The 115343-nt window shown below is 52.2% G+C and carries 109 protein-coding genes, 2 pseudogenes and 1 riboswitch (1 of these 112 only partly in view); of the genes and pseudogenes, 74 read left to right on the forward strand and 37 right to left on the reverse strand.

Going from position 1 to position 115343, the window contains the following annotated elements:
- Positions 1–39: 39 nt before the first annotated feature.
- The 13 genes from KVT34_RS22140 (at position 40) to KVT34_RS22200 (ending at position 12602) form a co-directional block, all read left to right on the forward strand.
- Positions 40–699, forward strand: coding sequence for a copper amine oxidase N-terminal domain-containing protein (locus KVT34_RS22140; RefSeq protein ID WP_217561158.1), 660 nt, complete (start codon positions 40–42; stop codon positions 697–699).
- Between the two features lie 69 nt (positions 700–768).
- Positions 769–1965, forward strand: a complete 1197-nt coding sequence (locus KVT34_RS22145) for a nucleotide disphospho-sugar-binding domain-containing protein (RefSeq protein WP_217561160.1) — start codon at positions 769–771, stop codon at positions 1963–1965.
- Positions 1966–2262: 297 nt separating this feature from the next.
- Positions 2263–2709, forward strand: coding sequence for a tellurite resistance TerB family protein (locus tag KVT34_RS22150; protein ID WP_217561461.1), 447 nt, complete (start codon positions 2263–2265; stop codon positions 2707–2709).
- A gap of 200 nt (positions 2710–2909) precedes the next feature.
- Positions 2910–3509: a TerD family protein gene (locus KVT34_RS22155; protein ID WP_217561162.1), complete on the forward strand. Its 600-nt coding sequence runs from the start codon at positions 2910–2912 to the stop codon at positions 3507–3509.
- 27 nt (positions 3510–3536) lie between these two features.
- Positions 3537–4112, forward strand: coding sequence for a TerD family protein (locus KVT34_RS22160; protein WP_217561164.1), 576 nt, complete (start codon positions 3537–3539; stop codon positions 4110–4112).
- A gap of 75 nt (positions 4113–4187) precedes the next feature.
- Positions 4188–4769 (forward strand): TerD family protein, encoded by a 582-nt coding sequence (locus KVT34_RS22165; RefSeq protein ID WP_217561166.1) that lies wholly within the window; start codon positions 4188–4190, stop codon positions 4767–4769.
- Positions 4770–4831: 62 nt separating this feature from the next.
- Positions 4832–6082: a TerD family protein gene (locus tag KVT34_RS22170; RefSeq protein ID WP_217561168.1), complete on the forward strand. Its 1251-nt coding sequence runs from the start codon at positions 4832–4834 to the stop codon at positions 6080–6082.
- A 24-nt stretch (positions 6083–6106) separates the two neighbouring features.
- Positions 6107–6904, forward strand: a complete 798-nt coding sequence (locus KVT34_RS22175) for a TerC family protein (protein WP_483311453.1) — start codon at positions 6107–6109, stop codon at positions 6902–6904.
- Between the two features lie 138 nt (positions 6905–7042).
- Positions 7043–8260: an HpcH/HpaI aldolase/citrate lyase family protein gene (locus KVT34_RS22180; protein WP_217561172.1), complete on the forward strand. Its 1218-nt coding sequence runs from the start codon at positions 7043–7045 to the stop codon at positions 8258–8260.
- Positions 8190–9578, forward strand: coding sequence for a phosphoribosyltransferase family protein (locus KVT34_RS22185; protein ID WP_217561174.1), 1389 nt, complete (start codon positions 8190–8192; stop codon positions 9576–9578). Before KVT34_RS22180 ends, KVT34_RS22185 begins: the two co-directional genes overlap by 71 nt.
- Positions 9579–9606: 28 nt before the next feature.
- Positions 9607–10740, forward strand: coding sequence for a cysteine protease StiP family protein (locus tag KVT34_RS22190; RefSeq protein WP_217561176.1), 1134 nt, complete (start codon positions 9607–9609; stop codon positions 10738–10740).
- Between the two features lies 1 nt (position 10741).
- The gene (locus KVT34_RS22195) at positions 10742–11590 is read left to right on the forward strand and encodes an HAD family hydrolase (RefSeq protein ID WP_217561178.1); all 849 of its coding nucleotides are present in this window, start codon (positions 10742–10744) and stop codon (positions 11588–11590) included.
- Positions 11568–12602, forward strand: coding sequence for an ATP-grasp domain-containing protein (locus KVT34_RS22200; protein WP_217561180.1), 1035 nt, complete (start codon positions 11568–11570; stop codon positions 12600–12602). Before KVT34_RS22195 ends, KVT34_RS22200 begins: the two co-directional genes overlap by 23 nt.
- 257 nt (positions 12603–12859) lie before the next feature.
- Here the strand turns inward: KVT34_RS22200 and KVT34_RS31975 are convergent, their stop codons facing one another.
- Positions 12860–13543 (reverse strand): vWA domain-containing protein, encoded by a 684-nt coding sequence (locus KVT34_RS31975; protein ID WP_254635073.1) that lies wholly within the window; start codon positions 13541–13543, stop codon positions 12860–12862.
- A 63-nt stretch (positions 13544–13606) separates the two neighbouring features.
- Positions 13607–14122: pseudogene (locus KVT34_RS31980) on the reverse strand (TerD family protein); the annotation flags it as partial.
- A 375-nt stretch (positions 14123–14497) separates the two neighbouring features.
- On the opposite strand from KVT34_RS31980, the gene KVT34_RS22210 reads away from it, so the two are divergent.
- Positions 14498–15817, forward strand: coding sequence for an S-layer homology domain-containing protein (locus KVT34_RS22210; RefSeq protein WP_217561184.1), 1320 nt, complete (start codon positions 14498–14500; stop codon positions 15815–15817).
- Between the two features lie 268 nt (positions 15818–16085).
- Here the strand turns inward: KVT34_RS22210 and KVT34_RS22215 are convergent, their stop codons facing one another.
- Both KVT34_RS22215 and KVT34_RS22220 read right to left on the reverse strand, forming a co-directional pair.
- The gene (locus KVT34_RS22215) at positions 16086–17321 is read right to left on the reverse strand and encodes a LamG domain-containing protein (protein WP_217561186.1); all 1236 of its coding nucleotides are present in this window, start codon (positions 17319–17321) and stop codon (positions 16086–16088) included.
- Positions 17322–17408: 87 nt separating this feature from the next.
- Positions 17409–17990, reverse strand: coding sequence for a LamG domain-containing protein (locus KVT34_RS22220; protein ID WP_217561188.1), 582 nt, complete (start codon positions 17988–17990; stop codon positions 17409–17411).
- A gap of 613 nt (positions 17991–18603) precedes the next feature.
- Here KVT34_RS22220 and KVT34_RS22225 point away from each other — a divergent pair.
- The 6 genes from KVT34_RS22225 to KVT34_RS22250 all read left to right on the forward strand — a co-directional run bounded on the left by KVT34_RS22225 (position 18604) and on the right by KVT34_RS22250 (position 27366).
- Positions 18604–19380, forward strand: coding sequence for a hypothetical protein (locus KVT34_RS22225; RefSeq protein ID WP_217561190.1), 777 nt, complete (start codon positions 18604–18606; stop codon positions 19378–19380).
- Positions 19370–23839 carry an RHS repeat-associated core domain-containing protein gene (locus KVT34_RS22230; protein ID WP_217561192.1) on the forward strand — a complete coding sequence of 1490 codons (4470 nt, stop codon included), beginning with the start codon at positions 19370–19372 and terminating at the stop codon, positions 23837–23839. The genes KVT34_RS22225 and KVT34_RS22230 overlap by 11 nt, the downstream gene beginning before the upstream one ends.
- Before the next feature lie 21 nt (positions 23840–23860).
- A complete protein-coding gene (locus KVT34_RS22235; protein ID WP_217561194.1) occupies positions 23861–24151 on the forward strand; it encodes a hypothetical protein in 291 nt (96 codons plus the stop codon).
- Positions 24152–24558: 407 nt separating this feature from the next.
- Positions 24559–24834, forward strand: coding sequence for a hypothetical protein (locus tag KVT34_RS22240; protein WP_217561196.1), 276 nt, complete (start codon positions 24559–24561; stop codon positions 24832–24834).
- 999 nt (positions 24835–25833) lie between these two features.
- Positions 25834–26325, forward strand: coding sequence for a HEAT repeat domain-containing protein (locus KVT34_RS22245; RefSeq protein WP_217561198.1), 492 nt, complete (start codon positions 25834–25836; stop codon positions 26323–26325).
- Positions 26326–26505: 180 nt separating this feature from the next.
- Complete coding sequence (locus KVT34_RS22250; RefSeq protein WP_217561200.1) at positions 26506–27366, forward strand: DUF5643 domain-containing protein; 861 nt, start codon at positions 26506–26508, stop codon at positions 27364–27366.
- A 245-nt stretch (positions 27367–27611) separates the two neighbouring features.
- Here the strand turns inward: KVT34_RS22250 and KVT34_RS22255 are convergent, their stop codons facing one another.
- Entirely contained in the window at positions 27612–28016 is a 405-nt protein-coding gene (locus KVT34_RS22255) for a hypothetical protein (protein WP_217561201.1), read from the reverse strand.
- Positions 28017–28218: 202 nt separating this feature from the next.
- Here KVT34_RS22255 and KVT34_RS22260 point away from each other — a divergent pair, with 202 nt between their 5' ends.
- The 8 genes from KVT34_RS22260 to thrC all read left to right on the forward strand — a co-directional run bounded on the left by KVT34_RS22260 (position 28219) and on the right by thrC (position 34710).
- Positions 28219–28992: a hypothetical protein gene (locus tag KVT34_RS22260; RefSeq protein ID WP_217561204.1), complete on the forward strand. Its 774-nt coding sequence runs from the start codon at positions 28219–28221 to the stop codon at positions 28990–28992.
- 4 nt (positions 28993–28996) lie between these two features.
- A complete protein-coding gene (locus KVT34_RS22265) occupies positions 28997–29362 on the forward strand; it encodes a GntR family transcriptional regulator (protein WP_009671720.1) in 366 nt (121 codons plus the stop codon).
- A gap of 27 nt (positions 29363–29389) precedes the next feature.
- A complete protein-coding gene (locus tag KVT34_RS22270; protein WP_254635061.1) occupies positions 29390–30109 on the forward strand; it encodes an ABC transporter ATP-binding protein in 720 nt (239 codons plus the stop codon).
- A gap of 71 nt (positions 30110–30180) precedes the next feature.
- Complete coding sequence (locus KVT34_RS22275; RefSeq protein WP_217561208.1) at positions 30181–30855, forward strand: GntR family transcriptional regulator; 675 nt, start codon at positions 30181–30183, stop codon at positions 30853–30855.
- A 6-nt stretch (positions 30856–30861) separates the two neighbouring features.
- The gene (locus tag KVT34_RS22280) at positions 30862–31839 is read left to right on the forward strand and encodes a DMT family transporter (RefSeq protein WP_217561210.1); all 978 of its coding nucleotides are present in this window, start codon (positions 30862–30864) and stop codon (positions 31837–31839) included.
- 319 nt (positions 31840–32158) lie between these two features.
- On the forward strand, positions 32159–32635 hold the full coding sequence (locus KVT34_RS22285) for a GNAT family N-acetyltransferase (RefSeq protein ID WP_217561212.1): 477 nt from the start codon (positions 32159–32161) through the stop codon (positions 32633–32635).
- 1 nt (position 32636) lies between these two features.
- Complete coding sequence (locus tag KVT34_RS22290) at positions 32637–33272, forward strand: histidine phosphatase family protein (protein WP_217561214.1); 636 nt, start codon at positions 32637–32639, stop codon at positions 33270–33272.
- A gap of 184 nt (positions 33273–33456) precedes the next feature.
- Positions 33457–34710: a threonine synthase gene (gene thrC / locus KVT34_RS22295; protein ID WP_217561216.1), complete on the forward strand. Its 1254-nt coding sequence runs from the start codon at positions 33457–33459 to the stop codon at positions 34708–34710.
- A gap of 128 nt (positions 34711–34838) precedes the next feature.
- Here the strand turns inward: thrC and KVT34_RS22300 are convergent, their stop codons facing one another.
- From KVT34_RS22300 to KVT34_RS22320, 5 genes are all read right to left on the reverse strand, one after another.
- Positions 34839–35162: a potassium channel family protein gene (locus KVT34_RS22300; protein ID WP_217561218.1), complete on the reverse strand. Its 324-nt coding sequence runs from the start codon at positions 35160–35162 to the stop codon at positions 34839–34841.
- A gap of 162 nt (positions 35163–35324) precedes the next feature.
- Positions 35325–35945, reverse strand: a complete 621-nt coding sequence (locus KVT34_RS22305) for a GTP pyrophosphokinase (protein ID WP_217561463.1) — start codon at positions 35943–35945, stop codon at positions 35325–35327.
- A gap of 245 nt (positions 35946–36190) precedes the next feature.
- The gene (locus tag KVT34_RS22310; RefSeq protein ID WP_217561219.1) at positions 36191–36808 is read right to left on the reverse strand and encodes a nucleotidyltransferase domain-containing protein; all 618 of its coding nucleotides are present in this window, start codon (positions 36806–36808) and stop codon (positions 36191–36193) included.
- A 222-nt stretch (positions 36809–37030) separates the two neighbouring features.
- Complete coding sequence (locus tag KVT34_RS22315; protein ID WP_217561221.1) at positions 37031–38773, reverse strand: ATP-binding protein; 1743 nt, start codon at positions 38771–38773, stop codon at positions 37031–37033.
- Between the two features lie 33 nt (positions 38774–38806).
- Positions 38807–39889: a cobalamin B12-binding domain-containing protein gene (locus KVT34_RS22320; protein WP_217561223.1), complete on the reverse strand. Its 1083-nt coding sequence runs from the start codon at positions 39887–39889 to the stop codon at positions 38807–38809.
- Between the two features lie 218 nt (positions 39890–40107).
- On the opposite strand from KVT34_RS22320, the gene KVT34_RS22325 reads away from it, so the two are divergent.
- The 15 genes from KVT34_RS22325 (at position 40108) to KVT34_RS22395 (ending at position 59269) form a co-directional block, all read left to right on the forward strand.
- Positions 40108–41868 carry a cache domain-containing sensor histidine kinase gene (locus tag KVT34_RS22325; RefSeq protein WP_217561226.1) on the forward strand — a complete coding sequence of 587 codons (1761 nt, stop codon included), beginning with the start codon at positions 40108–40110 and terminating at the stop codon, positions 41866–41868.
- The gene (locus tag KVT34_RS22330; RefSeq protein ID WP_217561228.1) at positions 41865–43475 is read left to right on the forward strand and encodes a response regulator; all 1611 of its coding nucleotides are present in this window, start codon (positions 41865–41867) and stop codon (positions 43473–43475) included. Before KVT34_RS22325 ends, KVT34_RS22330 begins: the two co-directional genes overlap by 4 nt.
- A gap of 349 nt (positions 43476–43824) precedes the next feature.
- Positions 43825–45147, forward strand: coding sequence for an extracellular solute-binding protein (locus KVT34_RS22335; RefSeq protein ID WP_483311454.1), 1323 nt, complete (start codon positions 43825–43827; stop codon positions 45145–45147).
- 365 nt (positions 45148–45512) lie between these two features.
- Positions 45513–46391 carry a carbohydrate ABC transporter permease gene (locus tag KVT34_RS22340; RefSeq protein ID WP_217561232.1) on the forward strand — a complete coding sequence of 293 codons (879 nt, stop codon included), beginning with the start codon at positions 45513–45515 and terminating at the stop codon, positions 46389–46391.
- A gap of 19 nt (positions 46392–46410) precedes the next feature.
- A complete protein-coding gene (locus KVT34_RS22345; protein ID WP_217561234.1) occupies positions 46411–47304 on the forward strand; it encodes a carbohydrate ABC transporter permease in 894 nt (297 codons plus the stop codon).
- Positions 47305–48790: 1486 nt separating this feature from the next.
- Positions 48791–49066 carry an acyl carrier protein gene (locus KVT34_RS22350; protein ID WP_217561236.1) on the forward strand — a complete coding sequence of 92 codons (276 nt, stop codon included), beginning with the start codon at positions 48791–48793 and terminating at the stop codon, positions 49064–49066.
- Positions 49053–50567 (forward strand): hypothetical protein, encoded by a 1515-nt coding sequence (locus tag KVT34_RS22355; protein WP_217561238.1) that lies wholly within the window; start codon positions 49053–49055, stop codon positions 50565–50567. The genes KVT34_RS22350 and KVT34_RS22355 overlap by 14 nt, the downstream gene beginning before the upstream one ends.
- A 23-nt stretch (positions 50568–50590) precedes the next feature.
- Positions 50591–51697, forward strand: coding sequence for a glycosyltransferase family protein (locus KVT34_RS22360; protein ID WP_217561240.1), 1107 nt, complete (start codon positions 50591–50593; stop codon positions 51695–51697).
- On the forward strand, positions 51669–52844 hold the full coding sequence (locus KVT34_RS22365; protein WP_217561242.1) for a radical SAM protein: 1176 nt from the start codon (positions 51669–51671) through the stop codon (positions 52842–52844). The genes KVT34_RS22360 and KVT34_RS22365 overlap by 29 nt, the downstream gene beginning before the upstream one ends.
- Before the next feature lie 60 nt (positions 52845–52904).
- On the forward strand, positions 52905–53888 hold the full coding sequence (locus tag KVT34_RS22370; protein ID WP_217561244.1) for an ABC transporter ATP-binding protein: 984 nt from the start codon (positions 52905–52907) through the stop codon (positions 53886–53888).
- Positions 53885–54694: an ABC transporter permease gene (locus tag KVT34_RS22375; protein WP_217561246.1), complete on the forward strand. Its 810-nt coding sequence runs from the start codon at positions 53885–53887 to the stop codon at positions 54692–54694. The genes KVT34_RS22370 and KVT34_RS22375 overlap by 4 nt, the downstream gene beginning before the upstream one ends.
- Positions 54695–54706: 12 nt before the next feature.
- Entirely contained in the window at positions 54707–55510 is an 804-nt protein-coding gene (locus tag KVT34_RS22380) for an ABC transporter permease (RefSeq protein WP_217561249.1), read from the forward strand.
- Between the two features lie 52 nt (positions 55511–55562).
- Positions 55563–56588, forward strand: coding sequence for a zinc-dependent alcohol dehydrogenase (locus tag KVT34_RS22385; RefSeq protein WP_217561251.1), 1026 nt, complete (start codon positions 55563–55565; stop codon positions 56586–56588).
- 19 nt (positions 56589–56607) lie between these two features.
- Positions 56608–58266 (forward strand): glycoside hydrolase family 3 protein, encoded by a 1659-nt coding sequence (locus KVT34_RS22390; RefSeq protein ID WP_217561253.1) that lies wholly within the window; start codon positions 56608–56610, stop codon positions 58264–58266.
- Positions 58226–59269 carry a hypothetical protein gene (locus KVT34_RS22395; protein WP_217561255.1) on the forward strand — a complete coding sequence of 348 codons (1044 nt, stop codon included), beginning with the start codon at positions 58226–58228 and terminating at the stop codon, positions 59267–59269. The genes KVT34_RS22390 and KVT34_RS22395 overlap by 41 nt, the downstream gene beginning before the upstream one ends.
- 235 nt (positions 59270–59504) lie before the next feature.
- Here KVT34_RS22395 and KVT34_RS22400 read toward each other — a convergent pair whose 3' ends face one another.
- From KVT34_RS22400 to KVT34_RS22410, 3 genes are all read right to left on the reverse strand, one after another.
- The gene (locus KVT34_RS22400) at positions 59505–60062 is read right to left on the reverse strand and encodes a hypothetical protein (protein WP_217561257.1); all 558 of its coding nucleotides are present in this window, start codon (positions 60060–60062) and stop codon (positions 59505–59507) included.
- A 359-nt stretch (positions 60063–60421) separates the two neighbouring features.
- Positions 60422–61357 carry a YwmB family TATA-box binding protein gene (locus KVT34_RS22405; protein ID WP_217561259.1) on the reverse strand — a complete coding sequence of 312 codons (936 nt, stop codon included), beginning with the start codon at positions 61355–61357 and terminating at the stop codon, positions 60422–60424.
- A gap of 249 nt (positions 61358–61606) precedes the next feature.
- The gene (locus KVT34_RS22410) at positions 61607–62206 is read right to left on the reverse strand and encodes a general stress protein (protein ID WP_217561262.1); all 600 of its coding nucleotides are present in this window, start codon (positions 62204–62206) and stop codon (positions 61607–61609) included.
- A 218-nt stretch (positions 62207–62424) separates the two neighbouring features.
- On the opposite strand from KVT34_RS22410, the gene KVT34_RS22415 reads away from it, so the two are divergent.
- From KVT34_RS22415 to KVT34_RS22445, 7 genes are all read left to right on the forward strand, one after another.
- Positions 62425–63201, forward strand: coding sequence for an ABC transporter permease (locus tag KVT34_RS22415; protein WP_042235981.1), 777 nt, complete (start codon positions 62425–62427; stop codon positions 63199–63201).
- Positions 63198–63992, forward strand: coding sequence for an ABC transporter permease (locus KVT34_RS22420; protein WP_217561263.1), 795 nt, complete (start codon positions 63198–63200; stop codon positions 63990–63992). The genes KVT34_RS22415 and KVT34_RS22420 overlap by 4 nt, the downstream gene beginning before the upstream one ends.
- A 219-nt stretch (positions 63993–64211) precedes the next feature.
- A complete protein-coding gene (locus KVT34_RS22425) occupies positions 64212–65132 on the forward strand; it encodes a D-alanyl-D-alanine carboxypeptidase family protein (protein WP_217561265.1) in 921 nt (306 codons plus the stop codon).
- 31 nt (positions 65133–65163) lie between these two features.
- Positions 65164–66141, forward strand: coding sequence for an ABC transporter ATP-binding protein (locus KVT34_RS22430; protein ID WP_217561267.1), 978 nt, complete (start codon positions 65164–65166; stop codon positions 66139–66141).
- Between the two features lie 119 nt (positions 66142–66260).
- Positions 66261–67001, forward strand: coding sequence for a VOC family protein (locus KVT34_RS22435; protein ID WP_217561269.1), 741 nt, complete (start codon positions 66261–66263; stop codon positions 66999–67001).
- Positions 67002–67225: 224 nt separating this feature from the next.
- Positions 67226–68704, forward strand: a complete 1479-nt coding sequence (locus tag KVT34_RS22440; RefSeq protein ID WP_217561271.1) for a sensor histidine kinase — start codon at positions 67226–67228, stop codon at positions 68702–68704.
- Positions 68701–69399, forward strand: coding sequence for a response regulator transcription factor (locus tag KVT34_RS22445; RefSeq protein ID WP_009676338.1), 699 nt, complete (start codon positions 68701–68703; stop codon positions 69397–69399). Before KVT34_RS22440 ends, KVT34_RS22445 begins: the two co-directional genes overlap by 4 nt.
- On the opposite strand, the gene KVT34_RS22450 is transcribed toward KVT34_RS22445, so the two are convergent.
- The 5 genes and pseudogenes from KVT34_RS22450 to KVT34_RS22470 all read right to left on the reverse strand — a co-directional run bounded on the left by KVT34_RS22450 (position 69381) and on the right by KVT34_RS22470 (position 71468).
- A complete protein-coding gene (locus tag KVT34_RS22450) occupies positions 69381–69866 on the reverse strand; it encodes a spore germination protein GerPE (RefSeq protein ID WP_217561273.1) in 486 nt (161 codons plus the stop codon). The genes KVT34_RS22445 and KVT34_RS22450 overlap by 19 nt on opposite strands.
- Before the next feature lie 3 nt (positions 69867–69869).
- Positions 69870–70052 carry a germination protein GerPD gene (locus tag KVT34_RS22455; RefSeq protein WP_009676346.1) on the reverse strand — a complete coding sequence of 61 codons (183 nt, stop codon included), beginning with the start codon at positions 70050–70052 and terminating at the stop codon, positions 69870–69872.
- Positions 70049–70747, reverse strand: coding sequence for a spore germination protein GerPC (gerPC, locus tag KVT34_RS22460; RefSeq protein ID WP_217561275.1), 699 nt, complete (start codon positions 70745–70747; stop codon positions 70049–70051). Before gerPC ends, KVT34_RS22455 begins: the two co-directional genes overlap by 4 nt.
- 335 nt (positions 70748–71082) lie before the next feature.
- A pseudogene (locus KVT34_RS31985) lies at positions 71083–71244 on the reverse strand (spore germination protein GerPB); the annotation flags it as partial.
- Positions 71241–71468, reverse strand: a complete 228-nt coding sequence (locus KVT34_RS22470) for a spore germination protein (protein ID WP_009676340.1) — start codon at positions 71466–71468, stop codon at positions 71241–71243. The pseudogene KVT34_RS31985 and the gene KVT34_RS22470, both read right to left, overlap by 4 nt.
- Positions 71469–71622: 154 nt before the next feature.
- Here KVT34_RS22470 and KVT34_RS22475 point away from each other — a divergent pair, with 154 nt between their 5' ends.
- A complete protein-coding gene (locus tag KVT34_RS22475) occupies positions 71623–72126 on the forward strand; it encodes an Hsp20/alpha crystallin family protein (RefSeq protein WP_217561279.1) in 504 nt (167 codons plus the stop codon).
- Between the two features lie 239 nt (positions 72127–72365).
- On the opposite strand, the gene KVT34_RS22480 is transcribed toward KVT34_RS22475, so the two are convergent.
- Positions 72366–73733 (reverse strand): sensor histidine kinase, encoded by a 1368-nt coding sequence (locus tag KVT34_RS22480; RefSeq protein WP_217561281.1) that lies wholly within the window; start codon positions 73731–73733, stop codon positions 72366–72368.
- Positions 73723–74424, reverse strand: a complete 702-nt coding sequence (locus tag KVT34_RS22485) for a response regulator transcription factor (RefSeq protein WP_217561283.1) — start codon at positions 74422–74424, stop codon at positions 73723–73725. The genes KVT34_RS22480 and KVT34_RS22485 overlap by 11 nt, the downstream gene beginning before the upstream one ends.
- 232 nt (positions 74425–74656) lie before the next feature.
- Here KVT34_RS22485 and KVT34_RS22490 point away from each other — a divergent pair, with 232 nt between their 5' ends.
- From KVT34_RS22490 to KVT34_RS22510, 5 genes are all read left to right on the forward strand, one after another.
- Positions 74657–75226 carry a TetR/AcrR family transcriptional regulator gene (locus KVT34_RS22490; RefSeq protein ID WP_217561285.1) on the forward strand — a complete coding sequence of 190 codons (570 nt, stop codon included), beginning with the start codon at positions 74657–74659 and terminating at the stop codon, positions 75224–75226.
- A gap of 66 nt (positions 75227–75292) precedes the next feature.
- Positions 75293–76582 (forward strand): HlyD family secretion protein, encoded by a 1290-nt coding sequence (locus KVT34_RS22495; protein WP_217561287.1) that lies wholly within the window; start codon positions 75293–75295, stop codon positions 76580–76582.
- A complete protein-coding gene (locus KVT34_RS22500; RefSeq protein ID WP_217561289.1) occupies positions 76563–77789 on the forward strand; it encodes an ABC transporter permease in 1227 nt (408 codons plus the stop codon). Before KVT34_RS22495 ends, KVT34_RS22500 begins: the two co-directional genes overlap by 20 nt.
- A gap of 171 nt (positions 77790–77960) precedes the next feature.
- Complete coding sequence (locus KVT34_RS22505) at positions 77961–79334, forward strand: TolC family protein (RefSeq protein WP_217561291.1); 1374 nt, start codon at positions 77961–77963, stop codon at positions 79332–79334.
- Between the two features lie 325 nt (positions 79335–79659).
- Positions 79660–80067, forward strand: coding sequence for a GNAT family N-acetyltransferase (locus KVT34_RS22510; protein ID WP_217561293.1), 408 nt, complete (start codon positions 79660–79662; stop codon positions 80065–80067).
- A gap of 313 nt (positions 80068–80380) precedes the next feature.
- Here the strand turns inward: KVT34_RS22510 and nrdF are convergent, their stop codons facing one another.
- The 7 genes from nrdF to KVT34_RS22545 all read right to left on the reverse strand — a co-directional run bounded on the left by nrdF (position 80381) and on the right by KVT34_RS22545 (position 89113).
- Positions 80381–81340, reverse strand: coding sequence for a class 1b ribonucleoside-diphosphate reductase subunit beta (nrdF, locus tag KVT34_RS22515; RefSeq protein ID WP_042235758.1), 960 nt, complete (start codon positions 81338–81340; stop codon positions 80381–80383).
- Positions 81341–81563: 223 nt separating this feature from the next.
- Entirely contained in the window at positions 81564–83648 is a 2085-nt protein-coding gene (nrdE, locus tag KVT34_RS22520) for a class 1b ribonucleoside-diphosphate reductase subunit alpha (RefSeq protein ID WP_217561295.1), read from the reverse strand.
- Positions 83635–83994 carry a class Ib ribonucleoside-diphosphate reductase assembly flavoprotein NrdI gene (gene nrdI, locus KVT34_RS22525; protein ID WP_009676335.1) on the reverse strand — a complete coding sequence of 120 codons (360 nt, stop codon included), beginning with the start codon at positions 83992–83994 and terminating at the stop codon, positions 83635–83637. The genes nrdE and nrdI overlap by 14 nt, the downstream gene beginning before the upstream one ends.
- Before the next feature lie 289 nt (positions 83995–84283).
- A riboswitch (cobalamin riboswitch) is annotated at positions 84284–84479 on the reverse strand.
- 295 nt (positions 84480–84774) lie between these two features.
- Positions 84775–85230 carry a hypothetical protein gene (locus KVT34_RS22530; RefSeq protein ID WP_217561297.1) on the reverse strand — a complete coding sequence of 152 codons (456 nt, stop codon included), beginning with the start codon at positions 85228–85230 and terminating at the stop codon, positions 84775–84777.
- A gap of 142 nt (positions 85231–85372) precedes the next feature.
- Positions 85373–87478 (reverse strand): hypothetical protein, encoded by a 2106-nt coding sequence (locus tag KVT34_RS22535; protein ID WP_217561300.1) that lies wholly within the window; start codon positions 87476–87478, stop codon positions 85373–85375.
- Between the two features lie 167 nt (positions 87479–87645).
- On the reverse strand, positions 87646–88599 hold the full coding sequence (locus tag KVT34_RS22540; protein WP_042235768.1) for an aldolase catalytic domain-containing protein: 954 nt from the start codon (positions 88597–88599) through the stop codon (positions 87646–87648).
- Positions 88600–88798: 199 nt separating this feature from the next.
- On the reverse strand, positions 88799–89113 hold the full coding sequence (locus tag KVT34_RS22545; RefSeq protein ID WP_217561302.1) for a hypothetical protein: 315 nt from the start codon (positions 89111–89113) through the stop codon (positions 88799–88801).
- Between the two features lie 132 nt (positions 89114–89245).
- On the opposite strand from KVT34_RS22545, the gene KVT34_RS22550 reads away from it, so the two are divergent.
- The 3 genes from KVT34_RS22550 (at position 89246) to KVT34_RS22560 (ending at position 91761) form a co-directional block, all read left to right on the forward strand.
- Positions 89246–89944 (forward strand): ABC transporter ATP-binding protein, encoded by a 699-nt coding sequence (locus KVT34_RS22550; RefSeq protein ID WP_217561304.1) that lies wholly within the window; start codon positions 89246–89248, stop codon positions 89942–89944.
- A 19-nt stretch (positions 89945–89963) separates the two neighbouring features.
- Positions 89964–91178: an ABC transporter permease gene (locus KVT34_RS22555; protein ID WP_254635078.1), complete on the forward strand. Its 1215-nt coding sequence runs from the start codon at positions 89964–89966 to the stop codon at positions 91176–91178.
- Between the two features lie 97 nt (positions 91179–91275).
- The gene (locus tag KVT34_RS22560; protein ID WP_217561308.1) at positions 91276–91761 is read left to right on the forward strand and encodes a hypothetical protein; all 486 of its coding nucleotides are present in this window, start codon (positions 91276–91278) and stop codon (positions 91759–91761) included.
- Between the two features lie 142 nt (positions 91762–91903).
- Here the strand turns inward: KVT34_RS22560 and KVT34_RS22565 are convergent, their stop codons facing one another.
- From KVT34_RS22565 to KVT34_RS22590, 6 genes are all read right to left on the reverse strand, one after another.
- On the reverse strand, positions 91904–93178 hold the full coding sequence (locus KVT34_RS22565) for a BaiN/RdsA family NAD(P)/FAD-dependent oxidoreductase (RefSeq protein ID WP_217561310.1): 1275 nt from the start codon (positions 93176–93178) through the stop codon (positions 91904–91906).
- A 106-nt stretch (positions 93179–93284) separates the two neighbouring features.
- On the reverse strand, positions 93285–94382 hold the full coding sequence (locus KVT34_RS22570) for a GerAB/ArcD/ProY family transporter (RefSeq protein WP_217561312.1): 1098 nt from the start codon (positions 94380–94382) through the stop codon (positions 93285–93287).
- Positions 94383–94486: 104 nt separating this feature from the next.
- Complete coding sequence (locus KVT34_RS22575; RefSeq protein WP_217561314.1) at positions 94487–94693, reverse strand: hypothetical protein; 207 nt, start codon at positions 94691–94693, stop codon at positions 94487–94489.
- A gap of 2 nt (positions 94694–94695) precedes the next feature.
- Positions 94696–95892, reverse strand: a complete 1197-nt coding sequence (locus tag KVT34_RS22580; protein WP_217561316.1) for a Ger(x)C family spore germination protein — start codon at positions 95890–95892, stop codon at positions 94696–94698.
- 15 nt (positions 95893–95907) lie between these two features.
- Complete coding sequence (locus KVT34_RS22585; RefSeq protein WP_309244125.1) at positions 95908–97470, reverse strand: spore germination protein; 1563 nt, start codon at positions 97468–97470, stop codon at positions 95908–95910.
- Between the two features lie 97 nt (positions 97471–97567).
- Positions 97568–98635, reverse strand: coding sequence for a metallophosphoesterase family protein (locus KVT34_RS22590; protein WP_217561318.1), 1068 nt, complete (start codon positions 98633–98635; stop codon positions 97568–97570).
- A 225-nt stretch (positions 98636–98860) separates the two neighbouring features.
- Between KVT34_RS22590 and KVT34_RS22595 the strand changes: the two genes are divergently transcribed.
- From KVT34_RS22595 to acpS, 9 genes are all read left to right on the forward strand, one after another.
- Complete coding sequence (locus KVT34_RS22595; protein WP_042235794.1) at positions 98861–99154, forward strand: LiaF transmembrane domain-containing protein; 294 nt, start codon at positions 98861–98863, stop codon at positions 99152–99154.
- A gap of 35 nt (positions 99155–99189) precedes the next feature.
- A complete protein-coding gene (locus KVT34_RS22600; RefSeq protein ID WP_217561320.1) occupies positions 99190–99852 on the forward strand; it encodes a PspA/IM30 family protein in 663 nt (220 codons plus the stop codon).
- Between the two features lie 3 nt (positions 99853–99855).
- Entirely contained in the window at positions 99856–100371 is a 516-nt protein-coding gene (locus KVT34_RS22605) for a PspC domain-containing protein (protein ID WP_217561322.1), read from the forward strand.
- A gap of 2 nt (positions 100372–100373) precedes the next feature.
- Positions 100374–101072, forward strand: coding sequence for a PspA/IM30 family protein (locus KVT34_RS22610; RefSeq protein ID WP_217561324.1), 699 nt, complete (start codon positions 100374–100376; stop codon positions 101070–101072).
- A 273-nt stretch (positions 101073–101345) separates the two neighbouring features.
- Entirely contained in the window at positions 101346–101474 is a 129-nt protein-coding gene (locus tag KVT34_RS32460) for a hypothetical protein (RefSeq protein ID WP_255246872.1), read from the forward strand.
- A 126-nt stretch (positions 101475–101600) separates the two neighbouring features.
- Positions 101601–102035, forward strand: a complete 435-nt coding sequence (locus KVT34_RS22615; RefSeq protein ID WP_217561327.1) for a BrxA/BrxB family bacilliredoxin — start codon at positions 101601–101603, stop codon at positions 102033–102035.
- A 490-nt stretch (positions 102036–102525) separates the two neighbouring features.
- Entirely contained in the window at positions 102526–104787 is a 2262-nt protein-coding gene (locus KVT34_RS22620) for a glycosyl hydrolase family 18 protein (RefSeq protein ID WP_483311455.1), read from the forward strand.
- 131 nt (positions 104788–104918) lie between these two features.
- Positions 104919–105728 (forward strand): ammonia-dependent NAD(+) synthetase, encoded by an 810-nt coding sequence (gene nadE, locus KVT34_RS22625; protein WP_217561331.1) that lies wholly within the window; start codon positions 104919–104921, stop codon positions 105726–105728.
- 267 nt (positions 105729–105995) lie between these two features.
- Complete coding sequence (gene acpS / locus KVT34_RS22630; RefSeq protein WP_217561333.1) at positions 105996–106382, forward strand: holo-ACP synthase; 387 nt, start codon at positions 105996–105998, stop codon at positions 106380–106382.
- Positions 106383–106619: 237 nt separating this feature from the next.
- On the opposite strand, the gene KVT34_RS32465 is transcribed toward acpS, so the two are convergent.
- Together KVT34_RS32465 and KVT34_RS22635 are read right to left on the reverse strand one after the other, a co-directional pair.
- On the reverse strand, positions 106620–106742 hold the full coding sequence (locus KVT34_RS32465; RefSeq protein ID WP_302695550.1) for a hypothetical protein: 123 nt from the start codon (positions 106740–106742) through the stop codon (positions 106620–106622).
- Positions 106743–107031: 289 nt separating this feature from the next.
- On the reverse strand, positions 107032–107586 hold the full coding sequence (locus KVT34_RS22635; RefSeq protein ID WP_217561335.1) for a hypothetical protein: 555 nt from the start codon (positions 107584–107586) through the stop codon (positions 107032–107034).
- A 296-nt stretch (positions 107587–107882) separates the two neighbouring features.
- Here KVT34_RS22635 and mutY point away from each other — a divergent pair, with 296 nt between their 5' ends.
- Complete coding sequence (gene mutY, locus KVT34_RS22640) at positions 107883–109244, forward strand: A/G-specific adenine glycosylase (protein WP_217561467.1); 1362 nt, start codon at positions 107883–107885, stop codon at positions 109242–109244.
- Between the two features lie 99 nt (positions 109245–109343).
- On the opposite strand, the gene KVT34_RS22645 is transcribed toward mutY, so the two are convergent.
- Together KVT34_RS22645 and KVT34_RS22650 are read right to left on the reverse strand one after the other, a co-directional pair.
- Positions 109344–109958, reverse strand: coding sequence for a superoxide dismutase (locus tag KVT34_RS22645; protein WP_009676925.1), 615 nt, complete (start codon positions 109956–109958; stop codon positions 109344–109346).
- 85 nt (positions 109959–110043) lie between these two features.
- On the reverse strand, positions 110044–110241 hold the full coding sequence (locus KVT34_RS22650) for a hypothetical protein (RefSeq protein WP_217561337.1): 198 nt from the start codon (positions 110239–110241) through the stop codon (positions 110044–110046).
- 359 nt (positions 110242–110600) lie between these two features.
- On the opposite strand from KVT34_RS22650, the gene KVT34_RS22655 reads away from it, so the two are divergent.
- The 5 genes from KVT34_RS22655 to KVT34_RS22675 form a co-directional block, all read left to right on the forward strand.
- Entirely contained in the window at positions 110601–111494 is an 894-nt protein-coding gene (locus KVT34_RS22655; RefSeq protein ID WP_009676921.1) for a carbohydrate ABC transporter permease, read from the forward strand.
- The gene (locus KVT34_RS22660) at positions 111491–112375 is read left to right on the forward strand and encodes a carbohydrate ABC transporter permease (RefSeq protein ID WP_042234873.1); all 885 of its coding nucleotides are present in this window, start codon (positions 111491–111493) and stop codon (positions 112373–112375) included. The genes KVT34_RS22655 and KVT34_RS22660 overlap by 4 nt, the downstream gene beginning before the upstream one ends.
- Positions 112376–112406: 31 nt before the next feature.
- Entirely contained in the window at positions 112407–113786 is a 1380-nt protein-coding gene (locus tag KVT34_RS22665) for an ABC transporter substrate-binding protein (RefSeq protein ID WP_217561339.1), read from the forward strand.
- 63 nt (positions 113787–113849) lie between these two features.
- A complete protein-coding gene (locus KVT34_RS22670; protein ID WP_217561341.1) occupies positions 113850–114878 on the forward strand; it encodes a LacI family DNA-binding transcriptional regulator in 1029 nt (342 codons plus the stop codon).
- Positions 114879–114931: 53 nt separating this feature from the next.
- On the forward strand, positions 114932–115343 hold the 5' end (the start) of the coding sequence (locus KVT34_RS22675) for an N-acetylglucosamine kinase (protein WP_217561343.1). It continues 551 nt past the right edge of the window; 412 of the gene's 963 nt are visible here — the first part of the coding sequence; its start codon is at positions 114932–114934; its stop codon lies beyond the right edge, outside the window.

Below are 115343 nucleotides of genomic sequence, written 5' to 3' on the forward strand. Positions count from 1 at the left end.
GGGTTCATCTTTAAATCTGGTAAAGAAAGGCCGTTTTTTTTGAAAAAAATTATCGCAGCAGCGCTCGGCTTATTGGCTTTGATAAGCATACTGGCTTACGCGTTAAGCTTCAGCCTAGACTTTCTCAGCTCTCAGAAATTCGTTATAAACGGGAGGGAAATGGAATTCTCGGTCATTGACTACAACGGGCACGTGTATGTTCCCCTACGCTTTGTAGCCGACAATATGGCTTCCGACGTCGGGTATAACGCTGACACGGGGATAACCAGCATAGACCAGCACAGTATAAGGTTCGACGATGCCGTGGCTGCTCCGAAGCCCGAAGTTGTCTACGAGAAAAGGCTCCGGAACGAGTCCATTTGGATGCAGGATATTCCCCTGCTGCAGGGAAATTCGTGCTGGGTAGAGTGCATCCAAGATTCCCGGTCCGACCTAACCCTGCTTAAGCAGGCGGAATATCCCCCGGTGGAGGTAAAACCCGGATCGTACATCGGCATCCGTTATACGAAAGGGATGGAACCGCAGCAGATGGAATGCTCCGTTATCACAAACGAGGACGGGAAGGAACTATATAAGGCAATAGAGATGGACCAAGGAAGAATACGTCTGCCGAGAGAGCCCGGGGTTTATTCGATTGTGCTGCGCTCCAACTGGGAGCAAGGCTATACGACTTATTTATTTGCCGTAAAGATCGTTTAAGGAGCATGGTCCGGGCGGCGGTCGGGAAGTTTGGCAAGTACGGCAAGATTCATAGGTGAAATAAAGCGTATGAAAATCACATTGTTGCCTTATGATGATCCGGAAGCGGGCAAGCCTTTTGCCGCACTCGCTTCCGCACTTCGAGCCGGCGGGTATGAAGCGGGGGTAGGGGTACCGACCGGTTCGGATCCTTATCCGGCACATTCCGGCACAGGCCGCGCCCTTATGCCCAGACGCGTATGGAGATTTCCCGGAACGAAGAAGGGCGGGTTAGAAAAGGGGGGCGCCGGGGACGGATACGGGAATCTGCCGGAGATTTGCGCAGGATCGGATTTGATCATTGCCGATCTGCGCATGCTTGAAAGTGCCCTGGCCGTTTCGGATGAATTTAACAGCAAACTTATAGCGGTCGCCCTGACTCCTCCGTGCCCAGTATCCCGCAGTGCCGCAGTCGTTTCGGACGCTCTTAAGAAGCTGCCCTTCTTCTATGGGGCGGTCAGGAAACGGCAGGCCGGGTACGCATGGCCGCTAACCTGCAATGCGGTCCGAGACAAGCTGCTTTTACGGGATATTCCCGTCCTTCACGCATACAGCGCCTGCTTCCTGAAGAGATCCGGCGAATGGGGAGGGGCCGCCGGACGGATTGTAACGGGCGAGTGGATAACGACGACGGCGGGCACCGGTGATTTTATCTGTTCAAGCAAGTCCTGTGAAGATACGGAGCAATGGCTGGATGAGGGAGAGGCTCCTCTTTATTTCGGTTTTAGCGGATTACCCTTGCAGACGCAGGCGCATTGTACCGGAACCGCTTTGGACGCCGCGAGGGAGTTTTCCTGCAGAGCCGTCATCGAGGCCGACTGGGAGGCATTGGGCAGACTTAGACACGAGCTGCCCGGCTATGCGCTGCCTATTGAAGAGGCCGACTATGACCGGCTCTTTCCCCGCTGCCGGAGCGTCGTACACCGGGGCTCTGCCGCTGCCGCGCATGCAAGCTTGAGAGCGGGAATTCCCGCTCTGGTCTGTCCGGCTTCCGCGGAGGAGAAGGTGTGGGGAAGGCTGACCGTCACAACGGGAGCGGGAAGCTGCCTGCCGCTAAACAAGGTAACGCAAAAGAAACTGACGCAGGCGTTAAAGGTTCTTGAACACAAGCGAGTGAAAAATAAAGCGGCCGAGCTTGGCATAGGCTTGAGGCAGGAGAACGGCATAGAGACGGCCATTTCGTTCATTGACCGTTTTTTAAGCTGGACGCAGTACAGGAAGTTTTGAGTGCGCATCGGGATTTGCGAAGACAAGAGTTTGAGCAAGTGAAGAAGGAATAGGTTTGGAGAATGAAGCTGGTTATCCGGATGGATAAACCGGCTTTTTTTGAGAAAGTACCACTAAAGTGACCCGAACGGTGAATGACGTTATTCAGAGGTGTGATTATATTATTACTTTTGTAAAGTAATAGATGTATTTCAGTAAATAAACGATGTGTCTTCCTAATAGTTGAAATTAAAGAGAAGTAATTCTATTATTAAAGTAATAAAAAATATAATTCATGGAGGAATGACAGTGAGCACACTGAGTTCATTTTCAAATTGGTTATCACGGGCAAAGGGAAATGTTATGGATGGAGTTAAACGCTACAAAAGTAAAGACTTGCTTGAGGCGATTGTGGCGGGTTGCGCAGTTGTATCAGTTGCGGATGGAACAATAGATGCTTCTGAAAAACAAAAAATGGCCGGTTATCTGGGAAGAAGTCCTGAATTAAATGTTTTTAATATGAGTGAAGTAATTGAGCGTTTTAATTATTATGCAGGAAATATGGACTTTGACGTAATGGTTGGAAAGCAAGAAGCCCTCCGAGTAATCGGTAAATTTAAAACGAAACCTGAGGTAGCACGCGTTATCATTAGTGTATGTTGTGCTGTGGGAGCAGCTGATGGAGACTTTGATGAGCAAGAGAAGTCCGTTGTTCGAGATATTTGTCATGTACTTGGTTTAAATCCAAGCGAGTTTGGTTTATGATATAGGCCTTTAGAACCAGAACCCCTATCCTAGATAGGAGGTTCTTTTTTTCAATAATCCAGCTAGAAACTTAAAACCAATAAATTATTCTACCGTAATGGCAAAATATATCGAAAAATGTTGTCCAAAAATTGCCTATCTTGTAGCATCTAGACTATAATCTAAGTAGGGAAATATTTACTTGAGAGGAGGTGTGAAAAATGACAATTTCTTTGGTGAAAGGCCAAAAAGTAGACTTAACCAAAAGTAATGCCGGATTAAAAAACGTTACCATAGGCCTGGGATGGGACCCTATAGAAGCTGAGAAGAAGGGGTTCTTTGGTACTAAGAAAATCAAGGCGAATATTGACTGTGATGCTTCGGCGATACTTTTGGGGGAAAATGGAAAGCTACTGAGAAAACAAAATCTTGTCTGTTTCCATAATCTTGAAAGTCCCTGTGGTTCAGTTCGCCACTCCGGAGATAACTTGACCGGCGAAGGTGAGGGCGATGATGAGCAGATTGAAATTTCACTGAATCAGGTACCTGCAGATGTTCATAAGATTCTTGCATGTGTAAATATCTATCAATGTGAAGAGCGTGGCCAAGACTTCGGTATGATCAGATCTGCTTATATTCGTGTTCTTAATCCTTCGAACAACCAAGAGTTGCTTCGCTTCAACCTAACAGACAATTATGCGGGAATGACCGCTCTTATCGTTGGCGAGCTCTACCGCCATAACGGTGAGTGGAAGTTTAATGCGATTGGCGAGGGAGCTCATGCTGCTCACATTAATATATTGGCACAGCGCTATATCTAATTCATAACTGGTGAGGAGACAAAATTCATGGCTATCAATCTCTCAAAAGGCCAAAAGGTCGATTTAACGAAGACAAATCCCGGTCTAAAAAAAGTACTTGTGGGCCTTGGCTGGGACACTAATAAATATGATGGCGGCAAAGACTTTGATCTCGATGCATCTGCATTTTGTTTGAATGACGCAGGCAAAGCTGCTTCGGACAAAGATTTCGTCTTTTTCAACAACAACCAAAATGCTAACGGCTCTGTGGTACATACGGGAGACAACCGTACTGGGGATGGCGATGGCGATGACGAACAGTTGAAAGTGGATCTTGCATCGATTCCTGCTGAAGTTCAAAAAGTGTCGTTTTGTATTACTATTCACGAAGCACAAGAGCGCAATCAGAACTTCGGCCAAGTTTCAAATGCATTCGTTCGCATCGTAAACGAGGAAACAAATGAGGAAATTATTCGTTATGATCTGGGCGAAGACTTTTCGGTAGAAACTGCAATTGTTGTAGGCGAATTATATCGTCATGGTGCTGAATGGAAGTTTAGCGCGGTTGGCAGCGGGTATCAAAATGGACTTGCAGGCCTTGTGAAGGATTTTGGCCTCAACTGACAAAAAAAGGCCGTCTCATGACAGGCGGCCTTTTTTATGCCCACATTCTAAAGCCTATTCAAAGGAGTGAATGAAATGACAATAAGTTTATCAAAAGGTCAAAGGATTGATCTTACTAAGACTAATCCAGGATTGACTAAAGTTATTATCGGCCTTGGCTGGGATATTAACAAATATAATACGGGCCAGGACTACGACCTTGATGCTTCGGCTTTTCTTCTTCGGGCTGACGGAAAGGCAAAAGGTATGGAAGATTTCCTTTTTTATAACAATTCCAACCTTTATAATGGGGCCGTGATTCATACGGGTGACAATCGTACGGGTGAAGGTGATGGGGATGATGAGCAGATCAAACTCGACTTTTCGAAGGTTCCCAATGAGATTGAACGAATCGGAATTACAGTTACCATACATGATGCAGCAGCCCGCAATCAAAATTTTGGGCACGTATCAAACGCCTTTGTTCGGCTAGTGGATGAAGTTTCGGGAAGAGAAGTGCTTCGTTATGATCTCGGAGAAGAGTTTTCCCTTGAAACTGCAGTAGTAATTTGCGAACTTTACCGTCAAGGCAGCGAGTGGAAGTTCCAAGCAATCGGCTCCGGTTTTAGCGGCGGTCTGGCAGCGCTTTGTAAGAATTACGGATTGGATGCCCAGTAATCAATAAACCAGGATGCTGTAGTTGTACAGCATCCTCCATATCGCCTTGGGAGGTTGATTTTATGCCCATTCCATTGGTAAAAGGTCAGAAAGCTGATCTCACAAAAACAAATCCCTCGACTAAAAACATAATTGTAGGGATGGGTTGGAAAACATCCGATAGTTCAATTGAAGTTGATTTTTCTGCATTTCTACTGTCTGCATCATCGAAGGTGACGAAGGATGAAGATTTAATTTTTTACGGGAATCCTCATGGACCCAACCATTCAATTTCCGTTATTGAATCTAATAAACAGGCATATTCAGGACTAGCGGATCAAGCACAGCTTTCAATTAATCTTCAAAATGTTCCTCCCGTATATGAACGGATATCTTTTGCTTTAACGATTTATGAAGGCGAGAAAAGAAAGCAGAACTTTTCACTCATTGATGATAGCTATTTACGAATAATTGATCCTTCCAACGGGGCAGAATTAATCCGTTTTAGCATCGGAGAAGCCTTCTCCGTAGAAACTGCAATTGTAGTAGGAGAATTGTATAGATACAAGGGCGAATGGAAAGTTAATGCCATTGGATCGGGCTATTCCGGTGGTCTTGAGGCCCTATGCGGCAGCTTTGGAATTAAAGTTAAATCAGAGGTTAAAACTACGCTGCCACCTAAACCTCCTGAACAGCCTACAATCACAGCTGCCTCGAAACCTACGCAGGCTTCTCCTATTAATCTGAAAAAGATCGAATTAAAAAAACGAGGGGATGCGATCAATCTACAAAAAGGATCGGGCCCTATCGGTGAAATACTGATCAATTTAAATTGGAATCAGAAGAAAACAAAGTCTTTTTTCGGATCCCAAGGAATAGACCTCGATCTCGGCTGTTTATATGAAATGAAGGACGGAAGCAAAGGCGTCATTCAAGCGCTTGGAAATGTATTCGGATCTCTTGACTCCTTCCCTTATATAGCCCTTGATGGTGACGATCGAACGGGTTCTGTTGTTTCCGGTGAAAATTTGAGGATTAATGGAAAGTTTATTTCGGCCATCGATCGAATCGTTGTGTTTGCATTCATTTATCAAGGAATAACGAACTGGTCACAGGCAGATGGGGTTGTCACTATCAAACAAAGTGAGGGTCCGGAGATCGAAGTACGGCTTAATGAACATGATAACAACAAAAGAATGTGCGCGATAGCGATGATTAAAAATGTTAATAACCAGACCTTCAGTATAGAAAGATTAGTGGACTATCATTCAGATCATCAAAAATTGGATCAAGCTTATGGTTGGAATTTAAGATGGGTAGCCGGAAGAAAATAACTATAAACTTCGGAAGGATATACAATAATGTATGATTTTTTTGCAAGTTTCCTCAATAACTTTCTGGAGTTTTTTAACTGGGAACATACGACCGCGATACTTTCCGATCCGGTAAACTGGGGAATTATTGCTTCACTGATTCTTCTTGAAGGACTGCTTTCTGCAGATAATGCTTTAGTACTTGCTGTACTGGTAAAGCACCTGCCTAAAGATCAACAGAAGAAAGCCTTGTTCTATGGTATAGTCGGGGCCTATGTTTTCCGCTTTATTGCCATCAGTATCGGTACTTTCCTAGTCAAAATAACTTGGGTTAAGATTGTCGGAGGTCTTTATCTGTTGTGGATTGCGTGCAGCAATCTCTTTGATTTGGAATTCAGATTTGCTCGTATAGGTGGCGTGCCCTTCCTACCGTATATTGCCAGAAAGGGCAATGATGAAGGAGATGTTGAAAACAAAGGTGCGGGATTCTGGCGTACTGTCTTAACGGTTGAGCTTATGGATATTGCATTCAGTGTTGATAGTGTAATTGCAGCTTTTGGAATTAGCGAGCAAGTATGGGTATTGTTCTTGGGAGGAATTTTAGGCGTACTTATGATGCGCGGTGTGGCTCAAGTGTTCTTAAAGCTTATTGAACGTTTTCCCGAATTGGAAAAAGCCGCATTTATTCTTATTATCATTATCGGAGCTAAAATGCTTGCGGGTGTAGCAGGCTACGAAATGTCTCATATTTTATTCTTTGTACTTTTGATAGCCGTATTTGTTGGAGCCATGATTCTGAGTACACTTAGAAAAAAGTCGGAAAAATCTTCAGAGTCTATTTAATTAAACGGACGAGCCTAAATATCCCTTTTGGAAATATCCCGTCTCGGAGCAGGGGGGATATTTTTATCCTCTTGAAAATGATCAGGTTTACCTGTTTATGAACAGATAAAGTTTTAATTACTTGCTGGAGGTTAAAAAATGCGTTACTTCAATTATTTGAGCAGCGAAGAAGAGAAAACGCTATTTTATTCAAAGCCTGTCTGTTTTTCGAATTACTCTAGCAAAGATATTCTTTCCCATGCTGTCGGAGCCGCTTTATATATGCCTGCAACCAGACAGCAAATTGCTGAAGAGATCGTATCCGGCAGAGTTAAAGGGCTTGTTTCAATGGTCCTTGATTTGGAAGATGCAATTGGAGAAAAGCAAGTGGGCCTTGCAGAAGAATCTTTATATAAACAGTTATATAAGGTCTATTCTTTGTTAAAGAGCGGCTCTATTGATGAAGACAAGCTGCCGCTGATCTTCATTCGAGTGCGTAGTCCGGAGCAATTAGATTATATGATTAAGAAACTTGGAGAAGTTATTCGTATTGTTACAGGATTTACGCTTCCCAAATTCAGTACAGAAAATGGACGCCGTTATCTTGAAACGATCAGTAATTACAATGAAAAAAAAGAAACCGGTTTTCCAACCCTTTACGGAATGCCTATTCTGGAAACATCTGATGTTATTTACCGTGAATCAAGGACAATTTCATTACTCGGAATCAAGGATTTGCTGGAGCAATATAAAGAATATGTATTGAACGTCAGGATCGGGGCTACTGATTTCTCTAGTCTTTTTGGTCTTCGCAGGGGTCCTGATATGACCATTTACGATATTGGAGTTATTCGGGATTGTATCGCGGATATAATAAACGTCTTCGGAAGGGTAGAAGATCAATTCGTGATATCCGGGCCCGTTTGGGAATATTTCAAAAGTGACCGGCTGCTAAAACCCCAGCTTCGAGAAACTCCATTCGAAGATTCAGCTGGATCTGCCGGCCGAAAACTGAGACATGAATTCATTAATATTTACGTGGATGGACTACTCCGTGAAGTCACTCTGGACAAAGAAAATGGTATCATTGGAAAAACAATTATACATCCTACTCACAATCTTCCTGTGCAATCTCTTTACGTGGTAACGCATGAAGAATTCCTTGATGCCACAAACATGATTGCTAATAATAATGGAAGCCTGGGAGTATTTAAAAGTCAATATAACAATAAAATGAACGAAATCAAACCCCATCTCAATTGGGCTAATCGGATTTTATTTCGTTCTCAAGTATACGGGGTGCTACATGAACACAAAAACTTCACTTCCTTACTTATCGGACAAGACGAGTTCGTCCAAGAAAAAGCGTTTGTATAATATTATTGGAGATCTCCAAGTAACAATCGAGATAACCCACAATGAATTAAATCTACCGTTAGATACCTTTTTTAAGATGGCTGCAAGAATCAATAAAAAAAGAAGCTTTTTATTTGTGAGTAAAGTTCTTGGTAAACACTTAGCTGTGAATCCCAATGTCGCTTTACTTAGCGGTGCAGCCTTGGGAATTTTGCTGCAAAACCATCTTGGTGGACCACAGCCTCATTGTCTCCAGGATCTTGTACAAGCTTTTGATAATGAAGATCAGGCAGAAAATAGGTATAAATCGATTAAATCTGCCCCTCTGCGTGTGTCAGAACCAACCTTGTTTATTGGGTTTGCGGAGACTGCAACTGCTCTTGGACATAGTATGTTCGATATTTTTTCAGGGCCAACTAAATTCCTTCACACCACACGAGACATCGTTAATGAGTTAGAACCTATTTTAAAATTTGAAGAAGAACATTCTCATGCAACCGCTCATAGATGTTACGCCTTAAACGAAACGCTTTTTGAGGGGAATGAACCCGTAATTCTAGTGGATGACGAAATTACAACAGGCAAGACTGCTTTGAATATCATTCAAGATCTTCAGCAGAAACATCCCAGATCCAGATACGTTGTAGCAAGTCTTCTTGACTGGCGTTCTGAACAAGACATCCAACGTTTCCGTCAGACCGAGCAGGAGCTAGGTATCACGATTACTTGTCTTTCGTTGATACAAGGTCAAATTTCTGTTGCAGGCACTTCTATTGAATTGAATGCAGACAAAACCAGGACTTCTTCTAATCCTCAATTTCAACTAAAAAGACATCATGTAGGACATTTTTTTCATAAGCTGCCTTTTTCATCGAGAAATTCTTTAAATATGAATAACGATATCCCCTTTTTGAAACTAACCGGCCGCTTTGGCATGAATGGCGAAGACACATGTGAATTGGACCAGCAAGTCGCGGACTGCGCTAAATTCCTTAAATCTTGTAGATTCGGTCAAAAAACGTTATGCATGGGAATGGGAGAGTTTATGTATATACCCATGAGAATTGCAGCCGAAATGGGAAGTGGAGTTTCTTATCAATCAAGTACCAGAAGTCCTATTCATCCCAATAATGAACCTTCTTACGCTATCCATACTGTTTATCGTTTTGATTCTCCGGATGATTCGAAAATTCCTAATTTCTTCTACAATGTTTCCAAGGATATGTATGACGAAATTTTTGTGTTTATCGAACGTGAGACCGATGAGAACAATCTCGCTTCTTTTTTAGAAGCTTTGGAATCTACAGCAGTCCCAGCCGTTCATATCGTTCATTTTTAAATAAATTTAATTAGGAGGACTTGCCCAAGTGAATCTCCACGATTACAAAAATAGAAAAATACAAGCACCTGCTCCGATAGGAAGCTATAAATCCGAAGATGTAATTTTTCTCTTGAAGGATTTGAGTAATGTAGTCCTTGAAAAAGAGACGGGGGATCGAGAAGCAGCCATACAATCGGGAACACATTACTCTGAGATGTTACCTGTTGAATACAAACCAACGGATGAATATATCCAATTATTCCTTGATACATTAGAGAGCACGGCGAGAAGAGTGGCGGTTGCTTGCGGCATTGTTTCTGAACTTATCGTATCAAAGCGAGGTCTGAATATCGTTTTAGCTTCTTTGGCACGGGCAGGTACACCGATAGGTATTTTAATTAAGAGATACCTCAAGAGCATGTATAATGTAAACCTGCCGCATTACAGTATTTCTATCATTCGAGGAAAAGGCATTGATGAAAACGCTATTTTATATATGATAGAGAATCACCCGGGTATGGATATACAATTTATTGATGGCTGGACAGGGAAAGGCGCTATTCGCAATGTTTTAAAAGAGGCTAGGGAAGCGCTTCTCCATAAAGGGATTACACTTAATGACGACCTTGCGGTATTAGCTGATCCAGGCCGATGTTCGGAAACCTATGGCACAAGAGAAGACTTTTTGATCCCGAGTGCATGCCTTAACTCCACTGTTTCCGGTTTAATGAGCAGAACAGTACTCCGCGATGATCTCATAGGTCCGGACGAGTTTCATGGAGCAAAGTTTTATAAAGAGTGGTTATCTGAAGATCTTTCAAACCTTTTTGTGGATAAAGTATCTGCCTATTTTGCTGAAATCTCAGAAGAGGCCAAGACAATGTCTAAGCGGCTAATGGATTCTAAACCTCATGCGAGCTGGCAAGGTATGAAAGATATCCAACGAATTCAAAAGGATTTTGGTATTACCGACGTTAATCTTGTTAAACCGGGTGTTGGGGAAACGACAAGGGTCTTATTACGAAGAATCCCATGGAAGATACTTGTTGATCGTCTGGATAACCCGAATTTAAAACACATTATTTTACTAGCGCAAGACCGTCATGTACCAGTTGAAGTCTATCCTGGGCTGACTTATTCTTGCTGTGGAATCATTAAGCCGGTTAAAGGCGGTGAATAGAATGATTTTCGCAAGTGATTTAGATCGAACCCTAATTTACTCTAAAACATCCATGGGTCAAGGAATTAATGATGAAGATCTTATTCCGGTCGAGCTTTACGAGGATGAATATATTTCATTTATGTCCAAACAAGCTTTATCTCTCTTGAATGATATTTCTCAACTTGCTACGTTCATTCCTGTCACGACTCGAACAATAGAGCAGTATCAAAGAGTTTTTCATATCGTAAACACATATACGCCTAAATATGCCATTACAAGTAATGGGGCGAATATTCTTTTTGATGGTGTTCCTGATGTTGAGTGGTCGGCAATAGTTCAGACTGCTTTAAAAACCTCTGCAACCCATAATGAGGTAAAGGCTTTGTTCGATGAGATGTCGTCTCCTGAATGGGCGCTGAGAGGGAGATTATGTGATGGTATATTTTATGTCATTATCATCGAACGTGATAAGCTACCTGCCTCTATCATCGAAAATTTAAGAAATAAACTGTCCATTCTCGGTTGGACCCTCTCCATCCAAGGACGTAAATTGTATATGATCCCATCGGGAATAAGCAAAGGCGCTGCGCTGCTTCATTTGAAGACAAGAATAGGGGCTTCTTATATAGCAGCGTCAGGTGATTCATTATTAGATGAAAGTATGCTGCTAGCTGCTGATTTTATTTTTGCTCCGGGACATGGAGAACTGTTTGATACTTACAGGTTTTCGAGCGTATATAGGTTTACTGAAAGTGCTGGAATAAAAGCTTCTGAAGAACTTCTTGAAGGAATTAAAGAAGCGATTAGCATGGTGTCTGGAACGAAAGCGGAAAAAAGGAGACATTATGAAAAAACGAATATGGTTTAATCGTACATTTTCTGCAGCTAGTCATTATGTGGAAATGATTCGTAAAAACTCGGATCACCTAAAATTTGAAATTTATGCAACTCATCCTAAAAAACATTCCCCTATGCTGCAGGTTGCTGATTATGCTGAATTAGAGCCTATTCTGCCCCTAGATCAATATGTTCAATACTGTATTGAATTTTGTCGATATCATCAAATTGATATTTTTATTCCGCATTTTGGATTAACCGAAATTTCGTTGCATGCTGCAGAATTCGAAAAAATAGGCACGGGATTGCTGTTAAGCGGGGATTATAAGCTTCTAAATATCGTTGCCGATAAGGGACGATTGTTCGAGGCGCTAAAACCGGTTGAAAGCCTCACCCTGCCGGACTATTCCATCGTAAGTACCGTTACTGAATTTGAAGCTGCCTATCAGGTATTAAAGGATAAGGGTCACCGAGTTTGCTTTAAACCGGCACAAGGTGAAGGCGGAGCGGGCTTTCGTATAATCGAAGAGAGTCCTAAAAATATAAATAGTCTTTTCGAACCCGTAACTAATCGCATATCTCTTGAAGAGGTAATTCGGATCCTATCAAGTGTGGATCGCTTCGAAAGCCTGATGGTTATGGAATTGCTGGAGGGTCATGAGTACAGTGTGGATTGTTTGGGAAACAAAGACGGGCTTCTTGCAGCTGTTCCCAGAAAAAAGGTTGAGGGAAGAATTCGCGAGCTTGAGGAAAATACCGAGTTAATTCAGTTGTCCCATGCCATACACAAAGTACTGCCGCTTATGTACAATTTTAATATTCAGTTTATTTACCAAAATAACGTACCTAAACTTTTAGAGATTAACCCGCGCACCTCGGGGGGCTTGTATATCTCTTGTCTGAGTGGCATCAATTTTCCTTATTTGGCTTTAAAAAGTTTCCTTGGACACGAAGTGAGCTTACAGCAGCCTAAACTTGGTATTTTAGCGACTCATATTGAGAAAGAAATGATAATAAAGGAACATTCGTTATTTAGTGAATAAAAAATAGTAGAAAAGGACATCCTGCAAGCATATATATTCAACACCATTCATATATTTTCAAAAAAGTGATTGGGGTGTTTATAATGTTTGGAGGATTTATAATTACGGTTCTATTCGTTTATCTAATAATGAGTGCAGCAACGGAAAAAGCAGAGTCCATTGCAGAACTTAACGAAGTTGAGATTAATTGATTGTGCTATTTCAAGCTGCTAATCAGGGCCATGGAAGATAATTAATCTTCACATGACCCTTTTTAATTACCTGATTATCCTTTTTAGTTTCGCTTCTTTAATCCATGACGGAAATTCATTTAAAAGCCGGTCGTAGAGCGTCTCATCATTAACAACCCTAATATCATTTAAATGAATGAAATTGGCGTTGTCTACGACTCGCCCTTCCATTGTGTCCAAATTTTTTAATACTTTAAAATCTGAATAGCCTATTCCGACAAACTGCCAAAAAATCGGTTGGACAGAGGCGTTAGCAATAACTTTCTTAATAGACTTAACTACCCCGCCATCATTAATAAAGATAATAAACACGGGAAGGTCGGAATTTTCTTCATTTATATATTTGTGAATCACATCTTCCATAACGGGAGGCTCGTTATTCATGCCGAACTTATGAATGTTAGTATTATTAAGTATATGGTCTACCACGTACGTGTCAAAATTCTTTTCCGTAGCCTCTGGTAATCGGCTGAAATATTGATCATACACCCACACATCCAGGGAGGCGTTATCGTCGAAATGGCAAGCTATCGCTAATATGCGCTCCACAACTTCTTGCACAGTACCATTACCGTATAAGGGGAGCATAGAGCCTGAAATATCTATTACAATACCTACCCTAGCCTTAACATGAACCATTTCTTTCTTTATCAAGGCATTTTTTACTGTTTTTTTGCGCAAATCAATGGTTGAAAGAATCGGCTCCTCCATGGATTCTGAAGATGCAGCTGTCTCTGGTTCCTCGTTGATAACCTCAAGTCCAAAGTTTGTACATAATGCTTCAAGTCCACCATAAAACCCGCTACCAATCGCATAAAATTTCCATTCGCTTCCGTACCTGTATAACTCACCTGCCACTATGGCCGTTTCGTTAGATAAATCAGATCCGTAGTTAAATCGGAGCAATTCTTCCCCGCTCTCCGAATTGATTAATCGAAGATATAGATCGGTTACATGTTTGAAAAAATGGCCTTGTTTTTCTCCTTCATGAATGGTTACAGTAAAGGCGATTTTGGCAGTCGTTTCATGCAGTTCGGACAAATTAATATGAATAGATTCTTCACCCTTACAACTTGTTGCAGAATGCTCCACGGCTCCGTTCACAGCTGTGGGATTACCGTAAAATATAAAATCCTCATCCCTCTCACAATAGTTCCGAGCAGATAATATAAAAGCTGCAGCATCAATACTCATGTTGGAACTAGCAGTCCAGCCGATCTTCATGGTTAATTTAACTAGGTTGTTTCTTCCGGTGGTAAGATTGACTTTTTGTCCTTTTTGCAATTGCATATTTTCAGTCACTCCCGTTTATTAAGTGGTTAAAGCTAGGACGCCGGTATGGTGAGCTTGTAGATTGCCAGTAAATAAGGTAATTCCCCTCGTGCCGGAAATTTTTTGTTACATTATAAAAAAGGACTATATACCCATTTTACCCTACATGTGGATTAGACACAAAGTCTCGCCCCTAAAAGCAGTACGTTGCGGCTGCTTTTTCTTATTCTTCCCCGGTGAAGAAGGGAAGCCAGTTATCCGGTAGGGAATCAGCTTTTTCATCCCCTGAAATTACATAGGTCTAAAGAATCATAATATAGGCACGAAATGAAGGAAAATTGTGGAAGGGGGTCGAATCATTAGGAGACAACAGATAGAGGGGAGTTACATTGAATGAAAACAAGTATAGGTTTACGCAAAAAAATGGCGGTCACGCTGCTCGCATGTACCGTGATGGCGCCCGCTCAATTATCTTGGGCCGCTTCGGCGTCCGCTGCAAGCGATATCTCGGGTCACTGGGCCGAGCAGCAGACAAAGCAGTGGGTAGACAAAGGATACATACAGGGCTACGCAGACGGCACGTTGAAGCCGGACAAGGCGGTAACCCGCGCGGAGTTCGTTTCGCTGGTTAACCGCTCGTTCAAGCTGGAAGCGCAGGGCACGGCTTCCTTCAAAGACGTCGCGGCATCCGACTGGATGTACGGCGAAGTCGCCAAAGCAGTCCAGGCCAAATATATCGAAGGGTACCCGGACGGCAGCTTCCGTCCCAATGCTTCGATTTCCAGGCAGGAAGCGGCCGTGATCGTCGCCCGGCTGCTGAATAAGACAGGAGCTCAAAGCGAAACAGCGGAGGCTTTCCGCGATCAGTCCGCTATCGCGTCGTGGGGAAGCTCGGCCGTTGCGGCCGTAGTCAGCTCCGGTGTGATGAGCGGCTATGGGGACCATTCCTTCAAGCCCGAAGCGCCGATCACCCGCGCCGAAACGATTGTCACGCTGCAGCGGGCAACCGGTGAAACGGCAGCTCCGACGGAGACCACGGGACCAGGCCCGGAGGAGACGGCTCAGCTAGCGGAGGGCACCATTGCCATCACCGGCCCGGATTCCGTGAAACTAACGGACGAGTCGGCCCAAAGCATCTCTTTTGAAGCGGCCGTTAAAAATAAGAACGGCGAAGCCGTCAAAGACGCTAGGGTCGTCTGGAGCCTGGAATTCGCAAACGATCACCAGAGATGGAACGATGATAATGATCCTCCGTACGGCATTACAATCGACCCGGCTACGGGCAAGCTTAATGTAGGCTGGTATTCTTGGATCGAGGATTTCAAGGTCGTCGCCAAACTGGCATCCGACCAATCCGTCGTAGGTTCCAAAACCGTTCACGCCAGCCAGGGAAACATTAAAAATGTTCTAGCTTCTAACGGTAAGGTTCAATTCATTTTCTTCGAAGAGCCGGAGGTGCTGGACGACGGCTACGGCGGGAAGTTCAGAGCGGACATTGATTCGATCTCCATCGGTCGGGAGGATTTGCAGGATCCGTCCCAATACAAAGAACTTGAAATTACCAAAACAGACTATGACCCGGCGACCAAAACAGCGACCTTCCATTTCAATCCGATTGCCGCAGCGGCCGAAAAACAGGACATATATCTATCCATCGGCTATATCGAAAGCACGTATATTTCAGGTGCGCACTTTGTGATACCGGCAAAATAGAACATTAAGCAAAAGAGCTGTACTGAATTCATCGCAGATGATTTTGGTACGGCTCTTTTTGTGTAGAAGACTGAGGCCGAAATATTAATTTTAACGCAACAAAAACGAAAGCATTAAAACGAGGACAAGCAAGACACAGCGTTTGTACAGGATTTGCGGCCTTAAAAGGAAAAGGCATTACCATGAACATGTCCCGTAAAGGAATGCCCGGTGATAATGCCTCCATTGAATCGTTTCATTCCACACTAAAGTTTAGAATTAGCTATACTTATTTCTCTTTAAGAAGGTACTCGGAATCCTCAAGTTTCCATTGTCCAACTAAATCGGGAGCTTTTGCACTATTTAAGTACATATATGTTTTGATTTGATCTTCAGATAACTCTTTTTTCCAGATTCTTAAATTTGTGATCCCCCCTTTGAACAAATAATTTTTCTTGCCTGCTTCCAAGTACCCGCCCAGATATACATTTGTACTTGCTCTTCCCTCTCGGGTAAAAGGTCCCTTAAGTGTTTGCAGGGGTTGGGGGAGCCCATTAATATATAATTTAACGTTATCTTTATCAGGAATACCATTATAGAAAACGGCGGCCACATGAACCCATTTATTTTTTAGATTATCTGAAGGAATACCTAAAACATCCGCATTAAAAGTGTTAAAACCGAAGTATCCGTCAGCAAGATATAGATCATAGCCCGAATCCCATGCAAATGGCATAACCGTATTCGTTCCATCCCAGAACATCCAGAATTCTACCGTATTTTTTTCTCCTTGACCTGTATTTATATGGACGTTCGAAAGCTCAGAATACATATCTCCTTTGAAAATTTTGGGGTTAAGCGGATTGTCGCGAAGTCCCCATTCACCAACTAACCCGCTTTCATTTCCGTTTAACCGTTTGAATATATTACTTTGGATTTGTAGCACATCTAGCTTCTTATTCCAAATTCGAAAGTTGGCAAGTTTGCCTTTGAAGTTATATAAGGTTTGATCATTCTCTTTATAACCGCCAATGTAAACTTTATCGCCTGCGCTCGCTCTAGATTTGCCTGCACCAAGGTAATTTTGGATATTTTGTTTAGTGCCGTCTATATATAGTTCAAAACTGTCTTTGGTGACATCCCCGTTCTTGAATATCGCTGAGACATGAACCCATCTATTTTTAAGAGACAGGGAAGGTATGCCCAGCAAGTCGCCGTTAAATGTATTAAAGCCGAAGTGTCCATCCGCGAGATAAAGATCATACCTTGTATTCCAAGCAAAGGGCATAACGGTGTTAGTGCCATCCCAGAACATCCAAAATTCGACTGTATTATAACCGCCTTCTTGTTTATTTATATCTAAATTGGACAGCTCAATAAACTCAGTTCCATTGAAGGATTTGGGATTAATAAAAGTTTTTTCATAAAACCATTCTCCGATCAAATTATCTTCTGTACCTTTTAAATTTTTGTACATATTCGTAACGATTTGTTTATTCTCTTGTTTGTTGTTCCAAATTCTCAAGTTAGCTATCTTACCTTTAAACCGATAGTCCGTTCCAGCCTCATTTTTATACCCGCCAATATAAGCGCGGTTGCTGACACCTGTCCCCTATGTTGCGTTGCCTAATGCCTTTTGTAAGGTTTGCTTTACCCCGTTGATATATAGCTCAAGATTTCCAGAATCAGGGTCCCCATTATAAAACACCGCGGCAACGTGTACCCATTTATTTTTTAAAGTAGTCGAAGGAATTCCGAAAATATCCCCATTAAAATGATTAAACCCGAAATATCCATCTGCAAAATACAGATCAAACTTTGAACTCCAGGCAAATGGCATTACAACTTCATTGCCCTCCCAGAACATCCAGAATTCAACCGTCGTTTTGCTGCCAAAAGAAGTATCGACATTAAGATTAGGGATTTCATAAACATCCATGCCGTTAAGGTCGACAGAAGAATCAGGTTCCATATTTGCAGGCTCTTTGCCTAATAAATTTCCGTTTCGATCATACTTGTATTTTATAAATTCATTGGAAGGGAGATGGGTATAGTCTAACTGACCGCCGCTTCCATATAGTTGTTTAGTTCCTGTCATAACAGTAGGAGCGGCTTGAATTTTCCCGGCGAATGCCAGCAGTAATGACAAACAAATCATCCATACTAGACTATGAAGTCCTGTTTTTCTATTCATATAAAATTCCTCCTATGAAGCATATAACAAACACAATAAATATTTTCATAATAAAATACAATATTTTTTTGAATAAAAAATAATATTTTTATCAAAAGGAAAATTAAAGATATACATGATATATAATCCTGTATTAAAGTGAGTCTGTGTAGGAAATTTTTAGATGGAGTAAATTGCTGTGAAAATTTTCGTAGTACCCATTTGGTGATATATGGAGATTTTTTCTGATTTAAATTTATCTGTATTTGCGGTTCCTATCCATACAGTGAAAGTGGTCAACTGGAGTATGGAACTAGCAATGACTGGACCAAGATAAGTAAGGATGTGATCGTGCCTACCGGAACCAAGGATATATTTATTAGTACTATGCTGTACGGAGCATCGGGAACGTTTAAGTTTATTTATCATGATGGGACTGCTGCCTTCAATAGGTATGGCTGAGACCCATCAATATAATCATTCCGGTCAATTAACGTAAATAGAAACCATGAAAGACGAATATTCGTGTCCGATTGAAATCACTTATGACAAAAACGGCAATATGAGTGGTTTTTATTGGAAAAAATATGATGTACAATGTACGACTAAATACAAGGAATGGTGAAAAGACGGCATGAAGAAGAAAATTAATTATTTGGTTTTATTTTGCTTAATGGTTCAAATGCTCGCTCCCTTATATGTAATTCGTGCGAATGAGCAATCCGCAAGCAATCCGCAGCAAATATCCCAGTTATTAACGGTAGAAAGCCTGAGTAAAACTTACGCAGTACCGGAAACGGACCTATTGTCCGAACTAAACAAAGGATACTCACTGTTGGAGATTCAATCCGCCTTGCAAACAAGGCATGACCCTTCCCAACCGCTTGGAGAAGTGTTAAATCAAATGAATCCAACGATTGAAGAGCAGTTGAAAAAAGAAGATTATTCGGCGGAGCGGTTTGAAGAGAAGGAACCTCAGCCGGGTCCGACCGCACCTACAGTTTCCGAGCAAACTTATGGAACCTATGTGGAGTCGTCCGGAGATTCGATTATACCCGACCCCTCATTGCTTTATCCACGCGGGGTTACGGGTGCTACTTACGGGAGAACGTCGCTTCTATCAACCTCCGACTACCCCACCAGCTATGACGAGTTAGCCATCAAAAGGTTGAATGTGAATGCGGATCGTGCTCCATATGCGGCCTCCCTTAACGAAGATGTATCGGCTCTTAACGGTTCCTTGCAAATACAATCTACCGATATGACTCTCCCGGGGAGAAACGGACTATCGTTTGCCTTAACACGTAAATATAACAGCTTGGATGCCATTTACTACGACAAAAACTATGCCTTCGGACAAACCCTATACACAGCGTTATTATCCAGGTCTTACAGTAAGATTGTATTATAAATATCCTCATGTACCAGTTGGCCCTAAAGAAGGTAATGCCTCTGATTTTGGTCCACCATGGAAGTACGAATCATTGATACAGTATGGGGGCCAATATACAAACTGGCCCTACCCTCACAAAGAAGTAATGTATGAATTTAATAATGAAGTATATGATCATCTTAAAAGCACATGGAAATACACCGATCCGGATGATCCTCGAAGTTTGCCGCTCATCCAAAAGGAGGATATTCGGCTAAACGGTATAGATTTTGTTGCCAAGGCCTATACAAATGGAAATGTAGTGGCGGATCCTTCGGTTGATGTCGTTTTCGAAAAGCGTATTGTTTATGCGAATAAAATCAAAAAAATTGAAAACGAATATCGCTTTCCAATCGGAAAGGGCTGGAGTTGGGATATTCCTTATATAGACTTTAAAGAAGATGGAAAAAGCTATATTCACCTCCTGGGCGGAGGAGCCTATGAACTAGATAAATTATCTTTAAAAGGATATCCTTGGAAAGGCCTTGCTTTAACCAATGATTATTCAGTAAAAGTAAATAATTTATCTTCGGCTTACGTATTAAAATCGTTAGATGGAAAAAAACAATACTTTTCGTCCAATGGGCAGCTATTGCAAATCTCCGATGTTTACCAAAATACGATTCAATTTGAGTACCAGAATATTTCTCCTTATGGACAAGTTTTAACCAAAGTAAGAGATGCTATTGGAAACGAAATTGCCATTACTTATACCGAAAAAGATGTGGTTTTAACATCCGGCAACCGCACGGTAAAGTATGACAAAATTAAAGATCCTCAAGGAAATAAAGAGCTTTTGTCACAAGTAACGGACGAAATGGGACGCAAGACGCAGTATGTCTATAATGTTTCGGCTGCTCCTTTTGATATCGTGGGTGCAAAAAATATGAAGGACAATTACGTAGCTTTGCTTAAACAGGTTTATCATCCAACGAAAGCACGTACGGATTATACGTATGAAACGTTCAACCGAAGCTTAGGATACTTTGGTCAGGAAACTGTCCATCGGGTGAAAGCCAGGGAAGATGTCGTGACTTTTGCAGACGGTGCCGAGAGCGGGTCTAATCGTATAGATTATGCCTACTCAGGTGACGGCGGATCGGTCCAAGAAAGAAATACGTCATTTGCTACCACAATCAACAATGGCAGAACTCAGACCACGTACAACTATGACAAGATTTATGTGGATGATAAAACACCTGAAGTTTTTTATAATACGCAAATTAAGCAAGACGACGGTACTCGACAAACGATTCAAACCATGGAATATAACCGGACAAACCGTTGGCCGTCTCCAACGAAAACCACCACGAAAACGGTGCAGGGTTCTTCCAGCTCGACTGAACAAGTCGTTCAGCGTACGTATGATGAGTACGGAAATGTATTAACGGAAACGGACCCGGCAAATACTGTGACGACTTACCAGTATGATGCTTCCACCCATTTGGTCAGCAGCATCACGAGTCCTGTCCGAAGCGGGTTGAATAGTTACACCGAATTGGAACGGTATCCGACAACCAATGGAATTAAAGTCGTTCGCGTCAAAGAGAACAATGCGGCAGGCGCTCTGAAGGCACAGACAAGCTACACTTATGATGCTTACGGAAACCCCGTGCAAATTTCAGTGAAAGACGATACAAAAGACACGGTTGTGAACCAAGTTTTTGGGTCGCAATATCAGGGAGCATTTCTAACCGAACAGTCTGTAGAAGTTACCGACGCCGCCAACCAAAATTCGGTCGTCACAAACCGATTCGAGTACAATTCATCTACCGGCCTGATGACGAAAGTTACGGACGGCAAAGGGTTTGATACCCGCTATGAGTACGATAAACTTGGCCGAGCGACTAAAGTAACCCAGCCTGATTCCAGCTTCAGTACGTACACTTATAACGACGAAGCGAATGAAATTACGACGGTAGATCCTACGGGAGTCACTGCTTTTGCTAAGTGGAATCCATTGGGTTGGAAAATTAAAACGGGGATTGTCGGCAAACCGGCACAAGAATTTGGCTATGATTCATACGGCCGTCAGGTCTGGAGTCAGGATGGAGCGGGTAATCGCACTTCCTACGAGTACGACAAAAGAGATCGTCTAAGTGCCACTACGTACCCGGGAGCAGAACAGGCTAAATCGACAATCGAATACGATGACGTAAACCGCACAGTGACAAGTAAAGACGAGGAAGGCAATAAAGTTAAAGAGAGTTCTGATTTGCTTGGGCGGCCTGTTAAGAGAGAAGTTTACAGCACAGCGGGAACTCTTACGCAGTCCGTTCAATATGAATATGACGCGGCAGGTAACGTAACCAACGTAACGGATGGCACTAGTACCCTTGGAGACGTGCAGACCACTCAATACAGTTATGACGTCATGAAAAGGCTGACGGCTGTAACCGATCCGGAAGCGAATACGACTCGCTACAGTTATAGTCTGTCCAATAAATTAACTCAGATTGAGTACCCGGATCACAATAAAACACAGAAAACGTATGACCAAATGGGAAGATTGATTGGGCACACGGATCCTCTTGGCCAAACGGCAACCAACTTCTATGATGCCAATAGCAATTTAGTTAAAGCAGTGGATCGCAAAGGGAACGCTCAAACCTTCACGTATAACTCTTTAAATCTTCAGACAAATAGTGTTACGGCTGATGAAACTATAACCCATCAGTATGATACAGCCGGTCGCAGGTTGTCCATGCAGGATCGCACCGGAACAACGAATTATCTTTATGATCCATCGACTGGGTGGCTTAACCAGATTCAGTACCCGGATAAACGTACCCTACAATATGCATATGATGCTCAGGGCAATCGTACGCAAATGACTGATCCTTTCGGCGTTGTAACGAATTATCAGTATGATGCCAGAAACCGGTTAAAAGCAGTCGGGCAGGATCCTGCTAATTGGGATGCTGCGTATCAGTACAAGAAGAATAATTTGCCCGCCGTTACTCAAGGTAAGAATGGACTCGTTTCAGCGTATAATTATGAGGTTTCCAACCTGACTTCTTTGACACAAAGCTTATCTGGCACGACAGTCAATTCTTTCGGTTACGGTTATGATTTGCATGGAAATCAGAAAAATAAAACCGAGAATGGACAGGTTAACGCCTACACGTATGATGGTTTAAATCGGATTGCCACCGCCTCAGAGTTTAATGAGAGTTACAGCTATGATAGCCGCGGAAATCGGCTCACTCTCCAAAGCGATAAGCCCATTATACCTGCGGATACAAGTTATAAATACGATGACCGTAACCAACTGTCAGAGGTCAAAGTCGGTGAAGGATCTAGCGTCAGTTATAAATATAATGGGGACGGGCTTCTGACCGAACGTACTGAGAATGGAGTCACGCTTCGTTATTACTATGATGGCGATCAAATGATAGCGGAAGGTATTGTCACGAATGGGACCGTTGCTCATAAAGCCAGTTATATACGCGGGAATGGCCTTGTTGCACGCGTAGATGCGAGTGGGACAAAAGCATATTATGTACACAATGGTCATGGAGATGTCATTGAATTACGGGATGCTGCTGGTGCTGTAATCAATAAATATACGTATGACCTCTGGGGAAATCCGACTGTTTTGCAGGCCGGTGTAGATAATCCTTTCATGTACAGTGGGGAATACTGGGATGATAGTACGAAGTTACAGTATCTTCGCGCCCGCTGGTACGATCCGAGCATGGGACGGTTTATTAACGAGGATACGTATGAGGGGCAGTTGGATAATCCGCTGAGCTTGAATTTGTATACGTATGTGAGTAATAATCCGCTTACGCATGTTGATCCGAGTGGACATATGCCTAAAGCAACCTTAAATACAATTTTGCTTGATTATCTGGCAGGTGAATATGAAGATAATTCTGAACTTGTTCAAGCTGTTATTAATGAAAATGGAGATGGTGTACCGATTTTCACAGCATTCCACGAAATTACACAAATTTTAGCTGCTGCACAAATCCATCGAAGGTCTGGAGAGATAACAGAATTAGAACATCGACTTACAGAAAACGCCAATGTATTTGGTCAAGATTTAGGTTACGCAATAAGATATTATTGGGTTGATATTGTTTCAGGAAACTCGATGTGGGAAGTTAAACCAAAACAATGGAACAAAACAATTGGTAAGTTATCCCCTGTATGGGACGGATTTAATGAAAATGCGGAAAGACAGCTTCAAAAGTATGAAGAGTTGAGTGAGCTTGAGAGAGGTGGTTTTATAAACGATATAAACGTTAAAATATTTAATGATATGTGGATGAATATTGAATCAATAGATAACGGAAAAATTTTGTATTCCTTTTATAACTTCACTACCGGCAAACCTATTACGACCACAGGCGCAATGAATTATATTGATAATTATTATTTTGATGATGGTGGAACTAAGAAAAAAAGTGGTGGAAGCAAGAAGAAAAAATGACAATAAAAGTGGAGTGAAGAAATGGAGAATACTCAATTTAAACATAAGGCTCTAGAAGTGGTATATTTAATAGAAAATGGGATTAACTCATTGAATCTGTTTTCACATGAGACCAAGAAGATTATTAATGCTTTTGCTGAGTTAGAGTTATCTAGTGAACTCGGGGAATTAAGGCGTTATATTTTATCTGTGTACACTCGTTACCAAGGAAAAGTTGATTTTCGCAATAAGGAAAATCCCAAAAATCAAGAAATAAAACAAAAATTCCTAGAGCAATTAGCTGATATAAAATCAAAGTTGAGAGAGATTTAATCCACTGTATGGTTTATGGCCTTTTTAATCAAAGGGAGGGTACATGAATATTAAGTTGTTGTTGAGAAGTATTCCTTTATTTATTTACAGTATAGTTTTATTTAGTATATTTTTTTACCTTCTTTTAGACGATTTCTTCACCTATAACATTTATAATTTATTTAATCCAAATATGACCCCAGATGTGGATACATTTTTTAAGATTGATATTTATAACAAAATAATTTCGGTTTTATGTGCACTATTATATTCAACATTCGCTTGCATTAACATGATAAAAACTAAGAAATACAAGTGGTATCTTTTAATTCATAATATAACATTAGGTTGTACTATTATATTTGTTCTCCTAAAATTATAATGTTCTCTTAATATTGCTCTATTGTTGTAACTGAAGAATAAAGGGTATGGATTTAAAAACTTATTTATCACCTTACCGTCATGATTTGCTTATATTTTCATTTTATCTTTTTAGGATATGGAGGGGTGAATTGTGGATCAATATGAATAAAAATGAGTTCAAAAATACTGCATTAGAAATTGTTGAACTTCTTGAGTTAAGCATTGAGCACGTAGGGTTTCCTTACTCTAAGAGAGAATTTATAAATGCTTTTTATGACAGTAAGTTTGATGATGAGGGAGAACGATTAAAAACACGCATTATTGATTTTGAATATACCTAGGCAAGACTAATTTTAAAAATAAAAATGACCCTAACAACGCAGTTCTTTTTGAAAGATTAATTTCGGAACTAAAAGAAATCAAGGAAGAACTAGAGAAATACCCAGATAAATAAAAGATGTTGTAGAGAAATGATTCTCTAACTTATATGCCACAATACGACGAACCCTCGTGTTGTGGTTTTTCTTTTCTCCACTGTCGCGGCGACTTCTCAACAGACCCCGCCCAGTGCGGAGTGAATCCTTTGATCGGATACCAATAAACTTAACCCTCATCTTCCCTGTATCAATTTTTCTTCAAAAAGGTGTACGCACAGCTTTATGCTTGAATTTTATATCCTACTTGCAATGCCGACCTCTCATTCAACTGCATTAAAATCCCTCTCACGAATATTGACCCTACAGGGCACTGGTGCACCTCTTCGGATGGAAAATGGAGTCATTCAGGTGGATGTGATGATGGAAAGAATAAAGGTGAAAGATTTAGTGGAGTAGGGTGTTCTCCAGATTACGAACATATAGGTGAAAGAGAGCGCAGAAATGGTAAGTTTTTTGGTGCACCATTTGAGAAAAATGATTTATCAAATAAAGATAAATATATACTTTGGATCCAAGGGGATAATGGAGTTTATAGCAATTCTAGTAATGAGACACAAGCTCAGTTAAAAAAGTGGCTCTTCCAAGGATATTTAGAGGATCAGTATAAAGAAGGGTTTCCTGATTTTAGGGACGGGATTTTGTTTGGAAGAAGTGTTCAATCAGGAGCTAGTGGTCTTAGCTCAGGAGTTGCTAAAAAAGGTTAGGAGTTCAGAGGCGGTAGTAAAAGTACAAGGGATAAATGGTACGGTTATAATGATAAAAACTTTCAAAATTGGTGCATAGAGTAGGTAAAAAAGAATTTGGGAAAAGGGATATAGATAACACACATGATGCTAAAGAAGCTTATGATTACTGGGTATCGATAGGTAAACCTAAAGTTAAATAGAAAAGGAGATGTAATGGGTGGAAATAATTCAATCATTACAAGAAGCACTTTGCAGAAATAACATAGAGGAGGCAGATTTGATTGTTGAAAAAATAGGCGACCTCAAAATACTTGAAGCTGTACCTATGTTAATAACCATCTTATTGGATACCGATAGTAATCAGTTAAGAAACACGATTGCGATAGCGCTATCTGATATCGGATGTGATGATGCCGTAGCACCTATAGTCAGCTTACTTAAAAGTCCCAAAACGATAAATTCCAGAGGAACATTGCTTTATGCTTTAGAAAGTTTTAATTGTTCCGCTTACGGAGAATTATTAACGGATTTGTTAATCGAAGGAAATTATGAGGTCACAATGCAAGCATTATCTCTTTTAAAAATAAATGCTCGAAATATGTCGGAAGAAATGAAACGCAACTGCAGAAACAAATTGCAGGCAAGCCTAAAAAAGCCGAATGAATACTACGAGGAATTGAATGAGGCACTCGAAATTTTCGATAATTGACTAAGCTATACCTTAATTCTTTAAGTCGGTATTTTCTAATCTCTCGTGTCTATTTCATTCCAAATCTTTGAACCAGCCCCTCCCTTTTCACGCCTATAGATATGTAGGACGCAGCACAGCAGCGCAAACCTGGAAGCCGTGCAATCATCCCGTCCTGCTACAGAAAAGGAGGAAGAAATCATGAAAAAAGCTACACTTGCCGTATTAAGCGCCGCGATCGTATTCGGAGGGACTCTGACAGCAGGAGGGCCGTATGCGGCCGCTCACCAAGCAAAAGCACAGCCTGCGGTAACAGCCGCAGCTCAAGACACAAATGCGGCATCCGCGTTCCAATTGACTCCTTCCTTGAAGAAACACTGGGGCGGAGTCGAGTTTACACTGGAGCATCTCAACGCTTCCGAAGCCGGCACGGAGTTTATGATTTCGCAAAAGTTACCGGCTAATCCCGCGGATCTGGACCCGGAAATCGACCGTACACTTATGGACATGGACTACCTGGTGATAGACAGCAACGGATGGATTTATGAGAGGCAGAGCGGGAGCGGAGGAATGTTCGAATTCCCGGACGGTTCTTGGGGCATGAGGCATGAGGAAGCGGTGGAGACTTTGAAAGGAAAGCCGCAGGAGCTGACGATTAAGCCTTATATCGGCGGGTATTATGATGATACAACGACGATGTTTTCGGACAAAGCGGATGTGAAAATACCACTGAAGGGAACGTACCCGCTCCAAGTGGACCAAGGGAAAATCGGCAGCATTTCCGTCACGGGTGTGGATTTCAGCGAGGACAAAACCGTTGTGCGAGTAGCGGCCGCAGGCGAAACGGCACCGATGCAAACGACTGGCATCTGGCTGGTGGAGAACGGCAAGAGACTGGATGAGTCGGGCAAGAAGCTGAAAAGCGTCGAGGACGGCATCTACGAGTACGAGCTGGAATTCCCTGCGGTCGGCAAGAACGCTTCGCTGGAGCTGCTGACCAAACGGATGACGCCGGTCACTTTCCTGGACAACCTAGAAATGAACGTCCAGCTTCCGCGCTAAGCGGTGTGGGGGTGGCAGCCCGAAAATGAACTGTTATGTGACGCCGAGCACCGCGTGTTGGGAGCTTTGTGCGGTCCATTAATGAACCATCGTCGGCGTCTCTCAATTCCTTCGCTAACGAAGTGAAATTCGTCCTGCCTCGGCGGGGCCTCCCATTTGATTCAGAACGTGTATAGTTTACACGGTTAAAACTCATACCTGGCGAAGGCCAGCCCCCAAAAGCAGCCCGTTGCGGCTGCTTTTTGTTATTTCTTTTGACCGGGGAATCGGGCTGCCAGAGCTATATCGACAAGGAAAAACAAAGCGGCCGCCACCAGACTGGCAGGGAAAAGAATCAGCCCGAACACTCCGTGCATCATCCCCGAAACGGCAAGCCGCAGCTTACTGTAAGGCAGGATGCAAAAGCCGATAAAGTCGCTCAGCAGAGACGTAAAGGTGCCGTATACATAAATAACGGGAGCGGAATAGAGGAGGTAAATCAAACCGACCGACATAACCTGGGAAAAGGCCCCTGGGGCGGCTCCCGCGAGCGGGTGATAAAAGAAAGGCTCATGCCGTGTGTACCAGGCGGCAAAGAAAGCGAACAAAAGCGAAGAAACGGTTGCGCTCAGCAGTTTTCTTTTCACAAGTCTCGTCAGTTGGAGTGTCATTTCCGGGTAGTCTCCTTTCCGCTCAAAAAGTCCATCACTACGGTTTATCGTAGCGGATCGGGTATGCCGGTGTAAGTTCTAACTTTTATAGTCCTCAAACAGCAGCAGACAAAGAAAAAATGCGGCTTGACACCGCTTCATGTACCAGTGTACTATTTAATTAATACACTAACACAAAGAACTGACCGAGGAGGAATACACTTTGAACGCTTGGTGGAATTTATTCAAAAAAGAAATCGGCATCCGGACAGCCGTGACCGGCTCTCAGAAGACTTGGGCAGCTTTTTCCGTCGGTATGATCGCTCTGATGACGTTTATGGCTTACCGCTACCAGTCGGGGGTTGTTACTCCCTTGTGGCTGGGCATCATTTATCTGCATGTTTTTCTTCCGTCCGTTTACCTGCTGATCAGTTTCGGTAAAGAACGGGAGCGGGCACCGCTCTGGTTCCAATTGCCGCAGCCGGGCTGGAAGCTGATCGGGGCGAAATATGCGGCCGCACTGACGGAAATGATCGGGGGTCTGCTCGTTTCGATCACGATGTTCCTGTGGATGTACAAGGTGGAAAAAACGGCGCTGGTCGAACGTCCGGGAGACGATCTCTTTTATTTATCGGGACACGTCAGTTATTTCAGGGGGCTGCTTCACGGCTCGGGGCTTAAAGAAGTCTTTATCTTTTTCTTCATCGCATTTTTCATTGCCGCCTTGGCGGTCCTGGTGTACTTCACGGCTTTGGCACTAAGCAACCGGGTCGGCCGGCTGCGCTGGCTGGCGGCGATTATTCTGATCGGCGCGGCCATGCTCGTGGAATATACGTTTGAAATGAGCCCGATGTATCAATTTTTGTTCAAGTGGGGCTACGCCTTTGATTGGGACGGCGACCCTTTTTATTCGGGGGAAATGATTTGGTCACTGGCTAATCTGGCCGTCATCGTGTATATACCGACCTGGCTTTTGGATCGCAAAGTGGAGGTGTAAGTTCATGCCTGAACAGTTTTCGGGCTCGCAGCCGATTTACCTGCAGTTGGTCCAGCGGGTATGCCGGCAAATCATCCGCAAGGAATTTCCGCCGGGAGGCAAGCTGCCCTCGGTCCGGGAACTTGCCGTACAGTTCGGGGTTAATCCCAATACGGTCCAGAGAGTGAATATGGAGCTGGAGAGAATGGGTATAGTCGAAAGCCGGAGGGGACAGGGCATGTTTGTTACGGAAGACGAGTCGCTGCTAACGCGGCTCCGGGATGAGCTGAAAGAAGGAGAATTAAAAAGGTTCGCGGAGGAAATGCGTGATTTAGGCTATTCCAACGAGCAGATTATAGAGAATGTACAGAAATTTCTCAAGCTGAATTAAGGGTCTTTCAGAGGAGAGGAAATGAAAATGGCAGAAACCGGGAACGGTACGGAACCTATCGTCGTGTTCGATGGGGTAAGCAAGAGCTTTATCGGCAAAAGGGTGCTGAAGGACGTCAGCTTCCACATACCGAGGGGACAGATTATCGGCATCATCGGCACGAACGGAAGCGGAAAATCGACCGTGCTGAAGCTGATGGCAGGTCTGCTGCAGCCTTCCAAAGGAAGGGTGGAGCTTGAAGGACAGCGGGTATCGCGGATCAGTTCGCGGCGGGTCGCGTTCCTGCCGGAGCAGGACGTATTCTATCCGACCCATACCGTGGATCGTACGCTGCGTTTTTACACCGCGATGTACCGAGACTTTGACATTGCGAAGGCGCTGGAGCTGACCGAATCTTTCGGGCTGGATTTGAAGGAAAAGGTGGCCCGGCTGTCCAAAGGCAACCGCGCGCGTCTGAAAATCGTACTCGTGCTCGCCAGACAGGTGCCGCTGATCGTGATGGACGAACCGCTGTCCGGCTTGGACCCGCTGGTGAGGGAATCGATCATCCGGACCGTGATTTCTTACGTGGATATGGAGGAACAGACGCTCGTCCTGTCCACCCACGAAGTCGACGAGATCGAGCCTCTGCTGGACCGCGTTATTCTGATCCGGGACGGTGAGGTCGTGCGGGACGAGGCGGTTGAACAGATTCAAAGCGAATACGGGATCGGACTTGTGAACTGGATGAAGCAGGCAGGCGGATAACGCCCGGCTGCTTTTTTCTGTTCCCGGTAAAGAGGTTGACAAACCAACCTATAAACCAATATATTGGTTTTATGAAAACGAAACCAACCATTCAACGCATTAAACGCCAATCGTTCCGCGACGAAATATACGAGGCGCTGCGGCAGGCGATCGTTTCGCTGGAGCTTGAGCCGGGCGCCAAGCTCAGCGACCAGGAGCTGGCCGAGCAATTCGGCGTAAGTCGCACGCCTGTCCGGGAGGCGCTCAAGCGCCTGGAGGACGAGGGACTCGTCGAAGCGGTTCCCGGCTCCGCGACACGTGTCACGCCGCTGAAGCCCGAGGAAGGCAGACACGCCTTCACCGTAGTGGCGGCGCTCCATGCCTTGGCCGCCCGTCTGGCCGTGCCTTATCTGGGCCCGGAGGAACATGAAGCGCTGGTGCAGTCCAACAAGGCGCTGGAGGAGGCTCTCGGCCGGAACGACGTTCCGGCGGCGATCGAGGCGGACAACGCTTTCCACGCCGTTTTTCTGCAGGCGGCAGGCAACCAGGAAATCTTGTCCGCGCTGAAAGGCATCCTGCCCAAAGTGCAGCGGCTGGAAATTTCCCGGTTCGCTTCCGCCCACGGGCTTCAATCCGTCGAGCAGCACCGCGAAATCACTGAAGCCTGCCGGAAGCGCGATGCGGCAACCGCTGCCCGTCTGGTCGAAGAGAACTGGCTCACCTTGGGGGAACGGCTGGCCGGGAGCAATCAAGCAGAGAAAGGCTGAACCTTCATGAAACCGATACTGCTGGGCATTTTATCCGCCTTTTTCTTTGCCATTACGTTCGTACTCAACCGTAAGATGGAGCTGGGAGGAGGGAGCTGGCTCTGGAGCGGCTCTTTGCGCTACCTGTTCATGGTCCCGTTCCTCCTCCTGATCGTCGCGGGACGCCGCAACCTGCGGCCGCTCTTCCGGGCGATGAGGCTGCACCCGTGGAAATGGCTCCTGTGGAGCACGGTCGGCTTCGGGCTGTTCTACGCGCCCATGTGCTTCGCCGCGGCCTATTCCCCCGGCTGGCTGACCGCCGGAACGTGGCAGCTCACCATCATCTCGGGCTCCCTGCTCGCCCCGCTCTTCTGGGAGACGATCGCGACTCCGGCGGGGCCCGTGAAAGTCCGAAGCCGGATTCCGCTGCGCGGACTCACGATGTCGCTCGTCATTCTGGCCGGCATCTTCCTGCTCCAGCTTGAGCAGGCCGGCTCGCTGACGGCGAAGGATCTGCTGCTCGGCGTCCTGCCGATCGTGGTCGCCTCCTTCGCTTATCCGCTCGGCAACCGCAAGATGATGGAGCTGTGCGGCGGCGGGCTGGACGTGTTCCAGCGCGTGCTGGGCATGACGCTGGCCAGCCTGCCGTTCTGGCTGCTCCTGGCGGGCTGGGCTTACGCAAGCGCCGGGCTGCCGAGCACGGAGCAGACTTTCCAGTCGCTCATCGTCGCGCTGTCATCCGGCGTCATCGCCACGATACTCTTCTTCCGGGCCACGGACATGGTGCGGGAAGACGTGTCCAAGCTGGCCGCCGTGGAAGCTACGCAGTCGGGCGAAGTGCTTTTTGCCCTGGCGGGCGAGGTGCTGCTGCTGTCCGCCGATCTTCCTTCGGCGCTGTCCTGGCTCGGCATCGGGATCATTGTGGCCGGAATGGTGCTTCACAGCCATGTGTCCCATCGGCGGCCCGCAGCGCGGCCCAAGGCAGAATTTTCTATGGAAAAGTAACTGCGAATTTCCGGTTATCCCCAGAAACCGCACTCCCAAACAGAGGTTTTTCTCTGCGAGGGAGGCGGTTTTTTTCGGTTATAGCACAGTTATCAACAAAGTTATCCCCATAATCTACACCTTTAAAAGCTTATTTGTGCATAGATCGGACTTTTATTATTAACATATCCACAATCGCGTTTATCCACAAGATTAATCTTTTTTAAAGGACCGGGAAAAGGACTTCCAAAAGGAAAAACCGAATGTATGTAAGAGACTCAATCGCTTATAGGCAAAAGCTTTCATGGAGAAGCGGCAGACAGATGGAAAGGAGCGCGAGATGGAGAACCTTACTTTACGACAGGTGGATGCCAAACATCCGGATCTATGGTTGTTGATCGAAAAACTGGACGAGGAGCTGCTCCAGCGGTATCCGGCCGAGGACATTTTCGGTCTGGACCGGGACGATCCCCGTCTGAATCAATCTGTTTTTGTGGTCGCCTATGACGGGGACCGGCCCATCGGCTGCGGGGGAATCCGTCCGCTGGATGCGGAAAGCACCGAGCTGAAACGTTTTTTTGTGGATAACGAGTATCGTAAAAGAGGAGTCGCCGGCCGAATGCTGGCTTTTCTGGAGGAACGGGCAAGGGAGCGGAACTTTATATCGGTTAAGCTGGAGACGGGTTCCGAACAGCCGGAATCTCTTTATTTCTATAAGAAGCATGGCTATGTGGAAATCGAAAATTATGGCGAATATATCGGCAGCGAAGCGAGTATCTGTTTTGAGAAACGTTTAGCGGCCAAGGGGAGGGAGTAACATGGCGGTAACGACTTTATATTTGACTCGGCACGGTCAGACCGAATGGAACGTGGCCAAGAAAATGCAGGGCCATCAGGATTCTCCGCTGACCTCTCTGGGAGTAACGCAAGCGGCCTGGCTGGGCGAAGCGCTGGCGGACGTGCCGCTGGACGGCATTTATTCCAGTTCAAGCCCTCGGGCCGTCCGGACAGCCGAGATTATACGCGGCATGCGGAAGCTGGACATTGCGGAGCGGGACAGCCTCAGAGAGATGAATCTCGGGGAATGGGAAGGGCAGAGCTTGACGGATATCGAGCAGCTCGAACCCGAACGGCATCATGCTTTCTGGAAAGCGCCCCATCAGTTCCGCGCGGGTGCGGGCGAATCTTATGAGGAAGTGAAGGAGCGAGCGGTCGGGGAAGTTTTGAGAATCACGGAGGAGAACCCGGGGAAAAGCATGCTGATCGTGACTCACACGGTTGCGCTCAAGCTGATCATGGCACACTTCGAAAGCCGCGATCTCCGCGACCTGTGGGAGCTCCCTTACATTCATCCGACTTGCCTGTGCAAGGTGGAGCTGACGGACGGCGTTCCGCGGATCGTTCTGCACGCCGATATCTCTCATTACAAAAATGAAATCGAAGGCGCGTTCTGAGCGGAAGTTATTGATTTTTTTCATAGAGTATGCAAAAATACCACAAAAGATCGCATTGGTTAATCATTCCGGTATAGATCTGACGTAGAGAGTACAGCTGGCCCGTGACGGTATGTCCGCCTCTTGGGAGGCGATAAATCTGATCTTGTGAGGAGGAAGATAGGCGTTAGTCTATCGAACCGCGATGAAATTTATATGCGTTGAGTGCAGCAAGGTGTTTGCCGAATTCCGCTATACCTGTACGTGTAACGGAATGCTTGATATTTCCCAGGACTTCTCCGGTCTGGACGCCGAAGAGCTGAAACAGCTTTTCCAGAGCCGGCTTTCGGATAGGCTTTCCCCTTATGCGAGCGGGGTGTGGCGCTACAAGGAACTGATTTTTCCGGACGTGGAAGATTCCGCGATTGTGACCAAATACGAAGGAAACACGGGGCTGTACCGGAGCGATGCGGTTGCCTCTTATGCGGGGACGAGACGCGTCTGGCTTAAGGCGCAGAGCGAGAATCCGAGCGGCTCTTTCAAGGACAACGGCATGACCGTTGCGGTTACGCACGGCCGTTCGCTCGGTTACGACCGGTTTACCTGCACCTCTACGGGCAACACGTCTTCTTCTCTTGCTATGTACGCCTCTCTGGCGGGCCGCAAATCGTACGTGTTCGTACCGAACAAAAATATTTCCCTGAACAAAGTGCTGCAGACATTAGCTTACGGAGCTAATATTTTCTCCATTGAAGGAACTTATGACCACGGAATCAAGTTTCTGGAGGAAAACAGCGAGAAACTGGGTTTATATATTTGCAACTCGATCAACCCGTTCCGGATCGAAGGCCAGAAAAGCATCGTGTACGAGCTGGCTCAAGTGATGAGCTGGAAGCTGCCGGACTGGATCTTCGTACCCGGCGGCGCGCTCAGCAACGTGTCCGCCCTCGGCAAAGGGCTTTCCGATCTCTATGCGCTCGGTCTGATCGACAAGCTGCCGCGCGTGGCACTCGTGCAGGCGGAGGGAGCGAGTCCTTTCTACAAGATGGTCGCAGAGGGCAAAACGGCGCTGGAAGCGGAGCCGAATCCGTACACGAGAGCCTCGGCTCTCAACATCGGTGATCCGCCGAGCTGGCGCAAAGCGCAGCGCACCCTCCAGGAGACGAACGGCGTGGCCGTGTCCGTCACGGACGAGGAGATTCTGAACGCGAAGGCCGTAATCGACGCGTCCGGCATCGGCTGCGAGCCGGCTTCCGCGGCTACGGTAGCGGGTCTGCGCAAACTCGTATCCCAGCAGATTGTGGACAAGGACGAGACCGTGGCCTGCATTCTGACGGGGAATATGCTGAAAGACACCGATGCGCTCCGCGAGTATCACCTGGAGGACAACAAACCGTTCTCCAACAAGATCATTCCGTCCAGCCTGACTTACGACGATATCTTTGCCATGGTTAAATAAACGACAAGTTCTGCCCCGTTTTTCCCGGAAGGGAGGACGGGGTTTTGCTTGCGGCATACGGCAAAGAGCCCCTTTCTCGCGAAAGCGGCTCTTCCTAAACCGGATTCCTTCTTCCGAAGGAGTTCGGTTTATTTTTTGCTCGTCATGATGCCGTAGGCGACCCGCAGGATCAGCCCCAGGAAGAGTCCGGTACCGGCTATGATGTAAATAATCGTGAAAATCTTGCCTAGCTCGGTCTGGGGAACAAAATCCGGATGTCCGACCGTGCTCAGCGTCGCCACGCAGAAATACAGCGAATCCAGGACGGAGAGTCCCTCCACCTGCGTGTAGAAAATCGTGCCGGACAGAAGAATCAGGAGAATCAGGACGAACAGCACCTGAAAATCTTTTTCTTTAAAAGCGTGCCAGAGGCCGCCGACGAGTCTTTTAAGGGTGAGTATGAACGATACCATGGTTCACTCCTGCTTCAGATGAAAGTACGGGGCTGCCGTTACGGGCGAAGTGTCGGGTGTTCGCGTTCTGTGTGCCGTGTTCCGAAAGCGGCGGCCGCCGCATGCAGGTCCCGGATCGCCCTAAGGCGCCCGATAAGTGAAACCGCAAAACGGGTCCGGCGGTCAGGCTTCCGGTTTGACGAGCGCTTTCTGGCTCTGCACCTCGTTGTTCAGCGCGAGCATCCGGGCGTCCAGCGAGGCAATCAGATCGGCGGTGTCCTTAAGCTCCTGACGAATCTCGGCCGGAACGCCTTCGTTGTATTTGTAGTAGATTTTGTGCTCCAGGCTTGCCCAGAAATCCATGGCCACCGTGCGGATCTGAATTTCCACGGGCACATGCTCGATCCGGTTGGTCAGAAAGACGGGAATCTGAATAATAAGATGAAGACTCTGATAGCCGTTCGGCTTAGGATGCTTGATGTAGTCCTTCGTCTGAACGACTTGCACATCGTTCTGGCTGCAGATCATGTCGTACATCCGGTAGATATCGGTCGAGAACGAGCAGATGATGCGGATTCCGGCAATGTCCCGGATATAGGAGCGGGTGTTGTCCATCGTGATCTCGAGATTTTTGCGTTTGAGCTTGGCCACGATACTCTCGGCGGATTTGATTCTTGTTTTCATATGCTCGATAGGGTTGTAGTCGTGAATAAACTGGAACTCCTCGTTCAGGATTTGCAGCTTCGTGCCGACTTCATCCAAGGCAAATTTGTAGGTGAGCAGAAAATGCGCCCAGCTTTTCATATTTTTTATGTCCAAAATCAAAATGAATCCTCCTAACCGGCCGGCCAGCCAGCCGGATTTTCGAAAGGTACGCTTTAAATTTTACAGGCTGCGGACCGGGAACACAAATTCCTCCCTATTTCGTCTTAAACGCAGCCGTTTCCGAATACTTATCCTTGCCCTGAAAAGAGGAAACATATCCCCGCTGTTACGCCGGACACCCGAAAAAAAGGGCGTTCTGCCGAACGCCCTTGTCAGGTTTTAGGTCAGCTCTCGACGATATGCCCGAAAAGTTCCGAAACATCCTGCTGACCGGCGAGCGGGGAGAGAGCTTTTCTGAAAAGCAGATAAGTGCCGGGTTCATGCTGTTCCAGCCATTTTAAAGACTTTTTGGGCCCCCAATACCAGCGGCCTTTGAGCTTAAAATAAATTTCCAGACTGTCCGTGAGCATCCAGTGATACCTGAAATCGCCCTCGGCGTCGCCTTTTCCTGCCCGTTTCAGCATTTTTTGAAGCCATGCCTTCTGAAAATCGGCCTCATCCGGACCTAATTTTTCCGGTCCTTTCGCGAATATGGATTGAATCTTCTCCAGAAAAGGAGCAGCCAGCCCGCGGCTGTCGGTCACAATTACACTATCATGAATATGCAGAAAACGGGCCGGATCGTCCATGGACGATGTGGGATGAATCCAGGCATCGAGCAGCAGGCCGTCTATCCGGGAGGTGTCGTTTCTTTTGAAATTAAAATCCGAGAAGATCATAAGATCCAGATCGCTTTCTTCCGTAAAATCCCCGTTCGCATAGGAACCGTAGAGAATAACCGAATGGCCTTCATACTTGTCCGACAAATAGTCCACTGCTTTTTTTATGTGTTCGTTATTCATTGATATCCCCCGCTATCTATAAGGTTGCGTTATTCGCTATCTGTTAATGAAGCGGGGAGAGGATCAAATCGGTGTTCTTCCGTATATCATGGACAATCCTCCTTCGGCAAATGAAAATGACGTTCAAACTGGAAGAAGTTTAAACGTCATTCAGGGTAGGTTCATTCGTTTTCGACATCTCATATCGTTCTCCGCCAGCCTTTAGACAGCTATTTTAGGAAATTAGAGAAGTGCTTTGAGTTCCCGGCAAGCTTTATCGTACGCCTGCCACAGCTCTTTAAAGATGGTGCCCGAAAGATGAACGGTTCCGTTCTTGGCCTGATTTTCGATTCTCTCGATCAGCTTCGAAAATTGAGCGATCCCCAGACTAAGACTTGTCGATTTAAGGTCATGAGCAATATATTGGACGGCGGTCAAATCGCCCGCCCGCATTTTTTCTTCCAACTGATTCAGCTTGGAAGGCGTCTGTTCCTGGTACATGCCGAGCAGCATGGCCAGCACGCCGGGAGAACCGGGTTCATCCAGCCCGTTGAGCTCCTGGATAACTTCCGGTATGAGCACATGCTCGCTCACGGGCTCGGGAGGTCCGGCGGGAAGCCATTTGCGGATGACGGACTGGAGCTTCGACAACTGGATCGGCTTCGTCAAGAAGTCGTCCATCCCGGCCTCCAGGCAGCGTAAGCGGTCACTCTGCATGGCGCTTGCCGTCAGCGCGACAATGGCGCTCCGCGGATGCCTGCGGGCATTCTCCCATTCGCGGATAAGCTGAGTCGCTTGGAGTCCGTCCATGACGGGCATCTGCGAATCCATCAGCACGAGCGAATAATCTTTGCGGGAGCGCGCTTCCAGAGCTTCCTCGCCGTTGCTCGCCGTGTCGATGTGCATGAAGCCCAGCTTCTGGAGCTGGAGGAGGGCGACCTGACGGTTGATGGCGTTGTCTTCGACGAGCAGGAGAGGCTGACTCCGCTCCTCGTCCGTGAAGGCGGGGCCGATGCCGCTTCCGGACGTCTGCATCGCGGCCGCGGCCTCCTGACGGTACTCGGCTTCCGAAGGAATTGCGAGCTGCAGCTCGAACCAGAAGGAGGAGCCTGCGCCTACCTTGCTCGTCACGTCGATGCGGCCTTCCATCCATTCGACAAGGCGCTTGCAGATGGATAAGCCGAGGCCGGTGCTCTTCTGGGCGTCTTCCCGCTGAGTATGGGCCTGGTAAAACGGCTCGAACACACGATTGACATGTTCTTCCGGGATGCCCACTCCCGTATCCGTCACCTCAAAGCGCAGAGTCTGAAAGGTGGCCGAGCTTTGCAGCAGGTGAATGCGGATATGAATCTCGCCGCCGTCGGTAAATTTAATGGCATTTCCCGCTAAATTAATCAGAATTTGTCGGATTCTTCCTGCATCTCCGGTCAGAAATTGGCCGACGGATTCATCGACGGTACCCCTCAGCTTATTTCGCTTTCGGGAAGCGTTCGGTTCAAGGAGCTTAAGGGAGTGGTTGAGGAGTTTCCGGACCTCGAATGTTTCCGGCTCCGGCTGCATATGGCCGGCTTCGATTTTGGAAAGATCGAGGATATCGTTAATGATCGTCAAGAGAAGCGACGCGGATTCTTCGATAATCGCGATGGACTGTTTCTGTTCTTCGGTCTGCAGCGTGTCGGCGAGTAGTTCGGCCATACCGAGTATGCCGTTCATAGGTGTGCGGATTTCATGGCTCATGGTGGCAAGAAACATGCTTTTCGCCTCGTTGGCTCTTTCGGCTTCCGCCTTGGACCGTACCAGTTCTACATTGGTTTTGGAAAGCTGCCTCTGCAGCGTGACCAGCTCGTTGTTCAGGGAACTGAACTGGGTTAGGGCTTGTTCCTCGCGTTGTCTGGCTTGAATGAGCTGCTGGGAAAGTTTCTCGATCGTTTGGCGATAATGAGTGATTTCCAGACGTTCGTCCTCTGTTTTCATATTGGGATCCACGTAGAATCCTCCTTCCTCGGTAAACGAGCGGTCTCAATTGGACCGTGCTAATTCGTTTCCGATACGGTGGTGTTTCCAGTGGTCCGCCAGCCGAATGGCTTCCTGCGCGTCGTTCGCATAACCGTCGGCTCCGACTTTACGCCAGAGATCGCGGTCAATATTGAACGGCAGTCCGCCCACCAGAATGTGCACATATTGTCCTGCCTCACTGCTGCGGATTTCGGCAATCAGCTCTTCCACCAGATGCACGTGAAACGTCATAGTCGCCGAGATGGCGACTACTTGTGCTTTCTTCTCGACAAGGGTACGGATCAAACTGCGCGAAGGGACATTGGCGCCCAGATAGTAGGTATCCCAACCGTTCAGTTCAAAGAGATCGGCGACCATGCGTAACCCGATTTCATGGAGCTCCTGTCCCACGCAGGCGGCCACCATCGTGTTACCGCTGCGCTCGGTTGCAAACAAGTGCGGATACAAGTGCGACATAATCATCTGTGTGGCAGCCGTACACAAGTGCTCCTGTGCGACGGTAATCTGGTTGGTCTGCCACAGCCGGCCGATTTCCCGTTGAGACGGTTGAAAGACATGGAGGTACAGATCGGCTATTGCCGTGCCTTCCTCCAGCTTCGTTAAAATGAGCTTTAACGCCTCTCGGCGGTCCCCCCGCAGGATGGCTTCGGTATAAGCGATTGCCGTTTCCGCGAAGGGCCGTTCTTCGGATAAGAATGTCTCCGAAGTCTGGGCGGATTGGATCTGATGGAGTCCGATTTCGAGGTATTCGCCGATCAATGCGCGATCCGCTTCCCCGAAATGAGCGTTAACCGCTTGTTCGATCATCCGGAAATTCATTGCCAAGTCTTCCCTCGATACTTGGTAGCCGGACAGAAGCTCCGTCATCCAGGATGTGTAGTGATTGAACAAGTCGGGACTTTGCATGTATACGCTCTCGGCCAGATACTTAATGCTGTAACCGGAGTCTTGAATCGTCAGCAAACGTCCGCGTTCGCCGAACCGTTCCGTCAGTTCCGGCTGATACTTATATTGAAGCTGAGTCACATACTCCGCTAAATTCTCCGCCATTTGAAAAAGGCGTCTGCCCGTTTCCTCATGATTCATGATAGGGTGACCTCCTTTGCCGGCATCGCGAGGATGCCTTTTAGGGTAGACGGGAAACTCGGACGTTTCTACCATTATAACCTTTTTCGGCATAATTGGAAATTGTCTGGATCGGGAAAGGCTTAAAAAGTTAGGATAACGGACCGAAATGTATGTTAGGATGATGCTATCTACCTATTTCGATATGATCTGAACATTTATTAAGCGGGGGATAGAAGATGAGGCGCTGGCTGGACCGTTCGCTGAAGCGGAAACTATCATTTCTGATGCTGGTATCCATTGGGATTCCGCTGTTGTCTTTCGGAATATTTTCCTATCAAATCGCTTCGTCGGTTACGGAAGAAAAGGCGAAGCAGTCCGGTTTCGGGCTTCTGACCCAGATGAGAACCAACATGGAGCTTATGGTCCAGGACGTGGAGAACATGTCGATTTTCCTGATAGGGCAGAGAGATGTGCAGCAGTATTTGTCCGATACCCAGTGGGATGCGCTCAGGCCTACCATTATTATAGGATTTCTGACCAACCTGGCGTTCTCGAAACCATATATTGCCGAAATCACCATAGATTCTGCGAGAGATCTTCCTTCCTTATCCAATACAAGCATTGTCAGCTCGGGAATGCCCGCCTGGCCGGGTCCCAAGGACACCGAGCCCGGAAACCGTCCGAAATGGTGGACACCCTTGTATAAGAACCAGACCACTATAGGCGAGAAAGATGTGATTTCCCTGGTGCGGCCCATCCGCAGTGTGAATACATTCGCTCATCTGGGCAGCCTGACGATCAGCCTGGACCAGAAAGTGATTGCCGATACTCTTCGAAAATCGAACATCAGCGAAGGCGGCAGCGTTCTGCTCGTGAACGAGCAGGGCAACATTATCGCGGGCCCCGGAGTGGAATGGATGAACCGCCCTCTGTCCGAATGGATGCCGGGAATGCCCGGTATTACGGGGACCTCGGGTTCTTTTAATGTAGGGCAGGGCGACGACAGAAACACGGTTTTGTACGATACGGTGCCCGGCGTGGACTGGAAGCTGGTCGGCATCATGCCGTACAAAAACTTCCGCGAGCAGAACCGTTACGTGCTGCTTCTCACTGCCGCGGCGGTCGCGATTGCGGTGGTTCTGGTCGCTTCGCTCGTGATTTTCTTCGTCCAGCGGGTGACGAAGCCGCTGCTTATGCTGACCCGGTTCCTCAAGGACACCGATCCGGAGGAGCCTATGAAAGCCCTTCCGGTCACATCGGCCGACGAGGTCGGGCAGCTTATGCGCAGCTACAACCGGTTAAGCGACCGGATAGAACGCCTGACCGAGCAGGTAAAGCTGAATGAAGCGCGGAAGAAGGAGACCGACATGCTCGCTCTTCAAGCGCAGATTCATCCGCATTTTCTGTACAATACGCTCTCTTCGGTCCACTGGATGGCTCTGATGAGCCAGGATATGAAAATTGCCGAGATGGTCGGTCATCTCAGTGATTTTCTGCGGTTCAGCCTGAACAAGGGGGCGGAGTACTGCGAGGTGCAGCAGGAAATCGCTCACGCCGAGCACTACGCCGCCATCCAGGCCGTCCGCTATCCCGACAAATTCGATATCGAGTTCGTCGTGGACCCGGATATCCGGCAGAAGCCGGTACTGAAGCTGCTTCTTCAGCCGCTCATCGAGAATGCGCTCATTCACGGCATCCAGAAGCAGCGCGAAAAGGGCAGCATTCGCGTCTACGCACAGCGGATGGGCACGGAGCTGACCTTTATGGTGGAAGATACCGGGATAGGAATCGAACCCGACAAATTGAATGAAATCCGGGCGGCCTTATCGGCGGCGGACGAGCCTGTCGTGCCGGGCAGCTACGGCTTGCGCAACGTCCACCGGAGGCTGCAGCTTCATTACGGCAGCGAGGCGGGGCTGCATATCCGCAGTATCGTCGGAGAAGGCACGGTGATTACATTTATGATACCGATTGTAGAGGGGGCGGGGACGGCATGAATATTCTGATTGTCGATGACGAAGTCATTATCCGCACCGGCTTAAGCACGGTCATACAGTGGGAGGAGCTGGGCTTCCGTCTTCTTCCGGCCGCGGAGTCGGCGGAAGAAGCGCTGGAACGCGTCCCCGCCGAGCATCCCCATATCGTACTGACGGATATCCGGATGGGCGGAATGGACGGAATCACGATGGCCGAGAAGGTGAAGCAGATGCTTCCGGACAGCGAAATTATCGTGCTGACGGGCTACGACGATTTTGCTTACGTCCAACAGGCTATCCGCGGCGGCATCGGCGATTATTTGCTGAAATCGAGCCGGCCGGAAGAAATTATCCGGGCCGTGATGAAAGCGAAGCAGCGTATTGTGAGCAAGTGGGATGCCCGCAAAGCGGACAATATGCAGCGCGGCGCCTTCCGCAGCAGGCTGCTGGAGCGTCTTGCGACCGAAGGCATCGACGATGCCGATTCGCTGGAGCAGGTGCCCCAGGTGCTGGCCAAGCTTGGCCTGCCTTACCTGCCTGAAGCGGCTGAGGGCGTGTGCCTGCAGGTGCTGCTGGTCAGCGTGCATGGCTGGGGCGACAGCCGCGCTGCGGGAAGCCTGCTCCAGTTCGCCGTCGATAATATGCTCGGCGAGCTGCTGCCCTGCGAGACTCTGCGGCGCAGAGACGACATCGTCGTCCTGCTCCGGGCGGAAGGCAGGGATGCGGGGGCTCTGCGCAGCAAGCTCGGCCGCATCTCGGACAAGCTCAAGTGCGTGCTGTTCACCGCAGCAGGCTCGCGGGTAACCGGGCTCGGGCAGGTGCCGTGCTCCTACCGGGAGGCGGTCTATGCCGCATCGTTCCGCGGATTCGCGGGAACGGAAACGCTGCTTGCCTACGAAGCGGTGGAGGGCCGCAAGGGCGGGCGCACGGTCTGCTCGAAGGAGGAAGAATCGGAACTGGCGATTCTGCTCAAGAACGGCAATCCAATCGAGCTGCGCCACTTCGTGCAGAAGGCGCTGGACAGCGAGATCGCCGATGCCGAGGCGACGCCCGCTTCGCTGAAGGCCTACTCGGATTCGCTCGTCGTTGCGGCCCACCGGTGGCTGGAACGGACCGCGGCGGCGCTCGGCCTGCCGCAGCTTCCCCGTCTGCCGGAGCAGGATCCTGCCAAACGGGCGCAGGGAGACAAGCATCCGGGAGACGGACCGGGCGCCGAAGGGCAGGGCGATCTCCAGGAGAACCTGTATCTGCGGCTGCGCGTCATTATGGAAACCTACTATCAATACGTGTCGGAAGACGGCGTTCTCTATATCAAGCGGGCGATCGCCTACATTCAGGATAATCTCGACCGGACCCTGACGCTCCAGCAGGTGGCGGGGCACGTTCATGTTCATCCGAATCATTTCAGTGAAGTTTTCAAACGGGAAACGGGCGTAAACTACATTGAATTCGTTATGAGGGAACGTATCCGCCGGGCCGCCGAAATTTTAAGCGAAACCCCCGTGAAGGTCAGCGAGGTAGCCAAAAAGGTCGGCTACGAGGATATTAAATATTTCAGCCAGCTGTTCAAAAAATACACGGGACAGACGCCGACGGAATTCCGTGCGGGGCGGGAAGGCAAGCAGTAAAGCGTGGGACCCTTAGCCGGGCCGGTTGGCCGGATACGTGCTTTTGAACGTGGATAGCGCCTTGAAGCCGGAACATTTCCGTCTCTCTGAATTCGGTAGATTCGGGCTCGCGAAGCCGGGAGGAAAGCAGGGCAACCCGGATAAGCACGGCCCTGTCGGGTGTTTAAAATGAAGGCTCCATGGTGCTTGCCGGCATCATCGGAGCTTTCTTATTTTCCAGGTATTGGAGGGTGAGGATGTATAAAAAGGCTGAATTTACCCCACCCTATCCCCGAAATCACTCCCCTTTTGACAAGGGCTGTCCCCTTTTATACTAAAAAAGAATAGAGATAAGGAGGGGTTACACATGATGAAAAAAACGGCAAAAACAGGTATTGCGCTGATTCTGTCACTTTCATTGTTATCCGCATGCAGCAAAGAGCCGGCAAAAACGAGCACGGGCGACGCCGGTAAAGGGACCGAGAAAGTAAAGCTTTCCCTTTGGCACAACTTTACGGGTGAAGACGCGCGCGCCAAAACGATGCGGGCTATCATCGAAGAATACAAAAAAGCAAACCCGAATGTAGAGCTTGAAGTACAGGCGATTCCGCCGGACGGTTACAAAACGCGTTTGAAAACGGTTGCAGCGGCAAACGAAATGCCGGACTTGTTCCAGATGTGGCCGGGCGCTATGACCAAAGAATTTGTAAGCGGTAACTTGCTTCAGCCTGTAGGCGATCTGCTCGATAAAAATGCGGAATGGAAGAACGGTTTCCTCCCGAACTCCTTCGACGATTTTACGGTAGACGGCAAAGTATACAGCATTCCGATGTCGTTGTCCCCGACCTCTATCCTTTACTACAACAAGAAAATTTTTGACGATAACGGCGTAACGGTACCTAAAACTTGGGACGAAATGATGAAAGCCGTCGAAACGTTCAAATCCAAGAAAATTACTCCGATCGCTCTCGGCAATAAAGCGGCATGGCTGGCGCAGTCCAGTATCCTCAGTTCTCTGGCCGACCGTTTCACCGGTACGGAATGGTTTATGAAAGCGGCGGCACAAGACGGCGCGAAGTTCACCGATCCCGAATTCGTAGCCGCTCTGAAAGCGCTGCAGGATCTCGGCAAGGCGGGAGCTTTCCAGGAAGGCTTTAACTCCATCGACAACACGCAAATGGAGCAAATGTTTGCACAAGGCAAAGCGGCTATGATGATCGACGGCGGATGGGCCTTGACCAACCTGACCAACGGCGCGCAGCCGGAAGCGTTGAACAACATCGAAGTGACGGTGCTGCCTTCCGTTCCTAACGGCAAAGGCGATCCGAAATCCCTCTCCGGCGTTGTAGGCATAGGTCTGGGCCTCAACAAGAAAGTGGAGGGCGCGAAGAAAGAAGCGGCTCACAAGCTGATTCAGGCGTTGGCCGGACCGGAAGCGCAGAAGCGCACGCTGGAGTCCAACCAGTTGGTCTCTTATAAAGTCGAGCTCGATAAGAGCAAGGTTTCCACTCTGTTCGCAAAAGTGAACGACCTGGTAGGCCAGGTAAAACGTACGCCGGTTTATGATTCCCAGCTTTCCTCGGCGGCTTCCGAAGTGATCAACAACGGAATCCAGGAGCTTCTGATGGGCGGCAAACCGGAAGATATCGCGAAGAAACTGCAAGATGCACAAGCGAAATCCCTCGGCAAATAACAAGAGGTAGTAGAAGAAGCGGGGCGCTGGTCGCCCCGTTTTTAACAAAGAGCAGCGGAGAGAGCCTGAACGGCGGAGGAAGACCCGACGGAATAACGGGACGGCCGTGCAGCGGCGCGAACCGGGTACCGGCAGCTTTTTGACCGATTGAACTCATAAAAACAACGATCCCGGCGAGAAGCCGGGCACCACGGAATTCCCGGTAAAAGCACGGCGGAAATACGCTCCGCAGTCTGCTCGCGTTATGCAGTCCGAAGCGGTTTCCGTACGCTGCTTACCGGCGAATAACCATGCTTCCTGATAGGTTTAGTAGATTTTTTATGAACCGCCTTGAAGGTATACACCAACAGGAGGGGAGAGACGCCATGACTTCCTCGTCAAGAAGGACCAACTTTATCGTGCTTGGTCTCCTGCCTGCGCTGCTTATTTACAGCGTATTTGTCATTATCCCGATTTTCTGGTCGGCGTATTACGGGTTTTTCGACTGGAAAGGGATTGGAGAAGCCAAGTTCAACGGATTTGATAACTATGTCGAAGCTCTGAAGGATCCGATCTTCTGGCTCGCGTTAAAAAATAACCTGATCGTGGTAGCGGCTTCCGTCTTCGGACAGGTGCCGATCGCCCTTGTGCTGGCCCTTGTGCTGCGCAAGAGCAACTTCTTCCAGCGTTTTATCCGTTCGGCGGTATTTATGCCGATGGTGCTTTCGTCGGTCGTCGTCGGGATTATCTGGAGCTACATTTATCACCCGCAAATCGGGATTCTGAACTTCCTGCTGGATGCGGTGGGGCTGGAATCGTGGAAGAAAGCCTGGCTTTCCGACAAATCGGTCTCCATGCTCGCGCTGACTGTTCCGATTATCTGGAACTATATCGGGCCTTATCTAATCATGTTTATCGCGGCGCTTCAAAATATTCCTTCGGATATTGACGATGCCGCCATGATCGACGGGGCGACGGGAAGCCGCAAGCTGTTCTCCGTTACGCTGCCGATGATCTGGGATACCGTGAAGGTCACGATCGTGCTTTGTATTTCGGGAAGCTTGAAAGCTTTCGACCTGATCTATGTCATGACCGGGGGCGGTCCTGCGCATTCAACGGAACTGCTCGCCTCCTATATGTACAACAACACGTTCTCCGTCTACCGCTTCGGTTACGGCAGCGCCATTTCCACGCTGATCATTATTATCAGCCTGGTGCTGATTGCCGGAAGCCAGCGTCTCATGAGACGGAACCAGGCTGTATGACGAAAGGAGGAGGGCTAGTATGCCACAGATGACCGGAACCGCTGTTCCTCCCGTGAAAGGGACGGGACCTGCCCGCAGAGAGAGCGTTTTTGGCAAGCTTGCCAAAAGCTCGATTTTAAATATTTTGCTCGCGGTATATGCGCTCGTTACGCTGTACCCGCTGATTTGGCTGTTTATCAGCGCCTTCAAGACCAACGATGAATTTTTCGGCAAGCCGTTCGGCTTTCCGGCAGAATGGAAATGGAACAACTTCGTGCAGGCCTGGAAAGTGGCCGACATCGAGACGGCCGTTATCAACTCGGCGATCGTCACGCTGGTTGCGCTGGTGCTTACCCTGGCCATCGGCGCGCTGACCGCGTTCGTCCTCTCCCGCTTCTCGTTCCGCCTGCGCGGACCGCTGATGGGCTACTTCCTGCTCGGCATGCTTATTCCCGTGCACAGTACGCTTGTGCCGCTGTTCATCATGCTGAAAAAAATCGGCATGCTCGACACATACGGCGCGCTGATTCTGCCGTACGTCGCCTTTGAGCTGCCGGTAGCCATCTTCATTATCGCGGCCTACATGACGTCGGTGCCGAAGGAAATCGAGGAAGCCGCACTGATCGACGGTACGGGCTACTGGGGCATTTTCACCAAAATGCTGCTGCCCCTGTCCGTTCCCGCGATGTCCACCGTCGGAATTCTCGCGTTCCTGCGTTATTGGAACGATTTCGCGTTTGCGCTCGTGTTTATCAACAAGCCGTCCCTCAAGACGCTTCCGCTCAGCTTGTCTCAGTTCGCTACCGGTTTCGGTACGGACTACAGTCTGACGATGGCGGCCATGGCCATCTCCGTCATCCCGACCATTCTGATCTACCTGGCGTTCCAGGAGCAGATCATGAAGGGCATGGTTGCCGGCGCGGTTAAGGGTTAAGGGTGTGAACATTAAAAAACAAGGTCAAAGGCTGTACTCCAGCCCTTGACCTTGTTTTTTCAAATTCTACTTATTCTAAATCGGAAAACTCCCGCGTAGTCTTTAGATCCGGTTCATGGATTTTCCCCAGTATAACCTTTCCATCCTTACTGTCTATCCACAGATCGGCGATCGCGCCCTTAGGATCCGAATGATTCCAATATACGATGTGATAAAAATAACGGTGGCGTTTATTAACTTTTTCAAAAAAATAAGATTCCCTTTCAATAGGATCAAATTGAGTTGTTTTTCTGTCAATTAATGTATTATCCATAAGCTGTGATTCAGTCCACTGAAGCTTTCCTTTTGCAATAGATACGGCTTCGTCTTTAGTCAGAACAGGTTTTTCAAGAGAATTATTGACGTACCGGGCAACAAGCAATCCGACACAAATTAAAGTAAGGATTATGATAATTATTCGTCGAAGTTTAACTCTAATCAACTCCTGAAAAACGAAATGAAATAGAAAGAGCAACTGGTAAGGGCCTTACAGACTCACCGCTGTATAAGCGAAAATCACGATGAAAATCAAGTAGGTTATGCTGACGTTTTTCATATAAGCGTTAAAGCCTTTGTTTCTTTTGTAATCCAGGTACGCACATATGAAGGCGGCAGCGATAAGCAAGCACGCTATAGTAAGTGTAACCGCGGGACTGAAGTTCAGGAATTTTACGGTGAGCAATGCGGCAATGCTTAGGAATGAATAGACAAGAGCAATCAAACCATCACCTCCGGGCAAAGAAACGACGCCAAAATTACGATTTTATTTGTATATTTTACCACATTTTTCATGTCGGGAAAGCACTCTCCCTGCATTCAAGAAAGCATCAAAAAAATCCCTCTTAAGTAAACGTTGTTTACTTAAGAGGGATTTTTTCTGCTTCATTCTATGCAAACGTTCCGGCCTTGTGCAGCGCGCCTGACAGGCAAGAACGGAGTGAGGGAATCAGCTGCCCGGGGCAGTCAGGCCGTTGTCCGTTTACTGGACGCGGCTCTGTTTTTTGCTTCTCATTTTTTCGAAGGCCATGTCAACGAGTTTCGGGAGCACCGCCACTAAAACTCCTGTCGCAACCTTTTGCATCAAGGAAGATTTCATGACTCATTCTCCTCTCTTGTTCTGTTGTAGTTCTTCTTAACCGGAGGGGAATAGGTTGAAACGGGAACGGGTCCGGTCAGCGCATTTTTCCAACCATGACTCTTCTCTTGCTCTTTTAAAAAAAGTGTGGGAAAAGCCTGAATAAGTGTCTTATTTTAGGTTTTTGTAAACAAAACTTAATATTTATACAGGATTGTAAACATTGACAGCTTTTAACAGCGGGAGGATAATAATTGTAACTTATGGAAAAAGGAGGGGAGACAGCGAGCAGGTTATCATTTGTACTGGAGTTTGTAAACGCAAGAAACTCGGTTGCACCCACACACATTAACCCTTTAAAGGAGTGTAGTCATGTACGATAAAATCGTAGACATTTTGTGCGCTATCAAAGAAGATCAACCGGAACTCCGGCATTCCCTGTCCCCCTCAACGGACCTTAACAACGATATAGGCCTCGATTCACTGCAAATGATCCAGTTTATGCTGAAAGTCGAGGATCAGTTGAACGTCGCCATCGACTACGACCAGTTCGATTACGAACATCTCGAGTCGATCGAAGCGTTTATTTCTTTTTTGAAAAGCTGCCAGTCCCCAGCGCAGCCGCAGTATGAAGATGTCAAACAGTAAAGCCCGCGTGATTCCGAAAACCGTGATGGGAACCTTCGATCCCGAAACGCGCTGGAGGGATCCGGATCTGGCCCGGCTGCCGGCTATGCCTGATAAGGACCGGGAGTCCATTGTCCTCTGCATGGACGACCTGTTGTTTCCGTTCTGCGGACCGGAAGATATCCTTTACAGCCGCTGCAAGATCGATCCGGTGCTGCACGAGTACCTGGAGGGGGTAGGGTTTTCCTTTCGGAACCGTTATCTCTATGATTTGAACGACGAGCGGACCACCCTGCCGGGACCGGACGATTTCAAGCAGTGTGTGTTCCGGCTTGCGGCCGGCAAAGACAAGCTTGCCGATGCGGAGAAGAGGGTGCTGCAGGCCGCCGGTTCCGGTTATTCCGCCGGTGCGGGGCTGCCGCAATCCTTTGCTCCGGTGAATGTCGACGGAGCTTCCGGGCAAGCGCAACCGGCGGAGGAAGCTGGAATCACCGGCGCAGCCGGCGTTTTGTCCCCGTACGCCATTACGGCGGAGACGGAAGCGTACCTGCAGGCGGCCGGACCGCTGGTGCCCCTGCCGGACCTGGAGACGGTTGTGCGCGTCAACTCGAAGATGTACTCCAACCGTCTCCTGGCCAGGATCGGCGAGAAGTGCTACGGCACGGAAGTTGGCAGTGCGGCAGAAGTGGAGGCGGCCGGGAATGCGCTTCTGAAGCAGGGGCCTTACCTGCTGAAAGATCCCTTCGGCGTTTCGGGCAAGGGAAATCTGCTCATCGACAGCGAAGCGATGCAGCGGAGGATTGCGGAACACTTGCATAAACAGGAGGGAAGCGGACTGCGCTCTCATTTCCTGCTGGAGCCTTTGTTGAAGAAAGAAACGGATTTCAGTTCTCACTGGTTCATCCGGGAGAGCGGGGAAGCGGAATTCATCTCCGTTCAACGGATGATCAACCACCAGCAAAATTACGGCGGGTCGATCAAAGCGGATGAATCGTTTATCCGCCTGCTGGAGAACGCCGGCTACTTCGGTGTGATGGAGAAAGCGCTCCGGCTTCTGGCGGAGGACGGTTACCACGGCTTCGTCTGCTTCGACTCCATGGTCCTGGAGGATGGGGAAGTCGTATCCATCGTGGAGATTAACGCCCGCAAGTCCATGGGCCTCATTAACGCTTATCTCGATAAATGCTGGGAGAAGCACGGCCGTACGGGCTGGCTTACGTTCCTCTCCCTCGGGCTTCCGGAAGGCTTCGCGTTCGGCAGACTGCTGCATGCTCTGCGTGAGACCGGTCTGCTGCTGACGGCCCCCGGCGGGTACGGGATCGTGCCTCTCTCATCCAATACCGTGATGGTCAACGAGATTTTGAGCCGCCGCCGCATGGCCGAGGGAACACTGAGCAAACGCGGTATGCCGAAGGGGCGGCTGTATGTATCGGTTGTCGGCCGTGACGACGAACACCGCAGCGAACTGATCGAAAGCTTGCGGCACGTTCTCGCCGACTTGTCCGTTAAAGTGTACAACTAAATTTGCCACTCGGGAGCTGCAACATGAATTCATCTTCGGTTACCTTGCTGGCGTCGGGGAATTCGCTCGGCGCATACATTCCCGCTATGCATCTGCACACGTACCTGCAGGGCAGGGGAGTCGGTTCGGATGTTCACGTTCTGGAGAACGTGTATCACGAAGAAGTCCGGGACAAGATCCGGGCCACCAAAAAAGCGTTCCATGCGGACTTCTCCGTGGCCCGTATGGGGCATAAGCTGGCCAGGCCCGTCGACACTTCCCTGAACGAGGAAGCGGTCCTGAGGCTGCTCGAAGACTGGATGCGGGCCGGCGTCACCCGGTTTGCGGTGTTTACCGGCTTCTGGCTGCCGATCCTGGAGCGCTACAAGGCGGCTGCCGGCAAACCGCTGGATATCCGGCTGATCCGGCTGGACGCGTGGGATACGCCGTCGTTTAAGGTACACAAGCAGTTGTATCCCGGCTATGACAACGTCTGGTTCTACGAGCCTTCTCTGCTGTCCCCGGGCGCTTACATCGCTTCGGACGAAGCGGAGCCCTTGCCCTACGGGCAGCGTACCGGACGCATTCTGATCCACGGCGGCGGCTGGGGGATCGGCACATACGCCGAGACGATCCGCGAACTCCGTGCGCTCGGCCGCCGGCTCGATGTGATCGTCTATGACCCTTCCGAAGTGGAGGAGGACGACGGGGTTACGCGCTACTTCGGAACGGATGCCTCCTGGGATCCGTGGAGCCGGAACGCGCAGGGGCGGCATACGTTTCCGCCGATGGTCCGTTATATCCGTGAGGACGGCGTTCTCCGGGAGCATCCGCTCGGGGATTACTCCGTTTACACGGACTTGATGCGCAATTGCGCAGCGATCATCAGCAAGCCGGGGGGAGCTACCCTGAACGACTCGCTGTCGTTCGGAATCCCTTTTGTCATGCTGGAGCCGTTCGGCGACCACGAGCTTCATAATTCAACCTACTGGGAAACCTGCGGTTTCGGTATCCGGTTTGCGGAGTGGCAAGCCCGGGACTTTTCTGAACATCTGCTGGAAGGGATTTGCACGCGATTGCTGGAGCAGCGGTCAAAAATCAACCATTTTGGGAGGAATACTTATGCAGCCGAAAACAGCAGTTACGTTTGACCAACTTACGTTTCGTAATATGAAAAGAACCCTGGTTCCGCTGGCGGAAACGGGAAGGAAGCGCAGGGAAGATCCGGCTTATGCGGCCCCCGTGCCTTACGAGATCGGAATTAAGCTCAATAACGGCTGTAACCTGCGCTGCAAACACTGCTTCGAATGGAACCCGGACGGCTTCCATCACGGCTTTGCCAAAGAAGTGAAGAACGATGAAATCGAGATTCCCGTCGTGGAGAAGCTTCTGGCCGAAACGAGAGAACGCAAATCGCGCGTGTTCCTGTGGGGCGGGGAGCCGCTGTTCTACTCCAAGTTCGATGAACTGGCGGAATTGCTGGCCAAAGAAGACCGGTACACGACCATTTGCACGAATGCGATTCTTATTGAGCAGAAGCTGGATTCCATTCTGAAAATGTCGGAAAATCTCGTCATGCTGGTCAGCCTGGAAGGCTTCGAGGAGGAGAATGACGCGATCCGGGGCAAAGGCACGTTCAAGAAAGTGATTCACGCCGTCCAGCTCCTTCTGGATCTGCAAAAGCAGGGCGTGTACAAAGGCAAGGTGTCCGTAGCCTTGACCGTAAACGACCAGATGGTCAGCAAGTTGTACAGCTTTATGGAATACTTCGAAGAAATGGGCGTCGATTCCGTCTATTTCTGTTTCCCTTGGTACATCCCCAACGATACGGCCGAGAAAATGGACACCTACTTCGATGCCCATTTCCCGCACCTCGCCGCCCGTTTCGAAGAAGGCCACAAGAACAGCTGGCATTCGTTCACGTTCCACATTTCGCCGGACAATTACGACACGCTGATCGATGAACTGAACCGCGTCAATTCTCGGGTATGGAATGTGCGTGTCCGCTACCAGCCCGCTTTGGAGCCCGAGGAAGTGGAAGACTTCATCCGGGGCGGCGAGAAGCCGGCCATGAAACGGACGAAATGCTTTTCGATCTCCAACCGGATGGACGTTATGCCTGACGGCAAAGTGAATCCGTGTAAATTTTTCCCGGAATTCAGCGTCGGCAACTTGAATGAAGAAAGCGTGGCGGATATTTTCCACGGCGAAGATCTCCGCAAACAGAGGGAAGTTCTGGCCTGCGGTCTGATGCCGATTTGCTCCAAATGCGTGCTGCTTTACAATAACGGAATTTAAGCGTTTAAACTTTATGCCGCCCAATCAGGCAAAACAGGCAATCGTTCAGGAGGGGCAGGGATGGACTTCATCCGTGTGCGGGAGCTGCACAAATCGTTCGTGTATTACCGGAAAGAAGCCGGGCTTAAAAATTCGCTGAAAAATTTATTCGCCCGCAAGTCGCTGGTGAAGGAAGCGGTAAAATCCGTTTCCTTCGACATCGGCCCCGGCGAATGCGTCGGATTTCTCGGACCCAACGGGGCGGGTAAAACCACGACGCTCAAAATGCTGTCGGGCATTCTGTATCCCACCGGCGGGGAAGCCGACGTGCTCGGCTATGTGCCGTGGGAGAGGAAAAACGAGTTCAAACGGCTGTTTTCCATAGTGATGGGCCAGAAAAACCAGCTTTGGTGGGATCTTCCCGCCAGCGAGTCGATTTATCTGAACAAATGTATCTATGACGTGGACGACGATCTTTACCGCCGGAGCCTCGCCGAGTTATCGGAAATGCTGGATGTTCAGGAACTTCTGAACGTGCAGGTGCGCCGGCTATCCCTGGGCGAACGGATGAAAATGGAGCTGATCGCCGCACTTATCCACCGGCCCCGGCTGCTTTACCTCGACGAGCCGACGATCGGCCTCGATTTTCCATCCCAGAAGAAGGTCAGGGAATTTCTGAAATATTACAATGAACAGTTCGGCGCTACGATCCTGCTGACGAGCCACTACATGAAGGACGTGGAGGATCTGTGCAAGCGGACGATCATCATTAACGAAGGAAGTCTGCTGTATGACGGGGATCTTCATAAGATCAATGATCTTTTCGGCGAGCAGAAAATTATCCGGCTGCAGTTCTCCGAACCCGTTGCCGAGCATCGGCTGGTCAAGTTCGGCAAAATCGTCAGCGGAGACGGCTACAATGCCGTTCTGGAGCTGCCGAAGCACCGCTTGAAGGAAGTGTCACGCGGCGTGCTCGACTCGTTTCCGATCGTCGACTGGACGATTGAAGACGTACCGATCGAGGAAAGCATTTCGATGCTTTACCGCAAGGAATCCGCCGGATGAACAGGCGCAAATTGTACATGGCGGTTTTTTCGATGGGCGTCCAGCATTCGATGGAATACCGGTTTCACTTCTTTCTCGGTCTGCTGGGAGCCGCTTTTCCGATCCTTGTCCAGTATTTCATCTGGACGGCGGTGTACCGGCATTCCGGCCAGGCGGCGTTGTTCTCGTACTCGTACGGCCAAATTATTTTGTACACCATTTTGGCGGGGCTGGTGTCCAAGCTGATCGCCACCCAGTTCGAGCATCAGATTGCCGACGATATCAAAAACGGCGGTCTTAACAAATATTTGATCAAACCGGTGAGCTATTTCGGTTACCGCCTGGTGTCCTTTTTCGGACAGAAGGCAATCTATTACGGAATTACGGCAATTCTGCTTATCGGAATTATTTGGATTTCGGCGGCTAGGGATGTGCTGGATGTGGAGGCCGTACGGCTGATCCTGTTTGCCTTCACGCTGCTGGGAGCGCTTCTGCTCAATTTCCTGATCGCCTACTGCATCTGCGCGAGCGCGTTTTACTTGCATGAAATCTCGTACTTCTTCGTCATTACAAGTCTGCTGGTCAATATTTTGAGCGGGGGCATGTTTCCTTTGGAAATTTTCGGGGAAACAGTTGTAAAGGCGCTCCAATACACGCCGTTCCCGTATACGATTTATTTTCCGGTCAATGTCCTCAGCGGCAAAACGGAAGCGGCGGCCATGTACCAGGGGATGTTGATCCAGTGCGGCTGGATCCTGCTGTTTTTCTGGCTTTCCCGCCTGACGTGGCGCGTATCCATGAAGAAATATTCGGCGGTTGGGGGGTAGCGGACGTTCCATATGTTTAAAATCATGAGAAAATACGCGCTCCTGTACGGCATGTTCATCAAAAATTGCCTCATCGCCCAGATGGAGTTCCGGGGCAATTTTATAATGAGCCTGCTGGTCGAATCCGTCTATTTGCTCGCCAAGCTGTTGTACGTGCTCGTCGTGTTCCGCACCGATCTTCACGTAGACGGAATACCGCCCGAAGGGCTGCTGCTTTTTATCGGCATGCATACTGTGGCGACCGGAATTTATGTCGGCCTGTTTTTTACAAATTTCATGAAAATTCCCGAGTACATCAAAGACGGTACGCTTGATCTCATGCTGACGAAGCCGGTTTCCCTCCAGTTCATGGCTTCCCTGCGTTATGTGGATCTGGCGCTTCCGATCCCCGACATTCTGGTCGGGTTCGTCATGGTCGGTATCGGCTGGCACGCCATGGATATTCCGCTGACGTTCGTGCAGCTTGCGGGATTCGCCCTGCTGCTTGTCGTCTCCGTCGTCATCACGTACTGCCTGATGATTATTCCGGCGCTGCTTTCGTTCTGGTTCGTCCAGACGGGCTCCGTATCGGAAATCGCCCATTCCGTATGGGACGCCAACAATTTTCCGATGGCCATTTACCCTGCATGGGTCCGCCGGATCGGCACCTTCGTTATTCCCCTGTTCCTTGTTACCAATTTCGGCCCGATGTTCCTGCTCGGGCAGCTCAGCTGGCTTTATGCGGGACTGGCGCTGGCCGGATCGCTGCTGCTTTTCGCTGTCGTGCGGCTGCTCTGGAAACAGGCCGTAAGAGGGTACAGCAGCGCGAGCAGCTAATTCAAGGAATTCTGGATTCCCATCCTATACTTAAAAAAGGAAGTGCCAAAACATGCCGGATGTTGCGATAAGCGGGGGATACACCTCGTTAAACTGCGTATTTCAGGAGCCGGACCGGATCGAGCTTTTAGAGGAAAAGGTACCCGAGCCGGGACCGGGACAAATCTTATGTGCGGCCAAAAAGTCTCTGATCAGTACGGGAACGGAACTAGCCTGTCTGAAAGGGCGCTTCGACGAGGGCACGGTCTGGTCATCGTGGGTCCGCTACCCGTTCTATCCGGGATACTCCATGGCGGCGGAAGTGCTGAAGACGGGCAGCGGGGTAGAAGGAATCCGGGCCGGCGACAGGATCATCTGCCCTGCCGGACACCGCCAGTACTTCCTGGCCGATTACCGGGAAGCGGCGCTTATTCCCGATACGATCCGTGACGAAGAGGCGGTTTTTACGCAGATCGCCAAGGTCGCCCTGCTGGGTATCCTGCGCGCGGAGCCCGCATTCGGCGAAAGAGTGGGCGTCGTCGGGCTCGGTCTTATCGGCCAGCTCGTGATCCAGTATCTGAATTCGAGCGGTGCGCGCCAAATAATCGCGATCGCGCCGGAGAGCTCCCGTCTGGATCAAGCCCGCCGAAACGGGGCGACCGATCTGCTGGACCTTCCGGTGGCTGATGCATACGGACAGGTAGAAGAGCTCACCGGGGGCAGAATGCTTGACACGGTGTACGATATTACGGGCTCCTACGCCGTACTGCCGCACTGTACCCAACTGACCCGGGATCTTGGAAAAGTGATTCTGCTGGGCGATTCGACGGAGCCCTCGAAGCAGACCATCGGGCCGAAAGTCGTCTTTAATTCGGTCAGCATACTTGGGATTCACGGGCGGATGATGGAAGGTTTCAAAGGGTGGACGGAACCGGACATGAACGGATTCATTTTCGAATCCATCCGTCGCGGAAAACTGGACGTCGAAAGTCTCATTAGCGAGAAAGTGAGCCCGCTCGAAGCCGTATCGGTGTATTCCCGGCTCGCCGGGCGGAAGTCCGATTTCATGGGAGTTATGTTCGATTGGACGCAAATGTAACGACGAAGGGGGCAATCGAATGAGAGCGTGCAGCGAGCTTACGTTGAAGGAGAAAATCGGCCAGCTTCTGATGGTAGGTTTTGAGGGCCTTGCGCCCGATATGAATATCCGGGACCTTTTGGAGAACCATTTCGCCGGTGGCGTCGTGTTCTTTTCCCGCAATCTGGACAATCCCGGGCAGGCATTCGCTTTAACGGATGAACTTCAGCGGATGGCTGTGGCCGCGACCGGCATCCCGCTGTGGATCGGGACGGACCAGGAGGGCGGCATGGTCGTCCGGGTAAGGCAGGGGATCGGGCAGTTGCCCGCGGCGATGGCGCTGGGAGCGGCGCGTAACCCCGGGCTGCTTTACGAAGCCGCCAAGGGAACGGCGGAAGAGCTGAAGGCGCTGGGCATCAATATGAATTTCGCGCCGGTGGTGGACATCAACGTCAATCCGCGAAATCCGATTATTGACGTCCGTTCGTTCGGAGACAGCGCCGAACTGGTCTCCGAGCTGGGGATCGCCGCCATGCTCGGCTTTCAGGACGGAGGTATTGCCTCCGTCATCAAGCATTTTCCCGGGCACGGCGATACGGAGACGGATTCCCATGCCGAGCTGCCGGTCGTAAGGCATTCCCTCGAACGGCTTCGGTCGGTGGAGCTTGTGCCGTTCCGTCGGGCAGCTCTGACCGGGGCCGAAGCCGTTATGACGGCCCACGTCGGAATTCCGCTGCTCAGCGGCGGAGAGCCCGTTCCTGCCACTCTCTCCCGGGAAATCCTGACGGGACTGCTGCGGGAGGAGCTGGGCTTCGAGGGGCTCATCGTGACCGACTGTATGGAAATGGACGCGGTGACGCAGGGAATCGGCGTAGGCGAGGCCGTCGTCCGGGCCGTGCTGGCCGGAGCGGATCTGCTGCTCGTGAGCCACACGTACGCAAGCCAGCTGGAGGCCGTGGCGGCTCTGGAGCGTGCCGTGGCCGACGGGCGCCTGCCGGAAGAGCTGATCGACGCTTCCGTGGAGCGTATTCTTCGCCTGAAGGAACGCCGAATCGGAGAGCTGCGGGAGCGCAGCTGGGAAGAAGCGCGGCTTCTGCTGGAAAATCCGCAGACGCTGCGGACGATTGAACGGCTCCGTGAGGAGAGCATCACGGCCGTCAACCGTGAACCGGATTTCTGCAGGCTGTCTCCGGACGTCGACACGCTGGTGCTCTGGCCGCAAATCTCGGCCGCCTGCAAATCCGAAGACGAGCCGATACACGATGCTACTCTGGCGGAATTCCTCCGCCTTTTTATCGGGGGGAAACTCACGGAACGCGTGTACGGGACCAGCCCGAGTCCGGATGAGATTGCGGCCCTGGCTTCCGAAGCGCAGCGATACGGGCAGATCGTCGCCGGTATTTTCCACACGGCTGCTAATCCGGGGCAGCCCGCATTGGTCCGCAAACTGCTGGAGGGGGGCGCCAAAGTCATCCCGGTCTCCCTGCGCAATCCCGTCGATCTTGCGGCATTCCCGGAGGCCAGAGGCTTCCTGGCCTGCTACGAGCACCATCCGCATACCCTGCAGGCCCTGGCCCGTGTGCTGACGGGCACGGCGGAGCCTGCCGGAACTCTGCCGGTCACGATTCCGTATACCACGACAGAAGGGGGAGAACCAGATGAACGCCGTTCAGCTTCCGTTATCGAATCCGCCACTTAAAGGATTTTTGCGGTGGGGCTACACACTTTCGATTACCAGCGGGCATGAAGTAACGATTCCCTGGTTTTACAGCAATTTTATCCAGTTGTCCTGCACGAAGAAATTTCTCGAGGACGGCAGGCAGTGCTACGTCGATTTTTTCCGGGGCCAGCCCAATGAACTGAATTTCAACAATCCGTTCCTGCTCACATGCAACGTCAATTATACGTTTTTGGAAAACCTGGCGCCGGATGATTGGCTGAAGTTTTTTGCGGATCAGATCCGTAACGAGTATTACTGTATCGTTTTTTTGGACGAATCCAAGCTGTCTCCGGCAGCCTGCTATCAGCAGGAGCCGTTCCCCCATCACCTTTTTCTGTATGGGTTTAACTGGGAAGAACGGGTCTTTTATGCCTCCATGTTCGACCATACGGGAGTATACCGCAATCTGGAGATATCTTTCGAAGAGTTTCTCGATGCCGTAAATTCCATGAAAAAGCTGCTGAAGGAGGGACAAACGTCAGATCACCATACGTATTTTTACAAATACGAACCGGAATTCCACTATCCTTTCGACAAAGTAGCCGTGATTGACCAATTGCGCGATTATCTTAACGGGGAGACCCGCTTAAACCGGATCAATTACAATCCGGACGAGAATGAAGCTTTCGGAATCAGGGTATACGACTATTTGCAGATGTACTACGACGCCGTAGAGCAAAACGATCCCCGGTTGGGAATGCGCAACGATGTAAGGCACCTTCATCTCCTGTGGGAACACAAAAAAATGATGAGCGACAGGATCGAATATCTGGTGAATGAGGGGATCATTCCGTATGACGAGGAGCTTGCGGAAGGTTATAAAGATCTGGCTAAGAGAGCGATGAAGCTGAGGGACCAGTACATTCGCCATGAAATCCGCGAGGATAAGGAAGTGTTTGAACGGTTAAGGCTCCGGTTCAACCAATTCCGGGACGAAGAGCCTGCACTTCTGCAAAAGCTGATTGCCCTGCTCGAAGGTTGAACAAAAGCCCCAGGGAAAGAACCATCGGAACCGGATGCGGCGCATACCGGAAAGCCGGGTTTCTGCAAGGGGCGGGACAGCGGTGCGATGTGAAAAAAAGCAGCGGACAAGAGAGGGCTTCGGCGAGGAGCGAAGGACAGCTTTGTGGTTGACCACCGTCATGTGACGCCGAGCACCGCGTGCTGGAAGCTTTGCGCGGTGCGGAAGTTCTTCGGCAGGATATGATGCTCAGGGCTCAGCCCGCCGCTTCTAATGCCGGAGCCGAATTTTTGATCTGTTCGGCCAGCCGGGCGATAGCCGCGTCAGGCTCGGTTACGTAATACAGGTAGGACGAGCGGCCGGTATCCAGCTTCCACCAGAGCCAGTGCAGCTTGGATTCATTGCGGAGCTCCGCTTTGGATACCGGCGTATAAATCCGGCCGTCCGCGTCGACGAGAATAACCCGGCCTTTGGAGTTATCATAAGAAAGCCGGAGAGGCTCCTTGCCGGGAATAAAAGCGGAGGTGGCTTCTTCTTTCCGCAAAGCTTGTTTGGTAAGGGCCAGGCGGGTAAACGATTCAATGACACTCTGGTCACGGTAAGTAAAATTTTCATCAGGCAGATAAAAAGAGGCGGGCTGCGAGCGGGTCATCAGGTCGCCGTAAGTCATGGAACCCGGCACGAGCCTGTTTAGCAGCGCGCTTAACACGAGGGAGACAAGCACGGTCGTGAGGATCAGGCCTGCCATTAATCTACGCCCGAAACCTTCCGGCAAACTCCATTTACCGAACCATTGAAAAAAACGCAGTGTCATTGTACCGCCTCCCGGATTATAATTGTAAGCGATTTCAATAAAAGTTGAAATTAAACCGTGAACGACCAGATGCTTGAGCAAGCGCGATTGATGAGGCTGTGACTGTGAGCCGTTCGTGCATAAATTGTGCTTATGTTTCTTGGGCAGCCGCCGCGGAATTACTGTTTACCGCTGCCGGTAAGTTTATTTAAACGGATTCCGTTTGTTAGAAGCCGATTTTCGAAAAAAATTTCTTCCGGTTTTGGATTTAAAGGATCGATGTGTAAAATGAGCCCCAGGCTGCACATACGATGAGGTTCGGTAAAAGGCAAGCCGCATTTTATGCAGCTTGCCTGGCTTTCGTGGAGAACGAAAGAAGTTCAGTATTCGGTTGTAATGACCGGCGTGCCGATTGTGATCCGCTGCAGTCCGCTTTCGGTTACCGTGTGAACCGCGGCCTGCAGGTTGACGCGTTTGCCGCCGCTGATTACCGAAGCGTGAAGTTTAGGCGCGCTCATCGTGATGCTGACGGTCTCCCCGTCGGCATAACGCTCCAGAGGAGCGGCGCCGAGCCGCTTCGCGAGCAGCGCCTGAAGCCCGTCGGCCTGAGCCGCGGCCCCTGCCGAAGGCCGGGCTGCGGCTCCCTGCAGGACGACGTTGCAGTCCGCCTGCACGCCTGCCGCTTGCAGGGCGGCTTCCAGGCGTTCCCGGCGTGCTTCCAGCGCCGGAAGGCCGTCGGCTGCGCGCGCCTCCAACCGGGCGATGACGAACGCGCTGCCGTCGTCAAGGCGGGCGAGCTGCAGCGACAGCCCGCCGCCCGCCGCAGAGCCGCCGCCCGCCGCAGAGCCGCCGCCCGCCGCAGAGCCGCCGCCCGCCGCAGAGCCGCCGCCCGCCGCATAGACGGCGTGGCCGGAAGCGCGGCTGACGGCGCCTGCCGGCAGCGACAGCCGTGCCGCCAGCGCGTCGCCCGCTGCGGCGAGCGCGTCGTCGCCTGCCGCAGCAGGCAGCGGAGCCGCGTAGCGCAGCGTGACGGCGGCGTCCGGCGCGAGCACGCCGTCCGCGGCAGCCAGCAGCGCGGCGAGGTCGGAGCGGCCCGCATCCGCGGCCGTCGGCTTCGCTGCGGCGGACCAGCCGGCCAGCAGCAGCGCGGCCAGCAGCGCGATGCCCCAGAGCAGCCCGCGAACCGGGACGCCGCGCCGTTGCTGCGTTACAGCGGGATATCCTGCTGCTGCGCTGTCCGGCGTCCGGCCTCTACGTACCTGCGTCAGCGGGCTTTGCTGCTGTCGGGTGCTCTTCATCATCGCGTTTCTCATCATTTTTATCGCTCCGTTTCCCGTTCGAATCTAGCAATCTAGTAACAGCCTTGCCGGAGCGGATCGCTTTTATACGTCCTCGCATGTAAATGCTATAAACCTCTTATTGCCTCGGTCGGCTCTTCTTCTCACGCAAAAAAGCAGGGCAGGCCCCCAAGCGGCAAAACACGCTTGAGAACCCGCCCTGCTGCTCCCGCGGAATTACCGCCGCAGGCTGCCGGTGTATATCCGGTGAAGACTCGCGGGTCTTTGCTACCGGCGGAAATTGACATCTTCTTGATTGCTTAGAAGATCCGGATCGTCGTGGACGGCATGAGGGGTCGCCTCATACACGTCACTCTTCGAATGCTCATCGGCGGTGACGTTGTCGTCGCGGTTTTCCCGGAGAATCTCGTTGACCAGCTCCCACTTGTCTTCCGGCGTATCGACGACGAGGAGAATATCTCCGCGATCCACGCGGCTGTGATAATTCTCGATTTCTTCCTCCGGTATGCCCGCACCGACAAGCGCGCCCGTTACGCCGCCCGCTCCGGCTCCGATCGCCGCACCGGATAAAGCGGCAGCCAGCGGTCCTGCGGCAAGAATAGGGCCGATGCCGGGTACGGCCATCAGGCCGATCCCAGCGATCAACCCGGCCGCACTCCCGATGGCAGCTCCGCCAATGGCGCCTTTTTCCGCCTTCGTATCCTCTTTACCCGCAATTTCCTGTCTTTCCGTGTAAGGTCCGAACTCTTCTCTATGTTTGGCGAGAACGGATATATCCTCGTTCCTGTAGCCATGTTCTTTTAACGCTTCGATAGCGCGATGGGCTTCCCGGATCGATTGAAAAACACCTCTTGCTTTTCGCGTCATTACAGGCAACCTCCCTTAAAAAGTGGATTACCCATCGTTACCCGGCAGAGTCTGGAATGAATCGGAGGAAGCACCGCATGGAGGCGGTAACGGCGACAATGACGGCAAATTGAATTTAATTCGGGGTTGATTTTTATTGGCGGCATTTGGTAATATGGAATCCCTCTACACGCATTTCACGCTGAAACGATCGTCTACTGATGAACCGGAGGTGTTGGATGCTTTTTTCTGTCTTGGCGCGTAAAGCTTACGCGCGAAATTTGCAGTACCGGGGCGCGCATATGATTCATAACGTGTCCAGTTTTATGTTCGGATTTGTGTACGTGTCCTTGTGGGCGGGCATAGGCGAGAGTCATTCGCTGGGAGAATACGGGGTCCAAGGAATGACCGCGTATATCGCCTTCAACCAGGCCTCATTATGGCTGGTGCTTTTTATCACGAACGGTCTCGGCATGGAGGAGTCCGTACGCACCGGACAAATTGCCCTGGATCTGATGCGTCCCGTTCCTCTGTTTTTGCATAAGATGTACCGGGAATGGGGCCAGATCGCCTATCAGTTCGTGTACAAATTTCTTCCGATCTACATCCTCTATTTTTTCCTGTTTTCGATCCCGGTTCCCGGGAAGCTCTCCGTTTACGGCTGGACCGCTCTATCGCTTCTGCTCGCCGCTTATATTTCCATCTGCATGAATTACCTGATCGGCGCCGCCGCCATGTGGACGACCGAATCCCGCTGGCTTTACTGGGTGAACTATGCGTTCTCCATGCTGCTTTCCGGCTTCTTCATCCCGCTGGAATGGCTTCCCGCCTGGCTTCGCCAGCTTAGCTGGCTGACTCCGTATCCCTATTTGCTGTACGTTCCGGTGTCGCTGTTCACGGAAAGAACGACGCCTGCCGCACTGCCGGCAGCGCTGTTTTGGTGCGTTCTTTTTACGGGATTATGCATGCTGGCGACGGGCGCGATGCGCAAGAAGCTGGAGGTGCAGGGAGGATGAGAAACGGACTGCGGATGTACGTGCTGCTGATCCGGGCATCTTTGCGAAGCCGGATGCAGTACAAGTTTAATTTTATTTTCTCTTCTTTGATGGCGGCTCTCGTGAATGTGGCGGAGTTTCTGATGGTGGCTCTGGTGCTGGACCGCTTCGGAAGCGTTAAAGGCTGGTCGCTGCACGAGGTGGCTTATTTGTACGCGGTGATCTTGCTGTCCAAAACGATCTACCGGTCTCTGGCCTCCGATGTGCATCATCTGGAAAAATACCTGGTGAGCGGGGATATGGACGCTCTCCTGATCCGGCCCCTGCCGGTGCTTTTCGTCCTGATGACTCAAAATTTCCGCCTGCTCGTCGGAGAATTCGGACAGGGCCTGCTCGTTCTCGCGTATGCGATGACTCACATGATGTGCGGCGGCCAGATCGGCTGGGAAGCGATCCCGCTGACGGCTGTCGCCATCGGCTCGGGAGCCCTTATCCTGTTCGCGATCGGACTGGCTACGGCTTCGGCCGGTTTCTGGCTGACCCGGATCGAGGAACTTCAGAACGTGACGGAGGACGCGGCAAGATCCGCCGCCCAGTATCCGCTGGACGTTTACCCCAGCTGGCTTCGTTACATTCTGCTGACGTTCCTTCCGGTCGGGCTGGCCAACTATGTGCCGGCTTCCGTCATCATCCGGCATGAGTACGGCGGATGGGCTTTGGCCGTCGTAACGGTCATGGCCTTCGTCTTCGTCCTGCTGGCCGGGAGGCTGTGGAAGCTGGGTATTTCACGTTACCAGAGTACGGGAACATAGGGAGAGTCCACCCTACGTGTCGCCTTGGTTCGTCCGTTCCCGGCGGACTCGTACAGATCCGACAACGCGGCTGCTGCCGGGTGCTTGTATGAGATTTGCCCTTCCGCCTAAAGATATCGAGGGGCCGGCTTAACGAAGGAGACGAGTCTTTTGACGGCCTTGGTTCGTCTTTCTATATAGAGAGATACAGACAAGAACCGAAGGAGCGGAGCGAACGACGTGAAAAGGATCAAACGGAAAGTCCTGCTGTTGGCCGTCCTTGCGGCCGCCGGTGTCTGGTTGTGGACTGAAAGTAAGCATACGGAGCCGGATATCAAAGCCACGTCCGCCTTGCTGATGGAAGCGGGGAGCGGCCGTGTGATTTACGAGCGGAACGCGGAGGAGAGCCTTCCTCCGGCTTCCATGTCCAAGATGATGACGGAACTGATCGTTTACGAAGAAGTGAAGGCGGGCCGCGCTTCCTGGGAGGATCAGGTGACGACGAGTCCGTATGCCAGCGAGGTGACCGGTGCCCAGATCGGGCTCGAGACGGGAGAGAAGCTTGCCCTTAAAGATATGCTGGCCACGATGGCCATCGTATCCGCCAACGATGCCGCCGTAGCGGTAGCCGAACACCTCGGGGGTACGGAGGATGAATTCGTGGTGAAAATGAACGCGAAAGCGAAAGAAATCGGCCTTTCCGGTAAAACGGTATTCGCCAACGCAACCGGGCTGACGCGCGCCGATCTGGGGCCTTTCGCTCCCAAGAAAAACACGGGAGAAACGTTCATGACGGCTAAAGACGCGGCCAAGCTGGCGGTCTATCTCATCCGGGAGCATCCCGGCATTCTGGAGCTGACCGCCGAGGCGGACTATACCCTGCCGGGCAGGTTCGGGACGCTGAAAACGACCAACCGCATGCTGCCGTATACGAAAGACTCCTTTTCCTATGCGGGTGCCGACGGGCTGAAGACCGGGTTTACGGATCAGGCCGGGTACTGCTTTACGGGAACGGCGGTCCGGGACGGCAAAAGGCTGGTCTCTGTCGTAATGGGAACGGAAACGGCGGAGAAACGGTTCGAAGAAACGCGCAAGCTTTTTAATTACGGCTACGGCACACGCCGGAGTCTGACGGAATGGATCAAAGACATGACTCGATGAGTGAGAGCGTGAACAGAAGGAGGGGAAATCTTTGATTACCGCGACGAATTTAAACAAAACGTTCCGTACGCCGGTGGTCCGTCAAGGGCGGATGGCCGGTCTGCGGAGCCTGCTGTCCAGAGAATACAGGTCCAAAACGGCGGTGAACGACGTTAATTTCACAATCGGCCGGGGAGACTTCGTAGGATTTATCGGTCCTAACGGGGCCGGGAAATCCACGACGATCAAAATGCTCACGGGCATTCTGCATCCGACTTCGGGCGAAGTGCGGATCACCGGCCTGAGCCCGCAGCGCGACCGCAGACGGGTGGTCGCCAAGCTGGGCGTCGTGTTCGGCCAGCGAAGCCAGCTCTGGTGGGACCTGCCGGTCCGGGATTCCTACGAGATCCTGGCGGCTATGTACCGGGTCCGTGAGGAGGACCTGAAGCGCAAGCTCGCGGAGCTCGGAGAACTTCTCGGCCTCGGCGAATTTATGGATACGCCGGTCCGCAAGCTCTCGCTCGGTCAGAGGATGAGAGCGGATCTGGCGGCAGCCATGCTGCACGATCCGGATATCCTTTTCCTCGACGAGCCCACCATCGGCCTGGATGTGGCGGCCAAGCAGAGCATCCGCGGCTTCCTGCATAAGCTGAACAAGGAAGCGGGCAAAACGATCCTGCTCACCACGCACGATATGGACGATATCGAGCAGCTTTGCGAGCGTGTGATCGTCATCAACGGCGGGACGATCGGCTATGACGGCACCGTGGAAGGCATGCGGCAGCGGATCGGGCTGCCGACGATTATGATGATCCGGTACCGGGGAGCGTGCGGGTTTGCGGGCGGGGAGGCGGACAAGGAGTATCCGTTCCGCGTCACTGCCGCAGAGAAAGAAAAGCTTGTGCTGGAATTCAACCGCACGGACATCGGCCCGATGGAGGTCCTGCAGCTTGCCGGCGGATGGGGCGAAATTGCCGACGTACATATGCAAGAGCCGGATTTCGAAGATATTGTACATCGTGTGTATTGATACAAAACAAGGTACAATAGATGAAGGAATCTAGAGAAATTCCGGGCGTTCGGGACAGGTTGGAGGGCGCAGCGAGACAATGGCGCCCGGAGTTCCATCAACGCTCAGGAGGAATTACAATGACTTTTACCAAACTGGTGGATGTATTCGTGCCCGTCACCGATTTGAAGCGGTCGGCACCCTGGTACGAGCAGGTGCTGGGCCTTCGGTTGCTGGGCCGGGACGACCGGCATGCCAGGCTCTCCTTCCTTGAAGGAACCTGTCTCACCTTAGTTCAGCAGACAGAGCTTAACCGGTACGACGAGGCTCCCTTCAACGTGAACGTTTACGATGCGGAGAAGGCCTACCGGAGCATGACCGGAAGCGGAGTAGAGATCGTGGAAGAGCTCGCTCCTTTTCATCATATGCAGTGCTTCAAAATCAGCGATCCGGACGGCAATCCCATCGGTATCGTAGGCTGGAGAGAAGAAGCTTATGCCGGGACCGAAGGAGCTATCCGGCTTGGCGGGGCGTTCCTGCCCGTCCGTGATCTGCAGCGCTCCGTAGAGTGGTATGAAAGCAAGCTAGGGGCCCTTGTTCTTCACCGGTTCGCTTACAAGCTGCCTGCCCTGGATAAGGAAGTGGAAGCGGTTTCCTTTGCGAATATAAACGTATGCCTGTTTGAGACTCCGCGCTTCTCCGCTTTGGCTCATATGGCGTTTATGATCGGATCGACGGACCCCCGGAACGACTTCGAGACGCTGCGGTCCGGCGGGACCAAGCTGTCCGCGCTTACCAGAGAATTCAACCGGGACCGGTTCGGTCTGTTGGATCCGGATGAGAACGAAATCGGCGTTATCGGCATTTTGCAGGTAAACTGAACTAATCTTGCATGTATGACAAAAAGGCCGGCTGTTCGGTGTAAGGGTCTGTTCCGGGTGAGCCGGGCGGGCCCTTTTTTCTTTGCCGAGTGTGTTACCGCGCTTCCCGAGCGGCCTGCGGCGTAGTATATTGAGGACATACGCTTTTACGGCGGCGTCCCGGGTCATGCGTTTAAAGGGGCGCCCGGTTCTCGATTGAAATTCAAAGCAAGGGAGATACGTTCATGTCCATCCGTACCCGGCTGCTGCTTTCCTACATAGCCATGCTGGTCATCCCGCTTATTCTGGTCGGACTGACTGTAACCGGGCTGTATTTTATGCTCATCCAGGATCTTAAAAGGGAATACCACATCGACATTACTCACGGCAACCCGCTCAAGGAAGTCGCCCAGATGGAAGATGACAACTACAACAAAATCCGCAGCGCCATCGCGATAGACCCCCAAAACGCCGGCGATCCGGGACAGTGGAAGCAGTGGGAAGCTCTTGTGGAACGCGTGAATATGGGCCTTATTATCCGCAAGGACGATCAGATCCTGTATATTTCCCCCACCATGAACCACCCGGATGTCCTGAATTCGCTGCCGGCTTTCAGTTACTATTCGGGCATTACGGATTCCCAGCTGGAGAACAATTATTACCTGCTGAGGCATCATGACTTTACATTTCCCGATGGGGGAAAAGGCAGTATTTTTATCGGGACGCACGATACGATCGGCAAAAAATATTTTCTTAAATACGGACTGATCTTCCTCGCTGTCCTGATCGCCGTGCTCGTGCTGACGAACGGAATGATGACGTACCTGATGTCGAGAAGTCTGATTACGCCGATCCGCGCCCTGCAGCGTTCCGCGGAGCACATCAAGGAAGGGCGGCTGGATATTGAAGTGCGGCCGGCTTCCAACGACGAGATCGGGGAGCTTGCCGTTTCTTTTGAAGAGATGCGCCGCAGGCTCAAACAGTCCATCGAGCTTCAGATGCAGTACGAGGAAAACCGGAAGCAGCTGATCTCGAACATTTCCCATGATCTGAAAACGCCGGTGACGGCTATTAAGGGATACGTCGAAGGAATTATGGACGGCGTTACGAACTCCCAGGCCAAATTTGACCGCTATCTCCAGACGGTCTATTCCAAAACGGTCGACATCGACCGGATGATCGACGAGCTTTTTCTGTACTCCAAGCTGGATTTGCGGAAGCTGCCTTTTCAGTTCGAGGAGGCGGATTTAACGGCCTATCTGAAGGATTGCGTCGAAGACATGCAGTTCGATATGGAGAAAAAGGGAATCAAGCTTACGCTGGAGCTTTCTTCGGAGGAGCCCCTTCGGGTCGTAATCGACCGGGACAAGCTGAGGAGGGTACTCACGAATATTACGGAAAATGCGCAGAAGTACCGGGATAAGCCGGAGGGGCATATCCGTATCTTCGTTCTGGAGCGGCCGGAATTCGTGGTGATCGGCGTTCACGATAACGGGCAGGGCATCCCGTCCGATGTGCTGCCGCATATTTTCGACCGGTTTTACCGGGGGGACCCGTCGCGGAGCTCGCGAACCGGGGGGAGCGGGCTGGGGCTCGCCATCGCGAAACAGATCGTTGAAGAGCACGGAGGCACAATCTGGGCCAACAGCCGGTTCGGGGAAGGGACGACGATTCAATTTACCGTGTGTAAAAACCGGGACGAGAAAGGAAGGATGGCTACATGAAAGAAGGCGGACGCATTCTGATCGTTGAGGACGATGTAAGCATTGCCGAGCTGGAGCGCGATTATCTGGAGCTGGACGGTTTTACGGTCGATATGGAGCATCACGGCGAGACGGGCCTTCAGCGGGCTCTTGTAGAGCGCTACGACCTGATTTTGCTGGATGTGATGCTGCCGGGCACCGACGGCTTTGCCATCTGCGAGCGGATTCGCGTGGAACGGGATATACCCATTCTGATGGTTTCCGCCAAAAAGGAGGACCTGGATAAAATCCGTGGCTTCAGCTTGGGAGCCGACGATTATATCATCAAGCCGTTCAGCCCGGGAGAGCTCGTGGCGCGCGTCAAGGCGCATCTGTCCCGGTACGAGAGACTGAAAGGGCAGCAGGACCAGGACAAGGACGAAATCCGCATCCGCGGGCTTGTCATTAACCGTGCTTCCAGAAGGGTATACGTCAACGGCAAAGAAATTCCTTTCACGACCAAGGAATTTGATCTGCTCACTCATCTTGCCATGAATCCCAACCGCGTGTTCAGCAAAGATCAGCTGTTTGACCATCTGTGGGGGATGGACGCGATCGGCGATATTTCGACCGTGACGGTTCATATCCGCAAACTCCGGGAGAAAATCGAACCGAACCCGTCGGACCCCGCTTATATCGAGACGATTTGGGGAGCGGGCTACCGGTTCAAGCCGTAAGGGTTCGAAGGGGAAGCCCCGGGTTCCGGAGGCCCGCTTTCGGCTTCGAGATTTTCGCCGGAACCGGTGTAAGCGATCGTGCCCGTCGGGTTGGTGTAGGGACCGATCGGACGGAACTGGCGGATATGCTTGATCCGCGACTGCAGGCGGACCGGACCGCTGCCGCCCACCTGCATCACCGACGAGGCGGACACACCGAGCACCTTAACCGGGCCTACCTGGATGGTGCCGAGGTTGCGGGTCGTTTTTGCCGCTTCCGGCGGGAACCGCACTTCCGGATGAGGACGGGCGAAAATGGAATACGCTTCGAAGGAGCCTTCGTCACCCAGATAGACGGGAATTTCCCGCTGCAGGGCGAGAGCTCTGAACCGGGTGTGAATCCCGCCGTTGTCGCCGATCTGGAAAACGGCGGCGCTGGAGATTGAGAGCACTTTCGCCTGAGTGAGCCAAACCAGTCGTCTGGCCATGGCTCAAGTATGGGGCAGCGGAACGAGCGGTCCCACTATGACGGATTCGGGCGGGGTATCGAACATGGACGATGCGGTGATGGAATCGGTGTCCCCGATAAGGAAGGTCGAAGAACTGGATACCCCGATGATATAGACGGAGCCTACCTGCAGACATTTATTTTCCACATAAAAATCTACCTTCACGGATGTCCATCCCCTTTTCCTTCCTGATATTGAGCCAAATAATTACGGATGCCGGCGCGTATGTCGGCTTTTGTTTTTTCGATAAGTTTCCACGTTGCGTTCCCCGGCGGCTCTTGTCCGCCCGTATGCAGGAGATCGGGGGAGGAAGCATACTGCCGGACTCTGGCTTCGATCTGCTGCCGCAAATCGTCCATAACCCGTCTGCTTTCGTCCGGTCCGATGTTCAAGTGCCGCTTGGCCGCAAGCTCTATCAGCTCTTCCATGGCTTCGCGGTCGAGAAAGTCGTGAAGGTGCCGGTTGGCGGCTCCTTCGTCTGCGGCCGGGCGGCCTTCGCCGGCTTGTTCGGGCTCCCGGTTTTCATTCGGGGAGAAGCCGTCCGAAGACGGAGTTTCGTTACCCGGGAAGGAAGCGTCCATTTCGTTTACGGCGAAATCTTCGATTTCGTGCACGGTAGAGGGAGAGACGCCGATCGTCAGTGTGCCGTCAAGCTGTTCGACTTTCAGCTGATCGAATTTGTATTCGATGCGGTCGATATGTATGCCGCGCTGCCGTTTCAGCTCTTCGATCTCGCCGTGCATGGCTGCGGTCGTCTCTTCGAGCTTGGCAATGCGGGCTTCCTGCCGCTGAATGTGCGTCCACATCTGTTGAAGCTGATAGGCGTACAGATTGGGATCGCCCGGCCCGTAGCCGTACATAAGCTCACCTCTCTTTCGCTTTTGCAAAAATGCCGCCGGGGCTCATCCCCGGCGGAAGTATGAGGCCGCCTGCAGCGAAGGGTCCCGGGTCGCTGTCAGCTGCCGCGAGAGGCCTCCCGGCAAGCCGGCGGCCGCCACGGCATCCACGGCGGGAACGGCGGCTGCAGGTGGGGACCCGGCCCGAGCAGGCCGCCCGCTCCGGGATCCGCCTCCGCAGCGCCGGTGGAGCCGGGAGCCGCCGCCGGTTTGCCGGGCGCGCCCTGCCCGGCCGAACCGGCCTTGCCGGCTTCCGCTGCCCCGGGCAGGCCCCCGCCTGTGGCCCCGGCGAGGGGGCCTTTGCCGATTTCCGGAACGGGGCCGGTGAAGCCGCCCGTATTGTACTGGTTAGAGAGCGCACGGATGCTGCCTGCGCTCCCGACTTGCAGAACGGAGGAGTTGGACACGGCATCGACCCGGAGCTGATGGATCGTAATCGTCTGATGGATCGTCCAGCTCATGCCGTTGCCGTTTTATTCGCTTCAGCTTCGACGGCATCGCTGTCGTTCGTATTCGTGGCGCTGACGGCATTAAATACATGCGGCAAATCACCTGTATTAAAAGAACCTGCTCCAGCATAGCTTTTTGAACTGCTGTTTGGCGATATGACCAGGCAGTCCCCGAATTGAACGACAGAGCTGGGGCCTACGGTCAGTATTTTCACGTTTCCGACGATGGCCGGCATAGGCGTTCTCCTTTGCTGCGTCTTCTTTTATAGCTTATGTAGGGGAGCGCCCAGATGTTCATACTCCTTTCCCCGATTTAACGGATTCCGCAAAGAATGTTCACCACCGGGTGGCCTCCGTTCATATAATGCAGAAGAAGCGGGGGGAGCTGCGATGAATCAGCCGGACATGAATAAATGGCTTAAATGGGAGCATGTCGAAAAATTTCTCGATCAGCCCCAGAAATACATTGAGAATATCAAATGGATCGAAGGGTTCGTGCGCGACGTTTTCGACCGTACACTGCCGCCGCCCCATATGAACGCGGACATTCAGCAGACACAGGCGCAGCCCAGGTCTCAGCAGAAGGGCAAGCAGCAAACAACGTCCCAGCAGCCCAGGGAGACCGTGAACGGCGATACGTTCGAAACGCATACGGACGTTTTCGTCCGGTTAAAAATCCCGAAAAGCGAAGATCCGCGTTCGCTGCAGGTCATGGTGAAAACCAGTCACGTCAAAATTCTCGGGCTGACGGATGAGCCGAGAAAACTCATTAAGCTGCCCAGCCCGGTTCTGCCGAAAACGGCGAAGGCCACTTACAAGGAGGGCGTTCTGCAAATACAGGTGCGCAGGCGCAGGTATAAAGACAACTATCATGAAGCGTATATCGAGTATTGAAATGAAAAAGAAACCGGCCCTGACGGCCGGTTTCTTTTTATTGTGCTGGAGAGGGTTCCTTTGACCGAGGCTCTTGTCTTCCGTCGGGAAGCGGAGTAACGAAAGAAGCGAAACGGCAAGGGGGGCAGCCGGAAAGCGTACCACGTGCGACCGGAAGAAAGAAGGAGGGCCGTCCCACCATGTCTGGCGTCTTAAGGCGATGGTCAAAAGCGGTTGGTCCGGTTCTCTCTCGGGCTTTCTTAATCCTTTGGCAGCCTGACATGAACTTCTGTGCCGATATCCGGCTCGCTTTGGATCTTGAGGGTTCCGGCATGGAGCTTGACGATGTTCTCGGCGATGGCGAGCCCCAGTCCGACGCCTCCGTTCTTGCGGCTGCGCGCTTTATCGACGCGGTAAAACCGGTTGAACAGCTGCGGGATGTCCTCCTTCTCGATGCCGATCCCTTTGTCCACGACGGAGATCTGCAGGTGACGGGGCTGCTCCCGGACGATGATGTCGATCGGCAGCTGGCTGTACTTGATCGCGTTGTCGAGCAGAATGATCAGCAGCTGACGGATTTTCTCGGGATCGCCTTTCATCTTCAGGGGAGTGTCTTCTTCGGGAAGATCCAGACGCACCTCGCGGTCGAACGTCAGCTGAATGGACGCGGCCGTGGCCTGGACCAAGGGGCGCAGCTGGAATTCCTGCCATTCGGTCCGCTGCCGTTCGTCGGAATCCGCAAGAGTGAGCAGGCTCTTCGTCATTTCCCTCAGCCGGACCGATTCGCTCAGAATCGCTTCGATGGCTTCTTCGCGAATCTGGGGATCGTTGCTGGCCCAGCGCTTGAGCAGCCTCGCATAGCTCTCGATAATCGTGAGCGGGGTGCGCAGTTCATGGGAAGCATCCGCCAGGAACTGTTTCTGCTGCTCGAAATGCTGCTCCAGCCGGCCGATCATTTCATTAAACGTCTGGCCGAGCTGGGCGATCTCGTCTTTTTTACGCGTGGATTGGATTTCCAGCCGCCTGAATGTTCCGCTTCGTTCAATGCTTTCCATCGTCTGGGCCAGCCTGTGAATGGGGTTGAACACCAGACTGGCGTAGATATACCCGATGATAACGGATAGGACAAGCGCACCGAGCGTCGTATAAAAAAGAGCGAGAAACAGCACCTGCACGTTATCGTTCAGGGTGACCAGCTTGCGGGCGATTTCCAGCGAAGCGATCTGGCGCTCGTTTTCCATAACGGGCACCTGTACATACAGACAGAAGCCGTTGTCCGTGGAAACAAGCTTGGAGACGGTGCCTGTCGCGGGTATGAATTTGGCGGGACGCTGGAGGAGCGTTTCGTCCGTGTAGATTTCTTTTTGCACCGTGGAGTCCGGTCCGATGAGCCGGATCAGTTCGTTGGCTACGAGAAAGTCTTTGAGCAGAAAAGGATTTTCCCAATATTCGGGATGCTGCACCACATTTTCTTGAAGCAGCAGCTTGGCCGCTTTGCGTTCGATATTTTGAGTTTCATTGCGCGAATTGTTTTCGATAAAAAGATAGTAAATGAAGAAGTTGACGCCCAGAAGAATCAGAAAGAGCAGGGAAGTCTGAAGCAGAGCGAACCGCAGCTTAAGACTCATCGGGGCCACTTCCTTTTATGAGGTAACCGACGCCGCGGATCGTATGGATCAGCTTGCCGGGGAAATTTTTTTCGAGCTTCTGCCGCAAATAACGGATGTAGACGTCCACAATGTTCGTATCGCCTACAAAATCGTAGCCCCATACATCGGAAATGATCTCTTCCCGGGATTTTACTTCCCCCTTGTGCTGGAGCAAGTACTGGAGCAGATCGAACTCCTTGGGGGTAAGTTCGACGGATTTCCCCATGCGCGTAACCTCGCGGCTTTTCAGATTCATGAGGATATCTTCCGCCTGAAGAATCTGCTCGTTCTCCGCCTGGCTCTGCTGAGTCGTCAGCCGGAGCAGGTTGCGAATGCGGGCGAGCAGCTCTTCGATGGCGAACGGCTTCGTCACGTAGTCGTTCGCTCCCTGGTCCAGGCCGCTTACCCGGTCGGGCACCGCGTCCCTTGCGGTCAGGAGGATGACGGGGACCGCGGACTGCTGCCTCAGGCGGCGCAGCACTTCCAGCCCGCTCAGCTCGGGGAGCATGATGTCGAGCAGGATGAGATCCCACGGCTCCGCCAGAGCCATGTCGAGACCCTTGCGCCCGTCCTCGGCCAGGCTGACCTCGTAGCCCTCATGCTGCAGCTCCAGCTGCAGGACGCGTGCAATTTTACTCTCGTCTTCCACCAACAAAATTTTGCTGCTCATCCCGCACCTCCGCTTTTACAGATAGTGTTTGTGGAGGGGGCGGTTTCCATACGGAACAGATGAAAATTGAACGGCAATCCGGCAAAAGTTGAAAAAAGAGGCCTGTTTTTAGACAAAACGGCTAAAATGTAAGGCTGTTTGGCCGGGGAGGCCCGTTGATTTTGCCCTGTAAAGATGATATTGTTTTGACTACAGAACTAAAATAGGATTTTGGTCAAAACGGAGGTGCCGAATGGATCAGCGGCGCGAAAACATTCTCGATGCGGCGAAAAAATCGTTTGCTTTGTTCGGATACAAAGGAACGACGGTCGATCAGATCGCCAAAATCGCCAGCGTAGGGAAGGGAACGCTGTACCTGTATTTTGAGACAAAAGAAGATTTGCTAAACGAGATTGTCAAATCCCTGATCGCCGAGATGAGAAAACTGGCCGACGCCAGTATTTCCAAAGGCGGCACGATCATGGAGAAGCTGCATTCCGCTACATACAGCATTCTGGTTTACCGGAAGGAGCACGAGCTGCTGCTGAAATTGTCGCAGGAGGTGGCCCAGTTCGGTACGCCGGCGGCTCAGCACGCTCTGCGCGAGATCGAGGAAGGCGTCATCGGCTACATTAAGCAGCATTTGGAGATCGCCGTCGCGAACGGAAGCATCAAGCCGTGCGATCCCGAGATTACCGCGTTCGTGCTGGTGCGTATGTACCTGGTCCTGCTCGTCGACTGGGAAAGAAAGCATCCGCCTCTTACCAACGAGCAGATTTCGGATCTAATCCGGCTTTATATGATGGATGGAATCGCCCTCTAAGGGCGGTTTGTCCGTTTACACCCTAAATGATGAACTAGAGAAAGTATCCTGGGAGGGAAATGTTAGATGAAGTTTGTTAGACCTGTTGTATACGTAGTGATGGCCGGATTGATCGGCGGGGGAACGTTCCTGCTGTCTTCCAAAGAGGCCCTGAGCAGCACCCAGAACCGTCCGGCGAACCTGCCGACCGCTTATATTGAAGCGAATCAAGTAGCCGCAAGCTTTAAAGCCGGCGGCCGCGTGACTGAAATTCTTGTCAAAGAAGGGGACACTGTGAAGAAAGGCCAGGTGCTGGCCCGGATTCAAAGCCAGGAAATCGAGGCGAAAGTAGCCCAGGCCAAAGCGGCCGTAGCGCTCTCCCAAGGGAAAATCGCCGAAGCGAAGGGCGCGGAAGCGACAGCCCAGGCGAAAAAACAGCAGGGTCAGGAAGCGGTGACGCTTACCGCGGAAACGGCCGAGAAACAAGTGAAACAGGCCGAGGCGGTCGTGAAAGCCGCGCAGACGAAGGTGGACGCCTTGAAGAACGGGGCGAGACCGGAAGAGAAAAAGCAGGCGGAGATTCAGCTGAACGCAACCAAAGAGGTTTTCCAGACAGCGGAAGAAAGCTACAACCGGGTTAAAAAAATGAAGGAAGAGGGACTCGTCGCCCAGACGGACGTGGATAAAGCGAAAGTCAGCTACGAGGAGGCCAAAGCCAAATACGAAGTGGCGCAGCAGCAGTACGCGCTTGCCCAGCAGGGACCGCGCGCGGAGGAAATCCAGGCCGCGGAGGCGCAGGTGGAACAGGCCAAAGCGGCCGTCGAGCTGGCTAAGGCGAACATGGATCAGGTGAAAATCCGCCAAGGTGACGTGAACGCCGCCCAGGCGTCGATCCAGCAGGCGCAGGGCGCCGTGAAATCCGCCCAGTCCGGACAGCAGCAGGCCCAAGCGGCCCAAAGCGAAGCCGAGACTTACCTGAGCTACACCGAGCTGCTTGCTCCGTCCGACGGCATCATCATTTCCCAATCCGCTCAATTGGGCGAAATGGTAGGCTCCGGCTTCCCGGTGTTCACGATGGAAACTTCCGCGGACACAAAATGGGCGCGTTTCTATCTGAAAGAAACGGACGCGGCCGGTCTGAAAACGGGCGATACCGTGACCGTAAAAGTGACGGCTAACGGCGCCGCCGTGACCGGCAAAGTAAGCACGGTCGCTCCGGCCGCGGACTTCGCCGTGAAGAAAGCGACGCAGAACGCGTCCGATACCGATATCCGCTCGTTCGGCGTGAAAGTCGAGCTGCCTCAACTGCCGGAATCGGTTCTGACGGGAATGACCGTACAATGGGAAGGAAAAGCGGGTGATACCGTTGCCCCTTAAAGTCGGAAGCGTGATCGCCGAGGAATGGCGGCAAATTTTCAAAGACCGCCGGTTGATGGCGATTCTGTTCCTCGTGCCGATCCTTTACACAACCTTGTTCGGATCGATTTATATGCAGCATAAAGTAACCGAGATGCAGACCGTCGTCTTCGACGAGGACAACAGCCAGCTCAGCCGCCAGATCGTGCAGGCGTTCGACCAGAGCGAAACGTTCCAGGTCGTGAACGCCTACCATTCGGAGGCGGAAGTGACGGAAGCCATCTCCCGCGGAGAAGCGAAGGTCGGGGTCATTATCCCGAAAGAATTCGAAGCCCGCATTAAACACGGCGATGTGCAGCCGGTCATGACGCTGATCGACGGCGCGAACATGATGATCTCCAACTCCGCGACGCGCGCGGCCAATGAGATCGTGACCACGTACAGCTACGGCGTCAGCGGCAAGAAGCTCCAGCAGCAGGGGCTTCAGGATGAACAGGTCAGCTCGACGTTCTCCGCGGTTCCGTTCCGCTACCGGGTGCTTTACAACCCGACGTTCAACTACAGCGATTTTATGATTTTCGGCCTGGCGGGCGCCATTTTACAGCAGGTGCTTCTGCTCGGCATCGCCTTGACCATCACCCGCGATAAGGAAAAAGGGATTTGGAGCCGTTTTGCGGAGTGGAAAAAGATGCCGTGGCGCCTCGCTTACGCGAAATCGGTCCCCTATTTTATCATCGGCATGCTGAATGCGGTCGTGGTGTTCACGATCATGCTGTTCGGCTTCGACCTTCCGATGCGCGGACAAATTCTGATGGCCATGCTGCTCTCGGCCTGCTTTAACTTTGCGGTGCTCGGCATCGGGTATTTCATCTCCCTGTTCTCGAGCGCGCAGCTCGGCTCCACTCAGATTGCGATGCTGATCGCGGTGCCGTCGTTCATGCTGTCCGGCTATACATGGCCGTTTGAAGCGATGCCGAAGGCATTGAGCATTCTCGGCCATCTGCTGCCGCTCACTTACTTCCTGGAGGGTGTCCGCCACGTGTTCGTCAAAGGCAATGGCTATGACGTCATCGTCAAGGACTGCATCGCGCTTGTTCTGACGGGACTCATCACTTACTTTGCGGCATTCCTGCTCACCCGGTTCGCCATGTTCCGCAAGCAGACGGATGAACCGGCTTCGGCCGGGCTGCCTGCTGTCCAGCAGGAGAACAGCTCTCTTACGGTGTAGAGTTCAGTTCCGGGCCGGAATAGTGCCAACAAGGTTTCACCGGCGCGCGAAAGCCATGCTTGTACGGTGCCAGCGCGCCGTTTACATAGTTTCAGTCATCAGCGCTTTTGTTCCCATGTCCCTCAGCCTGCGTTTAGTTCTTATCATACCTTGGAAAAGAAGGGATTTTCGATGAAAAAAATCATAGCTACGCTGACGGCGTCCGCTTTTGTATTCGGCATGGTGCCGGCCGCATGGGCAGCGGATACCCATTCGCCTTACTTCGAAGTCAAAGACGGCACCCTCGTTCAACTTCACGCGACAACCGATAAGCCTCTCAATAAGGATGAGGTGCGTCTGCCCGCGCTGGAGAAGGTCGGCAAGCTGACGCTGGACAGCGTGCTGGAACGGACGCTTAACAACTCTTACAACATGAAATTGCTCTACCTGAAAACAGCCGCGCTCGGCAATAAAAGCAGCGACCTGAAGGATCAGAGCGACAACCTGTACGGAGGCAGTTTCGAAGGCTACAAGCTTCCGGCTTCCCCGCAGGATTACATGACGCCGGAGGCGATGAAAAAATACCAGATCGACCCGACCAAGGCGACTCCGGACAGCTTCTTCTGGATCGGTCCGGTTGTCGAAACCAACACGGTGCTGAACAAAGTCATCGCAGGGCAGGGGCAGATGGTTAATGGCATTAACCAGATTTTGCAGGCCCAGCGCGAACAGATGAAAACAACCTCGCACCAGCTCGACACGGACATGTGGAACAACCTGCTCCAGACCGACGAAGCGATTGAAGGCATCAAGCTTCAGGTGACGGCGCAGTACGTGCAGCTTCTCGGCTCCAAGAAGCAAATCTCACTCATGCATGAGTATAAAAGCGTGGCGGAAAAAGAGATGAAACGCGCTCAGGTACTGAGCGACGCGGGTCTCGCTTCTCCGGAGGACGTGGAAACCGCCCGTAAAGCGGTGGACAAAATCGGCGACGATATTCAGACGCTTGAGAACAACTACCGCCTAGGCCTCGTGCAGTTGTGCTTTGATATCGGAGTTGAATACACGCCGGACCTGCTGCTTGAAGAGCCTGCCGCCGTATCCGAAAATGTGCAGCCGGTTGTGAAGAAAGACACCGAAACGCTGCTCGCTAATTCTTTTAAGCTGAAAATGGATCACAACGGCATCGACGAAGCCATCTGGCAGCAGCAGAATACCGTGACCAAGAATACGTACGGAGGCCAGTATCAGAGCGTCAACACGGGAATCGCTTATCAGAAACAGGAACAGACGAAAGCCGAGCTGGTCAAAAAGATCTACGCGACCTACAGCGATGCCGAGAACGCTTATCAGACCGTGCTGAACGAGCAGCGCAACCTGAATGACGCGCAGGCCGATGTCGCCAAGATGAAAATCCGCTACGAGAACGGATTTGTCTCTAAGCATGATTTCGATAAATTTTCTTTTAAGCTTCAACAGGCTCAAACCACGTTGGAGGGAGCTAGGCTGAAATACTTCGCCTTGGTACGCAAGGCCGAAGCGATGGATAGAGGATTTATCTCGTAAACAGCCTGTATTTCGAAAGTTTATGCAGTCTGAATGTATATGGACTTTATTATTAGGCGAATAAATAAGAGGGACCGGTCCTTGGATCGGTCTCTTTTTTTGAACGATTGAAAAAACAATTAAAAAAGTCAGTTGCCGAAAAATGGAGCATAAGTCTATAGTCTCCCGCATGCTCATGATGAGATCCATCGTATTCGGCGGTCAACCGTTTACCGATAGAATATCATGTTCAAAGTTGGGGAGAGAGGAAGTTAGTGTTGTATAAATATACATTATAACGGATAATTAATCTATTGGTTGTATACATGTACCGGAGGTGAGAGGGATGACCTTTAAGATCCGCACGGATCTGCCGGCGAAAGCCGATTATTACGAGCTGTTCCAATCGACAGGATGGAACGGGGACGGAATCTGGACGGAAGACATGCTGCACGAAGCGGTCCGGAACAGTTGGTACGTCGTTACGGTCTATGAGGGCGACAGGCTGGTAGCGTCAGGTCGCCTGGTTTCCGACGGAGTTATTCAGTGTATCCTATGCGAAATGATGGTACTGCCGGATTATCGGAATGGGGGCCTCGGCAGTCAAATCATGGATCATCTTTTGGATTACTGCAAGTCAAAAGGAATCCGCTGGGTCCAGCTTGCCTGCGCCAAAGGGAAGCAAGGCTTCTATGAACGCTATGGATTTCGCGAGCGGCCTGCCGATGCTCCGGGAATGGGCCTGTTCCTCTAACCGATGAGGAATGGCCGACCTTGATGCGGATTGAGAGCGTGGTGGAGCATGGGCGAAAGCACGCCTGAAGCGTGAGCAGCCGGTTGGCTGAAGCGACCTGCCGGAGCAGGGGGAGTTGAACGCCTGAAGCCGAGGCAGCCGTTGCCGGGGCAAGGCCAGCCATACGCTGCGAACAGCGAGCGCCCACATCCGGCACACCCGCAGCCGAACGCAAAAAGACGTACAAAATTGTCTCCAATTTTGTACGTCTTTTTCGTTTAGGCGGCCGCTTATACGGTCCGTCCTGCTCGTTCGGGCGCCGAAGGCGGCGGTCTTACAGCCCTTCGAAGCTGAAATCGTCGTCGCTAAGCGGTTCGACGCGGAGGGCGCGGACGTAGCCGTTGCCTTTTTTCGAGAAAAAGTCATGCTGCTTCGTCTGCGTCCGGATTCCGTTCAGAACGACCGGATGAACCGGCTCTTCCGGGAAGTAAGGATCGCGCCCGAGGTTCATCAGCGCTTTGTTGGCGTTGTAGCGCACGTAACGCAGCACATCGTCCTGCAGGCCGAGCGGAGTGTACAGCTCTTCCGTGTAGAGCTTCTCGATCTCGTACAGCTCCAGAAGCAGCTTGATCTGCTCCTCGGCGGCTTCCTGCTGGTCCGCTTCGCTCAGAGACGCGAACAGCTCCTGCGCCAGCGTGCCGACGTATAGGCCGTGGATGCTTTCGTCGCGCAGAATGAGGTCGATGATCTCGCCGCTGTTCGTCATTTTGCCTTGTCCCGCCAAATAGAGCGGGTAGAAGAAGCCGCTGTAGAACAGGTAGCTTTCGAGATAAACGGAAGCCGTCATCGCTAGATACAGGTCTTTCTCGGACTGGATGCTGTTGTAGTAGCGGTTGATGAGATCCGCTTTCTGCTGCAGGCGTCCGTTCTCTTCGACCCAGCGGAAAATGCCGTCGATCTCTTCGTTGCTCGCCAGCGTCGTGAAAATGCTGCTGTAGGACTTCGCATGGATCTGCTCCATCATGCCCATAAACGACAGCACGGCTTTGCGCTGGAGGCCGTCCATGTGCTCGACGAGTCTCGGCATGCCGACTCCGCCTTGAAGGGTATCCAGCAGCGTCAGGCCGCCCAGAACCTTCTTGTAGACGTCCTGCTCGTCCGGACTCATCTCGATCCAGACCATTTTATCGTCGGAAAGGGGAATTTCTTCTTCGGTCCAGAACTGCATGACGTTCTGCTGCCAAAACGACCAGGTGTAATCGTCGTCGGGTTTATTCCAATTGACGGCTTTCATCGTTTTCTCTCCTTTGGATGGGGCGCGCTGCAAATCCGGCATCAGTCGCTGCCGTGCCTAACCATAGGCAGCTTTATACGGGGCTGACAAGTTCCGGCCCTGCATAAAGCTGCTTATCGGGATAGCGCCATACGGATGATTTGCGGTCTGCGCTAAGCGTGTTTAAGCTCCTGTCGCGCAGCCGGTTTCTTTTACACGAATCTATTCTTAACCAGGCCCTCTCTTAAACGGAGCAGCTCAGGCATTCTTCCATGGTCAACCGCTTCGTGCGGGTGTAGTAGAGCGATTTCAGGCCTTTTTTGGCGGCGTACAGGTAGTTGCGGGCCAGCTCACGGGTCGAGATGTCGCTGTTTACGTGCAGCACCGTTGAAATCCCCTGATCCACGTGCTCTTGGATTTCCGCGATAAGATCAATGATCTTGAACGGGTCCATCCGGTAAGCCGACTTGTAGAAGAACATGTTCTCCTTGGACAGGTAAGGCATCGGATAGTAAGTCGTCGAGTTCGCATACGTGCGCGTCTCGATCTGATCGACAATCGGCATCACGCTGGAAGTCGCGTTTTGCACGTACGAGATGCTCTGCGTCGGCGCGATGGCCAGGCGGTAAGCATGGTACAGGCCGTGTTTCATGACTTGTTCTTTCAAAGCTTTCCAGTCTTCCGGCGACGGAAGATCCATGCCCTCGAAGAGAGCTTTGACTTTATCGGATTCCGGACGGTAGTCCTTCTCTTCGTACTTGGCGAAATAGGTGCCTTTTGCGTATTCGGAGCGTTCGAAATCGGCGAAAGTGATACCGCGGTCGCGTGCGATTTCCATGCTCTTCTCCAGCGAGTAGAAATTGATGGCCATGAAGAAGGCGCGCGCAAACTCTTTTGCTTCCGGGCTTTCGTAAGCGATCCGGTTCTTCGACAGATAGCCGTGCAGGTTCATCGCGCCGAGTCCGACGGAATGAAGCTCCTTGTTCGCTTTCACAACGCCTGGTGCGTTCGCGACCGTCGTGTTATCGCTGACGGAAGTCAGCGCTTCGATGCCGCTGTGGACGGAATCGCGGATGCTCTTCGTTTCCATCACGTTCACGATGTTAAGCGACGCGAGGTTGCAGGAAATGTCCCGGCGGATAATATCGCCTTGGCCGTAATCGCCGATCTCCGTCGTCTCCTGGAGCTGGAAAATTTCCGTGCACAGGTTGGACATTTTCACTTTGCCGATGTCTTTCAGAGCATGTCCGCGGTTCGCGTTGGAACGGTTCATGATGTAAGGGTAGCCGGATTCGAGCTGGATAACGGCAATTTTGGTCAGCATGTCGCGGGCGCTCATCACGACTTTCTTCTTCACGTTCGGGTTGGCGAGCAGTTCTTCGTACATCTCGTCAATATTCATATCGTCGAGGTGACGGCCGTACTCCTTGTAGACGGAGAACGGGGCGAACACGTGCAGCGGTTTATTCTGCTCGGCCAGCTCGTAAAACTTCTGCGGCACGATCAGGCCGATCGACAGCGTCTGGATGCGGGATTTTTCGTCCGCATTGATCTTTTTGCAGTCGAGGAATTCGATGATGTCCCAGCCGAATACGGAGTAGTAGACCGCTCCGGAGCCCCTGCGCTGACCCATTTGGTCCGCGTAGGAGAAGGCGTCCTCTAGGAGCTTCATGACGGGCATGATGCCCTTGGCGGCGCCTTCGACGCCTTTGATCGGCTCGCCGCGTCCGCGCAGCTTGGACATGTTCACGGCTACGCCGCCGCCGATTTTGGACAACTGCATGCAGGTGCCGATGACGTACTGAATGGAGTTCAGGGAGTCGTCCATCTCCAGCAGGAAGCAGGAGACCATTTCGCCCCGGCGGCTGCGTCCGGCGTTCAGGAACGTCGGCGTTGCCGGTTGGACGCGCTGCTCGATGATCGCCTTGGCGATCCGCTGGGCTTTGCCGAAGTCGCCTTCACCGAGGTGGAGAGCGACGATGGCGGCACGGTCCTCATACGATTCGAGGACTTGCTTTTTATCGTTGGTGCGCAGGGCGTAATCTTTATAAAATTTCGAAGCGGCCATGTAGGACTGGAACTTAAAGCCGCTTTCGCGGATGGTTTCGTGGATGGCTTCGATCTGCTCCAGCGTGTAGTGTTCGTACACGTTCTCGTAGAAATCTTCGCCGATCAGATAGTCGTAGCGTTCTTTGATGCTGCCGAAAGGAACGGTCTGCCCTTGCACTTCCTCAAGGAAGGCGTCCAGCGCTTCGCGGTCTTTCTCCAGACGGTAAAATCCGTCTTCCCCCGGTATCATGAGTTCGTTGTTCAGTTCAATATGCTTCAAGATGGCGCACCCCTTTATGGAATCGTTCCACGTCGCTAGACGTGCCGGAAAGTTCGAATTTGGCAAGCACCGGAACACCGTATGCCGATGAAATGCGGTCGGCGCTCAGGGCAAAGGATTGTCCCCAGTTCTGATTGCCGCTAGCGGCTACGCCGCGCAGAAGAGAAGAGTGATGTTTCAGAAAGTCCAGCACTTTGCCGGGAATTTGACCGAATCCGGTCGTATAGGTAACAAGGACGAACGGCTCCTGGATCGTCAAATCCTCTTCGATCCGTACGGCCTTCAAATTCAGCTTGTTAATGAATCGTTGAACATTTCCCGTACGGGAATCGTAAACTACCAGCATGGAAGCATCTTCCTTTCCACTCTATCAAAAATACGGGGCGCGCCGACCACGGGAAGTAGTCGGCGCGCCCGGATGAAAGCCGCCCCTTGTGACAAAGAGCGGCTCTAAATTCACAGTCAGCTCCCAGCCCTTTCGCGTGCCGCTGACGGCTCTGCAAAAAGGCTGGCTGCAGCCGCGCGTACAAAGCCGGCTGCCCGGCTCCCCGCCCGAAGGCGGAAGAGGGGGACAGCCGGGCTTGGCGGCTGTATGTGAAAAACGTCCGGACACCTCCCTATCTCCCGTAGGTTCAGCGGTGTCTTTCAGACAGGCAGGTCTCCTGGCTCCAGGTTCATTGCGCCCCTCCGCAGCCTTCCCGACGGCATTCGTCAGTGGCGGTATGGGTGGGGCGCTCCCCGTTGACAGTGGCGGGACCGCGCCGGATTCTCACCGGACTTCCCTTTTGATTCCCGCCTGGTAGGCGGGAAACCTGTCCAATCCATATATAGTCTATATATAGTGAATATGTAGGTGATAGATATGAATTTACCTCAATATATTGTGGTTTGTCAACAGTGCGTAAGGACTCAACAAGGGGAGAAAAACCGAGATAAAAGGCGAAAAAGGTGTGATAACCTGCCCATAAACGGGCGAGATTTTATTTGAGATTCTTTTTATTTCGACAAAGTTTGCGGGCGGCGGAGGGACATGCAGCCAAGCTGATTTCCATGCGCGGAGCGGGGTGTTTTCACGTGCATTCAAATAAAAAGGGATCAAGCTCCTTGGGTTGGAGCTTGATCCCTTTTACATGTTTAAATTCTTTTTGTTGTTCTTTTTATAAAGAATCATTATGCCTGCAAGTATCCATTCGATCACGTGCAGAGCGACAGACAAAGTGAGAGCGGACAAAAAATCCTTGATGTACACACCGGGAATCAGTGCATGGAGGAGAGGATGAATAAAAGTCTCGAAGAACAGGAAGCTCAGCAAGATGATCAGGGAAAAAGTGAAGAGATCCGCTTTGCCCGTAAAACGGATGAGTGAGCTGGTATGTTCAATCCCCCGGAAGAATGTCATATATAAGAAAGCAAAACCGGTTACCGGCCCGATGATGAGCAAGGAGAAAACCGGAATTGCCCATATTTTCGTCCTCCATGACGGTGCAGGTTCATGGTCCCGGCGCGATATATCATTCAGCAGGACGTTCAAACCGAAAAACAAAAGCAGCAGCAGTCCAAAGAGTAATGCGTAATTGTTCATACACGTCCTCCCTAATAGGTACATGCCTACAAATACGATTCTACCCCCAAGCTCGTCTTGAGGGTAGAAAAAGATGCAGCTTTAAAGGTTCCGAATGCCCAAAACAATTCGTTGAGCAGGGAGCCCCAGCCCTATCGTGCATTCAAATAAGCTTACTGTCAACCTGCTGCCTAACCAGCTCATCCACCGACCACGCTACGCACCAGGGGTACTGGTTTTTCGTTTCCTGCGGAATCCAGTAGCAGCGATCCGTTTTATTTTTATCGGGGTAGAACACATACATGAGCAGCTTCACTTCGCTGATATCATCGGTTTCACCCGGACGGGGATTCGGGTAACGGACCGTACAGCCCATTTGGGATGAAAATTGGGTGGATACGTTCACTTCATACGTGTACATGAAGCTGGACCCTACACCGATCGAAAATATATCGCCGGGCGCCTCGCCCGCAGGCTCGCATTCAACGGATACGCTGTTGGAAACGGAGGTGAAGGTTTTGCTGACTTTAATAAAATTTTCTTCGATTTTCATGGATTCCGACCAATTCACCGGCATACTGAACGAAAGCTGCTTATCCGCATAATCGGGCAGCGCCGTAAACCTTTGCACATAATGCTCGATGCGGTTCGGATCGGGCTGTTTCGGAAACGTGCTCAAGGATTTGCCTTTGCGGGCTTCGATGCTAAGATCCGATACGGAGAAAAGACTGAGCTGCACGCCCAGGTCGTTCTCCTGCCAATCCGCCAGCTTGTAGGTAAGCCTGGTTATGTTGGGCCGGATATACAAATGCGTAGCCGTTTTTTTGGTGGCAGACGGATACAGCTCAATCGAAAATTCCTTGATGCTCTTCATTTCCGAAGTGACGGACCGTGTCCGCTCGTATGCGATTTTCATTTCGCCTCCGAGTCCCACGACCGGAACTTTGCCGCTAAAGTTGAGAGAAGCGCCGAATTTGTACTTCGCGGATACCGCCGCCTGCTCTTCCTTCGACCACTTGAACCGGAAGGAACAGATGGAGTCTGTAAGCTCGGAGCCGTTCAGCACGTGGGGAGGGGGGCTTTCCACAACGCCCAGAAACGTAAGATGGTCATCGTTGGCCCAGTTCGTCAACGTGTCCGTCAAGGTAAGCCGATCGGAGCGGTATCGGCCTACTCCGAGATGTTTTTTCATACCGGAGCCGTCGAACGTCTGCGTAAACCAGATTTCCGACCGGATATGTCCCTCGTCCGTAGGTTTGAAGAACTGGAAGGCGTCGACATGGTGCCCGGAAGGCGTCGACATATGCCCCCAGTTCCGGAGAATGGGGGGCGACCAGCGGCTTGAAGGGACGGAGTATTCGTATCTCCTCGCTTTGATGTCTTTCTCGGCTTTGCCGCTGACGAACATCTGAAGGACGCTGCCCGTATAGCCGTTCTCGATAGAGCCCGGAACGATCGCGAAGTGGCTGACGTTTTCATCTTCCGCTATGGACTGCGGTTCATTTACTTTCCGGGGCGGTGCGTTTTCTTCGTGGTGCAGGAGCCAAGTTTTTAAAGCTTCTTTTTTGCGGGGAATGACCGCCTTCTTATCCGGGCTTCTTTGAATATAGCCGACCATGATCCGCACTTCGCCGCCGGGCTCCCGGTAGCTGCACGCCGCCGTATGAGTGACGTCCGCGATGCCGATTTCCTCGGCCTTGCCATCTTTCGCGGGGCGCCGCTCACGGGCGTCCGTCCGCTCCCACGTCTGCCCTCCGTCATCCGTCCAGTTCAGCGCCAGCTTGCTGTCCGCACCGGAGCCGATGAGATACAAGCGGGTTCCGGCCGACACGGCTGCGAACCGGGAGTCTGTCCGAAGGCGCATGCGCTCGCTTAAGGGAAGAGCCGATGACCATTCGGTTCCGTCCGGGGAGGTCATTTGATACAGCGTGCCCCGCTGATCCGCGTAAAACAAATACAAGACGCCTTCATGCGCGCAGGCGGCCAGTGCCGGTATATACCCTCCGGAGACTCCGTCGCCTCCGTACGCCACTTTGGTCAAATACTCGATGCCGAGCGGCCCTTTCTTTTTGCCCGGGCTCTTAACGACTCTGACCTTTTCCTGTTTATCGTCGGCGAGGTAAGTTTCCATACAAATGAGATCCAGCAGATTTCCGTTCGTGTAAAAAAGATAAGCTTTATCGTTGAAAAACGTACCGGCAGCCGGTCCGGTATTGGATGCCCTCGTATAAAATTCCTCAAAAGCATCGTGTTTGGTTTTGGCGGACATAATCTCACTCCAATAGATGTTAGGATCGATTGCTTTATTCACGGATCACTATATCAAAGGAGAATTATTAAGGATACTAACAAAAGTTAATGGGAATGAGTTCAAATTCACGGCGCCGCAAAACAAAACAAGATCCCTTCCCGGAGGAAAGGATCTTGTTAAGGCTATTAATTGTTGGCGATAGTTTCCGGTGTCGTCAGCTTGTCGTAGAACTCGACGTACTTGTCCTTGTCCGCGGTGTTGCGGACAGCCATGGCTACGCGCGGGTGTTCGTTGAGCGTTCCGGCGACCATGTAAGGGATGATGTAGCCCCATTCCACTTTCTCGCGCATGGCGACCATGTGGCGTTCGATCAGGTCCAGGACGGGACGCACGTCGTAACGGGGGTTTTTCAGGTAGCTGACGAGCAGTTCGGTGGTGCAGTTGCCTGCCGCGCGTCCCATACCGAAGACGGAGGTGTCGAGGAACTCGACGCCTTTCTCGGCACCGATTACGGTGTTGGAGAACGCGAGCTGCATATTGTTATGCATATGAAGGCCCAGTTTCTTCTCGGGAAGAAGACGCTGGAATTTATTGACCATATAGTCGATATCCTTATGGTTCATGCTGCCGTACGAATCGACAACGTATACCACGTCGACCGGGCTTCTGTTGATAAGCTCGAACGCTTCGTTGAGTTCGTTTTCCATCACGTGGGAGAGCGCCATGATATTCAGTGTCGTTTCGTACCCCATGTCATGGAACTTTTGTACGAGCTGCAGACCCTTGTCCACATCTTTGATGTAAGAAGCTACGCGGATCAGGTCCAGTTGGCTCTGCTCGCGGGGGAGAATGTCGTTCTCGTCGACGCGGCCGATATCCACGAGCGCGGAAAGCTTCGTATCGTTCTTGGTAGGGATAACCTCACGCAGGAAATCCTCATTCAGAAAACGCCAAGGGCCCGCATTGTCGCTTTTCAGGAGCTTAGCCGAGTTTTTGTAACCGATCTCCATATATTCAACGCCGGCTGCATTTAAGCCGCGATACATATCCTGAACAAATTCCACGCTAAAATCCCAATTGTTGACGAGACCTCCGTCGCGTATCGTACAATCGAGAATTTTATGCTGATCGTGTTTCATTTCGGTACCCTCCAAAAGCCGCATACCGGCTCATATTTTGCTATATTATCACGCATCTGATAAGGGATGTCAATCAATCGGCGCAATTGTCGGACAAATGAAAGAACTGACAGACGGTCAATTAAAAAAGCGGTTCCCGCTAAAGGGTTCCGCCTTTTCAAACGTTCCGGCTCGCATATCGCCTTTTGTAAGTCCGGATTTACCGGACGAGAACAAATTTACCAATGAGCGGCAGCGGTTTCATTCTACCGTCATGCGCGTTCCGTATCCCGATAAAAGCCAGCGCGAAGACGGAGATGTCCAGGGGAGGCATTAACAAGTTCTCCACACCCGGAAGGAGCACGAGCAGCAGATGCGCGAAAACCGCGTAGAGCAGGAGCAGCAGCCCCTGGTTCGCATGGTACATCGCGAATCTGGAATGCCTGGCAACCATCAGCGGCAGACAAAAAATCAGGTAAGCGGACATGGCGGCGGATTTGTTGCTGTCGATATCAGAGGAATTGTGATTGTGCATACGCGGACACCTCACACTCAGAATCGAAAACATGAAGCCGGATTAATTTCTGCTATACTTCTACTATAGAATATGCATACCCCGTTTGAAAAGGGATAGACACAGGCTGGATGGGGAAATGGAGGAATTTATTTGGAAAAAGCTACGGTTCATATAAAAAAGGCGGGATACGGCGATTCCGGGGCGATTTTGCGGGATATCGACTTCCGTATCCTGGAGGGCCAGCTCATCGGTCTGATCGGACCCAACGGCGCCGGCAAAAGCACGACCATCAAAAGTATGCTCGGCCTGCTGAAGGATGTCGAGGGGAACATCGAATTTGCCGACGGACGGGCTTCGGTGGCTTATGTGCCGGAACATCCGGTGCTGTACGAGGAGCTCACGCTGTGGGAGCACATGGAGCTTGCGGCGGCGGCCTACGGGCTGGAGCGCCCGGTCTTCGAGGAACGCGCGGAGGCGCTACTGGCCCAGTTCAAGCTGTCGGCTGACCGGCACCGGCTGCCGGTGGCCTTCTCCAAAGGCATGCAGCAGAAGGTGATGCTCATCATCGGCTTCCTTAACCGGCCCTCCTTATACATCGTAGACGAGCCGTTCATCGGACTGGATCCGAGAGCGACGAAGGACTTCCTGGAGCTGCTGCGGAAGGAGCGGGAGAGGGGAGCGGGCATTCTGATGAGCACTCATGTGCTCGATACCGCGGAGCGCATTTGCGACTCTTTTCTGCTGCTCAGCGAAGGGCGGATCGTGGCGCAGGGGACGCTGGACGAAGTGCGGCAGGAGTCGGGGCTGCCGGAAGGCACTCTCTTCGACTGCTTCCATGCGCTGGTCTGAGGAGGGGGAGAAGGTGAGCATGACACCGGCAAAATTATTCAAACGACGGCTATTCGACGACTGGGCCTACCAGTATCGTATTTTGCGTACGGCGGTAGACTGGACGGTGGCCGTGTATTTAATCGTTCCGGCCCTGATCTTCGCCTTCATCTATTATTCGGCGTGGTGGCGGACGCCGCCCGAATGGTTCGGCTATATACCGGCATCGCTGGTCGCCGTTTTCTTGTATCTGTTCGCCTGGTCCGGCACCGTCCGCTTCTTCATTGAAGAAGCGGACCAGCTCTTCCTCGTCCGCAGCGAAGGCTGGATGCCCGCGATCAAGCGCCGCGGGCTCCTGTACTCGCTCGCGCTGCAGTCGCTGACGACGGCCCTGCTGGCCGGCGCTCTGCTGCCCCTGCTGCGCGCGGAAGGATCCAGCGGCGTGCTGAAGCTTGCGGCCCTGTTCCTGGCCGTCTACGCGGCCAAGATCAACCTGGGCCTGCTGCGCCAGCTTGCGGCGCTCGCCTGGGCGGGATGGAAGCGCGTGGCCGCTTCCATCGTGCTGTTCGCGGCAGGCTTTCTTATCTACTGGGCCTGCGTCCAGTTGATACTGGCGGATACTGCCGCGGGCTATCTCGCCGGGCCGCTGCTGCTCGCGGCCGCGGTTCCGCTCGCCCGCCGCCGTTTGCGGGCGGCGGGCGCGTTCCACGCCGACGTGCAGCGGGAGCGGGAGGCGAGGCTGAAGCTCGCCTCGCTGATGCTCCGGGGCATCGTCGAGGGCAAGAAGCCGCGCCAACGCCGGGTTCCGCTGCTGCTGGGCCGCTCGCAGCGGGTGGTCCGCGGGACGGGCGCTTCGGCGGTTCTGGCCGATTCGCTCGTCAAGTCGGTCCTCCGCCGGCCCGGCCAGTGGAAGCTGTACGCCCAGCTGACGGCTGTGCTCGCGTTCGCCGCATGGCGGCTTCCCGGTCCGATGCACGTCGTCCTGTGGGCCGTCGCCGCTTTCGTGCTGGCCTACTGGATGAAGTCGGTCGCGCGGGAAACGCTGGGCGCTTCCTTCTTCCGCATGTTCGCGTGGAGCGAAATCAGCAAGCAGGAGGCGCTCCGCAAAGCGTCGTTCGCTCTGGCCGTGCCCGGACTTGCGCTGATCGGGCTTGTCGCGGGCGGCAGCATCTCGCTGCCGCTGGGGATTGCCGCTCTTGTGCTTTCCGTGCCCGCCGCGTATGCGGCCGCTTTTCTGGTCACCATCTGGTATTAAACGCCAGGTTTTGGCGGACACTAAGGGCGACCGGCCAGCGTGCGCAATGGATACGAAAGGCGCACGGCGGATCTGACAGCATCGGAAAGGAAACCTTATGAGCGACACACCGATATTTTTCGAATTTACGCAGGAACGGGATATGCGGCTTGCTTACGACACGCTGTTTGAGCTGGGCTACCGGCCGGGCGTCAGCGCTTCGGATGGGAAACCTACGCTGCACATTCATGTGGAAGGGCAGGACCTTGCTTCCGCGATGCAGATCGCTCAAGCTCATGCGGGGGAGCTGATCGATGCGCCGCCTGCCGGCGCGGTGGGCTGCAGCGAACCGGAGGCTTATGCGGCGGCGTACGATTTGGACACGATCCGGATCCCCGCTCACCTGATCCAGGACCCGGAGGAAGACGCGTCCGAAGGCACTCTGGCTGCCGCGGGTGGTGGCGCCGGACTTGGCGCCGGCAATGACGTTTACTCCGGAGCTGCAGGCGCTGCGGGCGCCGACGGCTCGTACGAAGAGCCGCAGCGGCAGTTTGATCCGTCCGAGGACGACCTGGACCGGTTCTCGGCCGGCATTCATTTGTAAGTGGGAGCCGCCCGAAAGACTCCGGCTTTCCACGCTCTAAACTCTCAGACGTACTACAGGGAGGAACAGCCAAAAAACCAGCCCATCCGAATGGAAAGGCTGGTTTTTTCTGTTTTTCATACATGTCCTTACATCTATACCTCTAAACGGCCGCTTCCCCCGCCCGCATAGCCGCGTGCTTGCCGGCCGTATACCCCGTAGTGAAAGCCGCCGTAATGTTGTAGCCGCCGGTATACCCGTGAATGTCGAGCACCTCGCCGCAAAAAAACAGGCCCTCCGCCAGCTTGGATTCCATCGTCCGCGGATCGATCTCTTTCAAGTTCACCCCTCCGCCGGTGACGAAGGCTTCCTCGATCGACAAAGTTCCGTTAACGCGGAGAGGGAAAGCTTTCAGCAGCTTGCTGAGCTCCATCCAGTTCTGCTTGGGCAGGTTGGCGTGGGTGAGCGCTTCGTCCAGCCCCGCTTTTTGGAGCAGCAGGGGGATGAGCCGCTCGGAGACGGCGCCCTTCAGCACGTTCTTGATCGCGCGTTTCGGTTCGGCCGCGGCCAATGCCAGCGTATGCTCGTACACTTCCTCCGTGCTTTGGTCGGGAAACAGGTCGATAGTCAGCTCGACATTGCCCTTTTGAGACTTGCGGAGCTCCTTGACGACGAACTGGCTGCAGCGCAGGGAAATGGGGCCCGAGATCCCGAAATGCGTAAAAATCATATCGCCTTGATGGGTAATCAGCTTCTTGCCCTTGGCGTTCCATACGGTAAGGGCCGCATTTCGCAGCGACAAGCCCTGCAGTTCCCTGCTTTTGATAAAAGGCTCAGCCGATGTGAGAGGCACTTCCGTGGGAAAAAGCTCGGTAATGGTGTGACCGGCCGCCTCCGCCCAGGCGTAGCCGTCGCCCGTCGAGCCCGTGTGCGGCACGGACTTGCCGCCGGAAGCGACGATGACGCTTTTGCCGTGCAGCGTCTCCCCGTTCTGCAGCCGCACGCCGGCTGCGCGCCCGTCTTCATAAAGCACGCGGTCCACGGAGCAGTTGGTGCGGATGGTCACGCCCTGGCTCCGCACTTGGCGGATCAGCGTATCGACCACCGTTTTGGCTTTGTCCGAAACGGGGAACATGCGCCCGTTGTCTTCCTCTTTCAGCCGGATGCCGAGATTTTCAAAGAAAGCGATAATATCCTGGTTGTTAAAATGAGAGAAGGCGCTGTATAAAAAACGGCCGTTGCCGGGAATGTGCCGGATCAGCTCGTCCATTTCCTTATTGTTCGTGACGTTGCACCGTCCGCCCCCCGAAATGCCGAGCTTCCGGCCCAATTTGTCGCCTTTGTCCAGCAGAAGCACACGGGCTCCGTCCTCGCTTGCGGCGACGCCGGCCATGAGGCCCGCCGAACCGCCTCCGATAATGATGACATCGTAAATCATGCAGTCTAAACTCCCTAAACCTTCGAATTTTATTCGATCATATCATGGATCGCCCGCTTTTCAAACCGGAAGGGGATGCTCCGCCGGAGGAACTCTATGCCGGATTTCACGGGGATTTCGGACCCCGGAACATTTTTTGAACCGCGGAACCCCCAAGCAGCAGGATCGGAAGTCCGAGCCCCGACAAAAGCGTGATATAGGTCCACATTTTCGAAAAATTGTTGAGCTCGGTAATATTGGGGTACCACAGAAGCGCCAGGGCGCCCGAAATAACGGCCACCGGGAACGTAATGACACGGTAATCGTGAAGCTTCAGCAGATAAGAAAGGCCCGTCACCATGGAATAAAGGACAAACGAGACCCGGAAAAAGATCGTAAAAAACCAGATAAAAGCGACGATAACCTCAATGCGTCGGACAAATTGGCCGAATTCGATCATCTTGCCGAGCTCGTATGTCGGAAACACGTAAGTGGCCGTTTTGCCGGGATTCAGCACAGCCAGACACATGAATACAACGAGCACGATGAGCAGTCCCGATATAAGCGTTCCTTTGCCAAGTTGCAGCGCGAGGGAAGTCTTTCCTTTTACATTCGCAAATACCGTCATAAACAGACAGTGTTCCATAAAAGGAAAACCGGCCAGCGACAGCGAGGCGGCCATGACGGGCTGCCAGCCGGAAGCGAGCACGGGCTCTATGTTCTCGATATCGGCTTTGGGCGCGACGAACACGAGCAGCAGCAGGATGAGCAGGATTACCCACGGGAAAAAAAGCTCCGCAGTCCGGCTTATCGTGCCGATGCCAAGGCGTACGGCGATGCTAATGACGACAAGCGTAAATAAAATCAGAACCTCAAGCGGTGTATCCCGGAGCAGGGAAGTGGTCAGAAAATCACCGATGTCTCGGAGAGAAAGCGTAATGATCCCCATCGGGTAGGTTAAAAAATACGCAAACCCGATGATTCTGCCCGTCAGTTTGCCGAGCGCGGATTCGAAAATTTGGCCCAGATGCTTGCCGGGATACGATTTTTCCAGCGCATAGATCAACAGCAGCGGAAGGAAGCCGATCATCAGGCCGAGAAGACCCGAAATCCATGCGTCGTTGCCGGCTCGTTCCGCCAAATAGGCGGGGCTGACCAAAATGGAGCTTCCTATATAATACATGGTCGCGAGTACGGTCAGTTGTCTGGGATTCAGCCGGTCCAATAGGCACACCTCCTCTCGGCTACAGCCGTACCTCGGGCTGAATTTCGGTTTCGCGTTAATAATGGCAGGTCAGACGCCCCGGCGGCGGCCGCGCAAGAACGGGGTTATTTGCGGCCGATCAGAAAGTTAATCATATCCAGCGGCTTCGGAAAAGGAACGGACAGGGCCAGGAAAGTGGACAGGACCAGTCCCGACAGAAGCAGGACGGAGAACGCCGCCAAATCTTTCAGCAGTCTTCTTTTCCAAAGCGTCGGGACCTGGAGCGCCCCCAGCGCGATGCCCGCCAGCCAGATCATCGCAACGGCCAGCATGATTAATCCCCCAACCGGTTGATGAACGAGTTATTGGACCGTCCGAGCTGCCGGATATTCACCTGGATGTCGTACTCGATCGGAAGCTCCCGGAAGACCGACGTCCAGTCTTCTTTGGCCTGTTTCCAGTAGGCGGGGTATTTTTGGTACACTTTTTTGCCGAAGCCGAATATATCGCTTCCCAAATCTCTTGCCCTGCCGATGGAGTCCTGCATTCGTCTGCGGATATCGTCGGCCACGGATTTTTCGAGGTATCGAATGTTCTCTCTTTTACGAAGATCCATGACGCATCTCATTTCTCCTATGTTTTCTTCGGAACGGAGCGAAATCAGGATGACGGGCTTTCCGTTCTTCATCCGGGCTTTAACGGTGGTCTTGCTGCGGATAAGATCGAGAACGGCGATGCCGCCGTCCGTACAGGCCGCTTTGTGAACGGTGCTGTGTATGTTATCTGTTATGTAATTATATCCTTTGCTCTCCGACTCATTCATCCATCCCAGCAGCTTGTCTTTTTTGAATACGCTTAAGCCGGCGTACTGCAAATAAGTTTCGGGTTTGATTTGATCGATATTGTTCCGCTCTTGCCCCTTATCGGCAGGACCTTTCATTATAACGGCCGAGAGGACGCTCTCCTTGCCCGTCTCCGTTATGTTGTTAATCAGCTTATCCAGGGTCACGACGGATACGGGAGCCCATTTCTTCTCCGCCGTTTCCAGCGAGCTGTACAGCTCATTTGCCGGAATTTTATCGATCGGAGTAAGGACCTTTAATACTTCCCCGGCCGGGCTTCCTTTGGACACGAGCGCGATAAAGTCGGACCGGTGCTCCCAGTCTCTCGTAAAAATATCGAGTATTTCGGAAAGGCCCTCTCTGGCGATGGATTCTCCGATCACCAGCACACGCAGATGCGAGGGATACATCTGGCGCGGACTCTTGGTTGTGATTTTTCGCATGGCCTCAAGGTAGGTGTCTCCCTTCGATTCATAAACGGTAATGGGAGAGCGGCCTCCCGAGCTCTTCTTGGGAGCGACTTCGCCCGGATCGACGACTTGGAAGGTGACTTTAATCTGCGAATCGATCTTATCCACGCCGATGCCGACCACGATGGCCAGCTCGTTCATCTCTCTTTTGCTCCAGCAGCCGGTCACGATGCACAAAGCCAGAAGCGGAGCAAGCAAACCGGTCAGCCGTTTAAGCATAGCGAGCAGCCTCCTTTATTTGCGGGGTGCGGGATTTTTATCGGGAGGAGGCTGCCGCCATGTATCGCGGCTGAGCAGTCTCGGCCGTTTGTTCAGCAGCCACTGCGGCATCCGGATCAGCGTGTCTTTCTGCTCGTTCAGCTGGAAAGGCGCGAACGGAGCCATATAAGGGACTCCGAAGGAGGACATATGGCAGAGATGCAGGGCGAGCAGGATCAGTCCCGTCGAAACGCCGAACAGCCCGAAGGTAGCGGCGAGCAGCATGAACAGAAAGCGCAACATCCGCACGGAAATCGATAAATTGTAGGCGGGAATAACGAAGCTTGAGATCGCCGTGATAGAGACGACGATAACCATGGCGGCCGACACGATTCCCGCATCTACGGCGGCTTGGCCGATAACGAGCGTTCCGACGATCGAAACCGCTTGTCCGATCGCCCGGGGCATGCGGATGCCGGCCTCGCGGATAATTTCGAAGGTGACTTCCATTAAATAAGCCTCCAACAGTGCGGGGAACGGCACTCCCTCTCTCTGGGAAGCCAGAGAGAACAGCAGGTCCGTGGGCAGCATTTCCTGATGAAACGTCGTAATGGCGATATATATGGAGGGTCCCAGCAAAGCGATCAAAAAGCTGACGAACCGCAGCAGCCGCAGCAGCGAGCTGATATCCGCCCGGTTATAATAATCTTCGGGGGAATGAAAGAATTCCCCGAACAGTGCTGGCGCCACCAGCACAAAGGGAGTGCCGTCGACAAACACGGCTACCCGGCCCTCGAGCAGTTGTGCGGCGACCACGTCAGGACGCTCGCTCGAATACAAAGTAGGGAACGGACTCCAGCTCGTTTCCTGGATGAATTCCTCCACATATCCGCTTTCGAGGATCGAATCGGTTTGGATCAGGCTCAGCCGGCGCTTCAGCTCCGCCAGAACATCCTCGTTCACGATTCCGTGGATATAAGCGACAACAATGCTCGTCTTGGTAATCTCGCCGATTTTCTGGCCGTCGTACCGGAGGCTGGCGTCGTTGATTCTGCGGCGCACGAGCGACAGGTTCGTCTTGATGGACTCCGTGAACCCGGCTTTCGGCCCGCGAATGACCCCCTGGCTGGACGGCTCCTCAATGGCCCGTTCTTTCCAGCCGGTGAGGTCGACCGCCAGCGCCGTATCGACGCCGTCCAGGTAAAGGATGGCGCTGCCCCTGTTAAGCAGCTCGATGACGTGTCCCATATTTTCGGCGCGCTGAACGCCCGATGCGGGGATATAGTGGTCCTCCAGCAGCGTCATGAGGTCTGCCGCATGCCCACTTTCGGTATCCAGGCTTTTCATCTGCATCATGATCGGCTGGAGGACGAACTGGTCTATCGCCTGATTCTCCACCAAGCCTTCCGTATAGAAGAGAGCCGCCTTGATCCCGTTTTGCCCGGCCGCCCCCGCCCGGAATTCGCGATGCTGGATGTCCGCGCTCTCTCCCGTAACCTGTCGCGTGCGGAGAATATTAAACGGGAGACTGCGGTTTAATCGTTCCTGGTACAACTCCGAATAGCCGGGGCGGGGAAAGGGAGTAAACGAAGAGGCCACGCGGATTCCTTCCTTTCATATTAAATGGTGCCGGATTAACGGGCGGCTGCTGCGCCGAAGCGGCGGCCAAAAGCGCCGCCGCATGTTCATAGGCGTTTCATCGCAGCTCGTGAACGTAGGTACCGATCCACGACCGGCTGTAATGCTCCCGGACACGGATGACCAGCTTGTCGGGATATACCTGGACGAGAAGACTCTCGCTCTTAGCCGGATTTACCGGCTTTTGATCGAAATTCAGCACTCTCCGTACCGAGGAAGATCCGACGGAGAGAAAGTCGGTCCGGATCGCCTGGCCGCCCAGACTCCAGTCTAAATGGGAGTGGCCGGAGAAAAGAACGGCCTGCGGATAATCCGCCAAAACGCGGCGAAAAGCCTTATAGTCCGTTATGCCCCGCTCCTGCCCGGAGCCTTTCAGCGTATGGACCAGCGGCTGGTGCAGGAAGACGAAGATTGGCCTGCCGGGGCGCGTCCTGGAAGCCTCGGACAAGCGTCCGTCGAGCCAGTTCATCTGCTCCGCCGACAAGTAAGCGTCTTCCCGGGCATCTTTGACGACGTCCCGGTAGCCTTCCCCGCTGAGGAAGATGAACGTGTAACCGGCCATCTCAGCCGCATGGTAGGGCTTCTCGTAGCCGAAGCAGCGCGTGAACAGCCCGACCGCCTCGCGTGTGGACCAGAACGGATTGAGCCGGCTCGTATCGACAGAGCCGAACGGCGTACGCCACATCCGGTAATACTCGTGATTGCCCATTGTCGCATGAAGGGGCGGATGGGGCATGGCGTTCAGCACCGCAGCCAGCGCGTTGTAATCCCCCGGGTTGCCGTCGGTCAAGTCGCCGTTCAGCACCATCATGCCGCTGTCCGGCGCCAGAGCCGCATGATCCAGCAAAGCCTTCCGCAGGAGCTCCTGCGACAGCTTGTCGTGCGCCTCGATATGAATGTCGCTCAGCACGGAAAACGTCAGCAGCGCCCGGCTCGTCTCTTCCGGAGAAGCCGTCCGTCCGCCGTCCGCACCGGCTTCGGCTCCGGTTTGCTGCCCGGAGTCCTGCGGTGGCGCTGCGGCAAGCAAAGCTTCTGCCGCAGGGATCGTCTGCCGGCCTAGAGACAGAAGGCAGACGGCTGTGCAGCAGGCCAGCAAAACCGCGGCGGCACGCTGAAAATGTTTCACGGCCCAACACCTCCGTCTCCATAGTCAGGGTCATTTGGGCTAGTGTTCCTTGGCGCCTGTTTTTTATGCGTACGACCCGGGCCGGAGCCCGGTTATCCTGAGGTCGGATAAGGGCCCCGACTTAGGTCCAGGACCAAAAACCGCCGCGAGTCCGTTTTGGCGAATGCCGCTGTCGACTAGAATAAAGACATAAGATAACGATAACGAAAGGCGGTGACGCAAAAGATGAAACGCAATCCTAACATGGGCCTCGCGATCGTGCTGATCGCATTCGGAGCCTGGCTGATTCTCGGCAAACTGGGTATTCACCTGGGACCGATTATGAGTTACCTGATTCCGATCGGAATGGTGGTGGTCGGCTACTTCGGGATTCAGAGAGGCAGCAAGCTGGGCTGGGTAATCGCCCTCCTCGGTATCTTCGCCCTTCTAGGCAAAATGACGACATTGTTCATTATCCTGATCGCTGTCGCCATGATCGCGTTCGGTGTATCGATGCTGAAAGGCACGTCCAATTCCTAAGACCAAGACGCTGATAAAAGAAGGTGGTAAATACAATGAGCATTCTGAAACGAATTCGTGATATAACGGTAGCAACGCTGAACGAGCGGCTGGAAGAAAGCGAAGATCCCATCCGCTTGATCGACCAATATCTCTCCGCTAAGAGAGAGCAGCTCATGCAGAGCGAGCGTTTGTATCAGCAGTGTACGGCGCATGCCTCCTCGCTGAGACAACAATACTTAAGTGCACTGGAGACGAAAGAGAAACGCGAACAGCAGGCCGCACTCGCCCTGAAAGCGGGCGAAGAGAACATGGCCCGCCTGATCCTTCACGAGAAGCTTCAGGCCGAAGAGCGCAGCGATCAGTACCGCGGCCTATACGAGCAGGCCGGCCAGTCGGCCGCCGAGCTGGAAGAAGAGCTTCAAGCCATGCGCGCCGATTACCAGGAAGTGCTCGACAAGCGGGGCTACTACATGGCCCGCATGGAGTCGGCGAGATTGCAGCAGCGGCTGAACTCACGCATGGGTTACGGAGACGGTTCGTCGTCGCCCCGCATGTTTTACCGGATGGAAGAGCACGTATCCGATATGGAGATGCAGGCACACGTCCTTCGCGACCTGCGCCGTACAACCCGGGAGGGCGGCTCCCAGAACTCGAATCCGGCTTTAGAGAAGGAGCTTGAGGCGCTGCGCCGCAAGATTAACCGGGAGGAGTCATAATACATGAAAAAACTATACCGCTCGCGCACCGACAAGAAAGTAACGGGACTTTGCGGCGGACTTGCGGAAGTGTTGAACGTCGATGCAACCCTGCTGCGGCTGCTCACAGTCGTCGCGGTGTTCATCACCAGCGGTTCGCTGATCCTGCTTTACTTCATCGCCAGCTTTATCGTTCCGAAGGAACCGGGCTTCGACCCACCGCGCGGTCCTTACGGACCGGGCCCGTATGGCGGAGACTCCTACGGCCCTTACGGCAACGCCAACAACAATAACTACGGCGGCTCTTACGGCGGCAACCAAGGTTACAACGGCTGGAACGGCAAAGAAGCCAGAAACGGCAGACAGCAGTCCGCCGCAGGTTCCTCTTTCGGATCGCCTAAGGCTGACAATATTGATGAAATGATGAAAGATATCGAGAAAAAAGCGATGCAGCGCGAAATCGAGGAGCTTCGCGGCAAACTCGACCGCCTGGAAAAGCAAAAAAAACCAACTAATAACGATTCCAAAGGAGATGTGTAAACATGGGAGTTTTTTCGAGAATTAAAGATATGACTAAGGCGTCTATTCACGAGGTATTGGATAAAGTCGAAGATCCGATCGTTATGCTCAACCAGTATATCCGCGACATGGAAGAAGAAATCGCGAAAGCGGAAGTGACCGTGGCGAAGCAAATCGCCAACGAGCGCAAGCTGAAACAGCGCCTGGAAGAAAGCGTGCGCCTGTCCGCCGACCGTGAAGGCAGAGCGGCTGCCGCGCTGAAAGACGGCGAGGAGCAAGCGGCACGCCAAGCGCTTGAGGAAAAACTGTACCACGACGAGAAAATCGCCGAGTATACCGATCTTCACGAAGCTTCCAAAGGCCATGCGTCTGAACTGACCCAACAGCTTCACGACATGAAAGACGAGTATTACAAGCTGCGCAACAAGCGCAACGAGCTTGTGGCCCGCACCCAGCTGGCCAAAGCGAAAAAGCAAATGGCGCAAGTGAGCTACAACGGCGTGATCGAAAGCGGCAATGCCTCCAGAGGCTTCCAGCGCATCGAGGAGAAAATCATCCAGCTGGAAGTGGAAGCGGAAATCGCCCGCAAGCCTTACGTACCGGCATCCGGTTACAGCAGCGTGTCCAGCTACAACCCGTCCGATTCCGCCAAGCAGGCCAAAGTCGACGAGCAGCTCCAGCAGTTGAAGAACAAAATCGGCGGTACGAAAGCCGAGAAGTAATCGGCTTCGCGACAGCCTGATGACTGACCGGCAGGCGCCGGAATTCAGAGCAGGAATTCCGCCCGCCTCCGGCCGGTTCTAACCGCTAGTAAGCGGCACCTCTTGCACAGTTATACCTGCCATGCCTTCGGAGATCGGACTCCGGAGGCTTTTTTTCTGCCCGCTTCCTGGTTGGTTGACCGATCATGCGACGCGGCTCCGCACAGGCGATAAGAGCGAATTGCCCTCCGATGCGGTGCGCATACTACGGAAAAGAAAGGAGATGAACCCCGAATGGCTAAATCCAACAATTCCAAAGAGCAGGATATTCACGAAAAGGAAAACAAGCAGCGCAAAAGCACCCCGTCCGAATCCGGCGGTGTCGACAAAAAACTAAGCGGGCCGAATTTTCCCGCGACTTAGCGGCATTTAGAGCCTTGCGGATGCGATGGATCTTATCCAGCCCCTTTGCTTTCTTTTCCACCGATTGTATAATAGGAATGGAAAAGAAAATGTCCATGACATTGATCACAGGGGAGTGAACCGATTATGGTGATGTCTTTTGACTCATATATGAGAGACATGGTACAACCAATGCGTGAGGATCTGACCCGCATCGGCGTAAAGGAGCTTTTGACGCCCGAGCAGGTATCGGAAGCGCTAGAGAATTCGGAAGGAACGCTGTTGCTCGTTATCAACTCCGTTTGCGGCTGCGCGGCTGGACAATGCCGTCCCGGCGTTGCCAAAGCTCTGCAGAACGAAGTGAAGCCGGATCACCTGTACACGGTTTTCGCCGGTCAGGAGAAAGAAGCGACGGCTAAAGCCCGCGAATATTTGGCGCCTTATCCGCCTTCGTCGCCTTCGATCGCGCTTTTTAAAGACGGTCAGCTTGTACACTTTATCCAGCGCCACCAAATCGAAGACCGTTCCGCCGACATGATTGCCGGCGATCTGACGGATGCCTTCGAAAAGTACTGCAAATAAGAACGCGGCCGTTAACCGGTCCGTTCCGAATAGAGCAAGCTCCTGCGGCCGTCTTTTGACGGAGGCGGGGGCTTTTTTCTTGTCCGCAGGAGGGCATCGCGCGGCGTACGGCTTAAATTAGTCATGTGGCCCTAACACGTTGAGCATATCAGACTATAGCCCAGCCATGAGGAATTGAGTAAAGTTTTAATATAAAGAGAGCGTTTCCAAGATGTGGGGATCGGGAAACGTCCGTGGGCGTGAGTGTAATTGAACAGCCTGAATCCGGAGGCGGCATGATTTTTTTTCATGAGGTCCGGAGGAGGTGATTGAGCGGATAAAAATCGGAATGAGCGGAGCAAGTTCGGACGGCGGGATGACGCTGATTACTAAGCGGCAGAACGAAGCAGTCAAAAGGAGGTTTTTTGAAAGCGTTTACCAAAATTCGAAAAAGATCATCCATTCAAACGAGAAAGAAGGGAAATAAATGAAAAGCAACAAAAAAATAAAAATGACCTGGCTGGGTTTCTTTGTGCTGCTTCTGGCGCTGCTCCCCTTGTTCAATACGGGTGCGGGCAGGGCTTCGGCGGCCGAACCGGCCAAAATCGTCGGGTATTTCACCTCTTGGGGAATATACGGACGCAATTATCAGGTCAAGGATATCGACGGTTCCAAATTGACTCATTTGAATTATGCCTTCGCGGACATTTGCTGGGGCGGGGTGCACGGCAACAACTCGACCGACAGCCCTAACAAGCAGACCTGGTCCTGCACGGATTCCCATGTGCCTCTCCAGTCCAAGTCCGTTCCGAACGGAACGATCGTGCTCGGAGAGCCTTGGGCGGACGTGAACACGCCGTACAGCGGCTATTCGTACGAAGAGTGCGACCAGAAGGCGCTCTGCGGTAACTTCGCGGGTCTGCGCGACTTGAAGAAGAAAAACCCTTCGCTTAAGACGCTCATCTCCGTGGGGGGATGGACCTGGTCCAACCGTTTCTCCGACGTGGCGGCCAACGCTTCCACGCGTGAAACGTTCGCCAACTCCGCAGTCGAATTTATCCGCACCTACGGTTTTGACGGTGTGGATTTGGACTGGGAGTATCCCGTTGCGGGCGGCCTGTCCGGCAACACCTACAGCCCCGCGGATAAGCAAAACTACACGCTTCTGCTCAAAAAAGTCCGGGAGAAGCTGGACACGGCAGGAACTGCGGACGGCAAGAAATATCTCTTGACCATCGCGTCCGGCGCCAGTCAGAAGTTTGCCAACAATACGGAGCTTTCCGAAATTGCCAAAACGGTCGACTGGATCAATATCATGACCTATGATTTCCACGGCGGCTGGGAAAAATCAACCAATCACAATGCGGCGCTTTACCCGGACCCGAACGATCCGTCCACGGGCGACATCAAGAAGTACAACACGAGCGACGCGATCGAGATTTACTTCCAGTCGGGCGTCCCGGCCAACAAGCTGGTGCTCGGTCTTCCTTTCTACGGCAAGGGCTGGAAGGGCTGCCCTCCCGGACCGAACAATGACGGCCAATACCAGACCTGCGTAGGGGGCTGGGACGGTAACGTTCTGCCGACCGGCACCTGGGACGACTGGGCATCCGGCAACAGCGGCACGTTCGATTACGGCGATATCATGGCCAATTACGTGAACAAAAACGGCTTCACCCGTTACTGGAACGACACGACCAAAACGCCGTATCTGTTCAACCCGACGAGCGGCACGTTCATCTCCTATGAAGACACGCAATCCATTGCCGCCAAAACGGCTTATATCAAAAGCAAAGGCCTGGCCGGCGCGATGTTCTGGGAGACCAGCTCCGACTGCCGTACCAGCCCTAAGTTCTCCTGTACGATAAAGCTTCTCGACAAAGTGGCGGCCGACCTTATGAGCCCTGCCGTACCGGATACTCAGGCTCCGACAGCGGTTACGAATCTGGTCTCTACCGGCAAAACGTCCACGAGTGTCACTTTGAGCTGGACCGCATCGACGGATAACGTCGGCGTTGTCGGTTACGAAGTGTCCTACGGTACGACGAAAGTCAACGTGCCGGGAACCACCGCCAACATTACGGGCCTGACGGCCAATACCGCTTATACGTTCACGGTAAAAGCGAAAGACGCGGCGGGCAACGTATCTGCCCCGGCATCCGTAACCGTGACGACGGACGGCGGAACGACAACCCCGGATACGCAAGCGCCGACAGCGGTCACGAATCTGGTCTCCACCGGCAAAACATCGACGAGCGTGGCTCTGAGCTGGACGGCCGCGACGGATAACGTCGGCGTTACGGGCTATGACGTCACTTACGGCACGAAAACCGTCTCCACGACGGCGACAAGCCTGAACGTGACCGACCTTACGCCGAGCACGGCCTATACGTTCACGGTCAAAGCCAAGGATGCGGCGGGCAACGTATCCGCACCGGCATCCGTAACGGTTACCACGGACGCGGCGACGAACCCGGGCTCTCCGGTTCAGCCGACCTTCACGGTCACGAGCGATTGGGGAACCGGCTACAACTTCAGCTTCTCCATCAAGAACACGGGAACGACCCCGATCACGAACTGGAAGCTGGAATTCGACTACACGGGAAGCATCACATCCGTCTGGGATGCATCCATCGTCAGTTCCGCCAATAACCATTTCGTGATCAAAGGCGCAGGCTGGAACAACACGCTTCAGCCCGGAGCTACCGTTACTTTCGGAGGAGCGGGACTTGTCAAAGCCCAACCGACGAACATTGTGGTAACAGGCGGCTAATCCGCTGCGGCTTTTGAAGTGAGGTAATCTTACATGAAAAACCGTCCCGGCCATCCTTTTGGTGGTTGGGGCGGTTTTCTTTGTGGTAAGATAAGTTCAAACCTTAGGTGTGGAGAAGGAGGATTTTTTTAATGAGCCTGCAGCAGGAGATTATCCGGGAACTTGGCGTTAAACCGCAGATCGACGTTCAGGAAGAAATCCGCAGACGCGTAGATTTTCTGAAACAGTATGTAAAATCGGCCGGCGTATCCGGTTTGCTGATTGCCATCAGCGGGGGCATCGACAGCGCCGTTGCCGCCGGCTTGTGCAAAATAGCGACGGACGAGCTGACGAAAGAGAACGGCAAAGAGTATAAGACAGTCGGCGTCTTCCAGCCGTACGGGAAACAAGAGGATATTCATGACAGCTATGCGACGGCAGAAGCGTTCGACCTCAAATACCGCATGGAAACCAATATCGAAGAAACAGTGAACGAGATTGCGCTCGAAGTCGAATTCGGCCTGAAAAATGCGGGAGACTCCCGTCATATGAGCAAAGAAGGCAAAGGTAACGTGAAGGCGAGAACACGGATGGTCGTCCAGTACGCCATCGCCTTCGAAATGAACCTGCTCGTCGTCGGTACGGATCATGCTTCCGAGGCGATTACGGGTTTCTTTACGAAATGGGGCGACGGCGCCGTCGATATCACACCGCTCAGCTCCCTCAACAAGCGTCAGGTACGCGCTCTGGCGGCCGAACTGGGCGTTCCGGACAGCGTCCTTCATAAAGCGCCGACTGCCGGACTGTGGGAAGGGCAGACGGATGAGAAGGAGCTTGGAGTCAGCTACGAGGACAACAGCGACTACCTGGAAGGTAAAGAGATCAATCCGGCCGCGGCGGAAAAACTCGAGAAGCATTATATGAAAACGAGACATAAGCGCGGCCGCATTCCCGGCATCTAAATCCGAGCGTTCAGACGGAAATTTGCCCGGCATGTTCGTTTCGTTTGGAGACATGTCCTTTTTTCGGGAAAAAGATAAGGAAGCGGAGGAGCGGAGCTCTTTCGCTTCTTTGGCGTATGCGAGTGCGTTACGGCTGTGTGTGTAAGGCTGACTGTTTAAACTTTGGATATAGAAGGCCGCGTCCCGGCTTGACCTCACGGAATGGCCGTGCCACAATCAGGCAAGGTAAACGAAACGGAAAAAAGAATGAGTAACGGAGGCGTGGACATGATTATCGGAGTCGGAATGGACATGGTTGACATCGCCCGTGTAGCGGGATTGCTGAGGGAAAAGAGCGGAGATCGGTTCATGCGGAGGATTTTAACCGAAGAAGAGCAGCAGCTTGCGGCCGGAAAAAGAGGAAGGCTGGCCGAGTTTACGGCAGGACGTTTTGCCGCGAAGGAGGCCGTAGTGAAGGCGCTGGGATGCGGAATCGGCCGCCAGGCGGGATTTCATGACGTCAGCGTCCTTCCGGACGAGGCGGGCAAGCCTCACTGCTTCTTATCCGAGGAAGCCAGGCAGCGTCTGGGGCTCGGACAGGACGTTGTCGTTCATTTGAGCATCACGCACACGGATACGATGGCGGCGGCCTACGCGGTTGTCGAGCGGCCTTAGCGGGATACTGACGGTAACGGGCGTATATGAAGGCATAGGAGAGGCTTAGGTGGCTTGCTTAATAGCGCATGTCGGGTATGCGGCGAACCGCAATGGAGCGGAAGCCGCAAGAAGGCGTACAGGGTAAACCGGCATTCGGAGGATAAATCGCGAGGGGTAAGTGAAAGTCCGCAGTCGCGGTCAAACGCAAACGGTAAGCGAAAGGGATTGTTATAGAACGGCAAGCGAAAAAGAGAGCTATCGAACGGTAATCGAAGCGGTGAGCTGACGAATGGAAAGCGGAATGGAAAGCGAAAGTCGGGCGCTCTCCTGATTATAGTCCGTGTGGGCTGCCGAAGCGGGCCGACGGACCTGCTGCATAAGAGGCGACCACCGTCATGTGACGCCGAGCACCGCGCGATACGTAAGGGCGCTGTGTAAACTTCCCCGGCGCAAAAAAAGACAGCCCGTTTCCGAAGCTGTCCGAGCTGCCTGATTCTCTGCCCACAGGGCCGTGCGGTGACTGCCCTAAGCGAGGTGAGCGCCGTCCCGCGCTCCGGGAGCCGCGCCTCGAGGATGGGACGCCGTCTGCGCCGAGCCCGCGGCCAAGCGGACAGCTCGGCACGTGAGTCGGGGCATACGAGACAGGCGGCCGCAAAACCTTGCGGCACTATCTCGTCACAGGCGCCAGCGGCCTTGTCAAGGACCAGGCGCAAACGAGCAGGCTGAGGCCGCTCATGCCCTGCAAAATGACGCCGGAATAGCCCAAATACCAGAGGGCCATCACGATCGTAAGCGCGAAGAGCCACAGGCCGAGCCAGAAAAGCCGGCGATCGGCGGCCGCTCCGAGCAGAACGTAAACGACCGAGAGCAGGAACGCTCTCAGAAGCGCGACGAAATAAGGGCCGACCGCCTGCACATATTCGAGCACGGCCACGGCGCCGATCAGCATAACGGCGGGAAAGGCGAGCATAACGAGGGAGATGGAGCCTTCGCGCGCGGCGCCGGCTTTGCGACGCATTTTTACCCAAATCACGATGCTGGCAAGTACGGCCGCCGCGAATATTCCCTGCGAGAGCCAGTCTAAATCAATCCATTCCTGAAAGAAATCGACCGCCGCCGCGACGATTCCCTGAATACCCCATACAGCCAGATAAGGCGCAAGCCAGCGAAAGCCGGAAGGAATCACGGCCGGTCTGCCGGGTGCCGTTCGGGCTTCTTTCATTTTGTACAACCTCCGTTCCCGAATCCAATCATCCGAAAAAGTCCGAATACGACAAGAATACCCAATTCGGCACGCAAAAACAAGCAAAGGCCGCACGGTTCCATCCTCCCCTCTTTTGCTTTATAATAAAAGGTTGTGGGTGTTCAAAACGTGAGCCCCGGAGAGGAGAGGGAATCCAGGTGGCAGAGCTTGAACGGCAGCAGGAACGCAATGAACCGGTATCGGCTGAAGAAGGACGAGTTCCGGAAAAGCCGAAGAAAACTAAATCGACATCCAAAACGGATAAAACACCGCCGGTGGAATACCCGACGGAACAAAAACGATTTTTCTCCGCCAATTTGTTGGCGTGGTATTTGATACATCGCCGCGATCTCCCGTGGAGACGCAGCCGCAACCCGTATTATATCTGGATTTCGGAAGTTATGCTCCAGCAGACGAGAGTGGACACGGTGATTCCGTATTTTCACAGGTTCGTCGAATTGTTCCCGACGGTAGAGGCGTTGGCCGAAGCCCCGGAGGATGAGGTTCTGAAAGCGTGGGAAGGGCTCGGCTACTACTCCCGCGCGAGAAACCTTCAACAGGCCGTACGCGAGGTTCACGAGCGTTACGGGGGCATCGTGCCGGACACGAAGGAGGACATCTCCTCCCTCAGAGGGGTAGGCCCGTATACGTCGGGCGCGATTCTCAGCATCGCGTACAACAAGCCGGAGCCGGCCGTCGACGGCAACGTCATGCGGGTGCTTTCGCGCTACTTCCTCATCGAGGACGACATCGCGAAGCCCGCCGCAAGAGTGGGGATGGAGCGGCTGGCCCGCGATCTCATCCCCGAAGGCTCCGCTGGGGATTTCAACCAGGCGCTGATGGAACTCGGCGCCATGGTCTGCACCCCGCGCTCGCCGCAGTGCCTGACCTGCCCGGTCATGGACCACTGCTCGGGCAGGCTGGCCGGCAGGGAAGAGACCCTGCCGGTGAAGAGCAAGGCCAAGCCGCCGAAGCCGGAGCGGCGGCTTGTGGCCCTGATCGAGGGCGAGGGCGAGAACGCCGGGCGGATTCTTATCCGCCAGCGGCCCCAGGAGGGCCTCCTCGCCCGCATGTGGGAGCTGCCGCACGTAGAGCTGCGGGCGGCCGCCTCAGGCGGCGCCCTCGGCTACCTCGCGGCAGCGGAACCTCCCGGCCCTGCGGACGGGCCGGGGCTGCTGCTTGCTGCGGCGAATGAAGCCGCAGCAGCTTCCGCCGGCGCGGACAGCCCGGCGGAGGCACAGCCTGCCGCCGGCAGCACGGCCGCCGGCACGGAAACGCCGGCGAAGCGGGGCCGCCGCGGCAAAGCCGCCGCTGCGGGCAGCGAGGCTCCCGCAGCCTGGCCGGGCGACGCGCACAGCATGGAGCAGCTGCGCATCGCCCTGGCCGAGGAGGAGCACGTGGACGTGCTCCCGCAGGGCTGGATCGCCGACACGAACCATACTTTCAGCCATCTGTACTGGGACATGAAGGTGTACCGGTGCCGGCTCGGCGGTCAGGGAGGCGCTCCCGCGGGACAGCTTCCTTACCGCTACCGCTGGATGTCGCCGGAGGAGCTGGAGCGCTACGCGTTCCCGAACGTCTTCCTGCGCGTTTTGAAGATGTACGCGGAGGAACGGGGCGTATGGGCGGGGAAGTAGACCCCGGCCGCCCCGGCTGCCGTCTAACATGCAGCCCCCTATAAAAAAGACGCCCTCCCAGACTTATCGCCTGGGGAGGGCGTCTTGCGTATACCGGAATTATTTCTTAGCGGCTTCGTAACGCTTGTTAACGGCATCCCAGTTAACAACGTTCCAGAAAGCGGAGATATAGTCCGGACGTTTGTTTTGGTATTTCAGGTAGTAAGCGTGCTCCCATACGTCCAGTCCGAGAAGCGGAGTGTCGCCTTCGAAGAGCGGGCTGTCTTGGTTAGGAAGGCTGTATACTTTCAGTTGGCCGTCTTTGCCAAGCGCAAGCCATGCCCAGCCGCTGCCGAAACGGGTAGTAGCCGCTTTAGCGAAATCTTCTTTGAATTTATCGAAACCGCCCAGCTCGCTGTCGATAGCTTGAGCCAGAGCGCCGGTAGGCTGACCGCCGGCGTTAGGAGCGATGGTTTCCCAGAAGAGGGAGTGGTTGGCGTGTCCGCCGCCGTTGTTGCGTACTGCAGTGCGGATCGCTTCCGGAATGCTGTTCAGATCGCTGATCAGGTCTTCCAGGGATTTGTTTTGAAGGTCCGCATGGCCTTCGAGTGCTGCGTTCAGGTTCGTTACGTATGTGTTGTGATGACGGTCGTGGTGAATTTCCATCGTTGTTGCATCGATGTGCGGTTCCAGTGCGTTATTCGGATAAGGTAGAGCCGGTAATTGATGTGCCATGATTTGAATACCTCCTAAGCGATATGTTAACACTTACCTGTTTATTATAAGACGATTTTTGATAGTAAATCAACATTTATGTATATTAAGTCGGTCGGACCGTGTTTCCCCGCCTTTTTTCGATCTCCCGGATGACCTGCGCATGTATAGCCGTACCCTGTGCGTTGAGCCAGGGGGACAACTCGCTCATCACCGAATGGTGATAAGATAATTCTTCTTCATCCCATGCGGAAGCGTCCAGTGAACTCAGTTCGTGCAGATGCCGTCTTTCCTGCTGTGCCATTTTTTCACCTCCCTATATAAGAATGACCGGAAACCGGAGTTATTATCAGAAATTTTCTGCAGCAAGGCGCGGGAAGATGTGAATGATTTGTAAGCGCTGTACATATTTGTTTGCGAAAGCAAATAAGGGATTGACACCCGACATGAAAGCGTTTATCTTAAACTTATAAAAGTTAAACCCTTTTAATTTTTGAGAACAAGCTGACACGGATGACAGAATAGGAAATTGAAGTGGTTTAAAAGGTTTTAGGCTGAGAAATGGGCATAATATCCAGAAATCCGAATCGGTTTATATGGAAATCATGTCTTTTATTTTTGGTCCAAAATTAAAGCGTTTTAACTTTCGAAAGGAAGGATGCCATGAGAACCAAAACGGCAAGGCACCAAACGCTCTGGTTTTACATCTTCATTTCACCCTGGCTGATCGGAGCTGTTCTGTTTGCCCTGTATCCCATCGTATCATCAGCTTATTACAGTTTTACCGAGTATGACATCGTAAATCCCCCGAAATGGGTCGGCTTTCAGAACTACGTCGATTTGTTCCACGATGATATCTTTTGGATTTCCATCTGGGCTACCGTGCGGTATACGCTGCTGAGCGTTCCGATCCAACTGGGGCTTTCGCTTCTGTTCGCGCTCCTGCTCAATCAGAAAATCCCGTTCAAAGGCTTTTTCCGGACGGTCATGTATTTCCCGAGCATGATATCGGGTGTGGCTATGGCCCTGATCTGGATGTGGATTTTCAATCCGCAGAGCGGGCTGCTCAACCAGGGACTCAGCCTTCTGGGGCTGCCGGGACCGCTTTGGCTGTTTGACGAGAAGTGGGCCATCTTCGCTCTTGTGCTCATGTCCCTGTGGACGGTAGGCGGCGGAATGGTTATCTTCCTGGCGGGTCTGCAAAGCGTGCCGCCCAGTCTGTACGAAGCGGCCGAGCTGGACGGTGTAACGCGTCTTCGCTCGTTCTGGCACATTACGCTGCCGATGATCTCGCCCGTGTTCCTTTTTCAGTTGATCATGGGGCTGATCGAGTCTTTCCAGGTCTTTACCCAAGCGTTCATCATGACCAAGGGCGGACCGAACTATTCGACGATGTTCTATGTGTATTACCTGTATCAGAACGCCTTCAAGAACTTCAAAATGGGTTACGCTTCCGCGATGGCCTGGCTGCTGCTGATCGTCGTCATGGTTCTTGCCCTGCTTATTATGAAAGGCTCTAAACGATTCGTTCACTACGAAGGGGGAGACGGAGTTTGAGCAGCACGGTTCCTACACAGCCCGCGAGGGCCTATAAACCTTCCAGGCTGAAGGCTGGGCGCAGAACATGGTTCGACTGGTTCGTCTTCGCCATGCTGATCGTCCTGTCGGTTCTGATGATTCTGCCGTCGGTCCATATGCTGTCCACGGCTTTCAAAACGCGGGCGGAATCGCTGAGATTCCCGCCGACGATCCTGCCGGAGAAATTCGTAACGGAAAACTTCAAGAAATTGTTCGAGCTCGATTTTCTCAACTGGTATCAGAACAGCCTGCTCATCGGCATTATGACGGTGATCGGCACGGTGCTTTCTTCCGCACTGGTTGCCTACGGCTTTTCCCGATACCGGGCGAAGGGCAAGGACGCCCTGTTCGCTTTTCTGCTGGCTACGATGATGCTGCCTTATCCGGCCGTCATGATCCCGCAGTTCATCCTGTTCAAGGAACTGGGCTGGATCGATACGTTCCTGCCGCTGATCGTTCCCGCGTTCCTGGGCTCCGCCTATTTTATATTCCTGCTCAGGCAGTTCTATACCTCCTTGAGCAACGAGCTTTTCGAAGCGGCTAAAGTCGACGGCTGCTCGGAGCTCCGCCAGTGGTGGAGCATCGCCCTTCCCCTGTCGGGTCCGGCCCTGGCGACCGTCGCCATCTTCTCCTTCATTTGGAGCTGGAACGACCTGCTCGGGCAGGTGCTTTATCTGAACTCGACCGAGAAGTTCACTCTGCCGATCGGCATGGCCGGCATGGTGTCATCGACCACGCGCCCTCCTTCCTGGAACGTCGTTATGGCCGCATCTCTGCTGGCGCTGGTACCGATTCTGGTTTTATTCTCCGTCGCGCAGCGCTATTTCGTACAGAGCATCGTGCTGACGGGTGTGAAATAAGAGAGGGAAACAATAAGGAGGTCTACCTTACATGTGGATGACTAGAAAACCGTATCATTTGACGCTCACGGCCGTATTGGCGGCGTCGGTAACGCTGGCGGGCTGTTCCGGGGGAGACAAGAAAACCGAGGGGACGGGCGGTTCCGGCAAATCGGGAGACACCGTAACGATCACCCACTACACCCAGGATGCGCCGGACAAAGCCTACGTGGAGGAGCTCATTCCGGAATTCGAGAAGAAGTTCCCCAACATCAAGGTCAAAGTGGTAAAAGCGCCTTACGAGCAATTCGAATCGAAGCTGCAGAGCATGGTAGCCGCCGGCAATTCGCCGGACGTCACTTCCCACTGGGGAGATGCGGGCTTCGCGGAATACTACAACAAAGGCTTGGTCCGCGACATGACGGATCTTCTGAAAGAAGACAATTTCAAAGCTTCCGATTACGGAATTTCGGATCATTTGATGGATATCTACAAAGTCAATGGCAAAACTTATGGGATTCCTGTCTATAGTTACGTATCCGTTCTCGTATATAATAAGGATATGTTTGACAAGGCAGGAATTCCGTACCCTCCGTCCGATTATGAAGACAAATCGTGGACGTTCGAGAAGATGCAGGAATATGCCAAGAAGCTGACCAAAATATCCAAAAACCTGAACGATACCCAGTACGGTATCGATTGGGGCTGGTCCGAGAGAGATATGAGACCGCTTTATTTCGGCGCCAGTACGTATCCGGAAGAAACATTTACGAAGAACGGCGGCAACCCGGAGGTTTCCAAGTTCAATTCGCCCGAAGTGAAAGACGCTTACCGGACGATGTTCGATATGATGCACAAAGACAAAAGCATGATCGATCCCGTTACGACCAAAGCAGTCGCGGGCGAAGGCGGAGATCCGTTTGCCGCGGGCAAAGTCGCGATGTCCGTGGGCGGCGCCTGGCTTCTCGCCGGCTCCAACGATTTCGGCTTTAAGGTCGGCGTAGCCGCCGTGCCGGCCGGGAAGAACGAGAAGGCGAGAGACGTGCTGTTCGTCGATCCCCTGTTCATCCTCAAAGACTCCAAGCATCCGAAAGAAGCGCTGGAGTGGATTAAATTCCAGCTTTCCAAGGAAACGCAGGAGAAGGCGGTCGAACTTAGCGGAGGTACGCCGCCGGCGAATTCGCAGGCAGGCGAGAAGTATTTCAGCTACTTCCAGAATATCGATCCGAAAGATCTTAAGAACGTGTACGAAGGCGGCCTGAAGTACGGCGTGGAATCGTGGAACCACATGATCCCGGGCTATGCGGAGCTTAATACGATTATCAAAAACGAGATGGAGCCGATCGAGAACGGCAAAAAATCGGTCGACGAAGTCATGCCGGATCTTGAGAAGCACATCAACGACGTTTTGGCGAAAAGGCAGAAAAAATAACACAGTCGGACTCTTGACCAGCCCCGCTGCATGGTGGGATTCCGACGTTGGGAGTTCGATTGGATGAAAATAAGCATATTTGACGTTGCAAAAAGAGCGGGAGTATCGGTCGTCACCGTCTCCCGCGTTCTGAACGACTCGCCTACGGTGAGGGAAAACAATCGGCAGAAAGTGCGCCAGGCTATCAAGGAGCTCGATTACCGGCCCAATTCGGCCGCAAGGAGTTTAGCCAGAGGGAAGACGGGCGTAATCGGTCTTACGCTTACCACTTTGCAGGATTCCCTGTTCGACGGGATCGTCAAGTGCGTGAACGATGCGCTGAAGGAGCACGGCTATTTCCTGGCCCTGTCCATCGGACCGGACACGAGTGATTCCGACTGGGGAGAAGGCAGCAACTTTCTGTACCAGGAAGACAGGGTGGACGGAATTATCGTACTTTCCCCTCTGAAGGAGGAAAACGACGTCCTGGAGTTGAAAAGGAAAAAGATCCCATTTGTTCTGGTGGATAACCAACTCGAAGACATGAGCGCCTCGGTCGTTAACGTCGATAACTATATGGGCGGTTTGGAGGCGACGCGTCACCTGCTGAGTCTCGGACATACCAAAATTGCGCATATCGCGGGTCCCGAGCTTTATCGAAGCGCTAGGGAGCGGAAACGGGGCTATATCGATGCCATGGCGGAAGCGGGGCATCCCCCGTTTCTTTTGGTGGATTCGGATTTCGATATCCGAAGCGGCTTCGACATCGCCAAGAGCTGGCTGGCGGAGGGCGACAGGCCGACGGCCGTGTTCGCCGCCGACGACTTTATCGCGCTGGGCGTGATTGAGGCCTTCCGCGATGCGGGACTTCACGTGCCGCGCGATCTGTCCGTCATCGGTTACGATGACCAAGCTTTCTCGTCGGCGATTCATCCCCGGCTGACGACCGTTCATCAGCCGTCCGAGGGGATGGCGCAAGAAGCGGTAAAGCTGCTGCTGAAGATCGTGAACGGCACGCAGAAACGGAATGCTTCGGTGAAGCTGGAGCCGAAGTTAATCGTACGCGAATCCACGGCGTCTCCGGACGGCAGAACACTCGAAATAGACAAATAAAACGGGAGCTGTGAAATAGAAGAACAATTGCATGAAACGGGAGATGGAGAACTGTGAATTATTATTTGGGCATGGATGCAGGAGGCAGTAAAACTTACGCGGTTATCGCCGATGAAACCGGACGGGTGGTCGGTACCGGCAGAAGCGGCATGGGAAATCATCAAATTCATCACGACCGGGCGGCCGCGAGCATCGGGAGCGCCGTGGACGAGGCGCTTCGCGAGGCCGGCTTGACGAAAGCCGATATCGCTTTCGCATACTTCGGGCTGGCGGGTGCGGACCGCGAGATCGACTTCCGCATCCTGAGGAAGCTCCTGGAGCCGATCGGCTTCGCGAACTGGGATCTCGCCTGCGACACCATCGTCGCCATGCGGGCGGGCACGACGAAGCCTTACGGCGTCGTCGCCATCTGCGGCAGCGGCGTGAACTGCTCGGGCATGAACCGGCAGGGCGAAGCCTACCAGT

The organism is Paenibacillus sp. GbtcB18 (assembly GCF_019091125.1).
Lineage (GTDB): Bacteria > Bacillota > Bacilli > Paenibacillales > NBRC-103111 > Paenibacillus_F > Paenibacillus_F chitinolyticus.

Coding starts and splice junctions, on each gene's coding strand:
- KVT34_RS22145 (WP_217561160.1), top strand. CDS start 769: ATGAAAATCACATTGTTGCCTTATGATGATCCGGAAGCGGGCAAGCCT.
- KVT34_RS22155 (WP_217561162.1), top strand. CDS start 2,910: ATGACAATTTCTTTGGTGAAAGGCCAAAAAGTAGACTTAACCAAAAGT.
- KVT34_RS22160 (WP_217561164.1), top strand. CDS start 3,537: ATGGCTATCAATCTCTCAAAAGGCCAAAAGGTCGATTTAACGAAGACA.
- KVT34_RS22165 (WP_217561166.1), top strand. CDS start 4,188: ATGACAATAAGTTTATCAAAAGGTCAAAGGATTGATCTTACTAAGACT.
- KVT34_RS22170 (WP_217561168.1), top strand. CDS start 4,832: ATGCCCATTCCATTGGTAAAAGGTCAGAAAGCTGATCTCACAAAAACA.
- KVT34_RS22180 (WP_217561172.1), top strand. CDS start 7,043: ATGCGTTACTTCAATTATTTGAGCAGCGAAGAAGAGAAAACGCTATTT.
- KVT34_RS22185 (WP_217561174.1), top strand. CDS start 8,190: ATGAACACAAAAACTTCACTTCCTTACTTATCGGACAAGACGAGTTCG.
- KVT34_RS22195 (WP_217561178.1), top strand. CDS start 10,742: ATGATTTTCGCAAGTGATTTAGATCGAACCCTAATTTACTCTAAAACA.
- KVT34_RS22200 (WP_217561180.1), top strand. CDS start 11,568: ATGAAAAAACGAATATGGTTTAATCGTACATTTTCTGCAGCTAGTCAT.
- KVT34_RS31975 (WP_254635073.1), bottom strand. CDS start 13,543: ATGGAGGAGCCGATTCTTTCAACCATTGATTTGCGCAAAAAAACAGTA.
- KVT34_RS22210 (WP_217561184.1), top strand. CDS start 14,498: ATGAAAACAAGTATAGGTTTACGCAAAAAAATGGCGGTCACGCTGCTC.
- KVT34_RS22220 (WP_217561188.1), bottom strand. CDS start 17,990: ATGAATAGAAAAACAGGACTTCATAGTCTAGTATGGATGATTTGTTTG.
- KVT34_RS22225 (WP_217561190.1), top strand. CDS start 18,604: ATGAAGAAGAAAATTAATTATTTGGTTTTATTTTGCTTAATGGTTCAA.
- KVT34_RS22235 (WP_217561194.1), top strand. CDS start 23,861: ATGGAGAATACTCAATTTAAACATAAGGCTCTAGAAGTGGTATATTTA.
- KVT34_RS22240 (WP_217561196.1), top strand. CDS start 24,559: ATGGATTTAAAAACTTATTTATCACCTTACCGTCATGATTTGCTTATA.
- KVT34_RS22250 (WP_217561200.1), top strand. CDS start 26,506: ATGAAAAAAGCTACACTTGCCGTATTAAGCGCCGCGATCGTATTCGGA.
- KVT34_RS22255 (WP_217561201.1), bottom strand. CDS start 28,016: ATGACACTCCAACTGACGAGACTTGTGAAAAGAAAACTGCTGAGCGCA.
- KVT34_RS22265 (WP_009671720.1), top strand. CDS start 28,997: ATGCCTGAACAGTTTTCGGGCTCGCAGCCGATTTACCTGCAGTTGGTC.
- KVT34_RS22270 (WP_254635061.1), top strand. CDS start 29,390: ATGGCAGAAACCGGGAACGGTACGGAACCTATCGTCGTGTTCGATGGG.
- KVT34_RS22275 (WP_217561208.1), top strand. CDS start 30,181: ATGAAAACGAAACCAACCATTCAACGCATTAAACGCCAATCGTTCCGC.
- KVT34_RS22280 (WP_217561210.1), top strand. CDS start 30,862: ATGAAACCGATACTGCTGGGCATTTTATCCGCCTTTTTCTTTGCCATT.
- KVT34_RS22285 (WP_217561212.1), top strand. CDS start 32,159: ATGGAGAACCTTACTTTACGACAGGTGGATGCCAAACATCCGGATCTA.
- KVT34_RS22290 (WP_217561214.1), top strand. CDS start 32,637: ATGGCGGTAACGACTTTATATTTGACTCGGCACGGTCAGACCGAATGG.
- thrC (WP_217561216.1), top strand. CDS start 33,457: ATGAAATTTATATGCGTTGAGTGCAGCAAGGTGTTTGCCGAATTCCGC.
- KVT34_RS22300 (WP_217561218.1), bottom strand. CDS start 35,162: ATGGTATCGTTCATACTCACCCTTAAAAGACTCGTCGGCGGCCTCTGG.
- KVT34_RS22305 (WP_217561463.1), bottom strand. CDS start 35,945: ATGAAAAGCTGGGCGCATTTTCTGCTCACCTACAAATTTGCCTTGGAT.
- KVT34_RS22310 (WP_217561219.1), bottom strand. CDS start 36,808: ATGAATAACGAACACATAAAAAAAGCAGTGGACTATTTGTCGGACAAG.
- KVT34_RS22320 (WP_217561223.1), bottom strand. CDS start 39,889: ATGAATCATGAGGAAACGGGCAGACGCCTTTTTCAAATGGCGGAGAAT.
- KVT34_RS22325 (WP_217561226.1), top strand. CDS start 40,108: ATGAGGCGCTGGCTGGACCGTTCGCTGAAGCGGAAACTATCATTTCTG.
- KVT34_RS22330 (WP_217561228.1), top strand. CDS start 41,865: ATGAATATTCTGATTGTCGATGACGAAGTCATTATCCGCACCGGCTTA.
- KVT34_RS22335 (WP_483311454.1), top strand. CDS start 43,825: ATGAAAAAAACGGCAAAAACAGGTATTGCGCTGATTCTGTCACTTTCA.
- KVT34_RS22340 (WP_217561232.1), top strand. CDS start 45,513: ATGACTTCCTCGTCAAGAAGGACCAACTTTATCGTGCTTGGTCTCCTG.
- KVT34_RS22345 (WP_217561234.1), top strand. CDS start 46,411: ATGCCACAGATGACCGGAACCGCTGTTCCTCCCGTGAAAGGGACGGGA.
- KVT34_RS22350 (WP_217561236.1), top strand. CDS start 48,791: ATGTACGATAAAATCGTAGACATTTTGTGCGCTATCAAAGAAGATCAA.
- KVT34_RS22355 (WP_217561238.1), top strand. CDS start 49,053: ATGTCAAACAGTAAAGCCCGCGTGATTCCGAAAACCGTGATGGGAACC.
- KVT34_RS22360 (WP_217561240.1), top strand. CDS start 50,591: ATGAATTCATCTTCGGTTACCTTGCTGGCGTCGGGGAATTCGCTCGGC.
- KVT34_RS22365 (WP_217561242.1), top strand. CDS start 51,669: ATGCAGCCGAAAACAGCAGTTACGTTTGACCAACTTACGTTTCGTAAT.
- KVT34_RS22370 (WP_217561244.1), top strand. CDS start 52,905: ATGGACTTCATCCGTGTGCGGGAGCTGCACAAATCGTTCGTGTATTAC.
- KVT34_RS22375 (WP_217561246.1), top strand. CDS start 53,885: ATGAACAGGCGCAAATTGTACATGGCGGTTTTTTCGATGGGCGTCCAG.
- KVT34_RS22380 (WP_217561249.1), top strand. CDS start 54,707: ATGTTTAAAATCATGAGAAAATACGCGCTCCTGTACGGCATGTTCATC.
- KVT34_RS22385 (WP_217561251.1), top strand. CDS start 55,563: ATGCCGGATGTTGCGATAAGCGGGGGATACACCTCGTTAAACTGCGTA.
- KVT34_RS22390 (WP_217561253.1), top strand. CDS start 56,608: ATGAGAGCGTGCAGCGAGCTTACGTTGAAGGAGAAAATCGGCCAGCTT.
- KVT34_RS22395 (WP_217561255.1), top strand. CDS start 58,226: ATGAACGCCGTTCAGCTTCCGTTATCGAATCCGCCACTTAAAGGATTT.
- KVT34_RS22400 (WP_217561257.1), bottom strand. CDS start 60,062: ATGACACTGCGTTTTTTTCAATGGTTCGGTAAATGGAGTTTGCCGGAA.
- KVT34_RS22405 (WP_217561259.1), bottom strand. CDS start 61,357: ATGATGAGAAACGCGATGATGAAGAGCACCCGACAGCAGCAAAGCCCG.
- KVT34_RS22410 (WP_217561262.1), bottom strand. CDS start 62,206: ATGACGCGAAAAGCAAGAGGTGTTTTTCAATCGATCCGGGAAGCCCAT.
- KVT34_RS22415 (WP_042235981.1), top strand. CDS start 62,425: ATGCTTTTTTCTGTCTTGGCGCGTAAAGCTTACGCGCGAAATTTGCAG.
- KVT34_RS22420 (WP_217561263.1), top strand. CDS start 63,198: ATGAGAAACGGACTGCGGATGTACGTGCTGCTGATCCGGGCATCTTTG.
- KVT34_RS22435 (WP_217561269.1), top strand. CDS start 66,261: ATGACTTTTACCAAACTGGTGGATGTATTCGTGCCCGTCACCGATTTG.
- KVT34_RS22440 (WP_217561271.1), top strand. CDS start 67,226: ATGTCCATCCGTACCCGGCTGCTGCTTTCCTACATAGCCATGCTGGTC.
- KVT34_RS22445 (WP_009676338.1), top strand. CDS start 68,701: ATGAAAGAAGGCGGACGCATTCTGATCGTTGAGGACGATGTAAGCATT.
- KVT34_RS22450 (WP_217561273.1), bottom strand. CDS start 69,866: ATGGCCAGACGACTGGTTTGGCTCACTCAGGCGAAAGTGCTCTCAATC.
- gerPC (WP_217561275.1), bottom strand. CDS start 70,747: ATGTACGGCTACGGGCCGGGCGATCCCAATCTGTACGCCTATCAGCTT.
- KVT34_RS22470 (WP_009676340.1), bottom strand. CDS start 71,468: ATGCCGGCCATCGTCGGAAACGTGAAAATACTGACCGTAGGCCCCAGC.
- KVT34_RS22475 (WP_217561279.1), top strand. CDS start 71,623: ATGAATCAGCCGGACATGAATAAATGGCTTAAATGGGAGCATGTCGAA.
- KVT34_RS22480 (WP_217561281.1), bottom strand. CDS start 73,733: ATGAGTCTTAAGCTGCGGTTCGCTCTGCTTCAGACTTCCCTGCTCTTT.
- KVT34_RS22485 (WP_217561283.1), bottom strand. CDS start 74,424: ATGAGCAGCAAAATTTTGTTGGTGGAAGACGAGAGTAAAATTGCACGC.
- KVT34_RS22490 (WP_217561285.1), top strand. CDS start 74,657: ATGGATCAGCGGCGCGAAAACATTCTCGATGCGGCGAAAAAATCGTTT.
- KVT34_RS22495 (WP_217561287.1), top strand. CDS start 75,293: ATGAAGTTTGTTAGACCTGTTGTATACGTAGTGATGGCCGGATTGATC.
- KVT34_RS22505 (WP_217561291.1), top strand. CDS start 77,961: ATGAAAAAAATCATAGCTACGCTGACGGCGTCCGCTTTTGTATTCGGC.
- KVT34_RS22510 (WP_217561293.1), top strand. CDS start 79,660: ATGACCTTTAAGATCCGCACGGATCTGCCGGCGAAAGCCGATTATTAC.
- nrdF (WP_042235758.1), bottom strand. CDS start 81,340: ATGAAAGCCGTCAATTGGAATAAACCCGACGACGATTACACCTGGTCG.
- nrdI (WP_009676335.1), bottom strand. CDS start 83,994: ATGCTGGTAGTTTACGATTCCCGTACGGGAAATGTTCAACGATTCATT.
- KVT34_RS22530 (WP_217561297.1), bottom strand. CDS start 85,230: ATGAACAATTACGCATTACTCTTTGGACTGCTGCTGCTTTTGTTTTTC.
- KVT34_RS22535 (WP_217561300.1), bottom strand. CDS start 87,478: ATGTCCGCCAAAACCAAACACGATGCTTTTGAGGAATTTTATACGAGG.
- KVT34_RS22540 (WP_042235768.1), bottom strand. CDS start 88,599: ATGAAACACGATCAGCATAAAATTCTCGATTGTACGATACGCGACGGA.
- KVT34_RS22545 (WP_217561302.1), bottom strand. CDS start 89,113: ATGCACAATCACAATTCCTCTGATATCGACAGCAACAAATCCGCCGCC.
- KVT34_RS22555 (WP_254635078.1), top strand. CDS start 89,964: ATGACACCGGCAAAATTATTCAAACGACGGCTATTCGACGACTGGGCC.
- KVT34_RS22560 (WP_217561308.1), top strand. CDS start 91,276: ATGAGCGACACACCGATATTTTTCGAATTTACGCAGGAACGGGATATG.
- KVT34_RS22565 (WP_217561310.1), bottom strand. CDS start 93,178: ATGATTTACGATGTCATCATTATCGGAGGCGGTTCGGCGGGCCTCATG.
- KVT34_RS22575 (WP_217561314.1), bottom strand. CDS start 94,693: ATGCTGGCCGTTGCGATGATCTGGCTGGCGGGCATCGCGCTGGGGGCG.
- KVT34_RS22580 (WP_217561316.1), bottom strand. CDS start 95,892: ATGCTTAAACGGCTGACCGGTTTGCTTGCTCCGCTTCTGGCTTTGTGC.
- KVT34_RS22595 (WP_042235794.1), top strand. CDS start 98,861: ATGAAACGCAATCCTAACATGGGCCTCGCGATCGTGCTGATCGCATTC.
- KVT34_RS22600 (WP_217561320.1), top strand. CDS start 99,190: ATGAGCATTCTGAAACGAATTCGTGATATAACGGTAGCAACGCTGAAC.
- KVT34_RS22605 (WP_217561322.1), top strand. CDS start 99,856: ATGAAAAAACTATACCGCTCGCGCACCGACAAGAAAGTAACGGGACTT.
- KVT34_RS22610 (WP_217561324.1), top strand. CDS start 100,374: ATGGGAGTTTTTTCGAGAATTAAAGATATGACTAAGGCGTCTATTCAC.
- KVT34_RS32460 (WP_255246872.1), top strand. CDS start 101,346: ATGGCTAAATCCAACAATTCCAAAGAGCAGGATATTCACGAAAAGGAA.
- KVT34_RS22615 (WP_217561327.1), top strand. CDS start 101,601: ATGGTGATGTCTTTTGACTCATATATGAGAGACATGGTACAACCAATG.
- KVT34_RS22620 (WP_483311455.1), top strand. CDS start 102,526: ATGACCTGGCTGGGTTTCTTTGTGCTGCTTCTGGCGCTGCTCCCCTTG.
- nadE (WP_217561331.1), top strand. CDS start 104,919: ATGAGCCTGCAGCAGGAGATTATCCGGGAACTTGGCGTTAAACCGCAG.
- acpS (WP_217561333.1), top strand. CDS start 105,996: ATGATTATCGGAGTCGGAATGGACATGGTTGACATCGCCCGTGTAGCG.
- KVT34_RS32465 (WP_302695550.1), bottom strand. CDS start 106,742: ATGCAGCAGGTCCGTCGGCCCGCTTCGGCAGCCCACACGGACTATAAT.
- KVT34_RS22635 (WP_217561335.1), bottom strand. CDS start 107,586: ATGAAAGAAGCCCGAACGGCACCCGGCAGACCGGCCGTGATTCCTTCC.
- KVT34_RS22645 (WP_009676925.1), bottom strand. CDS start 109,958: ATGGCACATCAATTACCGGCTCTACCTTATCCGAATAACGCACTGGAA.
- KVT34_RS22650 (WP_217561337.1), bottom strand. CDS start 110,241: ATGGCACAGCAGGAAAGACGGCATCTGCACGAACTGAGTTCACTGGAC.
- KVT34_RS22655 (WP_009676921.1), top strand. CDS start 110,601: ATGAGAACCAAAACGGCAAGGCACCAAACGCTCTGGTTTTACATCTTC.
- KVT34_RS22665 (WP_217561339.1), top strand. CDS start 112,407: ATGTGGATGACTAGAAAACCGTATCATTTGACGCTCACGGCCGTATTG.
- KVT34_RS22670 (WP_217561341.1), top strand. CDS start 113,850: ATGAAAATAAGCATATTTGACGTTGCAAAAAGAGCGGGAGTATCGGTC.